Genomic DNA, 115,343 nt, shown 5'->3' on the forward strand with positions numbered 1-115,343 from the left:
ACCGCCGTTAGGTGCTGTGAGTATTGGTGTTGCAGGTGTGATAGTAAACGCTGCATTGTTATCATCATACTTACAGTTGTTTACATAATCTGTTACTCTTACCCAGCAGGTAGTGCTGGATGTATTGGGGAGTGTCCAGTTATAACTATTGCCAGTGATGTCGGTAGCAACGGTTGTCCAGCTGTTGCCACCATTCAATGAGTATTGTACATTGTACTGACCAGATGCAGTTGGCAGGTTTGTCCATGTGATGGTATGGCCTGATAAGCCTACCCAGCTTTCGCCTCCGTTAGGACTGGTTACCGTGATGTCGTTGCTTGGTATGATATTGAATACTGCATTGCTCGTGTCTCTTATGGTTGAAGAAGAGTTCGATCCGTAAACATAGATCAATGCTTTACTGGTGGTGATACCGTTTGGTACTGTCCAGTTATACGTCTGCGTTAGTGAACTATTATCTGATACTGCTGTGATATAATTAAAGGTAGATCCGCTATCGATTGAATAATAAATATTCCAGGTGCCACCGCAGGTGGTCTTATTAAAGGTGATCGGTAAGATATTACAACCTATGCCTGTCTCTCCACCATTAGGACTTGTGATCGTTACAGGAGGAATGATCGTAAAGTTTGTAGCGCTGATATCATTCACTGATACATCGCCGGTGTTGCTGATCTTTACCAAACATTGTGTAGAGGCTACTGTAGGCACTGTCCATACATATACTCCTGTATTGGGTGCAGCGTTCGTGATCAATGTCCAGGTGCTGCCATTGTCTACTGAGTATTCCAATCTCGCCGTGGTATATAATCTTGATGTTAACCAGGTAATATTGTATGTACAACGTGGATTTAATACATCGCCACCGTTGGGACTGATCAATAGTGGTTGCGCCGGTGTGATGGTGAAGGTTGCGTTGCTTATATCCTGCATACAGTTTTGTACATAATCCTGTACTCTCACCAAACAATTTGTGCTTAATGCAACAGCAGGTAAGGTCCATGCATACGTTCCTCCTGTAGTAGAATAATTGGTAGCAATGTTTACCCATGAGCTTCCTCCATTTAAAGAGTAAGCAATGTTATAAGTGTTTGAAGTACCAACCGCATTCCATGTAATGTTATGCACTGTACCTCCCTGCCATGTTTCTCCTCCATTAGGTGAAGTAACGGTTACGGGTATGTTTATCGTAAAATAGGCGTCGCTTTTATCTGTTGTAGTTGGCGCCTGAGCATCATACACTCTTAGGAGTACCGTAGAGGATTGTATGTTGGGTACAGTCCAAAGGAACTGACCGTTAGCAGATAAATAATTTGTAGCTACCGATGCCCATATTGTTCCTCCATCTAAAGAATAATCAATATTCCAATAATTGGATGATGTGCCGGTTTGTGTCCATTTAACCGGATACTGCTGACAAGCATATAACACTTCTCCTCCATTTGGTTGCGTCAGCGTAACTGTTTGTGCAAAAGAAAACCGGCATAAGAAACTTACCAGTAAAATACATAACCCTTTTCTAATAATATTCGTCATAAATAATTAATACAATCTTTTAAAATATTCAGATGGAAATTTATTCCTTAGTGAGTTCTATTTGACTTTTTACTTGCCAAAGAATACCTCAGAAAAACATTCTCAAACAGTTTTTTATGGATCAAGAGGAGATTAAAATGCAGTAGTTACATTTCGGGTGAAGATATAAATATTTTTTATACAATATTTAAAGGGCAATAAAAAAATCAGCCTTCAAAAATAAAAAAAGGCGTTCCGATATTTATCGAAACGCCTTTGAAATTTTATTGAGAAGATCTTCTCTTATTCGAAAGTAAGATCCAAACCTAAACCTCTTAATTCATGAACCAATACATTGAATGATTCTGGAATACCAGGGCGAGGAATATTCTCACCTTTTACAATTGCTTCGTATGTTTTAGCACGTCCAATGATATCATCAGATTTAAGCGTTAACAACTCTTGTAAGATGTTAGATGCACCATAAGCCTCTAATGCCCAAACCTCCATCTCACCAAATCTTTGACCACCGAACTGAGCTTTACCACCTAACGGTTGTTGAGTGATCAAACTGTATGGTCCGATTGAACGGGCATGCATTTTATCATCAACCATATGGTGAAGCTTAATTACATAAATGATACCAACAGTTGCTTTCTGATCAAAACGATCTCCTGTTTCACCATCGTATAAATATGTATGGCCAAACTTAGGTAATCCGGCTTCGGTTATTCTATCTGCAATTTCGTCTACACTTGCACCATCAAAGATCGGCGTAGCGAATTTCATTCCTAATTTTTCACCTGCCCAACCAAGTACAGTTTCGTATATCTGTCCAAGGTTCATACGACTAGGTACCCCTAACGGATTCAACACGATATCAACCGGAGTTCCGTCTTCTAAGAATGGCATATCTTCCTGACGAACGATCTTAGCAACAATACCTTTGTTACCGTGACGACCCGCCATTTTATCTCCCACTTTCAACTTACGTTTTACAGCTAGATAAACTTTAGCCAATTTCAATACACCAGCAGGTAATTCATCACCAATGCTGATATTGAATTTTTCTCTCTTATAACGACCTAACTCTTCGTTGTATTTAATACTGTAGTTGTGCAATAATACGTTGATCAGATCATCGGTTTTTGCATCACCCGTCCAACCCAATGGATTGATGTTTAGATAATCGAGGTTAGATAAATTCTTTTGATTGAATTTAGCACCTTTACCGATCAATACTTCACCGAAATTATTGTTAACACCAGCCGAAGTTTTTTCTTTAAGAAGCGTAGTTAATTTATTAACTAGCAATTCTAAAATATCTGCTTCGTTCTTTTCGTGTGTTTTTTCAATTTTATCCAAAGATGCTTTCTCTCTTACTTTAGCATTCTTATCTTTCTTAGCACGTTGGAATAATTTTTTGTCGATAACAACACCTTCTGTACCTGATGGAGCTTTCAAAGAAGCATCTTTAGCATCACCAGCTTTATCACCGAAGATGGCACGTAACAACTTCTCTTCAGGAGTTGGATCGCTTTCACCTTTTGGAGTGATTTTACCAATAATGATATCGCCTTCTTTAATATGAGCACCAATGCGGATGATACCGTTTTGATCAAGATCTTTAGTGGCTTCTTCACTAACGTTCGGAATATCCGGTGTTAATTCTTCTTCTCCTAATTTAGTATCACGTACTTCAGTTTCAAACTCACTGATATGGATAGACGTAAACCAGTCATCTTTTACAACTTTCTCAGATATCACGATCGCATCTTCAAAATTGTACCCTTTCCATGGCATGAATGCCACTTTCAAGTTACGACCTAAAGCCATTTCACCACCTTGTGTTGCGTAACCTTCTGTTAAGAAATCACCTTCAACAACTTTTTGTCCTTTTACTACAGCCGGACGTAAGTTGATCGTTGTTTCCTGGTTGGTACGAATGAATTTGGTTACTTTATATACTTTAAGATCATCTTCAAAGCTTACTAATTGTTGTAATTCGCTTCTGTTGTAACGAACATGTATTTCATTACCATCTACGTATTCTACAACACCGTTACCTTCTGCATGTAATTGAATTCTTGCATCACGAGCTGCTTTTGCCTCCAACCCTGTACCTACGATAGGCACTTGCGGACGTAACAATGGTACAGCCTGACGTTGCATGTTTGATCCCATCAAGGCACGGTTAGCATCATCATGTTCAAGGAAAGGAATCAATGAAGCACTCAAACCAACGATCTGGTTTGGAGCAACGTCCATGTATTCCACTTCGTGTTTATCTAAGATCGGGAAGTCACCTGTTTGACGACTTTTGATCTTATCTTCTACGAAGTTTCCTTTATCATCCATGTCGATATTTGCCTGTGCAATTTTCGCAGTATCTTCTTCTTCAGCAGAAAGGAAAATTGTTTTCTTCATATCTACTTTACCATCAATTACTTTATGGTAAGGCGTTTCGATGAAGCCCATATCATTGATCTTAGCATGTACACAAAGTGTAGATATCAAACCAATGTTTGGTCCTTCCGGCGTTTCAATTGTACAAAGACGACCGTAGTGAGAATAGTGAACGTCACGAACCTCAAAACCTGCTCTTTCACGACTTAAACCACCGGGCCCAAGAGCTGAGATACGACGTTTATGCGTAATTTCAGAAAGCGGGTTGGTTTGATCTAAGAACTGAGATAACTGAGATGTACCAAAGAATGAATTGATAACAGAAGAAAGCGTTCTTGCATTGATCAGATCCACCGGAGTAAATACCTCGTTATCACGAACGTTCATTCTTTCACGAATCGTACGAGCCATACGTGCTAACCCTACACCAAACTGAGCATATAATTGCTCACCTACTGTACGTACACGACGGTTGCTTAAGTGATCGATATCATCTACTTCAGATTTACCATTGGTCAATTGTACCAATGTTTTAATGATAGCGATGATATCATCTTTAGTTAATACTTTTTTAGTGATCGGGAAATCAAGGCCTAAACGGCGGTTGATCTTGTAACGTCCAACTTCACCCAGATCGTAACGTTTATCAGAGAAGAATAATTTATCAATGATACCACGTGCTGTTTCGTTATCAGGAGCATCTGCACCACGTAACTGACGGTAAATATGTTGAACCGCTTCCAACTCAGAGTTAGAGGTATCTTTATTTAATGTATTGTAGATGATTGCATAATCACCACTTACTTCTTCTTTCTGAACGAATATGCTCTTCACATCTAATTCAGCAATTTCAGCAATGTTGCTTTCATCTAAAACCGTATCTCTTTCAAGAACGATCTCGTTTCTTTCAAGACTTACAACTTCACCTGTATCTTCATCAACAAAATCTTCTACCCATGTGCGTAATACACGTGCAGCTAAACGTTTGCCGATATAATTTTTTAATACTTTTTTATCAACCTTTACTTCATCAGCCATTCCGAATAATTCCAGAATATCTTTATCAGTTTCGAAACCGATAGAACGTAACAAAGTTGTTACCGGGAATTTTTTCTTACGATCGATGTAAGCATACATTACATTGTTAATGTCTGTTGCAAACTCCATCCATGCTCCTTTGAAAGGAATAACTCTTGCAGAGTAAATTTTTGTTCCGTTCGGGTGAACAGATTGTCCGAAGAATACACCCGGAGAACGGTGCAACTGAGATACTACTACCCTTTCAGCACCATTGATAACAAAAGTACCACGTGGTGTCATGTAAGGGATATTACCCAAGAATACATCCTGAACGATCGTTTGGAAATCTACGTGCTCTTCATCGTTACAACTTAAACGAAGCTTTGCTTTTAAAGGCACGGCGTAAGTCAAGCCCCTTTCAATACATTCATCAATAGTGTAACGTGGAGGATCAACGAAATAATCCAAAAATTCCAATACGAAGATGTTACGGGTATCCGTGATAGGGAAATTTTCCTTGAACACACGGAATAAACCTTCTACATTACGCTTATCAGGCGTAGTTTCTAACTGGAAAAAATCTTTAAAAGACTGGATTTGAATTCCTAACAAATCGGGTTGCTCTGCCAAATGCTCAATTTTACCGAAATTGATACGTTTAGCGGCGGGAGATTTAGTTGCAGACATATTTTAATTAAAACGTTTTAAAGCTGTGAAGACCCTTATTCAATCGAGGTTTTGCTTAGGTGCAGCTCACTCAAAATTATAAGGACGGCAAAGGTAGGAAAAAAGATTGGGATTTATTAGGATATATCACTGTTTTTTTGGTCGGAAAGCCCCCATTTTTACCGAAAACCTCGGCAAGTCGAAAATTAATTGAAAAAAAGGCGATCTTTTACTCCAATTCGCTCAGATTCTTAGCGTGTTTGAAGCAAATACGTTATTTGGGTGCTTTTACCACCGTAATTTATTCCACATCTATTCAAAAAAGTTGAAAACTTTTCACACCAAAGGGGAATTTCAAGTGGTAATTTTACCGCAAAATTCAGTTAAACTACTAATATCTTATTAAAAGCATTATGCTAACTTTACGTTTCATCCTATGAAGAAACTTCTATTTATCCTCTCGATACTGAGCTTCAACGTTGCAAGCAAGGCACAATGTCCGCCCAATGCCACTGCATTTGCGTTAAATTATGCTTTATGTAGCCCGTCTCCCGGCTGTGGCGTTCTATTAAATGGATGGCCGGAAGGCGTTATTGTTAGTATAATCGGTGGTAATCCACTTCGTGAGATCACGAGTGTACAAATACCAGGCACTTATCCCGGTCCTGGTGTTGGAGATGCATTTGTTTGTGTACCATGCGATGTTCCGCTGATCTTTGCTTCTTCGGTTCCCGGTTCCACGAATGGATGTGTGATAATAAATACGATTACTACCCCTGTTAAATTAAATCATTTTTCAGTTGATCAAATAGAAAAAGACAGCTATACAATAAACTGGCGTACAAGTTCAGAAACAGGCCATGAAAAATATACGATAGAACGCAGTGTTGATAATATCAATTTTACATCGATCATCACAGTGAATGCCCAAGGTGGCAGTACAGATGAGAAGAAATATACTCATACTGATAAACTTACGGATCAATCCAAAGCATACTATCGCTTAAAAACTACGGATGTTAGTGGAAAAACATCTTACTCGGAAATTGTTTTGATCAAACATCAAACAAATGTAGCAGTAAACATTTATCCGAATCCTACAAGCAACAGTTTTAAAATTTCGCTGCCGGAAAAACAATTGCCTGCAACCGTAAAAATTTACAACGCTCAAGGACTGGAGATTTTCTCACAAAAAACTACAGAAACTACATTAACTGTTAAAGAAAAAATACCAGCCGGCATTTACACTGTAAGAGTTGTGAATGCAGACAACACTTCGGTAACACAAAAAGTGATCAAACAATAATTTTCGGGTATACTTAACGTTTAGTAATTGGTTTCAACCACCTGCGAAAGAGGTTATAAATATTCTTTTCGTAAAGCAAGTAAAGCAGAATAGATATACCCCACAACACAAGAAAATTCCTATCGGGCAACAAGAAATAAGTCTGTAGTTTAAGATTTACATAACTGATGTGTACCAGATAAAATGCAAAAGAAGCATTCCCCAATAAAACCAACAGTTTTGTTGAAAAAAAACGTTGCGTCCAGGTCCTCTCCATAATAAGCCCTGACAAGGCAATTACAACAAATAACGGCAAGATAAAAATACGTATCAACAAGCCCGAAACTGTATCGGTACCATGGTGATAAATATCCGGTTGAAAAAATCCAATAGCATAACATGTAGCAAAAGTTCCGACAAACCCTATCCATGTCTTATGGGGAAAGTTCTTGAGAAAATTATTCTCATTTTTAATTGCGGCCGCCATCAGAACCCCTGCTAAAAATTCACTGCTGCGTCCCGGAAAGGTTGAGCTAAAAATAAATTCGACAGGATAAAAAAACCTATCCTTATTCCCATTTAAATGATGCCAGCATGCACCTACTCCCCAGCTAAACAGAAATAGTAAAACTAAAAAACCGATTGCCAGTATTACATGCCTGCGTTGTAAATAGCAAAGCACCGGTGCCACTATATAAAACATCATCTCTACATTTAAGGACCATGCTTGTGAGATGCCATCTAAATTATGTTGATCAGAAAAACCATGAGCAAGGGTGTAGGTCAAAACACTATATCCACCTTTGCCATAAGCCGGATCAAGATAATAGCAAGTCAGGATCAACCAATACAATGGTAATATACGAGCCGAACGAAGCAATATATATCCTGCATATGCTTTTCCCGATGCCAATGGCTTTTCACTATAAGTATAAGCGATCAAAAAACCGCTTAGTACAAAGAAGAGTGCAACACCTGCGTGAAATTCATTGAACAAACGAAGCACCTCTCCATTCAATTCCGCTCTCCAGTATTTTCTGTTGTGATAAACAAATACCATACATGCTGCAAGGCACCTGAAACCTGTCAACGCATCGAACCTTGATGGAGCAGCAGCAGTCTGGGGTTGGGTAGAAAAAGTCAAGATATCCGATACTTGTTGGTCATGAATTAAGAATCGGCAAGATACTGTTTCTTATAATTCGAAAAGCGTATTAAGCAAAAAGCCGACCTACTTGCGTAGACCGGCTTTTAAAGCTATGTTAGAAACTGTTTGAATTAAGCAATTTCAACTTCAGCACCAGCTTCAGTTAATTTTACTTTAAGATCTTCAGCAGTTGCTTTATCAACACCTTCTTTAACTGGTTTTGGAGCGCCGTCAACTAAATCTTTAGCTTCTTTCAATCCTAAACCTGTTAATTCTTTAACAACTTTTACAACAGCTAATTTGTTAGCGCCACCGCTTTTCAAAATTACGTTGAAAGATGTTTTTTCTTCAGCAGCAGCGGCACCGCCACCACCATCAGCACTTACTACAACTGCAGCTGCAGCTGGTTCAATACCGTACTCTGATTTTAAGAATTCTGCTAATTCTTGTACTTCTTTTACTGTTAAACCTACAAGGTTTTCAGCTAATGCTTTTACGTCTGCCATAATGTTTAAATTTTTTCCGCCTTCATTGTTTTCACTCCGGCGGAGAGTTTAAAAAAATTGTTTTCTGTATAATGTGCAAATATGCAAATATGCAAATATGCAAATATCAATTTGTTATAGTTAAACTGTGTCGAAGCAAAATTTGTACATTTGCTAATCGGCACATTCAACTATGCTTCTGGTGTTGCTCCAGCTTCAGCAGCTGGTGCTTCCGGAGTTGCAGGAGCTTCTGCTGCAGGAGATTCTGCAACCGGTGCGGCCGCTTCAACTGCAGGAGCTGCTGCTTCAGCAACAACTTCTTCGGCACCTTTAGCTGCATCTTTGTTTTGTAACGCACCCAATACACGTTGAATTGGAGATTGTAACAATCCGATAACTTCACCAATAAGCTCATTCTTAGTTTTGATCTTAGTAAGCGCCTTCAATTGATTATCGCCTACGAATACATCACCGTTAATGAATGCAGCCTTTAATTCAGGCTTTTCGCTTTTGCTTTCAGTTCTGAAACCACTTAAGATCAAGGCCGGCTCTTTAGGATTTTCACTGAACAACAAAGCAGTTACTTTATGTAATGAATCATAAACACCTGCATATTTTTCAGCATCAATACTTTCCAATGCTTTTTTGATCAAAGTATTTTTAGCAACTTTCATTTCCACTTGCTTGTTAAAGCAATGACGACGAAGTTGACTAACCTGTGCTACCGTTAAACTTTCGGTATCAGTTACGTAGAAGTTATTGTACTGAGAGAATTTTTCTTTCAGTGCAACAATTACTTCATTTTTTTCTTGTTTAGTCATAACAAATATTTTTGTTGTCATCCTGAGCGATAGCGAAGTATCTCGCCATCAATTAGGGTGACTAGTTTGAAACAGATTTAGTGTCAATTAAAATACCCGGGCTCATGGTACTTGCCATGCTAACGCCTTTAAGGTATGTACCTTTTGAAGATGATGGTTTTAATTTTACCAATGCATTGATCAACTCCTGACTGTTTTCAGCAATTTTTTCAGCGCTGAAACTTACACGACCGATAGATGCATGTATGATACCAACCTTATCAACTTTAAAAGCAATTTTACCACCTTTTACTTCATTTACTGCAGCTGCAACATCATTTGTTACAGTACCGGTTTTAGGATTCGGCATTAAGTTACGAGGACCTAATACTTTACCTAGTTTACCGATCTTAGGCATTACTGAAGGAGTAGCGATGATCACATCGATATCTGTCCAGCCACCTTCAATTTTTGTAATGAATTCATCTAACCCAACAAAATCAGCACCTGCATCTTTTGCAGCAGCCTCTTTATCAGGCGTACAAAGCACCAATACTTTTTTCGTTTTACCGGTACCGTGAGGTAATGAAACCGTACCACGGATAGCTTGGTCTGCTTTCTTAGGATCTACTCCTAATTTGATATGTAAGTCAACAGAACTATCAAATTTAGTTGTGTTGATTTCTTTAACTAAGGAAGAAGCTTCTTTTAAAGAGTAAGCTTTGTTAATATCAACCTTAGCGTTTGCTAATTTTCTTTTTTTAGTAATCATTTTCTAAAATTTTTAAGGTTGATAATTAATTTTCCCAAGGGGCTTTTCCGTCAACAGTTAAACCCATGCTACGTGCAGTACCGGCAACCATGCTCATCGCACTGTTTAGGGTAAATGCATTCAAGTCAGCCATTTTATCCTCAGCGATCGCTTGAACTTGCGCCCAGGTAACTTTACCAACTTTTACACGGTTTGGTTCTTTACTACCACTTTGTAATTTAGCCGCTTCCATTAATTGAACTGCAGCCGGTGGAGTTTTGATGATGAATTCGAAAGACTTATCAGCGAAAACCGTGATAAGTACAGGAAGTACTTTTCCTTGTTTATCCTGGGTTCTAGCATTGAATTGCTTACAGAACTCCATGATATTGATACCTTTAGAACCTAATGCAGGCCCGATTGGTGGTGCAGGATTGGCTTGACCGCCTTTACACTGCAATTTCACATAACCTGTGATCTCTTTTGCCATGTTGTTACTTTTTTTGGTGATAGCGTGCCGTCATTTTAACGACACTCCCAATACAATAAATTCCTCTAAAGAACTATTTGGGGCGGCAAAGGTACACAAAAAATTAAGAATTAAAAATGAAAAATGAAAATTTTTTGGGCTTTCCACCACAAATCCCTGATTTTGCTTCAGTTCCGGCTTTTCGCTGCAATCATTTTGTTCCTTCGTCACAAAAAGGATTTCCGCTACAATCCGGCAGCCATTCAACAATTATTTATCAATCAACATCTTCAAACTGCCGCTTTATACTCTTTTATTTACAAAGTTTTTAATTCGTGTAATTAGTGCCTTAAATTCGTGCAATTATATAAAAATTGTGAAATGGCGAATGAAATAACATGCCCCAGTTGCGGACATCAGTTTGAATTGAACGAAAGCCTTAAAAATGAGGTAGAGAAAGAATTGCGTGGCAAAATGGTTGACTGGCAAAAGAAAAAAGAAGAAGAATTTGAGAAAAATAAAATTGCTGCCGAAGCAGCAGCTCAAAAAAAAGCAGCAGAACAATTTGCCTCTCAATTAAAATCTTTTGAAGAAGAAGCGAAAATAAAAAACCAACAACTACAGGAACTACAAAAAAAGGAACTCGATCTGCTAAGAGATAAAAATGCTTTAGAAGAAAAACAAAAAAACCTTGAAGTAGAAATTGAAAAACGTTTCTTAGAAAAAAGAAAAGAGATTGAAGACTCTGCCATCAAAAGAGAACAGGAATTATTTGACCTTAAAACAAAAGAATTTAAAGTTCAAATGGAGGCTCAACAAAAGCTGATTGAAGAGCTGAAGCGTAAGAGCGAACAAGGCAGTATGCAATTACAAGGTGAGAGCCAGGAATTGTTATTGGAAGAAATTTTAAAAGAGAGTTTTCCGTTTGATGCTATTGAAGAAGTAGGCAAAGGTGTTGAAGGTGCCGATTGTATTCAAATAATCAGAAATGGAAGCGGTAAAGAATGCGGTAAAATTATTTATGAAAGTAAACGCACCAAAGCATGGAGCAATGGCTGGATCGATAAATTAAAATCGGATATGCGTAACAGTGGGGCTGATGTTGCCATATTGGTATCGCAGGTTTTTCCAAAGGACATGGAAAAGTTTGGTGAAAAAGATGGCATTTGGATCTGCAATTTTAATGAAGTCAGCAGTGTGGCTCATTTGTTACGCAGCGGTATCATTAAAATAGATGCTGTACAAAAAAGCCAGGAAAACAAAGGCGGTAAAATGCAAATGCTCTACGACTATTTAACCGGCAACGAATTCCGTGGACAAATGGAATCTATTGTAGAAGGTTTTATGGCCATGAAACAAGGTATTTCCAAAGAGCGTATCCAAATGGAAAAGATCTGGAAGGAAAGAGAAAAGCAAATTGAAAAAGTGCTGATCAGCACCAGCGGCATGTATGGTTCTGTAAAAGGTATTGCTGGTGCATCGGTGGGTGATATCCCTTTGTTGGATGGTAGCGATGATAATTTGTTGGAAGACTAAATTACTGTATGCCTCAGGATAGCACTACCTATACTTACGAATTTAAGATTGGCGATGCTGATTATAAAATTGAATCACCAACTGAATTAAACACTCATTCAATTGATTCATTAATTAATAACTTCAACACTGTTCATAAAACTTCTAAGGATTATGTAGCCCCCTCCGACCAAAGTGAAGAAGGACCCAATATGATCCTCATCTATTGTTTTATTGCAATTGTTATTTTTCTTTTTATTTTTTGCATCAAAGAACTTATAAAACATTACGATTACTATACAAGTAATTGGAGATATAGAAATCCCGATTATTATGAGTATGCCCCCGCTTATACATCAAAATGGGATCCTACTTACGATATTCCAACAACTCTTACCTATCATGGTAATGAACTCGATCTCTCAAGAACAATTTTAACGGAGGTATTAAATAAACGCTTCCCTTATTACACTAAATTAAATGGTAGTGAAAAAGATAAATTCATATCCCGACTTCAAAAATTCATTGAATCCAGAACCTTTATCATCCACGACGAAAGCGGCTTTAAAGAAATGCCCATCCTCATCAGTGCCACCGCTATTCAATTAAGTTTTGGATTTGAAAAATATCTCCTACCCGATTTTCCAAACATTCATATTTATCCTGAAGAATTTTTAGGTGTTCATCCAAGCATCCGTTATTTAGAAGGAAATGTTTCCGGCAATTCCATCAACATTTCATGGAAGCATTTTTTAAACGGATTTAAAATTCCTGATGATGGGCAAAACGTTGGACTGCATGAAATGGCCCACGCTTATCATTTTCAAAATTTCGAAACAGGTCGGCATGAAGACGAAGATTTCACTAGAAGTTTCCCCAACTTTAATCTCTATGCAAATAAAGCATTTGCACAGGAATCTACCTCAGTAAATGATCTGTATACAGACTATGCCCTTCGTAACTTTCAGGAATTTTGGGCCGAAAGTGTGGAAATATTCTTTGAAAAGCCTACTCAAATGAAAAACACTTACCCAGAACTTTATTCGGCCATGTGTGATCTTTTAAATCAGCAACCTAGTTAAAATAAAAATGGGCTTCCGAAGAAGCCCTTAATCAAAAAACCATTAACCATTAAACCTTATCCTATGAAAAACCTACTCTATAGTCGATAGGTTGTTCGGAAAGGTTGCATGGATTTAAAAAAAAATTACCAGCTTACAGAAAATGTCTTTAAAAACTCCGGATATGTCTTTGTTTTATAAGCACTATCTCCAAAATATTTCAACGGAGGTTCTAATTGCCCGGCTTTTAAATAGCCGGCAAAAGTAGTAGCTTGTGCGTCAGGGGCCGTCAATAATACTGTAGTAGGATAGCCCAAATTACCATTAGTAAGGTAAGCAGCAAATTCATTAACCTTATATGTGCTGTTGTAATTAAAAGTTCTACCCTGCCATTTAACACTTTCCTTTGTCTCTGCATTGAACTTTATTGCGTAATAATTTTGATTGATATAGTTGGCAACCTTTTCATTTTGGTAGGTTTCTTTATCCATTACTTTACACCAATGACACCAGTTTGTATATATATCAACCAATATTGGTTTGGGGTTGTTTTTATAGGCTTTTTGCATCGCTTCAACAGTTAACCATTTTACTTCCCCCTTTTTTAAAATATTAAATGAAGACGAAACAGCGATCAGAAAAAACAACAATAAAAAATTAATAACCTTTTGCATAAACAATTGTTTAGTAGCTTAGACCTTTATTTTATAAAATTATGAATAAAATTGTTGTGGCCATTACGGGAGCCAGCGGTTCAATTTACGCCAAGGTTTTACTCGACAAATTGCTTGCCATTAAAGAGCAATGGGACGAGTTGGCCGTTGTTTTAACAAATAATGCAAAAACAGTTTGGCAAACCGAGCTTGAAAACGACAGCTACAATAATTATCCGGTAAAATTTTATACTCAACAGGATTTTAATGCACCTTTTGCATCGGGTTCGGGAAAATACAATATTATGTTGATCGTTCCCTGCAGCATGGGCACTTTGGGCAGAATAGCCGGTGGTATCAGCAATGACCTGATCTCCAGAGCTGCAGATGTGATCTTAAAGGAAAGACGAAGATTGATCTGTGTAGCAAGAGATACACCCTATAGCCTGATACATATACGCAATATGGAAAGCATTACTTTAGCCGGTGGTATTATATGTCCTGCTACGCCATCTTTTTATAGCAAGCCAAAAACATTGGAAGAAGTGGCTGCAACGGTGGTTGACCGGGTTTTAGATCTTGCAGGATTGGATATTACTACTTATCGTTGGGGAGGGTAAGGTTTAAAAGGTCATAAAAGTTTAAAGGGTTTAACAAGTTGAATGAACCTGTTAAACCCTTTAGACCTGTTAAGCTTCTTGAAAATTGATCAATTATCTTAGATCGACAATTTCAACCCCGGGATTTTTCTTTGCATCAAATACAAATTGTGTATCGGGAATAGTTGCTTTTGTATTCATATTCTTTACAGCGTAAGTGTACTTATTGCCTGTTTTTTCAAATACTTTAGTAGAAACAATTGTTTGAGAAGATTTTTCTACATACACCAATACTTTAAAGAATGGTTTAGATTTATCAAAAGGCGTAAGCTCAATTTCCTGACAAGCTTTTCCATTAACGGTTTTATCTCCGTTCAATTTGTATAGAAAATCTTTATCATAGAAATTGGTGAATATTTTTTGTGGCGTTAGTGTATTGTTGCTTGGATCGATCTTAGTGATAGTCAATTCTTTAGCAGCTTTATCTAGAGTTGAAACATTTGATCCATCACAATAAATTTCCTGACCGGTAACACTTACTCTGTACTTTGTACCCTTCATATAAACGGTTCCTGATTTATTTCCCAAACTCTTACCTGCTGCATTTTCAATTTTTAAGGAAAACTCAGCTTTTACACTTTTAAAAGTTTTAAACTTAGCACTAACCGCATCTAATATTTTTTTAGCTTCCGGATCGCTCTTACCGGTTCCTCCTTTTTGTGCAAATACTGCTGATAATGTATACAAACTCAATAGTAAAACTGTAAATACTTTCTTCATTTTTAAATTTTAAAGGTTGCAAAGATATATGAATAGACTGTTTTTGCAGACCAATGGTTTATTGATGGATTATAATAATATGTTAATAGTAGAAAGTTAGCTCATCTCATTTTGTAATGCCGGATTCTTAACGGCATTCTTATTATTGGCAAATTCTTTCGCTGCTTTAATGAAATTCATAAAGATAGGCTGAGGATTTTCGACTGTACTTTTTAGTTCAGGGTGATATTGTACCCCAATAAAAAACGGGTGAGCAGGCAATTCAACGATCTCAACCAAACCTGTAGCCGGATTTTTACCGCTGGCAACCATTCCTGCTTGTTCAAATTGTTCTAAATACTTGTTATTGAACTCCCAACGATGACGATGTCTTTCACTAATAGGAGTATGACCGTATATATTGTATGCCAATGAATTTTCTTTCAGTTCACATGGATAAGCACCTAAACGCATGGTGCCGCCTTTAGCGGTCACTTTTTTCTGCCCTTCCATTAATGCGATAACAGGGTTTTTAGTATCAGCATCCATTTCTGTAGAATGAGCATCTTTTAATCCCAGTACATTTCTGGCAAATTCAATAACTGCCATTTGCATCCCCAAACAAATACCAAAGAATGGCAGATTGTGTTCTCTTGCATATTTTACAGCTGTTATCTTTCCCTCAACACCTCTCAATCCAAAACCCGGTGCAACCAACAATCCATCCAATGCCCCTAATTTTTCAGAGACATTTGCATCAGTAATGTGTTCACTATGCACATTTACTATCTGTACCTTACATTCATTCATTGCACCTGCATGTACAAACGATTCCAAGATAGATTTATACGCATCCTGCAATTCAATGTATTTACCGATCAAACCAATAGTTACTTTACCGGTAGGACGTTTCAGTTTATCTAAAAACCCTTTCCATTTTACAAGATCAGGAGCTGCATAACCATTGATATGCAATAATTTTAAAACGGTAATGTCCAGTTTTTCCTGTAACATTTTCAACGGCACTTCATATATAGTGCTTGCATCCATTGCTTCAATAACCGCTTCTGGTTTTACATTACAGAACAAAGCGATCTTTCTTTTAAGGTCTGCCCCAATTGCTTTTTCTGTACGACACACAATGATATTGGGTCTAACCCCATTTTCACTTAAAAGTTTCACACTATGCTGAGTAGGCTTTGTTTTTAATTCACCTGCAGCTTTTAAATAAGGAATCAATGTTAAATGAATAACAATACAATCTTCATCGGCCAGTTCCCACTGTAACTGACGCACAGCTTCTACAAAAGGTAAACTTTCAATATCACCAACGGTACCGCCAATCTCTGTAATAACAATATCATATTCGCCGCTATCTCCTATCAGCAACATTCTTCGTTTAATCTCATCCGTTATGTGGGGGATTACTTGTACTGTTTTTCCAAGATAAGCCCCTTCTCTTTCTTTGTTAATGACTGTCTGATAAATTCTACCGGTTGTTACATTATTTGCCTGAGAGGTAAATATGTTTAAAAATCTTTCGTAGTGTCCAAGATCCAGATCGGTCTCTGCCCCATCTTCTGTAACAAAACATTCTCCATGTTCATACGGATTTAAGGTTCCCGGATCCACATTAATGTAAGGGTCGAATTTTTGAATAGTAACTCTTAGTCCCCTGGATTGGAGTAATTTAGCAAGTGATGCGGCAATAATACCTTTTCCTAAAGAAGATGTAACACCACCTGTAACAAATATATACTTGGCCATAAAATGTAATATTAATAATAATCAATGCCAATCAGCTATTAGCTGAAAAACGCATTTTTTTGACCGTTGGAAAAGTGAAAATAGATATATCCGAGAGGTCATGCAAACATACAGCAAATATTTGGGCTAAAAAAAATTAGCCCCACGTTATCATAAAAAAAGAGTCAAATTTTATAAATAAAAAAATATTGCTCCTCCGCAAACGATTGCAACAATTTATTTCAGTCAATAATTGAAAGTTTATGCCAAAACTTTTGTTTGGCAGTGGTTTGCAACGTAATTTTAGGCTCCTTTTTTAGGTATTGATAGACAAAATTGCCAAAAACAGCTTTCAGAAAACATATAAAAAATCAACCGAATATGGGTGTTATCAAAGAGAAATTTAAAGAAAAAGCGGATGCACAAGGTGCCGAAATCAAGGCAATGCTTAAAGAACATGGTTCCAAAAAAATTGGTGAAGTAACGCTTAGCCAGATCTATCAAGGAATGAGGGGCATGACCGGATTGGTTTCAGAAACCTCTTTGTTAGATGCTCAAGAAGGGATTCGTTTTCGTGGATATACAATTCCTGAATTGCAGGAAAAATTACCAAAAGCTCCGGGAGGAACAGAACCTTTACCTGAAGGCTTATTTTATTTAATGTTGATAGGAGAATTACCAACAGATGAAGATGTTGCACATTTGTCGTCTGTTTTACAACGTCGTAGCCATGTTCCTAAACATGTATTCGACAGCATTGAAGCTACTCCCCTTACAACACACCCGATGACTCAATTTGTAATTGCCATAATGGCTTTACAGACAGAAAGTAGTTTTGCTAAACGCTATGCTGAAGGCATGAGCAAAAAGGATTATTGGGAAGCAGTATTTGACGACTCATTAGATCTAATTGCACGTTTACCAAGAATTGCTGCGTATATTTATCGCCGTAAGTACAAATTCGGCAAGCACATTGAACCGAATGGACTATTAGACTGGGCTGGTAACTTCTCTCATATGATGGGTTACGAAAATGAAGATTTTAAAGAATTGATGCGTTTATATATGACAATACATGCCGATCATGAAGGAGGCAATGTATCTGCACATACTACACACTTGGTAGGCTCTGCATTGAGTGATCCATATTTATCATTCGCAGCAGGTATGAATGGATTGGCCGGACCTTTGCATGGCCTTGCAAATCAGGAAGTGATCAAATGGATCTTTGGAATGATCGAAGAATTAGGTGTAGAAACACCATCTAAAACACAAATTGAAGAATACGTTAAGAAAACATTGAGCGAAGGAAAAGTGGTACCTGGTTACGGTCATGCAGTGCTACGGAAAACAGATCCACGCTTTACTGCACAAATGGAATTTGGCAAAAAACATTTAGCCGACGATCCTTTGGTAAATACAGTTTGGAATATTTACGAAGCAGTACCTCCCATTCTTCAATCATTGGGTAAAATAAAAAACCCGTGGCCAAATGTAGATGCACACAGTGGTGCACTACTGGTTCACTACGGAATGGTTGAATACGAATTCTACACAGTATTGTTTGGTGTATCTAGAGCATTAGGCGTACTATCTAGTCTTTGCTGGGACAGAGCATTGGGCTTCCCACTGGAAAGACCAAAATCTGTAACCACCGACCTTGTGAAAAAATGGTTGGATGGCAAGGATGAAATTTGGGGCGATTAACAATTAATTAGTTATAAAGCTTTGAAACCCCGATGTATGTCGGGGTTTTTTATTACTTTTATCCACTAAAAAAATAAACACGTGAACTTTAGAAAATTACTTTTTGTTGCAATCGTACTGATTTGCAATACAGCTCTAGCTCAACAAACTACATCAACCAAAAAAGCAACTACAGCAAAAGTTAATCAACACCTGAAGGTGTTTAATCAAACGATGGGATGTGGTGATTTTTCAACTGCTATCTCAGCCCTAAACTATTACATAGCAGAAGAAGGGAGCACAAATCCATATGTAGATACCTTAGCGATACTTTATCTTCAACAAGGAGCCTATCCTCAATGTTATTATTGGGTTGAACAAAGATTGGCTACAAACCCGGAGGACAATACGTTGCTGGAAATGAAAGCGGTTTGTTTAGATAAATCGGGTGAAACAAAAGAAGCCATCTCGATCTTCGAAAAACTCTTCAAGAAAACACAAAATGTTTTTCACGCATACAAATTGCTCGATCTGCAATACAGCATAAAAAGATTATCTGAAGCTGTAGCAACGGCAGAGGCTGCGGAAAAACTACAATATAAACCGGAATATACTATGACCTATACTGTTGGTCAGCAAATGGGTAGAACCTATTTACAATCAGCAGTACTTAATATTCATGGACTGGCATTGTATGATCTTGGCAAAAAAGATGAAGCAAAAAAATGTTTCGAACAAGCATTAGCGTTAGACACAACCTTTGCCCTTGCAAAACAAAATTTAGAAGCGATAAGATCTATTGAAAATGCAACTAATAGCAAAGTAATTCCGGGTGTACAGGCACCAAATGCACCTGCTGCAATCAAACAGAATTAATATTTTGTCGGCAAACCAATTGCTTCCCGGCAAAAAATAACCATATGACAAAACAAGAGATAAAATTTCTTGAAGGACCGCAAAGTCGCTGGCAAGATTTTAAATTCAGTATCAGTGTATTGTTTGAATTCATTAAAGGATTCAGGGCTTTACATTTTGCCGGACCTTGTGTAACCATTTTTGGATCGGCTCGTTTTAAAGAAGATCATCCCTACTATAAAAAAACGGAAGAACTTTCTGCAAGAATTGCACAGTTGGGCTTTACCATCATGACAGGTGGTGGACCAGGCATCATGGAAGCGGCCAACAAAGGTGCCAGAGAAATAGGCGGTAGAAGCGTTGGTTGTAATATTGTTTTGCCGCACGAACAAGAACCCAATCCCTATTTAGATAAATGGGTGAACATTAAATTCTTTTTTGTTCGTAAAACCCTGCTCATTAAATACTCTTATGCATTTGTTGTAATGCCCGGTGGCTTTGGTACGCTGGATGAATATTTTGAAGCATTGACTTTAATTCAGTGCAAGAAGATCAATGAATTTCCGATCGTAATTTTTGATACCGAATTCCATAAAGAATTGATAGATCACATAAATTTGATGAAAGAAAAACAAACCATTTCTCCAAATGACACCAATCTATTTCTCATAACCGACTCTGTTGATGAAGCTATTGATTATATTCAAAAGAACGGCATCAATAAATTCGATCTGCAGCATGAAAGGCCTTACAAACCACTCAGATGGTTATTTGAACATAAATAATAGCCCCTCTTTATATATGACTAAAATCATAGCTTGATTTGACGCCGGTCATTCCCCATATATAAAATAAGAAACACCTTTGTGAGGTAGAGATTGAACGTATTTATTACTAAATCTAAATCTTACAATTATGCAATGTAATGTTGGAAAATCAGATAAAACGATTAGGCTGTTGCTTGCCATTATCGTTGGGCTAGCAGGTTTATACTTCAGAACTTGGTGGGCATTGGCGGCATTAGTTCCGCTGGTTACAGGATTGGTGTCGTTTTGCCCACTATATAAAATACTGGGAATAAACACTTGCAACAGCGAAAAGGTATAATGTTTATACCTCAGGCCACTGTATGCGGATGTGCAGTGGCCTTCTTTTAAAATTCTTGATCATAAATACAAATACGAACATAAGGACAACTTGTTTTCATTGCGGTGAAATTTGCAATGAACCAATCGTTGCAGAAGAAAAAAAATTCTGTTGTGAAGGCTGTAAACAGGTTTACCTTTTATTGAATGAAAACAATCTCTGTAACTATTACAAACTAGATAGCAACCCGGGTATTAAAGCAAAAGGAAAATTCGTTTCAGAAAGGTTTGCATATTTAGATGACGAAGCAACTAAAAACAACTTAGCTCACTTCAATAGTGAAACTCAAACCAATATTACTTTCCACCTGCCGCAGATGCATTGCTCTTCCTGCGTTTTTTTATTGGAAAATTTACACCGAATTGAAAAAGGTGTAATCAAATCACAAACCAATTTTCAACGAAAGGAAATTTTCATAATATTTAACCCTCAACTCATTGCTTTAAGAAAAGTGGTTGAGCTACTTGCTTTTATTGGCTACGAGCCTGAGATCAGATCAAAAGATACCATTAATAAGAAAACAATCACTTTTGATAAAAAAAGAATTTACAAAATAGGAATAGCCGGATTTTGTTTTGCCAATATCATGATGTTGAGCTTCCCGGAATATTTTTCAGCAGGACATATTGAGCAAAGAGGACTAAAAGAAACTTTTACCTGGTTGATCTTATTTCTATCTCTTCCCGTATTATTCTTTTCTGCTTCAGACTTTTTCGTTTCTGCATGGAAAAGTATGCGGCAAAAAGTGATCAATATTGATGCTCCGATCGCTTTAGCCATTGTTGTAACATTTACAAGAAGTTATTATGAGATCATCAGTGGCACTGGTTCGGGTTACTTAGACTCAGGCACCGGCATCGTGTTCTTTATGCTCATTGGTCGATGGTTTCAGAACAAAACCTACGATTCATTTTCATTTGACAAAGATTACAGATCATATTTTCCTTTGGGAGCCACCGTGATAAGCGGGAATGTTGAAAAAAACATCCCCATCACACAGCTAAAAAAAGGTGATCGTATCATTTTAAGGAATGAAGAAATGGTACCGGCCGATGCTATACTATTAAGTGGCGATGCAAATATTGATTACAGTTTTGTTAGCGGGGAAAATACACCTGTTCCAAAAAGTAATGGCGATATGATCTTTGCCGGTGGCAAACAATCCGGTTGTGCGATCGAATTACAAATCATCAAAGATGTATCACAGAGTTATATCACTCAGCTTTGGAATAATGATATTTTCAATATCAAAAAAAACACAGAAAGATCTTTCATACATCCATGGAGCAGGTATTTTACATTGGTACTCTTTAGTATTGCTACGATCGCTACGCTATTCTGGTTTTTCACAGATAGCTCTAAAGTATTGCCGGTACTCACTTCTGTACTGATCGTTGCTTGTCCTTGTTCTTTGTTATTGTCCGCAACATTTACCTACGGTAATATGTTACGCATCTTCGGCAAGAATAAATTGTACCTTAAAAATGCATCGGTAATAGAATCGATGGCAAAAATAAAAAGTATTGTATTTGATAAAACAGGCACTATCACACAAAATAAAGCTACTTCGATAGAATATGAAGGAACGCCTTTATCTGAAAGAGAATTGTATGCAATTAAAATAATGGCGAAGCAATCTTCTCACCCATTGAGTAAAAATATTGCGGCTTCGTTTGAAACTATTCCAGACAGAAAACCTGTTATTACTTATTTTAAAGAATTTACCGGAAGGGGTGTTAAAGCGATCATTAATGATGTTGATGTTAAGATTGGCTCCTTTGCATTTATCAATGAGCACAAGCAACATATTGAAAGTCTGGATACAGGAACACATGTACATGTTGCCATCAATGATGTACACATGGGCAGGTATACTATCAGCAATCAATACAGAGCCGGTTTGCAACCTTTGATAAAACAACTGAATGTTTATTATAAAATGTATGTATTGTCAGGCGACAACGATACAGAGAAAAATAATCTTACAAAAATATTTGGTAAAGACGTTGATATACGGTTTCATCAATCCCCGGAACAAAAATTGCAATACATACAACAATTACAAAAAAATGGTTCAGGCGTTTTAATGCTTGGTGATGGATTAAACGATGCTGGTGCATTGATGCAAAGTGATGTTGGCATTGCTGTAAGTGATAATAGTGCTCAGTTCTCCCCTGCCTGTGATGCTATACTCAATGGTGAAAATGTACAAATGCTTGACAAATTTTTAGCCTACGCCAGATCAGGTAAAAATATAGTAACTGCTAGTTTTGTTTTATCGATCTTATACAATATTGTCGGTTTATCATTTGCAGTACAAGCCCAGTTATCTCCAATGGTAGCAGCAATCCTAATGCCTGCAAGCAGCATCAGCATCGTATTATTGGTTACCTTATTATCATCTTTCATTGCCCGACAAAAAGGATTAAAATAATTTCCTGATCAAAATCATCTATTGCTTTGATTTACATCATTTCTCATCACTAACGCTGAAAGTACTTTTGACCTGACTAAAAATCAATTCATTTGAGCGCTCTATTTATTTTGATCGGTATCAGCATTGCGGTGGCAGGGTGTTTTTTAGCCGCCTTTTTATGGAGCGTTAATAACGGTCAGTTCGATGATGATTATACCCCTTCAATAAGGATGTTATTCGATGACGACATCAAAACCTCAACATCAAAACCAGAACAATTAACTCAAAACAAATAAACTAACATGCAGGTAGAAAAATTTTATTATGATAACAAGATAGTGAGAAACTTTGCCTATGCTACCGTCATTTGGGGAGCAGTAGGAATGCTTGTGGGATTGATCGTTGCATTGCAACTTGTTTTTCCCGTATTGAATATTACCCAGTATGGCTCGTTCGGAAGGCTTCGTCCTTTGCATACCAATGCGGTGATCTTTGCATTTGTAGGTAATGGTCTTTTCATGGGTGTGTATTATTCTTTACAACGCCTCTGTAAAGCAAGAATGTTCAGCGATAAACTGAGCTATATCCATTTCTGGGGCTGGCAGTTGATCATTGTTGCTGCAGCCATTACATTACCTATTGGCTTAACGCAAGGAGCAGAATATGCAGAATTGATCTGGCCTATTGACATAGCCATCACCGTTATATGGGTAATATTTGGCTGGAATATGTTTGGTACCATCATCAAAAGAAGGGAAAAACACCTGTATGTTGCCATTTGGTTTTACATTGCCACATTTGTTACCGTGGCGGTTTTACACCTTGTTCGTTCCGGGCAAATACCTTATACCTGGCTACAAAGTTATAGTTGGTATTCGGGTGTACAAGATGCATTGGTACAGTGGTGGTATGGTCATAATGCGGTTGCTTTCTTTTTAACGACACCCTATTTAGGTTTGATGTATTACTTCATGCCGAAAGCTGCCAACAGGCCCGTCTATTCATACAGACTTTCCATTATTCACTTTTGGGCCTTGATATTTTTATACATATGGGCAGGCCCTCACCATTTGTTATATACTGCTCTTCCTAACTGGGCTCAGTCATTGGGTGTTGTATTTTCTTTCATGCTTATTTTCCCAAGCTGGGGTGGTATGATCAACGGCTTACTAACACTTCGTGGTGCATGGGACAGAGTAAGAGATGATGTTATTTTGAAATTTATGGTAGTTGCCGTTACATGCTATGGCATGGCAACCTTTGAAGGTCCGATGCTTTCTTTAAAAAGTGTTAGTGCTATTGCACACTATACAGACTGGATAGTTGCGCATGTACATGTTGGTGCATTGGGTTGGAATGGTATGTTAACATTCGGTGTTTTGTACTGGGTGATTCCAAGAATGTTTAAAACAGAATTATATTCTAAAAAATTAGCAAACAATCATTTCTGGCTGGGCACTTTGGGTATTTTGTTTTATGCAATACCAATGTACTGGGCTGGCTTCCAGCAAAGTTCTATGTGGAAACAATTTACCGAAGCCGGTCAGTTAAAATATACATTTCTTGAAACAGTTACTTACATGAAACCCTTTTATGCAATGCGTTCTTTAGGCGGTGTATTGTATTTGGTAGGTGTTGTTTTCATGATCGTTAATCTTTATAAAACTGTAAAGGCAGGAAAATTAGTTGCTAATGAAGAAGCAGAAGCTGCACCATTAGCGAAAGAGTATGTTGCACATAAGGGTGAACACTGGCACAGATGGATCGAAAGAAAACCAGTACAATTAATGGTACTGAGCTTAGTGGTGATCTTGATCGGTGGTGCAATAGAATTGATCCCAACTTTCCTAGTAAAAGAAAATGTACCAACCATATCAAGTGTAAAACCCTATACACCACTTGAGTTACAGGGCAGAGATCTGTATGTAAGAGAAGGCTGTTACACTTGCCACTCTCAAATGATACGTCCATTCAGAAGTGAAACAGAACGTTACGGCGAATATTCAAAAGCCGGTGAATTTGTTTATGATCATCCATTCCAATGGGGTAGTAAACGTACGGGACCAGATTTGGCGAGAGAAGGTGTGGGAAATCTAAAAAAATCTGATGGCTGGCATTTCCGCCACTTCAGAGAACCATCTTCAATGAGTGAGGGTTCTGTAATGCCTGCATATCCGTTCATGTTGCAAAATGATCTGGATATTTCAACAACGGAAGCAAAGATCAATGCGTTAAGAAAACTTGGTGTGCCTTATGAAAAAGGGTATGAAAAAAATGCCAATGCTGATCTTGTTGAACAATCAAAACAAATTGCCAATAATCTTAAATCAGACAGCATCATTATTTCTCCTAAGAAAGAAGTGATTGCACTGATTGCCTATATGCAACGCTTAGGAAAAGACATTACTAACAGTCCAACACCAACTCAAAATAGATAATCATGTTCAAATTCATTAAACAATACACAGAAACGATGACCGGTGCAGCCGTTTATCCAATGATCTCATTATTGATCTTCTTTCTCTTTTTTATTGTACTACTAGTACTCGTAAAAAAAATGAGAAAAGACAGAATCACAGAACTGTCGAATATACCATTTGACAATGTAGAAACAACCGAACTAAACTCATAAAATACTTTATATGCTTTTGAATTATTTTAAAAATAAAAAAAACATACTTACTACACTTGGGATAATAGTAGCTACAGGATGTATGGCGCAGGATGCAGCAACCACTACTAAAGTTGCAGATAGCGGAAGTAATTTACTCGTCACTTTATTGGTTATAACTGCAATTATTCTGGCTTTTGTTATTTGGGGTATGGGACAAACATTAATTGCATTGATCAAACAACTAACTGAAAAAAATAAAAACGCATCCAAAGTATTAAGCATAGTTCTTTTAGTAGTTTTTTCATTCAGTACTCAAATATCATTTGCACAAACAGCGGCTGCTGTTGAAGAAGCCAAAGCAGTTCCCAACTACGGTGGTTTAACCGCACACGAATATTATTCATTTGTTGCTGTCATTGGTATTGAGATAGCTGCAGTATTATTCCTAGCATTTTTCATAAGAAGAATCTTAGTTGAATTATTCCCTGAAAAACAAAAAACAGTTACTCAAAGTTCTAAAATAAAGGTCTGGTGGGCCGCATTAGACAGGAAGCTTTTCACAAAAGCAATCCCGGTAGAGAAAGAAGCTGATGTAATGCTTGATCATGACTATGACGGTATTCGTGAATTGGATAATGCACTACCGCCTTGGTGGAAATATGGTTTCTATATTACTGTTGTTGTTGGATTCATATATATGTTCAATTTTCACTTTGGAGGATCGGGTAAAAATCCAACGCAGGAATATGCAGCTGAAATGGAACAGGCAAGAATTGAAAAAGAAATTTATGAAGCAGGCAATAAAGATAAAATCGATGAAGCCAATGTCCCGATGGCTGATGCCACCGGTTTGCAAAAAGGGAAAGAAATTTTTAGTGCTGATTGCTGGGCTTGTCATGGAAAGGCGGGTGAAGGTGGCGCCGGCCCTAACCTGACCGACGATTACTGGTTGCACAAAGGGTCACTGAATAATATCTATCAATCTATCAAAAATGGATATCCCGATAAAGGAATGCAATCTTGGACTGTAAAATTCAACCCTAAAGAAATCAGTTATTTGGCCAGTTATATAAAAACATTGCATGGCACCAACCCTGCAAATCCAAAGCCTCCGCAAGGCGATTTGTATATTGATAATGCATCAGATTCAAACAGTATAGTGAAAAAAGATTCAGTGAACATCGTAAAAAAATAAAATGCCTGATACACTCGAAATAAAAACTGTTGATTTAAAAGGCTCCTATCGGGATTCTGTAGCTACAATTTCTAAAGACGGTAAGCGAAATTTTATTAACCCAAAGAAACCTTCAGGCAAGTTATACAACAAACGTACTTTATTCAGCATTTTTTATCTTATTGTTTTCTTTACGCTTCCTTTCATTAAAGTAAATGATGAGCCGCTTTTAATGATCAATATCCTGGAAAGAAAATTCATTCTATTTGGGATGATATTCTGGCCTCAAGATTTTTTCATCTTCGGTATTGGCATGTTGACCTTTGTTGTATTTGTAATATTGTTTACTGTAGTATTTGGACGAATATTTTGTGGCTGGGCATGTCCGCAAACCATTTTTATGGAAATGGTTTTTCGTAAGGTAGAATACTGGATCGATGGAGATTCTGCAAAACAAAAACAACTAAGAACTAGCCCATGGAATGGCGAAAAAATAAGAAAAAGAACCATAAAATTCATTGTTTTCTTTTTTATTTCATTCATCATTGCTAACTTTTTCCTAGCGTATATAATTAGCATGGATCAATTGATCGGCTACATAAAAAATCCTTCCGCAAATGTTGGCACCCTCATTTCTTTACTAATATTTACAACTGTATTCTTCTTTGTATATTGGTGGTTTAGAGAGCAAGCCTGTATTGTTGTTTGTCCTTATGGAAGATTACAGGGCGTATTACTTGATAAAAATTCGATTGTTGTAGCATACGACTATCAACGTGGGGAACCAAGAGGAAAGTTTTTAAAATCGGAAACGAAAAAAGTTGAGAAAGACGATGACCATGCCGATTGCAAATGCACCGACTGTAAAGGCAATGGAGCTTGTAAAGATATCGGTGCTGCATTTGCAGCACTTACAAAAGTTGGTGACTGTATCGACTGTTCTGCCTGTGTTCGTGTTTGTCCAACAGGAATTGATATACGCAACGGCACACAGTTGGAATGTGTTAATTGCACTGCATGCATTGATGCTTGTGATGCAATTATGACAAGCTTGAAAAAACCTACCGGACTAATAAGATATGCATCGGAAAACAGTATCAAAAACGGTGTAAAACTCAAACTTACATGGAGAATAAAAGCATATAGTGCTGTACTCTCATTGCTGCTATCGCTATTAGTTTTTTTGCTTGTTAGCAGAACTGACCTAGATGCCCGACTCATGCGTACCGCAGGTATGACGTACACCTCTTTACCCGATGGACGCATCAGCAATTTGTATAGTTTAAAATTGGCCAATAAAACGCATAAGGATATTCCTATTGCATTGAAACTGGAGAATATTCCCGGGGAGATAACCTATGTTGGTAGCAGTAACACAACTGTAAAAAAAGAAGACTATAACAATCTTCAGTTCTTTATTAAACTCAATAGAAGTGATGTAAAGTATTGGAAAACCGATATCAGCATTGGATTGTATGAGAATGGCAAAAAACTAAAAACTGTTACTGCAAAATTCATCGGGCCGGAAATTTATAACTAATAAAATTTGAATTATGAATTGGGGATATAAAATATTGTTTGTTTATCTGGCATTTGTAGGTGGCATGGTTTGGATGGTGATCAAATCATCTTCACAAAAAATGGACCTGGTAACCACAGATTATTATGCCAAAGAATTAAAATATCAGGACAAAATTGACGAGGCTAAAAGAACGAGCGCTTTATCAAAGGCTGTTGAATGTACTGTTGTAAACAGTCAGCTCTCTATAAAATTTCCAGAAGATTTTTCCGGGAAAGAAATAAAAGGAGATGTACACTTGTATTGTCCTTCTGATGAAGACAAAGATCTAGTGCAACCTTTTACAACAAAAGACAATCTGCTAACTATATCACTACCTGAAAGAAGCAAAGGATCAAATGAAGTGCATATCAGCTGGACAGTAGATAACGAAACGTATTATTTCGAGAAAAAAATATTTATTTAACATGCTTACAATATTCATAGCGGCCTTTAGTATGGGCATCATTGGCAGTTTTCACTGCGTGGGCATGTGTGGACCATTGGCATTATCTTTACCGATCAGTAATAATAGTTTTCAATCTAAATTTTCCAGTGCATTATTATACAATTCAGGCAGAATTGTTACCTATTCAAGTTTTGGTTTTGTATTTGGGTTGATCGGCAAAAGCCTTATCCTCTTTGGTTTACAACAATGGATCTCGATATTATTAGGTGCAGCCATCATTATTTTATTGGTATTACCAAAACTGTTTCCGGGAATATACAAGAACATACATTTCTCCAATAATTTTTTCGAAAAACTCCGTTCAGCTATCGGCAGTTTATTCTTCAAAAAAAATCAATCATCGCTTTTTGCAATAGGCTTACTGAATGGGTTACTTCCTTGTGGATTGGTTTACATCGCCATTGCAGCAGCGGTAGCCACTGGCAACATAGGTAGCAGTGTATTATTCATGACCGCATTTGGCTTAGGTACTTTACCGGTAATGTGGAGCATTGCATTCTTTGGAAACTATATTGGAGTCAATATTCGTCAGAAAATAAGAAAAGCATATCCGTACTTGATGATATTGATGGCATGCTTACTCATTATAAGAGGAATGGGACTTGGCATACCATATGTAAGTCCTTCTGTAGATATACAAAAAAAAGCGGTTCATAATTGCTGCCATAAAAATTAAAGTAAAGTGAACAGTATGATCACTATCGGAACAAATAAAATAGAACAATATTTTCATGAAAATTTTTCATGGGAGCGATTGCTTGATTTTTTCAAACAGGAAAACAGCTATCTAAAAACAAGATTAAGCGAAGTTTTGGATAGTAATGTAGACAAAGACTTTCTTGCGCTTGCTGAACATTTTCAAAACAAATTTATTTTAAAGGATGATTTTATTGAAGAGATGGAGTATGACATAGAAGAACAAAAAAAAAGATTAAGCTTGTTAAAATCAGGTAAAGATTTTCCGGAAGAAAAGATCAATAAAACTCAACAAAAACTACGCAATGAAATGGAATATCTGGAAAAAGATTTCACTGTATTAAAAAACGAGTTCAACAAATGTCTGGCTAAACAGTTAGAATAAGTTTAATTAAGCATCTGCTGAAGTTTTTGTTCATTCAATATTGTGATACTACCCCCTTTAATTTCAATCAACTTTTCACTCTTAAAATCACTCAATGTACGAATTAGAGATTCTGTAGCGGTGGCTGCAATATTTGCCAGATCCTCTCTTGAAATCTGCATGGAAAAATTCTCCTGATCCTCTTTTTTATATTTAGTATGCAATGTCAATAGTGCATCGGCTACCCTTCTTCGTAAAGAATTATATGCCAGACCGAGCAACTGCTCTTCTTTCTCACTCACATTTTTTGCAAGCAGCTTAATGAACTTTTGAGTAGCCTCTTTGCTGCTTTTTAACAAAATTTCAAATTCTTCTTTAGGAATTACAACAACCTCTGTATCTTCTAGTGCTTCGGCCGTTTCTTTATATATTGTGCCTTCCAACAATGCAGTGTATCCAAAAAATTCTCCTTCTCCGAAAAGCCCCACAGTAAGTTCCTTTCCGTCGTTATTAGTTTTAAATGTTTTTACCTTTCCCTTTTCAATGTAGAATAGTCGAACAGGATGATTGCCTTCCGAATAAATAACCTGCTTCTTTTTATACTGGTTTGAATTTCTGTTGTCAGTAAAAGACTGCAGATTTTTATTCCCGCCAAAATCATTAAGCATCTCATGCATACCGTCAGCATCGGCTTCATAGTGCTTTTGTAAAATATCCATTTTTTTAAACCTGCTTTCTATAGCACTCAACAATTCAATCTCAGTAAATGGCTTTGTGATATAATCATCCGCTCCCATCTCCATTCCTCTTCTAAAATCACTGCGTTCAGCTTTTGCAGTTAAAAAAATAAACGGGATACCTTTTAATTCAGGATTCATATTCAATAAGTGTAAAACGCCATATCCATCCAATACGGGCATCATCACATCACAAATGATAAGGTCGGGCTTTTCTGCCAAAGCTTTTTCCACACCAACTTTACCATTTTCTGCTGTTGTAACTTTATAATTTGCTAACTCAAGTATCTCAGCTGTGTTTTCTCTGATATCATCATTATCTTCTATCAACAATAGTTTCTTCATATATAATACTACTTATTATTTTTAAATGACACGATAAAACTTGTTCCCTTCTCCAATTCGCTTTTATAGCAGATATCTCCTTTCAGCAGTTCAACATATTTCCCAACAATATGAAGTCCTAATCCGGTTCCCTGAATATTGGTAACATTAGCACCTCTAAAAAACCGTTCAAACAAATGCTCCTGATCTTTTTCTGAAATACCAATACCACTATCCGATATTGTTAGAATAATTATATCATTTTCAATTTTTGTTTCTACCTGTATAAGTCCATTCTCAGGAGAAAATTTAATCGCATTTGACAAAAGATTGATCACAATATTTTTTAATAAAGAAGGATCTAGTATAACTAGTTGCTCTCCTATATGTGTATAACTTATCGTCTGGCCGACTTTCGAAATACCCTGCATTTCACTAACCACATTTGTAATCAGTTCCTTTATATCAAACTGAATGTTATGAGCAACGATCTTCCCGTCTTCAATTTTTCCGATAGACAGAAATTCGTTTAATATATCCGTAAGATTATTGACAGCTGATTTGATCCTAACAATATGTTTATCTCGTTTTTCCTGCTCATCAGTTTGTGTATATTTAGCTACCAATGAGGCGGAAGAGAGTATTGTACTCAAAGGCGTACGAAATTCATGAGAAGCCATTGATACAAAACGAGTCTTCATATCATTTAACTCCTTTTCTTTACTCAGCGCTTTCATCAACTCATCTCTCGATTCTTCCAATTGTTTTGTTCTCAACTCCACTTTACCTTCCAGTTCATCGTTCAATTTTTCTATCTCCAGATTAATTGCCGCCAGTTCTTGCTTCTGTTTCAATACAGCATTTTCAATTTCTTTACGTTTTGTAATATCACTTATAAATGCGATCACAAACTTACCTTCACTTGTTTCATAATTACTCAAGCTTACTTCCACCGGAAACTCTGCACCATTCTTCTTAGCCCCGAACAAATCCATACCCGCTCCCATTGGCCTTTTCTGCGGCTGCTGAATAAATTTATCTCTATGACCAACATGGTGCTGATGAAATCTGCCGGGAATTAATTTTTCAATTGTAGAGCCAATTAACTCACTGGTATCGGCATATCCAAACTGTGTAAGCAAAAAATTATTCACTAAAATAATCTCCCCATTTTTGTTTACTACCAAAATTCCCAGAGATGCATATTGAAATAATGCTTCGAACTTTTCTTTCTCTCTTAATAACTCTAATTCTGCGTTGGACATCATTCTAAATAAATTGGTGGCTAAAGGTTAAATATGGGAGTTATTATAATTTTTGAATGCAGTCAAATTATCGATAGGCAATCTTTTTGTATTACCCTCATTCAATACTTTTTGTAAACTGAATTTGTGGATCATATGCAACTCGGCTTTTTCCAATACCGTTTTCAAACCATGTGCTTTATAGATACCACAAAAAGGTTGTGCATAATCTTCGTCCTGATAAACAATAAAATCATGGTCGCTTCCTTTTTGATACTCTTTAATGAGAGTTGCAATGGTGAACTCATCCATATCTAACATATCGCAGGCCAACAATAATAAATTATTGGTTTGATAGTGTTCATGCACACTCAACAAACCTCTCAGCGGCCCCGGCACATCTACATCATCTACAATTAATTTATCTGCACCAATATGTTTGGAATACTCCGGAATCTGCAACTCATTAACAGAAAATAAAACAGGAATATTAAAAGGAGATAATTTATCAGCAATATATTTTGCCCAGATCGTTCCTTCAACCGTAAGCAAACCTTTATCACTGCCCATGCGTTTACTTTCGCCGCCACATAATACTATGCCCAATAAATTCTGCATAGAAAATTATTTTTTATCCGAATGTCCCAGATCTTTTCCCGGAGCAATGATATCTCTGATCGTTTGTTTCAATAATTTCACTTCAATAAATTGGCCGGCCTCTTTTCTGTCGAATATTTTTTTATCATTGATATATATTGTATAACGTCCGCTCACTTCACTTGGGATCAATTCAACACTATACAATTCATCCGAAAAAGTTGTTAAAAATTCCTGCCCCATATATGCAGCTTTCATCATCCAGTGGCATTTAGGGCAGTATTCAATTTTAATAGAAGGTTTCATAAAATTTATAAGGGTGGTTATATTGCAAAGTACAAATTTTTAGTGAGATTATCTGAACATAAATCATTCAAAAACCGCTCAAATAAAAGTTATATTTGAGTATGTCCACAAACAATTTCAATATAACGGGTTTAACGAACGAACAGGTTATTGATGCCCGAAAAAAATTCGGAATAAACAAACTCGATTACAAAAAAGAGAATTCATTTTTAGAGACCGTTTGGCAGATCGTCAAAGAACCGATGATGGTTCTCTTATTAGTAGCTACTTTCATTTATTTTATCAGTGGAAAAACAGGAGATGGTATTTTTCTTGTTGTTGCCATCATATTTCAAACTTCTATTTCACTTTATCAGGACAGAAGAAGCAGGAATGCTTTGGAAAAACTGAAAGATTTTTCACAGCCTAAATGCAAAGTCATTCGCAATGGAAAAGTAGAAGCAATAAATAGTGAAGATCTGGTTGTTAGTGACAGCATCATAGTAGAAGAAGGCACTTTAATTCCGGCAGATGGCACCATTGTTCACTCCAACGATTTTTCAGTGAACGAATCAATACTTACCGGTGAGTCAATGGCTGTTTCGAAAGACAAAGAAAAAGAAGATCATTTTATTTACAGCGGCACCACTGTTGCCGGCGGTTTAGCAATAGCTACAATTACAGCGATCGGCAATACAACTAAATTAGGTAAGATCGGCAGCAGTTTAGAAAGTATTGAAGAGGAAAAAACGCCACTCGAATTACAAATTGCAAATTTTGTAAAGAAGATGGCATTGGCCGGCATCATTGTTTTTGCAGTTGTTTGGGCAATTAATTACTGGCATTCGCATGATCTGTTGAAAAGTTTATTGCAGTCACTCACGTTGGCCATGAGCATCCTTCCCGAAGAAATTCCTGTTGCATTTACAACCTTCATGGCGTTAGGTGCATGGCGTTTAATGAAAATGGGCATCGTAGTAAAACAAATGAAAACCGTTGAAACATTGGGCAGTGCCAATGTGATCTGCACGGATAAAACAGGAACGATCACTGAAAACAAAATGAGTCTGGTAAAATTGTTTGTATTGAAAGCAAACAAAATATTTGATCCGAAAGATGTTTTGAATGACGATGAAAAAGAATTGATAAAATTAGCCATGTTTGCCAGCGAACCAATCCCTTTCGATCCGATGGAAATTGCATTGCACCAAGCATACAAGGAAATTGTTCAAAATGATGAAAGACCAAATTACAAACTCATTCACGAATATCCTTTAAGCGGCAAGCCTCCTATGATGACGCATGTTTTTGAAGGCAATGGCAATAGGATCATTGCAGCAAAAGGGGCACCCGAGGCTTTGATGAATGTTGCTAAACTTACAGAAACTGAGGTACAACAAATTCATGAAGCGATCAAAACATTGACCACTGAAGGTTATCGGGTATTAGGCGTTGGCGAATCTTATCTCACCGGCACTGATTATCCTGCAACACAACAGGAATTAAAATTTAAATTAAAAGGAATCGTTGCTTTCTACGATCCGCCAAAGACAAACATTCAACAGGTATTAGAATATTTTTATACCGCAGGGATTTCAGTAAAAATTATAACCGGAGATAATGCAGCAACGACTACATCCATTGCAAAGCAGATAGGTTTTAAAGGGTATGAAAAAAATATCACCGGTGATGAACTGATGAAATTGGACGACACCAGTTTGCAAACTTGTGTAATGGAGACAACCATTTTTACAAGAATGTTTCCGGAAGCCAAATTAAAGATCATCAATGCATTAAAAGCCAACAATCAAATTGTAGCAATGACAGGCGATGGTGTGAATGATGGGCCGGCCTTAAAAGCAGCACATATCGGCATTGCGATGGGTAAAAAAGGAACAGAGATAGCAAAGCAGGCTGCATCGTTGATCTTACTGGAAGATGATCTGTCGAAAATGGTAGATGCAATTGCCATGGGCAGAAAGATATATACCAATCTTAAAAAAGCCATTCAATATATTATATCCATTCATATCCCGATCATACTGACCGTGTTTATTCCATTGGCACTGGGATGGATCTATCCGAATGTTTTCTCTCCTATACATGTTATTTTTTTGGAGATAATAATGGGACCAACCTGTTCTATCATTTATGAAAATGAGCCGATGGAAAAAAATACGATGATGCTAAAACCCAAAGCATTGACCACTACTTTCTTTAACTGGAAAGAGCTATCCATCAGTATTCTACAAGGTCTGGTTATAACCGCTGGCACTTTATATATCTATCAATTTGCTGTAACTAGCGGTAATAATGAGTCACTAACAAGAACGATGGTCTTCACTACTTTGATAACAGCGAATATATTTTTGACCCTTATCAACCGTTCCTTTTATTTTTCTATCCTCTCCACATTGAGGTATAAAAACAACATGGTTTTATTCATCATCTTTATCACTATTGCAATTGTTGCATTATTGCTTTACATAAAACCGCTGACAACATTTTTTGAATTTGAACAACTGAACCCATCACAATTATTACGCTGCATTGGTGTAGGTTTCATTTCAGTGATCTGGTTTGAAATAGTGAAATTCATTAAAAGAAAAAGAAGGATTACAACTTCGTTTTAATGACAATTATGTTAACGGCTGATTGCTACTATTGAGTTTCAGTGCCACAGTTTACCCTGAGGGACGAAGTGCACTCTTGTATTTTGGAACTTTATTGAGCTTTTATTGAAGCGAAGGTTGTTGATCGGAAACTAACACTAGGGGCGGGATTTTACTTTTCAAATTCATACACATGCTTATTCGGATCTCCGGTAATTTTTTGACAATTGCAATTACCGCCCCACTCTTTTGTACCATCGGTAAAATATTCGCATTTCCAGATAGGCACTTCGTGTTTAATTTTATCAATGATGAAACGATTGGCGGCATAAGCTTCGCTGCGATGTGCTGATGCAGTAATGACAACCACAGCAGATTCGCTCACACCTACTTTACCTGTTCGGTGCTGGGCAATGGCAATATTCAGATCCCATTTTTGTTTGGCCTCAGTAATGATGTTAGCGATCATTTTAACTGCTAAACTTTCCTGTGCTTCGTATTCCAAACAATCTACTTCTTTACCATGACTGTTATCTCTCGTTTCACCACTAAACAATACCACAGCACCGGCCTTGGGATGATGTGACAATGACAACAACCCAACAATATCAATCGGTTCAGCGGATAAAGCTTTTATGCTATCCGCCGCTGCTGGGTGGTATGATGTGGATGTTGTCATCTGGCTTTAATTCATATTGATCATTTACAAATTCATCTTTTACTGCAAACCGACATAGTTGTAAAATATTTTTTGCATCTGCATTCTGATGAATGAGCATTTCTCTTAGTTCCGCAACAGTACTTATGGGAGCATCAATCGAGAATTCTTTCTCGAAAAAGTCTTTTAGTACTGCGTAAACTTCTACTTTCATGTTTTAAGTTTTAAGTAATAAGTTTTAAGTAATACAGCACTTTTAAATTTGAGATTTCCTTATAGCAGGCACCAAACTTAAAACTTACCACTTATTACTTACAACTTCTCCTAACCCCCGATCTGTAACATACTTAAATCACTTCCTACAAATTTCACCAATTGCTTTTGTTCCATAGCTTGTTGCAATTTAGCGATCAATGTTTTATCATCTGATACATCTTTTAACGAGATCGGATGATTACTGCTAAGACAACCATACATATTGCCTTCACTATCTAAACGTAATCGGTTACAATCCTGACAAAAAGGTTCGCTCTCATTAGCAATGATACCGAAGACGTTTCCGGTATCTGTCTGCCAGTAATTAGCGGTAGATGAATCGTTGCGTTTCATCTTAGTAAAAGCATATTTTGTTGCAATCGTTTCCAAAATAACATCTTCCGTTACCAGGTATTTCAACGGATCGCTGTGCAAGTGCCCCATCGCCATTACTTCCAAGAAGCGAATGGTAATACTTTTACTGAAGGCATAATCGACCAATGGCAATAACTGATTTTCATTAATGCCTTTCATTATCACTGCGTTGATCTTTACTTGCAATCCTACTGCCAAAGCAGTTTCAATACCATTCAGAATTCTGTTTACATCACTTCGTTTGGTCATTAAAAAGAATACATCTTCATCCATAGCATCTAAGGATACGTTGATAGACTGCATGCCGGCATCTTTTAATTGCTTTGCCATTCTTTCCAACAAAAAACCATTCGTTGTTAGTTTCACATCTTCGATACCGATGGCTTTAATTCCCTTGATGACACTGATGAGATCATGATACAATAATGGTTCTCCCCCTGTAAGTCGAATGGTTTCTAATTGTAAAACTTCATGAAGTTGATGAATGGTGCCGAGTAGATGTTTTGCTTCAATGGAAGTATGTTCAGTGATATCATCTTCTCCCATAGTACAGTATGTACAACTGAAATTACAGCGATTAAGCAGGCTTACCCGTAGTGATTTAAAATTTCGGTTATATATATCTGTTAGTAATTTCATTTTTTCACTATTTCAGTCAGGCGATGATTGTCAAATCGGGTTATCAACACATCATCTTTCTCAAAAAAAATTCGACCATGAATCGCTTATCAGTTTTGCAGAAGCAATAAACAACACCACCGCCAAAACATACCTCACTGTTAATAATTTATATTTAAAACTTCCTACATATGCACCCAACAAGCCTCCTGCAACAGCTGCCGCAAGCCATATATAAGATGCGAATGTAAAGTTAATGCCATTTGAAACAGCAGCCAAGCCTGATAAGGAATTACACACAATGAACAAACTACTTACTGCTGCTGCATCTTTTGCATTACCCCAAGCCATTAGCACAATTACAGGACTAAGAAAAATACCACCACCAATGTTTAAAAAGCCTGATGCAAAACCAATGATGGCTCCGGTTAGCAATGCAGCTGCAAAGGGAACCGCTTTTTGTTCTCTTTCTATATCTGAAGGTTTCATCAACAATCTGATAATAGGAAAAATTAAGGCGAAGCCCAACAACAACTTGTAAACGGATTCACTCGTTGTAAAATTCGACCCTAAAAATGCACATGGAATAGATGTGATCAAAAATGGCCATGCCAGTTTCCATTTAAAATAACCGGCTCTGTAAAATTGTATGAATGCGATGCTTGCAATAATGATATTCAATACCAATACCACCGGCTTATAAACGGCCATAGGAATACTAAATAAAGAAAGCACAGCTATATAACCGCTTGCACCACCATGCCCTACGGATGCATATAAAAATGCTACTATCAATAATAATACAGGAATTAAAACATCAATTGCCATTATTTTCTACTAACGATGGTTTGGCGATGGGTACAAATTCATCCTTTGCTGCTCCGCAGGTTGGACATTCATATTCATCTTTTAATTCAGCAAATGTAGTGCCAGGAGCAATATCATTTACAGCATCGCCATAAATTTCATCGTAAATCGTAAAACAGTGTGGACATTGGTGTATCAAAACGAGTGCAGGTGCTTCTTCCTTAACTTCTTCTGTTCTTCTGAATGCAGCATGGTTAACATCTGTAGCCTCATTCTTTAATTCATAGTAATATTTGCAAAGTGATAGCAAGTAAGTTTCAAGGTTCTCTCTTTCTACATCGCTTCGGAACAAAATATACTCTTTTGAATTAGGGTTAAAATTGCTGCTGTATAAAATATCGAAGCGGTCTGTTATTTTATATTTTACCGACGCCGGCTTTTGTTGTTTGCGGATGATCACAGAACCGAATAACCCCGTTTTAGGTTTTGTTTTGATGGCAAAAAATAATCCGAATGTTCTTACATCATCTTTATCAAATTGACGAACAAGATATCTTTTTAAACTTAATCCTTCTTCGCAAAGATCTTCTACCTGCCAGTTCAATTCATTACTTGCATGACGAACATTGATACGATGTTCGTTTAAAACAAAATCCCACAACTTTCTATCGGGCTGTTGAATCCCATTTATAATAAGTGATTTCCAGGGTGTAGAATATATTTGACCAATTTTGGTTTTTAAACAAATACTGCAAACATCTTTCAAAAATGCTACACTGAACAACTCTTCTCTTTTGTAAATACCCAACCATGATTTGTTGCCATAACGATTAAATCCTTCATAATAAGGCATGCCAAAATCAGGAACTTTCAATTCTTCTGTTACAGGCTGAACAATAAAAGTTTCTTTGTTATGCACTTTGGCATACAATGCATTGCCATTGATAAAATCCCTATCCTGATACAAATTTTTATTTTCCGCAATAGTCGCTTCCAGCACTTTGCAAATACGAGGTATGTCTTCTGTGTAGATCAATGCCGGCCATCGATACATATGCGTTGTCTTTGGAAAACGAACATACAGGTACCAGTAATTATTTGTGTTTGAAGAAATAAAATTAATGTTCCCTGTAAAGAATGGAACAAAAGTTTGCATATTATCATTGATGTTGATCTTCAACTTCGGTTGAAAGTCAAAAAGATCCAAAATATCTTTATATACTCCCTCGCTTAACCAATTCGCATTTTGAAAAACATCTTCAGTAACATAAGAACTAACTATATTTGGATATATCTCTTCATTTATTTCGTAAGATATTTTTATCTTTTCCAACGATTCAACAAAACCATTCAAAAACTTCTCCGCTACCTTACAATATAATTGTTGACGCACCCCAAACTGTACATCTTTAACCTGTGCATTTTCAGCAGCACACATGATAGCATGCAAATCTCCTGAGGAAACGATTCCCAGTGGCAGATTTATTTTTACAATATTACTTTTCTTGATGATCATGATGCAATCACTTTTAAAACGTTTTCAGTCTGTTGTTGCTCCATGAACTCTTCTAATATTCTTTTCACTTCAGGTCTGCAGCTACCGCAACCCAGCCCTGCTCCTGATGCTGTACACAAGTTTGTAAGTTCAGTACACCCTTCAGCAATTTTATTTTTGATATTACCGGCTCCTACATTATTACAACTGCAAACCAATTTACCAATTACCGGTTCAGCTTTTTGTCCGCTGCGTAATAATTGCAAACGCTTTTCACTCAATTCAATTTTATTAGAGATCAGTGTTTTGTATTCAATGAATTCGCTTTTATCTCCGATCAAAATCGCACCAACCAATCTGTCGTTGTGAATGATGCATTTTTTATAATAACGTTTTGCTTTATCGATGAAAACAATTTCTTCATAATCTTTATCATTAGGACTTTCGGGAATGCCCAAACTACAAAGATCAAAACCATGAATCTTAATGATATTCATCAACAAGGTTCCATCATAGTAAGCTGCAATATCGCCTTGCAAGTATTTGGCTACGACAGCAGCTTGTTCTTCCGCTCCTGCCGTAATACCAAATAAAAATCCTCTGAATTCCGCTATTTCTCCAATGGCAAATATGTTTGGGTCGCTGGTTTGTAAACGCTCGTTTACAATTACACCACGTTGACAGTTTAATCCTATTTCTCTTGCAAGCTCTGCATTTGGAACGGTTCCTATAGCAATCACCAATGCATCGCAATCAATTTGCTTACCACTTGCTAGGCGTATGCCTGTTAATTTTTCCTGTCCGTAGAATAGTTGGACTTCATCGTTGTAATAGACTTCACATCCCTGATCAACCATTTCTTCATGCAATAACTGGCTACCCAATGGATCTAATTGCCTGTCAAGGAATCTTGATATACGCTGAATGATCGTTATTTTTATCCCTACTTCTCGTAAAGAAGCAGCCATTTCCAAACCAAGCAATCCGCCACCAACAATAACAACATGGCCATCTTTAGGAACATGGTCTTTAAAATTATCTGCATCGGTACGACTACGCATAGTAAAGATGCCGGGCAATTCAGGCACATTCTTAGGTACCGCAGCCCTACTCCCCGTTGCCATTAGCAATACATCATAGTAAGTTGTTTCACCTTTTGAATCAATAACAAATTTATTTTCTCTATCAATTTTTTCTACACTAACCCCACGGTGTAAACGAATATTATATTGAGGTTCTTCTTCATCTGTCATCTTTACCAACTGTTCCCACTTTTGTACGCCACTGATGTAATCCGGCAGCATTACTCTATTATAAAAGGGAAAATTTTCTTTGCTGAAAATTACTAACTCATCCTCCGCATTGATAGCTCTATAAGATCTTACAAAACCGTAAGCCCCGGCACCGGCTCCAATTATAACAATACGTTGTTTTGGTTTTTTATATAGTGCAACATTAACAGCGCAAAATTTAAAATCAGGCTCCTTGGAAATAGGATCTAATAAAGGACTTGTAAGATTATTAGCCCTGTTCAGATCACTGTTCAATATTTTACCCCAATGCATTGGTAAGAACACTACACCTTTTTTAATTGAATCGGTAATTTTTGCTTTTACCCTAACTTCACCTCTGACAGATGTTACCACAACTACAGCTTCATCGGTAATTTTTAATTTCTGAGCATCGACAGGATTTATTTCCAAAAACGAATTTGCCGTATGTTGATTTAATTTTTTTACTTTTCCAGTTTTGCTCATTGTATGCCACTGATCTCTAACTCTGCCCGTAGTAAGTACTAACGGAAAATCACTACTTGTTTTTTCACTGGTTATTGTATCAGGAACCGCATGAATAATGGCTTTGGTGGATGGCGTATAAAATATTTTATCTTCAAACAAACGTTTTACGCCACTGCCTTTCTCGTCCATTGTGTATGGCCACTGAACAGTTTTCTTTTCTTTAATGATGGTATAGTCAAGCCCGGTTATATCAATATTGGTGCCTGCAGTTAATGCCGCATGTTCTTTATAAATATCATTATACTCTTTGTATTCAAAACCCTTAAATCCCATTTGTTTTGCAAATCGACAAATGATCTCAGTATCGGGCAATGCTTCTCCGGGAGCATCTACAATTTTATTCAAATAACTAATGCGCCTTTCACTATTGGTCATTGTACCTTCCTTCTCTGTCCATGTTGCCGCCGGTAAAATGACATCCGCATATTTCAATGTTTCAGGTTTGTTACTTACATCTTGTACAACAACAAATTTTGCTTTTTTCAAACCCTCTTCTGCAACACGAACATTTGGTAAGCTTACTAACGGGTTGGTACATATGATCCAAATGGCTTTTAATTTACCTTCATTCAATGCATCAAACATTTCCGTTGCCGTTAAGCCCGGCTTTTCCGCTATTTTTGTTCCGCCCCAAAATTCCTGCACCTGTTTTCTATGTAACGGATTAGCAAGATTACGATGTGCAGGCAACAAATTGGACAAACCACCAACTTCTCTTCCTCCCATTGCATTCGGCTGCCCGGTCAATGAAAATGGCCCTGAGCCTGGTTTCCCGATATGACCTGTTATCAGGTTGAGATTGATCAGGCTTAAATTTTTATTTACACCAATTGAACTTTGGTTCAAGCCCATTGTCCACATAGTAATAAAACCTTTGGCATCTCCAATATATTTTGCAGCCAGTCTAATATCATCTTCATCAATGCCGCAAATTCCAGCAGATTCGCTTAAAGACCTTGCAAAAACAATTTCTTTATAGGCATCAAATCCCTCTGCATGATTTTTTACAAAATCAAAATCGATATCGCCATTTTCGATCAACAACCTTCCGATGGCGTGATTTAATGTGATATCAGTTCCTGGATTGATTTGCAAATGCAAATCGGCGATAGAACATGAATCTGTTTTACGAGGATCTGCTACAATGATCTTTACATTTGGATTTGCAGCCTTGTGAGCTTCTACTCTTCTCCAGATGATCGGATGACACCATGCTGGGTTAGCTCCTGTTACAAAAATGCAATCGCTTAGTTCGATATCATCATAACAAACCGGAACACTATCTTCTCCCAAACTCATTTTATACCCAACCACTGCACTACTCATGCATAACCGTGAGTTAGTGTCAATATTATTACTTCCAATAAACCCTTTGATCAATTTATTGATCACATAATATTCCTCCGTAAGACATTGCCCTGAAACATAGAATGCCACCGAATCCGGACCGTATTTATCAATGAATGTTTTAAAAACAGCTGCCGTTCTTTCCAATGCACTATCCCAGGTAACTCTTTGCAAAGGCATATTTTTATTGTAACGCATTTGTGGATACAACAACCTGTCGCTTTTATCATTAACGGTATAATGGAGATTCATGCCTTTGCTACAGAGCATTCCCTTATTTACCGGATGATCTTTATCCCCCTCAACAACAATATTTCCCTTTCTATCCTTATTAACAACAATACCACAACCCACGCCGCAATAGCAGCAAGTTGTGGTATTTGTGTTTGATATAATTTTCTTGTCTTGCATCGTTATTTACATCATCTATATTCTACTGAATTATTTTACCGGCACAGGCGCCAAAGTCAAATCCTTTATATCATCAGTATCTCTTGCAGCCGCAATCGTTCTGAATATCAAAACGGCAACACCAATACCTAAAACAATAAAACCTAATAGTGTGAAAGCAGCAGTGTAATCAATTAATTCTTTTGTTTTAGCAACACCATTTTCTATAACCTGTGTAGTTGTTTTTGCCGACATTGATTTAAACATGAATGCGATCAGCATAGCTCCGATATTACCACCAGCTCCAACTATACCTGCAACACTACCAACTGCAATAGGACTAATGAATGGAACCAGGCTGTATGTAGCACCATTCGCCATTTTCAGGCTTAACCCAAAGAAGAACATCATGAATATTGCAATGCCAATGTTACCTGACTTAGCAAACCAGATAATACCCACGCCTTCAAGCAACAAAAGAATAGAAAGCAAAAATGATTTTCCGTGAAATCCGAATTTAATACCAACTTTATCTGCAACAATACCGCCTAAAGGCCGAGCAAAAATGTTCATCCAACCGAAGATACCCGCTGTCATACCTGCAACGGCTATGGTTGCACCAAATGAATCGGTGAAAAATATTGGCGCAAAATTATCAACGGTAATTTCAACACCAAAGCATGCGGCATATGCAATGGTTAATATCCAGGTACGATAATCTTTTACTGCAACAAGAAATGTATTCTTCTTATCATTCGTTTTGTAACCAATTTCTTTATAATCTCCTGCTGACGTATCTTTTGTATATCTATAATATAAAAAAGCACAAACCAGTAACATAACACCCGGAACGATCATTGCAAAACGCCAACTGTCTTCTTTTGCACAAAAACCAAGAGCAGTAAAGCCCGAAGCGATCATTGGCATAAAGAAATTTGCTGCACCACCACCAGCGTTACCAAAACCGCCTGCAGTTGCATTTGCCGTTCCTTTTACATTTGGGGCAAACATTACTGAAGTGTGAAATTGTGTAATAACAAATGAAGCTCCAATAACGCCTATGGCTAAACGACATAATAAGAATGAAGTATAGGAATGACTAAGACCGATCAATAGTACCGGAATTGAACAAACAATCAACAACCATGTGTAAACAATTCTCGGGCCGTATTTATCAACCAACCTGCCAATTAACAGACGAGCTAAAATTGTTGCAGAAACTGACGCAATCTGAATATTTCCTATTTGATCCTTGGTTAAATGCAATTGTTCTTTGGCAAGCTTCATTAACGGTGCCATGCCAAACCAGGCAAAGAAGCAAAAGAAGAAAGTTAACCAGGTGATATGAAAGGTTTTCATCTGTACACCTTTCAGTGAAAAAATATTCAGCTTGTTTAATGGTTGATTCATTTTAATTTTTTATAAATGGTTTAACTAATCGTTTTAAATATCGTCGATCGAAAATTTATCGATCAACAATCCAAGCAACTTATCATGAATTTTCATGTATGCTGCATCATGTATGATTTCTTTTTTATTTCTTGGCCTCGGTAATGTTATGTCTACAATCTCTTTTATTGTAGCTGCCGGGCCATTATTCATCACCACTACTTTATCACTTAAAAAGATTGCCTCTTCAATGTCATGTGTAACAATGATGATCGTTTTTTCTCTATTATCAAGATTCCAGAGTTTCAGCAATTCAACATGCATATTACTTTTGGTCAATGCGTCTAATGCGCCGAAAGGCTCATCTAACAATAATATAGATGGATTGATAGCAAAAGCTCTTGCTATGGCTACACGTTGTTTCATTCCACCCGATAATTGTCCAGGCAGTTTGTCTTTATGCATCCAAAGATTTACCTGTTGCAAATTCTTTTCTACTAGTTGTTTCTTTTCTGTTGTAGTTAAGTTTGGTAACGCAGAATCAACTGCTTCATAAATATTTCTATAAACAGTTAACCAAGGAAGTAAAGAATAGTTTTGAAAAACAATACCTCTATCCGGTCCCGGACCATTTACCATTCTCCCATTAGCTTTAACCACTCCTTCAGTAGCCTTCACCATTCCGCTGATGGTACCCATCAACGTAGATTTGCCGCAACCTGAGTGACCGATCAGAGCCACGATCTCTCCTTTCTTTACAGTAAGAGAAATATCTTTAACCGCCGTATATATATTTTTACCGGATCCAAAGCTCACGGTCATATTTTCTATTTCTATACTATTGATAGCGCTGCTTATAATTGCCTCAGCTACTGCAGTATTTTTTTGTTCAATGATTAAATCAGACATATACTAATTTTTACTCGGTTTAGAATTTATGCTACGTAACTAAATTTCTTTTGCATCATTGTAAATGCTTTATCAAGCAATAATCCTACAACACCAATGGTCAGAATTACAGCTATAACTTTTTCCAATGACGACGCATTCCAGCTATCCCATACAAAAAAACCTACCCCTGCACCACCTGAAAGCATTTCAGCAGCAACAATTACCACCCATGCAATACCAATACTTAGTTTTAAGCCGGTGAAGATGTATGACAAACTATAAGGGAAATAAATTTTTGTAATGGTCTTCCATTTAGAAAAACCAAATGCTTTGCCTACGTTTTTATGATCGGCAGGTACAGAAGCTACTCCCAAAGCAGTATTGATCAATGTTGGCCAAATGCAGGTAATAAATACTGCAAAAACTGCAGCTTTATCTGATGCTTCAAATAAAGCAAGTCCGAGTGGAAACCACGCCAATGGTGATACAGGACGTAATACCTGAATGATCGGATTTAAAATTGACATAATGATCTTGCTCGACCCAATCAAATAACCAACAGGTAGCGCAATCAATGTTGCCAACAAAAAGCCTTTAAATACAGTCCCTAATGAAGTTAATAATTGAAACCCAATTCCTTTATCATTTGGACCATTATCATAAAACGGATCACTCCATAAACTGAACAAAGTACCAAGTACTTTAGTAGCTGAGGGAATAGGTATTTTATTATTAGCAGTAAGCATACTTGCCAGATCGAACATCCCCAACAAAACAGCAATTCCGATGATCAGATAAACTGCAGGTAAAAGATATTTTTTCATTTCATTACTTTTTTAAAAAGTGGTTGCTATTGAATAACAACCACTTTCAGTGAATTTATTTTTTGATGTATGCCTCTACGTTATTAGGATCAAAAACTTTATTTTCGATCGTTAATTTAAAAGGCTTCATGTCGTCATCAGGGGAAGAGAGTTTCATCTCTCCAATTACTTCATTATACAGATCCTGCATAATTATTTTGTCGGCAACTTCTTTGTAATTAGCAGGTGCCGTTGGTAATAAGCCCCACTCTACATACTTTGCAAGAAACCAGATACCATAACTTTTACGAGGAAAGTTGGTAGCACCTCCATCATAAAATTTCATGTAATCATCTGTATATTTTTTCTCTCCGAATTTGCAACCCACATTGTTGATACCCATTAATCTTGCTTCTGTAACCTCTGTTGGCGCATTCACATATTTTTGTTGAGAAATAATTTCGGCGGCTTTTTTACGATTTGGTAAACTATCTAACCATTGTGACGCTCTTATGATTGCCTTCATGATCTTTTTAACATCATCTTTATTAGCTGAAGCAAAAGCTTCATTTAATACCAACGCCTTTTCAGGATGATTTTTCCATATCTCCTGCGAAGCAATATGCGTAAAGCCAATGCCATCTTTTACAGCAACCCCATTCCATGGCTCTCCAACACAAAAACCATCCATATTATCTACTTTCATGTTAGCTACCATCTGAGGAGGGGGAATAGTTTTGACACCAACCTTTTTCACATCAACCCCTGTTGCGGCTAACCATGTACGTAACCATGCATCATGTGTACCACCCGGGAATGTCATTGCAAACTGAACTTGTTTTGCCGCATTCAACTTATCAACCGCTGAAGCAATCTTAGACGTTTCGTTGTTACCAACGAGATCACAGAATTTATTTGATAAAGTAATTGCCTGCCCGTTGTTATTAATTATCATCGCTATTTTCATGGTACTGCCGGCTTTACCGCCAACACCACTATAAACAGAGAATGGCATACTAAATAAACAATGTGCACCAGATAGCTCTCCGTTAAGTACCTTATCTCTGATATTTGCCCATGATGCTTCTTTAGATAACTCTACATTTACTCCTTCCTGTTCAAAATAGCCTAACTCCTTTGCCATTACCAAAGAGGCACAATCTGTAAGCGGAATAAACCCAAGTTTGATTACATTAGCCTTAGCGGAATCTGCTCCTGTTCCTTTACCTGCTCCGCTATTGTTACAAGAGGACACGGCAATGGTTACAAAAGCCATCAGGAAGAATGATATATTTTTTAATAATTTATAGTACATACGTTTTGTTTTTGGGTGAAAAATGATTTTAATGTTTGTAATTAAAATTTATATCCTACACCCACACCTATTTTCCAGCTACCATCTGCTGCTGCAGTTTTAGCAACATAATATAGTGGTACCTGAACAACAAGATGTTTATAAATGACAGCTGCCCCGAATCCTAGCATTGGTGTTAATATTGAATTCTTTTTTGCACCTGAAACAACTTTATCTTCTTTGATACGAAGCGATGGCAACATGCCTAATGTAACAGCAACTGGTTTTTTTACCAGCTTAATGCAAGGGCCGCCAAAATTCACATACGCCCCTTTGTCTACGTAGCCTGAAACGATCATCCCGTCCCACAAAACCGGCTTTGCTTTTGTTTGAGCTTTAGCAATACCTGTAATGCTAAAAATTGACATTAATAAGATGGAAGTTTTTTTGATTAGAGACTTTTTCATAATACTTTTGTTTTGATTTGATGAAAGATTAGTTTTTAATTTTTTGTCGCCCCGGTTTGGCTGCAACCTCTCCGGGGTTTTTTGTTTAAAAGATGGTTATTAAAATTTTTGTCACGGCAGTTTGTTTTAATGGTTATTATTATTATTTGAACCGGTTCTAATTTGTTTGAACTACTCGAACATAATGGTCGAAATAGCAGCAGCCGCTAAGGCTAATTTTTTTCAAAATGGGGAAAAACAATCGAGGCGTAAAAAACCGAGGGGCAAATAAGAGAGTGATTAAATGAGCTGTAATTTTAAAAAGGAACTAAAAGGCTCCAATTCAAAAATTAAATATTACATTTTTTTATATTTAATACTTTTCTATTTACTAAAATCATATTTATGATCGTTTATATGATTTACAATATAAAAATAGGGAGTATTTACGATACAAAGAAATTTTTTGATCAAATATTTTATATTTATTTTATTATAATGTTTAATTTTGTAACTAATTAATGTTTATAAGCATTGATTAGTTACAAAATTTAAATACATATTTATTATCATAATGTATTTAAAGATTTAAGTCAATAAACACTTATTTACCTTTTATAGACTTAATATTGTGATTGATTTGCTCACCAATAGAAAAGAAGATGAAACAAAGCAAGCAAGGATGTGATCTGAATAGTTGTTTTTTTTGTAAAGGCTGTCTCCCCGAATGGCTACCTGCCATAGATGCGAAACGAAAGACATTTCATGTAAAAAAAGGCGAGGTCCTATTTCATGAAGGCGATAAAGTTACAGGCGTGTATTTTGTGAACGAAGGCAAGGTAAAAGTTCATAAGAAATGGGGTGATGATAAAGAGCTTATTGTACGCTTTGCCAATAAAGGTGCTATTGTCGGGCACCGTGGATTAGGCAGCAATACCACTTACCCCGTATCCGGCACGGCCATAGAACCCAGTACAGTTTGTTTTATTGATCTTGAGTTTTTTCTTACCACATTAAAAGTAAATCACGACTTTACTTTTCAATTGATGATGTTCTTTGCGGATGAACTTCAATTATCCGAAAGAAAAATGCGGAACCTTGCACATATGAGCGTTAAGGGAAGAGTTGCACAATCCTTGCTTACATTGAAAAAGAATTTCGGTATTACAAAAGAGGGTTATTTAGATATTGTACTAAGCAGGCAAGACCTGGCTTCTTTTTCCGGTACTACATATGAAACAGTTTTCAGGATACTGAACGAACTGGTAGAAGACAATACCATTAAACTAGTTGAAAAGAAGATCCTTATCACTGATATTGATAAATTGGAAAGCTTTACTAACGAGGAAGCATAACCTGCAATAATTAGACCCAGTTTTTTAATTCCTTCTGCACATATAATTGTTGCTCACTCTCCCTGTTTACAATGTTTAACATGGCTTTTGCCAGATCAACAGAAGTAATGACTAGTGAAGGAAATAAAAATTTTATTACAGGAAATAGAAAAGAAACAAATTTATACGCAAAGGGTTCGTTAGGATAACCATTGACTGCTTGTATGGCTCCGGGACGAACGATGTATAGTTTTTGAAAACCTACACCTGATAGTGCATTTTCTGTTTGGCCCTTTGCCCATGCAAATAACACCTTGCTTTTTTCCGTTGTATCTGCCCCCATACCACTAAGAAATAAAAAACTTATTGTTGGATTAGCTGCTAACATTTGTTCTGCCGCAACAAACACATAATCATGCGTAATGATCAAATATTCCGACTCTGTGACCTGAGTTTGAGAAATTCCCAAACACCAAATGCATGCATCGGCTTCAGCAAAAACATTTGTCAGTGATTCGTACTTTAAAAAATCTGAATGAATGATCGTTGTTACTTTAGTATGCGATATAGCAACCGGTTTACGTACTATACAGGTTATATGATCAATCCTGTCATCAGCTATGGCCTGACGCAACACTTCTGAACCAACCATTCCTGTTGCTCCGGTCAAAATAATTTTCATAAAAAGATTTATAGCAATTTACAAATAACTAAATCATTTTCCTGCAATACTAAACTATCGGCAGGATGCTGTGCTATACCATCGGCTCCCATAGCTGCAGTAATATCACCCGAGCCATTAAAATGTAGCGGAACCAATGTAGCCGGATGTCCGGAAATTTTAACAGGAAAGAATTCATCCAAAGAAGACTTTTTCTGTCTGCTTCCGCATACTGGTAAAATCATTTCTTTTGGACCGGAAAGATCAAAACATTTATGGAGATAAGATCGAATAAATAATTCAAAAGTAACCATGCAGGAAAAAGGATTACCTGGTAAAGCAAAAACCGTTGCTCCATTTTCAAACTTACCAAACCAAATTGGCTTGCCGGGTTTTATAGCAACTTTATGAAAGATCTCTTTCGCTCCCAATTTTTTTAATATCTCCGGCACATAATCAGCATCTCCGGCAGAAACTCCTCCATTCAATATAATAATATCTGCATGTATCACTTTTGAAACAGCTTCTTCCAATTTATTTTTATCATCAGCTATATGATGACAACTGATAGGAACGATATTTCTTTTTTTCAATAATGCTTTTAATAAATGACTATTACTGTTTCTGATCTGTACATCAGCTACCGAACTACCAACAGATACCACTTCGTCTCCTGTTGTTATAATTGCTACTTTAGGTAAACATTCAACCATTACTTCATACTTACCTACCGATGCTAGCAAAGCGATCGTAGCTGTATCAATTATTAGCGACTCACTACAGATCAATTCCCGGCTTTTCAGATCCTGTCCCTTTGCTGCAATATTTTGACCCGATGATATGCTGATATTATTAAATTGAACTTTATTCCCATTTTCATCAGCATCTTCTCTTCTAATAATTACATCAGCATAAAAAGGAACTGAAGCTCCTGTCATGATTTTATAACATTCCCCTTCATTTATTTTTTTGTCAAAAAACTTTCCGGCATAAATTGTTTCGACAATTGTGAATGCTCTCACATTATTTTTCCAGTCGGAAAATTTTATTGCATAGCCATCCATCATGGCTCTATTAAAAGGAGGGTAATCTCTATCGGCAATAATTTGCTCTGCCAAAACCCTGCCCAACGAATCGTCAAGCAAAATCTTTTCTTTACCAAACGATCTTGCATATGATAAAACTATTTCCTGTGCTTCTTTAAATGAAATCATAATTGTCCGAATCAGAATTTACAGAATTATTAAATGAACAGAATTTTTGATTTATTTGTAGGACGAGTTATATCAATTCATTTATACTATTGAGATTTTCACATAGAATAAAATCATACATCGCAAATCCAAAATCGTACATACTAATGCCCTCCCCCAAGCATCATTTTACGAGCATGGAATACAGCAGGCAAAATAGCTTCCAAACTCTCTCTTGCACCATCTGTACTTCCGGGTAATGTAACGATCAAAGTTTTATCAATTGAACCAGCCACACCACGACTCATCATTGCCAACGGCGTACGCATTTGGCCGTAACTGCGAATGGCCTCCATAATCCCTTCAGCATCTCTTTCTAAAATTTCTTTCACTGCTGCAACTGTATTATCTCTCGGACCAAGACCTGTACCGCCTGTTGTAAAAATAAAGTGTACATCTTCCGCTACCCATATTCTTATTTGCTGCTGGATCTTTTCTTTATCATCAGGAACAATCGTATAATGCTTAACGTTAGCATTAACGGCTGATAACATTTGCTGGATCATTTTGCCACTATTATCTTGTCTTTCGCCTGCAGCAGTAGAATCAGAACAAACTAATACAGCACAAGTTGGCGGGGTATTGAAAAACTTTTTACGATCGCTTTTACCCCCTTTCTTTTCCAGCAATTTTATGCTGCCGATCTCCAATTGTGTGTCAACAGGCTTTAGCATATCATAAATTTCTAAAGCAGCAACAGAAACTGCAGTCAGCATTTCCATTTCTATTCCTGTTCGGCCAATAGACTTAGCTTCTCCGGTTATTACGACACCTGTTCTGCTCAATATCGTTTCATTAAAATTTTCTTTATGCAACGACGCATCCAAAAATTCAAATTCAATATTCATTCCATCTATCGCAACAGGATGACAATGCGGCAATAATTGTGGTGTGCTTTTGGCGCCAACAAAACCTGCAGCTCTTGCCACATCAAATAAATTACCCTTTGGCAATTCATTGTTTTTGATCTTATCGATTGTTGCCTGGCTGCAAAAGATAATTCCGATAGCTTTTGCAGTTCTTAATGTGATCTGTTTATGTGTAATATCTCTCATTTTACAATAATCTTTCTACGTTTTGTTTTTAATATAGTAATTGAATCCCCAACATTGATCGTGCCCAATCCACCGTGAATAACATTCTGCCCGAAATAAATATTGAAATTTTTCTTGCGGTATGTTGACAATGTCTTCAGCGGTTCTTTATTTTTTTCTGCGGTATTTTGATTGATCGTTGTAACAACACATCGACTGCATAATTTTACTCCGTAAAAATCAATTCCATTGATCATAAAAGCTGCCATGATATCTTCCTCAAATGGCTGCCCACCCTTGAAAACAATATTCGGTCTGAAACGATTCATGGGAACAGGATCATCCAGCCTCTTATTAAGGTCTTCCAATGAAGCTTCCCCGATCATCAACATCGGATAACCATCAGACAAACTGGTAATATCTTTATTGATAGCATAATACGAATTTACTTTTCTTCTTGTTTCATCGGGCATATATACCAACCTGCAGGGAATTGACAGCATCTCAGTAAACCATTCATTTACTACCGAACTCATAACCTGTGCCTTTCCGGTAAAACTCCATACTGTTGCCTGAACGAGTTCGTTTGTTTCGGGAAGAAAAGGTATATAAATTGATTGATTATTAATTTTATGTGACACTTGTAGTCCGCTTGCAGTTAAAGTAACCTGCAATAAAGCCATTTGTGGAAATTCACGCTGTGTAAGAAAATTGTTTTTCTTGTCGATAAGCATCCAGCGTCTGTCGTATTTAAATCCTCTATCGGTGAGCTCAGCAGATGTTATAGATATGCCTCCAAGAGATTTTATGGGGTAGATATATAGCTGACTTACCTGCATAGTGCAAATATATTTCTCTTATTGCACTAATTGAAACGAATTAGGTGAATATGCACTTATATTATTTCGACGAGGAAGAGATAAAGAGGTATTTTCACTATTGATAACACTAAACACTTCCATCGTCGAAATAACTAGTGTGGTAATTTACTCTACTCCAATATATACTTTATCATCTTCTACTTTTACAGGATAAGTTTTAATAGCACATTCATCGCCGCTTAAACATTCACCGGTAAGTAAACTGAAAGTTTTTTTATGAAATGGACAAGCCACTTTAGGTTCACAAGCTTCTCCGGCACTGCCGATCATACCACGGCTCAAAGCCATTTGTTTTTTATGCGGACAAAGATTTTGTGTTGCAAACCATTCTCCTCTTCTGGTAAAATTGAAAATAGCAATTTGTTCATCTTCATACTTTACACAAGCGCCACCATTCATGGGAACATCAGCAGCATAACATGCAAAGAACCAAACGCCCCCATCCCCTAAAGGGGAGTTCTCGAAGGAGTTTACTGTTACAGTTTGATTATCTAGTCCAGCCATATTTTGTTTTTTTAAAATTTATAATCTTTGAAGAACTCCCCTTTAGGGGACGGGGGTGGAACTACCATTCTTTTGCTTTTACCTGCTCTCTCATAGGCACTAACGCTGATGTTGGATCTTTTTCCTTTGGAGCATTTACAAAATGATTAAAGCGTTTACGCATTTCAGGATTCTCAATAGCTGCCTTCCATTCACATTGATAAGTGTTGACATGTTGTTGCATTGCGGCTTCCAACTCTTCGCCAATACCGAGACTATCATTTACGATAACATTTTTCAAATACGCCATGCCGCCTTCCATTTTATTTAACCAAGTAGCAGTACGAGTAAGCGGATCTGCGGTTTTTACGTAGAACATCAGGAACCGATCTAGATATTTTATACAAGTCTCTTTATCTATATCCGTTGCCAGTAATTGTGCATGCTGCGGCTTACTGCCCCCATTGCCACACACATATAAGTTCCACCCTTTTTCTGTTGCGATGATACCAAAGTCTTTACTTTGAGCCTCTGCACATTCTCGGATGCAACCACTTACACCGCCTTTTAATTTATGAGGAGAGCGAAGTCCTTTGTATCTATCTTCCACTTCAATGGCGAAACTAACGGAATCGTGTAACCCAAAACGACACCAGGTACTACCTACACAACTTTTAACCGTACGCAGTGATTTGCCATACGCATGACCACTTTCAAAACCTGCATCTATCAACTCTTCCCAGATATCGGGAAGATCACTGAGATGAGCACCGAATAAATCTATCCTTTGTCCGCCTGTGATTTTTGTATAGAGATTATACTTTTTACCTACGGTTCCAATCGCAATTAATTTATCCGGCGTTATCTCTCCACCTGCTATACGAGGCACTACTGAATAAGTACCTCCCTTTTGAATATTGGCTAAAAAGCGGTCATTACTATCTTGTATGGTGTCTTGTTTTAAAATAAGATCATTCCATAAACTTGCTAAAATGCTTGCCACAACAGGTTTACAAACTTCACATCCATCTCCCTTACCATATTTCGTCAACACTTCATCGTATGTGTGTATACCATCAATTTTTATAAGACTTAATAATTCCTGACGGGAGTAATCGAAGTGTTCACATACTACATTTTTCACATACACACCATTCGCTTTCATTGTACCAGCTATCAGGTCTTTTACCAATGGCACACAGCCGCCACAACCGGTACCAGCCTTGGTACATTTTTTCATGCCATCGATCGTAGTACAATTTTGTTCATTCACAGCAGAGCAAATAGCACCTTTAGTAACTGCTTCGCAACTACAGATTAGTGCATCATCCGGCAAACTCATTACTCCTGTGCCTGCATCACTCTCTCCGCCTCTGCTGCCTAAGATCAAATCTTCGGGATTAGGAGGAAGAACAATTTTATTATTTACAGTTTGCAATAAAATATTATATGCATCTGCATCCCCTATTAAAATACCACCCAACAAATATTTCCCATCGGTTGTTAGGTTGATCCTTTTATAAATGCCTTTATGCGTATCTTCAAAAACGATCGTTCTTCCATCAGGCTCAGTAACAAAGGGGTCGCCAAAGCTTGCAACATCCACACCAATTAATTTTAATTTTGTGCTCATGTCAAAACCGTTGAAAGACTTATCACCACCACAAAGATTAGCGGCAACCACTTCAGCCATTTCATAACCGGGAGCTACAAGTCCATAGATCATACCATTGTGCAAAGCACATTCACCAATAGCAAAAATATTAGAGTCACTTGTCTGTAATTTTTCATTTACCTGAATTCCACCTCTGGAGCCAACTTCAAGGCCGGCCAATTTTGCTATTTCATCACGGGGACGAATACCTGCAGAAATCACCAGCATATCCAGCTCCATTTTTGTGTCATCGGCAAATTGTAAATTGCTGATCGCATCTTCACCGTTAATAGAGCTTGTACTTTTATTAAGATGAATTTGTAATCCCAATGCTTTCAATTTACTTTCAAGCATAGTACTGCCTGCACTATCAATTTGCCTTGGCATTAAACGTGGTGCAAATTCAATCACATGCGTTTCTTCAATTCCAAGATCGATCAAAGCTTTGGCAGCTTCAAGCCCCAATAACCCGCCACCGATCACTGCACCTTTTTTCGCTTTTTTAGCATGCGCCTTCATCATATCAAGATCTTCAATCGTACGATATACAAAAACACCTTCTTTTTCAACACCGGGAATATTAGGTACAAAAGCAGATGAACCTGTTGCCAAAACCAAATAATCGTAAGACTGTGTAATTCCTTTTTGAGAATGTATCGTTTTATTTTGTCTGTTTATTTCCAAAACAGGATCACTAAGATGTAGCTGAATTCCATTTTCTTCGTACCACTCCAATGAGCTCATACTAAGGTCTTCGGCGGTTTTACCGCTGAAGTATTCACTAAGATGAACCCGATCGTATGCCCTACGAGGCTCTTCACCAAAAACTATCAAATTAAAATCGGTAGATTTTGCCAATAATCTTTCGCAAAATTTATAGCCTACCATACCATTGCCAATAACAACCACGGTGGGTTTTGTTGAATTTTCCATTCTAGAAAATTTATTGTGTTACTGGCAAGAAATCGTTGAAGAATAATGAAAAACGACAAAATCATTTACATTAAAATAAATAATATGCATTATTTATCTAACAATATTACGAAATTATATTAAAATTATATAATTAAAATCATATAATTTTTATTATAAAGTAATAAATAGTGCTTTAAAGCATGATATAAAACACATTAAAATAAATAATATTTAATATTGGGGAGAGATTTATTGAATCCAATTTGCCACGCCCCCCTTGAGACTTACAGCATTTTTAAAGCCAACATGTTGCAGATATTGAGCAGCCTGCAGACTACGGCTACCTATTTGGCAATAACAAATAACTGTATCGGCTTGAGCAAATGGAAATGAAGTTTGCTTTAATAAGATTGGTAAGGGAATAAGGTCGCCGCCAATATTAAAAGTATTATGTTCAGTCGGCTCTCTTACGTCTATCAGATAAAAAGAAAGATTGTTTTCGACTTTTTGAGAAAATTCAGCTTGTGAAATTTCCAATGGTTGTAATGGTTGCTGAAAACGTTCGATACTTTTTTGTCTGCTGTCTATCAGTGTAGGATATTTGATTTGCCTTATAGTATTCTCTATCGCATTGAACTGACAAAGTTTACCTGCAAGCACATCTGGTAAACCGAGAATAACTTTAACCACTTCATTGGCCATCATTGTACCGATGATACCGGTAACAATATTATATGCTCCGATATCAGCACAACTCTGAATACCTTCATTTGTTTCATTGGGAAATAAACAACGTAATGTGGGTGATTGTTGATAATTAAAAACAGTTACATGCCCTTCAGTTTGATGAATGGCACCATACACCAATGGTCTATCTAACACAACGCAAGCATCGTTGATCAGGTATCGAACCTGAAAATTATCCGTACAATCTACAACAACATCATACGCATTCATAAGTGATAAAACATTTGTTTCATCAACAATCATATCATGCGCTTGAATAATAATGCCCGGATTATAAAGCGAAAGTTTTTTTTTGGCTGTTAATGCTTTTGATTTTCCTATATCATCAAACGAAAATAAAACCTGTCTGTGTAAATTAGAAACTGCAACAACATCATAATCTGCAATGCCAATTGTGCCAATTCCGGATCCTGCCAAATACTGTAAACACGGGCATCCCAGCCCACCTGCTCCAATTACTAAAACCCTAGACTCCTGCAATTGCAATTGCCCATTGTTTCCAATAAAAGAAAGCTTTTGATGACTTTGATAATATTGCTGGGGATCAAATTGCATTCAACAAAATTAATGATTGATCGAAAGCAATCAACATAAAAATCAATGTGGTAATTTTTCTCTTACTAAACCATAAACCCATGTACCTGCAATTGCACTCAATAATACAACTGCAATAACGGTAGCGCCGCTGCCTATCAATGCGTATAGAGGACCGGGACAAGCACCGGTAATTGCCCATCCTAACCCGAATAAAAGTCCGCCAAAGATCTGCCCCTTATTGAACGCATGTTGTTTGAATTCAATTTTTTCTCCGTGAATGGTTTTGATTTTAAACTTTTTTATCAACCAAACTGAAAGTGCGCCAACCGCCACAGCACTGCCTATTACACCATACATATGGAATGATTCTAAGCGAAACATTTCCTGAATGCGAAACCAGCTTATAATTTCTGATTTTACAAATATTATTCCCAATGCTATTCCGGCAAATAAATATTTGAAATTATGATACCATTTTAACTCAATGCTGCTTTCATTCACACATATTGCATCTAATGAACGCACTTCAAAATCCTGATTTGTTTCTATGTTTGTTTGCATTTTATTTTTTTAAAGAGAAAGAATGAATGGAAGAATTAAATTGGTCATGATAAAACCACCGATCATAAAACAACAGGTTGCAATGAGTGAAGGTAGCTGCAAAGTTGATAGACCCATTATTGAATGACCGCTTGTACAACCTCCTGCATACCTTGTACCGAAGCCGATCATAAAACCTCCTATCACCATCATAATAAAACCTCTGACCGTAAGCAAAGCTTGCCAGTTGAACAATTGCTTAGGTGCAAGACCTGAATAATCAGTAATACCATATTCCGATAGTTGTGCAACAAGTCTAGCATCTGCATTAACCGGCTCTGGATTTGCAAGAAAACTGAGTGTAACGAATGCACCCAACAGAATACCTGAAACAAAAAATAAATTCCACAGTTCTCTCTTCCAATCGTATTTAAAATAACTGATATTAGACGGTAATACTATTGCACATACATGACGTAAGGAGGAACTAATGCCAAACGATTTATTGCCAATGATCAAAAGCAATGGTACGGTTAGTCCTATAAGCGGCCCGGCTACATACCAAGGCCATGGCTGTTTTATCCATTCAATTAAATTCATTTTATAGTTTGATTATGTAAATAATTATAATGCTGTAACACTAGCAAAATAAAGGTAGCAATATTTTTGAAACGAAATTTTAATTGATGTTAAACTAGTTATGCAACTGTGGGATGAATAACACCTATACATAACATGACCAAAAGTGTCATAGATGTTGAATATTCTGTTCAACCAAATGAAAAAGCAAACTGAAAAAAATATAATCTCTTGAAAATGTTTGATTAAGAAAAAAAGTCTTTTTTATCTTCCTGTTTTTTATTCGATGTGTTTAAAAATATATATTTTCGCCTCCGAAATTTTTCTCATTTGGCATAGTAATTGGTTAATAGGCCGTGAGATTGATTCAATAATGAAAAAATGCGATTGAGTTAACTTACAGACATTCAACGACAGACGAGCAGTTGTGCCTAAAAAGCCAATGAAAAACCCATCGGACGATCATTAATACAGCAATTTTTCTTTCAATTTATCGTTTTTAATATACCCCTTAAAACCCTTTACCGGCCTGCGAAACAACAGATTGTTGCTAATTTGTTCAGTAGTAATTACTTAAGAGTTTGTAAAGAAAAAAGTTTTAAAATAATATCTAAAAGAAAAACCATGCAAGTGAAAAAAATTCTATTAGGCGTAGCTGTAGGCACGTCTCTTAGCCTCCTTTGGTCTTCGTGTCAGAAAGACCATTCATCATTGGGTGTTACAGGTGGTGAAACAAATTCCAATGTACAAACATCATTTTCAGGTGTTGTTTTAGACAACCCCAAAGTGGTTGCAGCTGTACCAGTGATCGTTTCCTCAGATTATGTGCAACGTACGCAAGAGGCATTATTAAACAATCAACCCATTTCCCTTTTTAAAGGCAGCACTGGTACTACAGGTGGCAGCACGGGAGGAAGAGACAGGACAGCCCCAACTGTTAGTATTACATCTCCAACAGCCGGCGCTATTGTTTCAGGTACAGTAGCTATTAAAGTAAATGCATCTGATAATGTGGGTGTTACATCTGTTTCTGTAAGTATCGATGGTACGGTGCTTGGTACCAGCACTGTTGCTCCATACAGCTTTAACTGGAATACGACAGGCGTTGCAAGTGGTACGCACACAATTGCTGCTACTGCAAAAGATGCTGCAGGCAATACAAAGGCAACATCGGTTCAGGTTGGTATCAATGCTGTTCCAACAGGCGATTTAACCGCACCAAGTGTTAGCATTACTTCACCATCAAACGGTGCTTCTTTTTCAATTGGCGCTTCAACCAATGTAACAGCAAGTGCTTCTGATAATGTTGGTGTAAGCTCAGTAAGTTTCAGTGTAGATGGTGTTGTAAAAAGCACAGCAACTACTGCTCCATACAGTTATTCATGGAATACAACAGGATCTGCAAGCGGATTGCATACATTAACTGCTACTGCAAAAGATGCTGCAGGCAATACTACATCATCTTCTATAACAGTTACATTGAATACAGTTGTTATTCAACCTCCAACATTACCTGCAAGCGTTTCACTTGCAGCACCTCCGGTAATTAACCAAGGTAGTGAAGGTTCATGTGTTGCAATAGCACTTGGTTATTATGCAAGATCAATTGAACAGTATTATAAAACCGGCGCAACATCATACAGTGCAACAAGTAATATATTCAGTCCGGAGTTTTTGTATAACCAAACTAAAGCTGCAACTGGTTGTTCAAGCGGTTCATCGGTGATCAACTCATTGAACTTTATGAAAAATACCGGAATCTGCACATGGAATTCAATGCCATATACAGATCAAAATGGATGTACCACTTTACCAACATCCGCACAAACTGCTGAAGCCGGTAATTATAAAATCACATCGTATTCGATGGTTGTAGCACAAGATCCTATAGCTGTTAAGACAATGCTTTTTAATAAACATGCATTATCATTTACGTTTACTGCAGATGCAAATTTTTATGGTGCAGGACCTGGTTATATCTGGAAAACAAGCTCTACAACTACTTACGGTCCGCATGCTATAACATTGGTTGGTTATGATGACAGTAAGAATGCTTACAAAGCCGTGAACCAATGGGGAACCACATGGGGTGATGCAGGTTATATCTGGATAGATTATAACTTCCTAGCTACTATTGCTTATGATCTTTATGCAATAAACCCATAATTTTCTTTCTGATTTAATTAAAGAGAAAACAATTATATAAAAAAGCACTCTGAGCTTCAGGGTGCTTTTTTTATAAATGATATCGATCATTAGGACCATAAAAAAACATTACAGTACCATACAATAACTTTATCTATTTTTTTATTTTAAACACCTATCCTCTTAGATTCAGACATAAAAACGTTTAGAAAAAATTGAACGGTTGAATCCTTAGCTGAAATATTTTACATAAAATAACGGCACCCAGTTAAAGGTGCCGTTTGAAATTTAAAGATCAAAATCTATTAGTCCTGCGACAGAACACTACCATGGATAACTTTTCCATCTACTGTAGTAAGTCTGTAAAATAATGCACCTTTTACTGTTGAAGGAACATTATATTGAACAAAAACCGGAATTGAAGCGGTTACAGTTCCATTGTAAACGATCGCTAATTTCCTACCAAGAACGTCGTACACTTCCAATGTAACTTTACCTGTAGTTGGTGCAGCTACACGGAAACTAACAACATTATTACTACGATAAGGATTTGGATAAGCGGTTACTGATGTTCTGGTTTCTGAAGAACCGGTTGTTGATGTTGTAGTTGTTTGTGCTAATCTTGAATCAATACCTACTTGTGGTAATTTTTTCAATGCTCCACAATGTTCTCCATCATACTGTTCATTAATAGCTGCTAAAGTTTGGTGCAATGCTGAACAATTACAAGATAAGAATGCATTTCTGATCATATTGTACAACTCTGTAAAATTACTAGCACCTGTAGGATATGGATATTCTTTTTGGAATGCTGCTGCTGCCAATAAAGCTGTAACTCCATGTCTTGCTAATGCATTACAATTTCCACCACCTGTACCTGCTGCACCCGTCATTGTAAGTGCTGTATTTGGTAAACCACAAGTTCCCTGAGGAATATTAAAGTAAGCCCAGAAATCAGTTGATGCAACAAATGTTCCACCAGGTGTTACCGGACTGGTTAATACACCAGGCATATGATCCACTGTAGCATCTGTTTGAGTATCCCAAACATAATTATGGGTTTTCCAATAACCCGGAGTACATGATTTGCCTGCATTCTGACAAGTTAAAGTAACCTGACAAGTTGACGAGCAATTATTTGCATCAGTTATTGTAACAGTTAATACCGGCGAAACAAGAGAACCTGTTTTATAAGTCACCGTAATAACTGAACCAACTACTGCACAATTTGTCACACTCCAACCTGCGGCTACTCCTGCTGCATCAAATGAAGCACTGCATGAATAAGCAGGTGTTCCACCACTGATGGTTCCTGTAACAATATTGCTACCTGAATTACTGCAAGCAGCTGCTTCAGAAGGAGCCGTTAATCTACATTGAGGCGCATTCACTACCAAGGTTGCTGAGTTACTTGCTGAGCAACCATTGGCTAAAGTTACCGTAACACTGTAAAGACCGGCCGCTGATGCACTGAAACTGGATACATTACCCGGATTTGATCCGTTTGGTGTGGTCCAGGCATAATTAGCTGCACCCAAAGGCGTTGCTGATATCGTTGATGCATCACCGTTAGCGCAACGTGGTGGTGCAGTTACACTCACTGTTGGCGGATCATTCACTACCAAGGTTGCTGAATTACTTGCTGAACAACCGTTTTGCAAGGTCACAGTTACACTATATAAGCCCGCTACTGTTGCACTGAAGCTGGATACATTACCCGGATTTGAACCATTAGGTGTAGTCCATGCATAGTTAGCTGCTCCAAGAGGTGTTGCTGATACAGAAGATCCTGCACCGTTTGAACAACGTGGTGGTGCAGTTACACTTACTGTTGGTGGGTCATTCACTACCAAGGTTGCGGAGTTACTTGCCGAACAACCATTTTGTAATGTAACAGTTACGCTATAAAGACCGGCCACTGTTGCACTAAAGCTAGATACATTACCCGGATTTGATCCGTTTGGTGTAGTCCATGCATAATTAGCTGCTCCCAAAGGTGTTGCTGATATAGTAGATGCATCACCATTTGAACAACGTGGAGGCGCAGTAACACTCACGGTCGGTGGATCTTTCACTACCAAGGTCGCCGAGTTACTTGCTGAACAACCGTTTTGTAATGTAACAGTTACGCTATAAAGACCGGCCACTGTTGCACTAAAGCTGGATACATTACCGGGGTTAGAACCGTTAGGTGTTGTCCAAGCATAATTAGCTGCTCCCAAAGGTGTTGCTGATATAGTAGATGCATCACCGTTAGCACAGCGTGGCGGTGCAGTTACACTTACTATTGGTGGGTCATTCACTACCAAGGTTGCGGAGTTACTTGCTGAACAACCATTTTGTACTGTAACAGTTACGCTATAAAGACCAGCCATTGTTGCACTGAAGCTAGAAACATTGCCTGGGTTAGAACCATTTGGTGTAGTCCATGCATAATTAGCAGCTCCTAAAGGCGTTACCGATATTGTTGATGCATCACCGTTAGCACAGCGTGGTGGTGCAGTTACACTTACAGTTGGTGGGTCATTCACTACCAAGGTTGCTGAGTTACTGGCTGAACAACCATTTTGTAAGGTCACTGTTACACTATAAAGACCAGCCATTGTTGCACTAAAGCTGGATACATTACCGGGGTTAGAACCATTTGGTGTTGTCCATGCATAATTAGCAGCTCCTAAAGGCGTTACCGATATCGTTGATGCATCACCGTTAGCACAACGTGGTGGCGCAGTTACTGAAACTGTTGGCGGTTGATTTACTACTAAAGTTGCTGAGTTACTTGCAGAGCAGCCACTCGATAATGTAACAGTAACGCTATAAAGTCCGGCTACCGTTGCACTAAAGCTCGATACATTACCCGGATCAGAACCATTAGGCGTGGTCCATGCATAATTCGATGCACCAAGTGGCGTTGCTGATATAGTTGACGCATCGCCGTTTGAACAACGTGGCGGTGCGGTAACAGTTACTGTTGGTTGATCATTCACTACAAGAGTTGCTGAGTTACTTGCCGAGCAACCATTTTGCAATGTCACTGTTACACTGTAAAGACCGGCTACTGTTGCACTGAAGCTGGATACATTACCCGGATTTGATCCGTTTGGTGTAGTCCATGCATAGTTAGCTGCTCCTAAAGGTGTTGCAGATATAGTAGATGCATCACCGTTAGTACAACGTGGTGGTGCTGTTACACTTACTGTTGGTGGTTCATTCACTACCAAGGTTGCTGAGTTACTTGCTGAACAACCATTTTGTAAGGTCACTGTTACACTGTATAAACCGGCTACTGTTGCACTAAAGCTGGATACATTACCCGGATTTGAACCATTAGGTGTGGTCCAAGCATAATTAGCTGCTCCCAAAGGTGTTGCAGATATTGTTGATGCATCACCATTTGAACAACGTGGTGGTGCAGTTACACTTACTGTTGGTGGTTCATTCACTACCAAAGTTGCCGAGTTACTTGCCGAACAACCATTTTCCAAAGTCACTGTTACACTGTATAGACCGGCCATTGTTGCACTAAAACTGGATACATTACCCGGATTTGATCCGTTTGGTGTAGTCCATGCATAATTCGATGCACCAAGTGGCGTTGCTGATATAGTAGATGCATCACCATTTGAACAACGTGGAGGTGCAGTAACACTCACGGTTGGTGGATCTTTCACTACCAAGGTTGCTGAGTTACTTGCTGAACAACCGTTTTGTAATGTAACAGTTACGCTATAAAGACCAGCCACTGTTGCACTAAAGCTGGATACATTACCGGGATTTGAACCGTTAGGTGTTGTCCAAGCATAATTAGCTGCTCCCAAAGGTGTTGCTGATATAGTAGATGCATCACCGTTAGCACAGCGTGGCGGTGCAGTTACACTTACTGTTGGTGGGTCATTCACTACCAAGGTTGCTGAGTTACTTGCTGAACAACCATTTTGTAATGTAACAGTTACGCTATAAAGACCGGCCACTGTTGCACTAAAGCTGGATACATTACCCGGATCAGAACCATTAGGTGTTGTCCAAGCATAATTTGCAGCTCCAAGTGGTGTTACCGATATAGTAGACGCATCGCCGTTAGAACAACGTGGCGGTGCAGTTACTGACACTGTTGGTGGTTCATTCACTACCAAGGTTGCCGAGTTACTTGCCGAACAACCATTTTCTAAAGTCACAGTTACACTGTATAGACCAGCCATTGTTGCACTGAAGCTGGATACATTACCAGGGTCTGAACCGTTAGGTGTAGTCCATGCATAGTTGGCCGCTCCAAGTGGCGTAACAGATATCGTTGATGCATCACCGTTAGAACAACGTGGCGGTGCAGTTACACTCACAGTTGGTCCTGTATTTACAGTAGTAGAAATAGAACAAGGAGGTACATTAATAGCTAACGGACCTTTACCTGTTATATTCATTTGCACACCATAACTAGACACAGTGCCGGTAATATGAACTGTTACTGAATTTACATTTGAACTGCTACCGACAAACGTAACAGTACCCGTTCCTACTTTGTTGACAATTGACCAAGTGTAATTGAAGTCTTCTAAATTACCACTTATATCATCCGCATTTTCATTAGAGCAATTGCTCTTCAATGAATATACTTTATCGCCTGAGCCTGAACAAATACTTGTTGGGCCGCAAACATTACATGCAGGTAAAATAGAGTTTGGCAGAATACAAACCGAATCTGAATTTATACATCCTGTTTCGTTATCTGTTGATGTAACAATAAATTTATATCTAGCAGACAAGCTATTTGCAGAATTGATTGTAAACGTTGCTGTACTACCGTTATTAACAAAACTAACATTATCCAAAGGATTGCCATCCGGTACTAATGCCCAATTTAATATTGTAGCACCCGATGCAGTCAGATGAACAACATTAGCTCTTAATAAATTGATCACGTATTGTTTAGGGCACTGTGCATCCCCCTGAATAGGAATTATCCCATCCGGATCATTTACCACGTTGTCTGCCTCAGCCGGAATAACATCCCCTACAATAGTAGGTTTTCCAATGATCGTAATAGAATCTTTGACACGGGCACTTTCACAGGTACCATCCGCATCTATACAGGTAACCCAATAATAATATTTACCTGGCGCCAAACCACTTTTCGATAGCGAAGTTCCATCGGGAGATACACCATCGGCAATACCCAATGGAGAACCTCCACTGGCAGCAGCATACCAGTTAGGGTGACTACCTGTACTGCTACAACTTGCAGTAAGTACTGCAGGTTGATTATCCACACATTTAGTATCAGGAGTTACAATAGGAGGATTAGGGATACCAGAAAATCCGCCGGCGGCTAGGTCTTGTAGAGAAGCTGTCAAGGATTGCGAATTCCTTGTTTCTAATAAGAATCTTTGGAAACAAGGGCTTGCTCCTTCAATAGACCCCAGAACCACATATCCTTCAAAAAATAATGGAGGAGGATAAGTGCCATCGTCTCCAAATTTTGGATCAAAATCCCATGTTTCTCCATTGTACATTAATGTACCTGCTGTGCCACCGGGCACAGGATAAGTTTCATTTAAATCGACATCATTCGTCGACACCAATGCATCAGCATTTGTTATCAAAACCGGAGCCCCATTCTGCCACTCATACACTGATGGTGCAGCTGTACCTCCCCCATTTACGAAATTGCTAATGATTAAAAGATCACCATTTGTATGATTTCCGGTAAATGGAGTACCCGGGTTTGAGCCATCTCCCGTTGGAGCAACGTTGTCTAAAAAGAACCAAAAGCCAATCTGGCCATCACCATTGTAGGCAGCCCGATCTCCAAAAAAGAAAAGTGTATCGTGAAGAAGAACAGCACCTACATTAGCAATATCACCTTTATCATTTGAGTTACCTAAAACCCATTTCCAACCGGTAGATGGATTCGGCGCAACATCCGAAGATCCTGTTGCCCAGGAATCATCAATCCCATTTTGGTTGAAAGGATCATGCCTGAAGGCCTTTTTTGTATTGGTGATACTGTTCAGTATTGAAGGCCACTCTACCGGATTACCATCAATAACCGGTGATGACTGACCATAAATATCAGTGAAAAAAAAGCTGAGTAAAACCGGCAGCAAGAATATTTTTATTTTTCTGACTACCATACCTCTCCATCCTGACAGTGAAGAGCAGTACTGGTTTGAACATCCAGCAGTAAGGGAAATTGTTTTCATAAATAAATATTTTAATAATTTAACTGAATAAATGATCGGCTTTAGAAGGATATCTTCTTTTATATATCATAAACCCGAAAAATCGTGGTATTAAAATCTATTCAACCGCTTTAAAAGGATTGAAAAAAAACTACAATTTAATCGGGATATAGAATTTGAAAAATGTTCAATAATGTGCGAATACATTACAAAACATTGCAATAGTAATTCACAAGTACATTGGAGCAGTAAAATGAGGTTTTAGATAGCGATCCGAAATCAAAAATAATAGCGGGTTATATCAGGGTTCGGCAGATCATGAGAATATGGAAAATAAGGTTGTCTGAAAACTTAAGACCTATAAAGCTAGAGTATATAATTTTAATTCGCAAGGCTTTTTTTATTTTTTTTGAATAGTTAAATAAAATACCCACCACCACTGATTTTAAATAAACAAATCAGCTACTTAATGCAAGGTATTTTTTCAGTCTTAGTTTTACAGGGATACTATTGATTTACAGACTATTCTTCATCCATTTCCAACAATAAATTGGCTAAGAGTGCAGTCCACCCGGTTTGGTGAGAAGCACCTAAACCCTGCCCGGTATCGCCATGAAAAAACTCAAAAAATAAATGATGCTCATTAAAATGCGGATCTGACCATTGCGGTTGATCATCTGCATGGTACTGAAATTTTCCGGCATCATTTTTCTTAAATATTTTCAATAGCCTTTTAGTAAGTTCATTGGCTATTTGTTTCAGTGTTAGTTTATTTCCGGATCTGGCAGGGAATTCGTACGTATATGCATCACCGTAATATTCGTGATATTTACGGAGGGCATTAATAATGAGATAATTCAATGGCAGCCATATTGGCCCACGCCAGTTTGAATTACCACCAAACATATCGCTGGAGCTCTCTCCGGGCTCATATTGAATTCGATATTCACGACCATGATAACTGAATACAAAAGGATTTTCCTGATGGTGTTTTGATAAAGAACGAATACCGTAATCAGACAAAAACTCATCTTCATCCAAAAGCCTTTTCAGCAAGTGTTCTAACCTGTCGCCGATCATAATGGCAAACAGATATTTTCCGTCTTTATTCTTTTTGTCGATATCAGAAATAATTCGAGTAAGATCCGGCCTTGTTGATTTTATGATCTGCAGACGAGCATTAAATTCCCTAAGCTTATCAAACATACTGCTCTGCATGATTTCAACTGCCAGCAAGGGAATGATACCTACAAGTGAACGCACCCTCATACGTTGACTTGTCCCATTCTCAAATTGTATAGCGTCGTAATAGAAAGCATCTTCCTCATCCCACAATGAAATATCTTTTTGGCCGATATGATGCATTGCCCAACCGATATTTAAAAAGTGGCGGAAAAATTTTGCCGCCGATTCTTCATAAGCTTTATTATGTTGCGCCAATTCGAGTGATATGTGCAACATATTAATTGCATACATGGCCATCCAACTCGTGGCATCGGCTTGTTGCAATTTTTTAATTCCCGGTGGCATATGATTTCTGTCAAACACACCAATATTATCTAACCCAAGGAAACCGCCTTCGAAAATATCCGTACCATTAGAATCTTTTTGGTTTACCCACCAGGTAAAATTCATCAATAATTTTTGGAAAGATCTTTCTAAAAAGTCCCAATCCGGAATACCGGTTTTTTTCTTATCTGTTTCGTACACATACCAAACACCCCAAGCATGAACCGGAGGGTTCACATCGCTGAAATTCCATTCATAAGCTGGGATCTGCCCGTTAGGATGCATGTAATATTCTCTCAGCATCAGCAGCAATTGCTGCTTTGCAAAAAATGGATCTACATGAACAAAAGTGGCGGCATGAAAAGCAAGATCCCAAGCCGCAAACCAAGGGTACTCCCATTTGTCGGGCATTGAAATAATATTTCTGCAGGTAAGATGTTGCCAGTCGAAATTTCGTTTAAAACTTCTTGCCGGCGGCTCATCACCCGGCTCGCCAAACAACCATTTGAACACATCCAAGTAGTAAAATTGCTTTGTCCACAACAAGCCGCCAACAGCACTGCGTAATAAACCTTTATTATCATCCGACAATTTTTTTGGACTTAATTTTTCAAAGTATTGATCTGTTTCTGCCTTCCTTTTTTCAAATATTTCTTCAAAATCATCCCAGGGTTTATCTAATTTATTGCTGCTTAATCTTACCGTAAAAACCTTCGATTCTCCCCCAGCAATTTTCCCTTTCAGCCAAATCGCAGATTTTGTTCCAACTTTTTTTGTATTGATCGTTTTTTCTTTATTAACGACATAATTGTTGATGCCATCCTTTACAAAAACCGACTCGTTAGGTTGATGAAAAATTCGTTGAGTATTTGTTTCATTATCACAAAACAATTGTTCTCCCCCCTGATGATAAAAATAGAAATGACCGTTTCTGCTTGAACTTGTTTTCAAACAATTATCAGCAAACGAAGTAATTTCAGGTTTGGTAAAACGTGAATTGTGTTTCCAAAAATTTCGAAACCAAAGATGCGGCAAAACATGAATTGTAGCAGCTTCAGTGCACCTATTGTATACCGTTACCTTCATTAGTATATCGTTGATGCCAGCCTTTGCATATTCAATGTAACAATCAAAATATTTATTGTTGTCGAAAAGACCGGTGTCGAGTATTTCATACTCAGGACTTAATCGATCTCTTTTATTTTTTTCAAGCAGATCTAAATATGGGAAGGCTTCCTGCGGATATTTATACAAAAATTTGCAATATGAATGTGTAGGTGACGAATCCAAATGGAAATACAATTCTTTCACGTCTTCCCCATGATTGCCTTCATTATTTGTTAAGCCATAAAGCCTTTCTTTTAAAATAGAATCTTTCCCATTCCAAAAAACGGGTGCAAGGCAAAGTATCTGATCGGCATCACAAAAGCCACCAATACCATCTTCACCCCAACGATAGGCATAACTTCTTGCCAGATCATGATTGATAAAATTCCATGTATTTCCACCTTCAGGGCTATAATCTTCCCTAACAGTACCCCACTGACGTTCTGATAAGTAAGGGCCCCATATTTTCCAGTTCTTATTATTGTCTGATCGTGAAAGTCGCAGATCTTCCATAGTACTCATTATCGCTTATCACAAAATATTAATATGTAATTTAAAGCAGCTTTTATTATAAAAATATCGATTTTCAGGGATAGAAAAAAGTATATTATCAATCTAAATGCTAAAAAATGGCTTTTCATAATACAAAAAAATGTTTTTTTTCCTTTTGTGAAATTAGCATTTAAAGGAAAACCAAAAAACTGCTTCAAAGAGCAGGTTAATTTTTGTGGAGAGTATCGGAGTCGAACCGACGACCTACCCGAAAGCTTCCGGGACAATCTAATCAACGCATCTAACAAAAAATCCCACAGAGTGTGGGATATAAAGTATTGTGGAGCCGCAGGGAATCGAACCCTGGTCCAAACATATTCGCCGTAAGCTTTCTACATGTTTATTTATGCATTAATTGTCGGGAAAAAGCAGGAGCATAACAAACCAACTAGATCCTTAGAAGAATGGTCTTAAGTAATGGTCACTTCATCCCATTACAGCAACCCGTTTTCTTTTTAAGTCGGCGGCGGAACTCGGTAACAGGTAAACCTGTTCGGCGGCCCGAATGGTTGCTAATCTATCGATTAAGCAGCCATGGCATACGAAGTATTGCCATTTGAAGTTTTGAATATTCAGATTAAAGTGCTAATTATCCAACGCACTACATGCTTACACTTACAAAGAACTATGCTGTCAAAACCGGTCGGCCCCGGTCAATTTGAAAATTCGGAGATTGGGAAATTTGAAAATGGTATGAGCTTAAGCCAAGTATCTCCCATCTTCAAATCGTCACATTTTCAAATCTTCAAATCAATTATTTTCCACTCCCCCATCCAAACCAATCATTACCATTGGCGAAGAGCATTAAACCTAATAATAAAACCATGCCAACTATCTGGGCATATTCCAAGAATTTTTCACTTGGTTTTCTTCCGCTGATCATTTCTACCAAAGTAAAAACTACATGGCCACCATCTAGTGCAGGAATCGGCAGTAGATTCATAAAGGCTAATACAATAGATAAAAAGCCGGTGATACGCCAAAAAGCTTCCCAATCTCCCCACTCTGTAGGAAAAACAGAACCCATAGCTTTAAAGCCTCCCAATCCTTTATATGCGCCTGTAGAGGGCTGTAATATTTTCTTAAATTGATCTACATAGAATTTCAATTTTTCCAAAGCCAAGCCTACGCCTGCAGGAATAGCTGCAAAAAAACCATACTTTTTAGACTCTACCTTAAAAACACCAAGGCTGTCATATTGTTTTAAACTAAGAATAGGAATACCTATTTTCCCCTCTTCGTTTACACCTGACTGTAAGTTTATAATTGCGCCTTTACGTTCTACCGTTAAATTTACCTTTTGATTTTTTTTGTCTTTTAACAGCGTTGGCATTTCATCATAAAAAGCAACGGGCATAGAATCAATCGCTACAATTTTATCCATAAACTGCAACCCTGCTTTTTTTCCAAGGGCAGTATCTTTAGGGTCGTACTCACCCACAATACTTGGGATACGCTGCATTACAAGATAACCTGTCCTCTTTTTATTTTCTACCAATCTACCCAATAAATTATTCGGCATCATAATAGTGCCCTGCTGACCGTTTCTACTGTAAATAATTTTCTCACTAAGTAATAACTGAGGTTGTATTTCTTCAAAAAATTCAATTGGTTTATCGTTGATCGATACAATCTTATCTCCGTTCTGTAAACCCAATTGTAACAAAACACTATCCTGCACCCACATGCCATTTTTAACAGAACTATTAGGCGTTTTACTTTCGCCCCATACAAAAAGTACCATTGCATAAATAAGAAATGCCAGCAATACATTTACAATGATACCTCCAAGCATAATGATCAAACGTTGCCAGGCAGGTTTACTTCTGAATTCGTAAGGCTCGGCAGGTTTTTTCATCGCTTCTTTATCCATGCTCTCGTCTATCATACCGGCAATTTTCACATAGCCACCAAGCGGTAGCCAACCGATACCATATTCTGTTTCTCCCACTTTCTTTTTAACCAGAGAAAACCATGGATTAAAAAACAAGTAGAATTTTTCTACTCTGCAACCAAACCATCTTGCAGTAATATAGTGCCCGAACTCATGCAGGATAACCAATATTGATAAAGACAAGATCAGATAAAAAACCTGAATGCCTACGTTGCCCCAATTAATTGCTAATAATGTCATACTTGTTACCCCATCTCCGCCGCGGCGGAGAGTTATTGTTAGTGTAAAATATTGTTATTATTCATTTGAAAATTTCGTTCATAAAGTTGTTGCCTTTACTCCCCTTTAGGGGATGGGGGGCGGATTTACAACTTTATTAATGAAGCCGCAAAATTACGGGCTTCCCCATCGCTTTCAAAATATTCTTCAAGCGTTGGAGATTCGATGAATGGTGTGTTTTGGATGGTTTTTTCCACCACAGCAGTGATGTCTAAAAAGCCTATACGGTTGCGTAGAAAGGCCCACACAGCAATTTCATTGGCAGCATTTAAGATACAAGGCATGTTACCGCCTTTGAATAGAGCCTCAGTAGCCAAAGCTAAATTTCTGAAAGTTTTAACATCCGGCTCTTCAAAAGTGAGACTAGAGTATCTGCGGAACTCAAAACGAGGAAAATCATTTTTTAAACGTTGAGGAAAAGTCATGGCATATTGAATGGGCAATTTCATATCAGGCAAGCCCATTTGTGCCTTCATACTTCCATCTTCAAACTGAACAATGCTATGGATGATGCTTTGCGGATGGATCACTACCTGAATTTGTTCCGGCTTAAGATTGAATAACCATTTTGCCTCGATCATCTCCAGGCCTTTGTTCATTAAAGTAGCAGAGTCTACCGAAATTTTTGCACCCATACTCCAGTTAGGATGTTGCAGAGCATGATCTCTTTTTACATTCACCAAGAAGTTAGGTTTCTTTCCGAAAAAAGGGCCACCGCTTGCCGTTAGTATGATCTTTTCAATGGCGTTTCTTCCTTCGCCAACAAGGCATTGAAAAATAGCAGAGTGTTCACTATCAACCGGAATGATCGGCGAACGATTTTCAACAGCCGTTTGCATTACGATATCACCGGCTACTACTAATGTTTCTTTATTTGCAAGTCCAATTGCTTTCCCTTTTTTTGCTGCTTTTAATGTTGGCTTCAATCCTGCAAAACCAACGATACCTGCCATCATGAAATCGTAGGTATCAAAATCAGCCGCTTCTTCCAATGCATCTTCGCCAGCAAAAACTTTTATATCAGTTGATGATAATGCTTCTTTTACTTTTTGATATTTTGTTTCATCGCCAATGACCACTGCATTGGGTTTAAATTCCAATGCCTGGGCAACAAGCAATTCATCTTTAGTTTGTGCGGTTAAAATTTCTACTTCAAACAGATCCGGATTTGCACGGATCACATCCAATGACTGTGTTCCTATTGAACCTGTTGAACCGAATATGGCTATGCGTTTTTTTTGACTCATTGTTTATTTGCCCCATCCTCTAAAGGGGTGTTTCGAAGATTATGTTTTATTTTTTAATACCAGCTTTAGTTTTTCATGGCATCATCGTTGCGTCGCAATCCGTTCATCTGCATACCAATGGGCAACTTTATCGATGTTTTGCCGTGAAAGCTACATTGGGTAAAGATAAGGGAAAATGGAAAATGATTATGAGCAGATATGAATTTGCTTAATTGCTTCTAATCAGTCCAAATTTAACTGTGTCGGGCATTACAATAACCGGGTAAATATCATCTGGAGTATGAGAAATGCCATCTATCCCTACAGAAAAAAGAGTGTATTTATTGTCAATTTTTTTATACTCAAAAGTTGTTTTAATAGAATTGTCCATTTTCCTTGTAAGCAATGGATCACATATATAGGCTAATTTATTATTCACTACTAATTGTTCTAATATATCCGGGTAAGTGCCATTCTGCAACTTATAAAACTCGACATCTTTGACTACACTATTTAGATATGTTTGAGAAATTTCAGCTACACCTTTTGGGTTACCATATTTAACACTATAGAAGACCATTGAATAAACGAATACTGTAAACAAAACTCCGGCAGAACCAATAACAACCAATTTCCTACTTTTGTATTTAAATAGCCCATTTAGAATTAATGAAATACCTACAAATGCACCAACCAATGGTATCAAACAAAACCATCCTTTAGAATAAGGCGGTTTTATATTTACTTGGTTTACGTTTCCCATATCACGCTAACAGTTTTTCAATTGCATTTTTGATCTTTCCAAAATCAAACCGCTCTACAATATGTTTCATCTTTGTCTCAATCTGTGCATTTTGTAAATTCCCAATAGAACCTTCGTGTGTATGATTAACCTCCGAAGTATAATTAAAATTACCAGCCTCAATTCCTTGCCCAACTCGTTTATATGCATCTCTGAAAGGCACACCCTGCAACACCAATTTATTTACTTCCTCAACACTAAAGAGGTATTTATACTTCTCGTCTTTCAACAGATCTTTATTCACTTGTATATTACTCAACATCAACCCTGCCATTTGAATACAATCATTCAAATTTTGAAATGCAGGAATAATATGCTCTTTCAATAATTGCAGATCTCTGAAATAACCGGAAGGCAAATTAGTTGTTTGCATCATGATCTCATTTGGTAATGCTTGTATTCTATTGCAATGAGAACGTATCAATTCAAATACATCCGGATTTTTTTTGTGCGGCATGATGCTGCTGCCGGTTGTCAATTCATCAGGAAAAGAAATAAATGCAAAATTTTGATTTAAGTATAAGCAGGCATCCATACTTAGTTTAGACAATGTAGCAGCAATATTTGCAATGGCTGCAGCAACTATACGCTCTGTTTTACCCCTGCCCATTTGTGCATACACCACATTATGATTCAAACTATCAAAGCCCAACAACTCAGTCGTCATTGTTCTGTTGATCGGAAATGAAGAGCCATAGCCGGCTGCAGAGCCTAAAGGATTTTTATTCACTACTTCGTAAGCGGCTTGCACAGTGATCAGATCATCTACCAGACTTTCTGCATACGCCCCAAACCATAATCCAAAAGATGAAGGCATGGCTAATTGTAAATGCGTATAACCCGGCAACAGATCGCCTTTGTATTTTTCACTTTGTGTGATGAGCAAGCCAAATAATTCTTTTGTATTGCCTACTAATTTTTCAATTTCACTTCTTAAGAATAATTTTAAGTCAACTAAAACCTGATCGTTTCTGCTTCTTGCACTGTGAATTTTTTTACCAATATCACCCAACTTTTGTGTCAGCATCAATTCAACTTGTGAATGGATATCTTCTACACCATCTTCCAATTTAAAATCAGGTTTCGTGGTTAATTGGTAAATGTTTTTAAGCTCTGCTTGCAATTGAGTCAATTCATCTTTTGTCAGTAAGCCAATAGACTCCAGCATCTGGGTATGCGCCAAAGACCCCAACACATCAAACGGTGCCAAGTAAATATCCAGATCCCTATCGTTGCCAACAGTGAATTTTTCTACTTCTTTCAGAGATACTTTATCTTTTTGCCAGAGCTTCATTTGAGTTTTTTTATACGATTTGTTCAACCATTTTTATATACGTCGCTATCCCATCTTTAATTTCATCTAAATAAATAAATTCATCAGCAGTATGACTTCTTGCGCTGTCACCAGGCCCCATCTTCAATGTTGAGAAAGGCATCAAAGCCTTGTCAGACGTAGTTGGTGAGCCGTAGTATCCTTTACCTAGAGCAATACCCGCTTTAACCAGAGGATGATCCAACGCAATAGAGGTCGATTTCATTCTTGTAGTACGTGGCTTGAAAGCACTTTTCAGGTTTGCTTTTAAAGCTTCTAAAATTTCCTCGAAGCTGTACAGTTCATTTACCCTCACATCAATTACAAACTTACAGGTAGAAGGAACTACATTGTGTTGTTTGTTTTCAGTCTCAATAACTGTTACGGTTAAACGAGATTCACCCAACAACTCACTAACCTTTGGAAACTGATAATTTCTTATCCAGTTAATATCATCTAAAGCATTGTACAATGCATTCTCACCCTCTTTACGAGCTGCATGCCCTGCCCTGCCGGGTGCTGTACAATCAATTACCATCAGCCCTCTTTCTGCAACAGCCATTTCTAATTTTGTCGGTTCCCCAACAATTCCAAAATCAATATTACCTAAGAAAGGTAAAACCAGTTCAATACCATTCACCCCACTGATCTCTTCTTCTGCACTGGCTGCAAATACCACATTGTGACTGATATCATTTCTATCATAAAAATGCAAAAACGTAGCGATCAATGAAACCAAACACCCTCCTGCATCATTGCTACCCAATCCAAACAATTTACCATCTTTCTCGATCGGTGTAAATGGATCTAATGTATAACCTTTATTAGGTTTAACTGTATCATGATGAGAATTCAACAACACTGATGGCTTGTTCACATCATAATATTTGTTCTTTGCATAGATATTATTACCCACTCTCTGACATGGAATGCCATGTGTTTCAAAAAAATTTATAATGATCTCTGCTGTATCATTTTCTTCTTTAGAAAAAGAAGGCGTACTGATCAATTGTTTCAACAATTCAACTGCATCTGTATATAATGTTTCTTTCATGCTATTTTATTAAGGTTCCTTTTGTTTCGTTTGTTACGTTCTGCAACAAATCGTTTGCATCGCCGATCAATACTTCTTTTACGCCACTGTTAATAGCATCAAAAGCATTATCAATTTTAGGCAGTATACCATCGAATAATTTATTCTCATTCAGCAATTGCTGATAAATATCTTTTGTAATTAAGGTGATGACCGAGTTTTCATCTTCCACATTTTCCAACACCCCTTTCTTTTCAAAACAATAGATCAATCTTACATCATAGCTTTTAGATAAAGCCACTGCAAGACTTGAAGCCACCGTATCTGCGTTGGTATTCAGCATTTGCCCTTTACCATCATGTGTTAGAGGAGCAATTATCGGCATAAGACCTGCATCTAATAACAATTGTAAATTGCCAATTGCCAATTGCTTATTGTCAACGTCCCCAACAAACCCAAAATCTATCCCATCTTTAGTGATTGGTCTTTTTACAGCAGGAATAATATTTGCATCAGCACCTGTCAAGCCAATAGCATTGCAATTCAATGATTGCAATTTTGCAACTACTTTTTTATTTACCAACCCGCCATACACCATCGTAACCAGGTCAATGGTATCAGCATCTGTGATCCTTCTGCCATTTACGTAGTTAGATTTAATGCCCAACTGCTCTCCTATTTTTGTTGCGATCTTTCCTCCGCCATGAATTAATATCTTCTTTCCCTCAACAGCAGCAAATGTTTTAAGAAATGAATCCAATGCTGATTCCTTATCTATTACATTTCCACCGATCTTTATGACAAAGAGTTTACCCCCATCCCCTAAAGGGGAGTTATTTGAGGGCTCCGCTGTTTTAGCAAACATTTTTATTTTATTAATTGTATTGCCTATTTTGTTTAACACGTCTTCTGTATTATTTAATACTTCTTCATTTTTAAATCTAAGAACAGTTATACCAAAGCGTTTAATCTCATCCTCTCTTGCCTCATCATAAATTTTCACATCTTTATTCTCATGATAACCTCCATCCAACTCTATTACCAATTTCACATTATGGCAATAAAAATCAGCAATAAAACGTGATACCGGATGTTGTCTTCTGAATTTTAAATGCCACTCATTTATTTTAATAATATTCCAAAGTATTTCTTCCGCTTGTGTCATTCTTGCTCTCAATTCTTCTGCTTTTTCAAATATAATTGGATCTGCACCGTAAAACATGTTATATCTACCCCCATCCCCTAAAGGGGAGTTATTTGAAAAGTCTTCAGATTCTACTATTGCCATTATTATAAAAATATTTTCCGAAAATATTATACTCGTTGAATAACTCCCCTTTAGGGGATGGGGGCAGCTTTCAAAATTTCTGCTAATACAGCTTGTGCAGCCCAAACTCTGTTTGATGCCTGTTGCGTTACGATACTATTTGCGCTATCCAATACTTCATCACTTAATTCCACATTTCTTCTTACAGGCAAACAGTGCATAATTTTCGCATTGTTAGTGAGCTTTAATTTTTCTTCTGTCAACATCCATTTTGGATCGTTGCAATAGATTCTTCCGTAATCAGTATAAGTACTCCAGTTTTTTACATACACAAAATCCGCATCTTTCAATGCCGCATCCTGATCTTGTGTGATGGTTGCACCTTTTGTAAATTGTTCATCCAGTTCATAATCTTCCGGATGTGTGATCACAAATTCAGCTTCACCCCAGGCATTGACCCATTCTGCAAATGAGTTGGGAACACATTGAGGTAAGGGTTTGATGTGAGGCGCCCAGGTTAAAACAACTTTAGGTTTACCCCCTCCGCCCCCTAAAGGGGGAACTGTAGGAAGACACTCTTTAATTGTAAGAATGTCGGTAAGCGATTGTAAAGGATGCAATGTCGCACTCTCTAAACTCACAATTGGTATACCTGCATATTTAATAAAAGACTTCATTACCTCTTCACTATAATCTTCCTCTTTATTTCTTAACGTTGGGAATGCACGGATACAAAGTATATCGAAATAATTTCCCAAGATCGGCGCTGCATCTTTAACGTGTTCAACTGTGTTGCCACTCATGATGGCACCATCTTCAAATTCCAACGCCCAGCCGTCTTTGTCTACGTTGAATACAATGGGCTCTAGCCCTAAGTTTTGAGCCGCCACATGTGTACTTAATCTTGTACGTAGAGAAGGATTCAAAAATAATAACCCTATTCTTTTGCCTGCACCTAAATTTTTATCGGCAAAGGGATTTGCCTTGTATGCAATCGCTTTTGCAACTAATGCATTGATATCGGCAACATCTTTTACAGAAATAAAATTTTTCATTCTTAAAGCTAAAAGCTAAGGGCTCAAAGCATAAAGCTAACCCTGAGCCGGTTAAAAATTATTTTCTAATTACTTTGATTAAATTAATAAGCATTGCTTTTACTTCATTCACCATCTTATTAACTACGTCAAATTTTTCTTTATCCAAATATTCTAAATCTAATGCAAGCAGCATACAATATTCCAATTCCTGAGCAGATCCTAACGAAATGTCCAGAAAATGTACAAAATCCTTATCAGTATTTCTTCCACAGCCTTCTACAATATTTAAAGATATTGAATAGGTCGCTCTCTTTGTTTGTGATTGCAATGCAAACTGTTCAGATTTTGGAAAATATTCTAACACATCTTTGTAAACATATAATACAAGTTGATGCACCTTCACCCAAACATCATATTTCTTGTAATCTCTCATACTCCAAAGCTTTATGCTTTTAGCCTTAAGCTTTAAGCTCCTCTTTTAAAGCCTTCAAAAATATATCAGCTTCAACCTTTGTAATATTCAAAGCTGGCAATAACCTGATCACATTTGGTTTTGCTTCACCGGTAAATATTTTGTGCTTGAATAACAAATTCTTCTTCACGTCTTTTAGTTCCTCAGGTAATTCAATCCCTATCATTAACCCTTTTCCTCTAATTTCTTTTATATTCGGCAATTTTTTCAACTCTTCAACCAGATAATTACCAACAGTTGCTGCGTTCGCCATTAAATTATCCTGTTCAATAATTTCTAACACAGCTAAAGCTGCGGCGCAAGCTAAATGATTACCTCCGAATGTTGTACCCAACATAAAATGTTTGGCAGGTATCTTTGGTGAGATAGAAACTCCTGCAACAGGAAACCCATTCCCCATTCCTTTTGCCATCGTATATATATCGGCATTTACACCACTATGATCATGGCTATAGAATTTCCCTGTTCTTCCGTAACCGCATTGAACACTATCGGCAATGAATATACTATTGTATTGATCGCATAGACTTCTTATCAATTGTAAGAACGAATCAGATGCGACCCTGATACCACCTACACCTTGTATCCCCTCAATGATCACCGCACAAACTTCATTGCCATTTGTATCAAAATATGCTTGTAATGCAGCTTCATCATTAAAAGGCAAGAACACCACATTATCTGTTTGGTTCACCGGTGCAACAATATTCGGATTGTCTGTAACAGCTACCGCCAAAGATGTACGTCCGTGAAACGCTTTTGTAAATGCAATGATCTTTTTTCTACCATTGTAAAAAGATGCAGCTTTCAACGCATTCTCATTTGCCTCTGCACCTGAGTTGCACAAAAACAATTGATAATCTTCTTTGCCACTTATTGTACCTAATTTCTCTGCTAATTGAACCTGCAGAGGAATTTTTATTGAGTTAGAATAGAACCCAACTTTATGCAATTGATCTTCTAATCGTTTTACATAATGCGGATGTGTATGACCAATACTAATTACCGCATGACCGCCATACAGGTCAAGGTATTTTTGTCCTTTATCATCCCAAACATAGGAACCCTCTGCCCTTTCAATTACGATATCATTTAAAGGGTATACATCAAAAAGTTTCATTTATAATGCTTAAGGCTGAAAGCTAAAGGCTAAAAGCTTTGTGCTTTAAGCTTTAGGCTTTAAGCGGTTTTAAAAATAATTTGCTTTTAGTTTGAGACCTGCTGTCTCTTCTAATCCGAAGATCAGGTTCATGTTCTGTACCGCTTGTCCGCTTGCCCCTTTCAATAAATTATCAATTGCAGAATGCACTACCAATGTAGAACCTGCTTTTTCTAACTGAATAATTGCTTTATTGGTATTCACTACTTGCTTCAAGAACAAAGGTTCTTTGATCACAGTTGTAAAAGGGTGTTCGTTATAATATTCTGAGTACAACACATTCAACTCTTCAAGACTTAGCTCACATTTAAATTGCGAGCTGATAAAAATACCTCTTGTAAAATCACCCCTCCACGGTATGAAACTTAATCCGCCATCTTTTGGCGCTGCAGGAAAAACATTTTGCAACTGATGAAGCGATTGCTGTATCTCATCATTGTGCTGATGCGTCAATGTTTTATATGCAGAAATATTATTTTGCCTCCAACTGAAATGTGATGTAGCGGATAATGATTGCCCGGCTCCTGTACTACCGGTAATGCCTGTAGTATAAATATCCTGTGGCAATAACCCTGCTTTCGCCAAAGGCAATAAACCAACTTGTATGGCTGTTGCAAAACAACCGGGGTTAGCAATATTATTCGCTTGCCTAATTTTTTCTCTTTGTAATTCAGGAAGACCATAAATGAATGTTCTTCCATTTATTTCGGCATCGGCATTCAACCTGAAATCATTGCCGATATCAATTAATTTTATGTTAGAAGGAATATCATTCGCTGCAACAAATTTCTTTGCTTCGCCATGACCTGCACAAAAGAAAATTACATCTACGCCCCCATCCCCTAAAGGGGGGTGTTGAGCAACAAACTTTAAATTCGTTTCTCCTATTAGATCAGCATGAACCTTGCTCACTAAATTATCAGCGTTGCTGCTACTTTGTGCAAATGCAATTTCAACTTCAGGATGATTAATAAGCAACCTTATTAATTCACCACCTGTATAACCTGCTGCCCCTATAATACCTGCTTTGATCATTTTTTATCTTTATTTGTTTCACAAACACTGTGATATATTCCAACCTGGTTACCAAATATTTTCGTAAAGCCTCTTACATCTTCTCCGGTGAATCCTGTATTCATTTCGCCATACTTACCAAACTTCGCACTCATCAGGTCGTTATCACTTTCAATACCGATAATCTGGAAATGATATGGATTCAATTGAACGAATACATCACCCGTTACTTTACGCTGGCTTTTTTCTAAATACGCTTCAATATCTCTCATCACAGGATCTAAAATTTGCCCTTCATGCATCCAGTTACCGTAGAATTGTGATAAAGTATCTTTCCATTGCAATTGCCATTTGGTCAACACATGTTTTTCCAATGCATGATGCGCTTTAATGATCACCATTGGCGCAGCTGCTTCAAAACCTACACGACCTTTTATACCGATTATCGTATCTCCTACATGTATATCTCTGCCAACGCCATAAGGGCCGGCAATGGATTGCAAATATTGAATAGCTTTTGTTGGGTGCTCAAAATGTTTATCATTAACTCCGTTCAATTCGCCTTTATCAAAATGCAATTTAACTTCTTCACTACCGGTCTTGGTTACTTGCGTAGGCCATGCGCTTTCGGGCAACATACCTTTACTGTTCAAGGTTTCTTTACCACCAACACTTGTACCCCATAAACCTTTATTGATCGAATACATTGATTTCTCAAAATTCATTTCAACACCTTTACTCTTTAAATAAGCGATCTCTTCTTCACGACTTAATTTATTATCTCTGATCGGAGTAATAATTTCTATCCCCGGTACATCAATATTCAAGATCATATCAAAACGTACCTGATCGTTACCTGCACCTGTACTTCCATGTACAACTGCATCTGCCTGCAGATTTTTTGCATGCTCTGCAATATGCATTGCCTGACTCAACCTTTCTGCACTTACACTTAATGGGTAAGTGTTATTTTTTAAGCAATTACCAAAAATCAAATATTTAATAATTGATTCATAATAACTTTCTACAGCATCGATTGTTGTATGGGTTTTTACACCAAGTTTATAAGCATGCCGTTCGATATGCTTTAATTCGTCTTCGCTAAAACCTCCGGTGTTTACAATTACAGAATGTATTTCGTAGCCCAATTCTTCTGAAAGAAATTTTGCACAATACGAAGTATCTAAACCGCCGCTAAACCCTAGTACAACTTTTTTGCTCATGATATTTATTGATCTTTAAAAATTAAAATAATGCCTCAACATAGATTTTGGAGATGGACCACCTCCACTGTTTTGCCTACGTTTTAAGATCTTCAAAAATCTACTTTGCTTCACTTCCATAAAACGTTCGTAGATCTTAGAATTCTTTTTGAAATCTTCTTTGGTTTCTTCCGGCTCAAAATGATCTGCCGGGTCGTACAACATTGCCGTACACATACAGTTCTTTCTTTCTTTACTCATCAAAATATCGTAATTGACACAGCTTTTACAACCAGCCCAGAAAGCCTCATCTTGTGTCAACTCAGAATAGGTCACCGGTTCGTAACCAAGATCGGAATTGATCTTCATTACTGCAAGCCCGGTTGTTAATCCGAATATTTTTGCGTTCGGATATTTCTCCCTGCTGAGTTTGAATATCTTTTCTTTGATAGATTTTGCAACACCGCTTTTTCTATAAGGAGGCGCAACAATTAAACCGCTGTTGGCTACATACTCGCCTTCCCAGGTTTCGATATAACAAAAGCCTACCCATTCACCTTCTTTGGTAACAGCAATCACTGCTTTGCCCTCATTGATCTTCATATCAATATACTCCGGTGTACGTTTGGCAATACCTGTTCCTCTGGCTTGTGCTGACGCAGCCATTTCGTCTGTAATTGTCTTTGAGTATTTACAATCGTCGGATGTAGCTACTCGAATGATAATATTATTATTTTCCACTTGTGTAGAAATTGAAATAGATTAAAGTAAAATTGTGAGAATTCGGTTGTAGTAATCCACTGACAGGGGCAATAAAATGCTCGGCCTATCAGCAACCAGGTCGGCGGCGGGGAGATACTGGAAACACAGGTTCAATAGCAAGACTTACCCTTAGAGAGTTAGAATTTGTATTGACTTTATGGAGTTGAATGTTTTCCACTTTTGCGTTTATTATTTATTTAGTGCAAATGTAGTCTTTTTTTGAATTATGGACATAAAATTTTGTCAAAACTTTCCGAGTACTCCCTACCGTTTTTGGCTCAGATAAAATGTTGTTAGTAAATGATTTAAATTAGCACAAGATTCCAAAAAAATACTATATGAAAAAAACTTATCCTCGCCGACAATTCATTGCCAATACAGGTGCAATAATTGCAGGAAGTATGCTCATTAATCCTCTAATTACAAAAGCCAACACCCTGTTTTCTGAAAAAAAGAAAAGAATTGCCATGGTCGGTACAGGTCATAGAGGTACAGGTATGTGGGGAAAAGACCTGCTGAGGGATTATGGACAGTACTTTGAGTTTGTTGGATTGTGTGATATAAATAAGGGAAGAGTAGAAACAGCTAAGAAAATGATCGGCACAGATTGCCCAACATTTACAGATTTTGATACAATGATGAAAACCGTAAAACCTGAAATTCTCATCGTTACAACTGTGGATGCCACACATGATCAATTTATAATACGAGGTATGGAACTCGGAGCTGATATCATCACCGAAAAACCAATGACCACCGATGAAAAAAAATGCCAACGAATTATTGATGCCGAAAAGAGAACAGGCAAAAAAGTTACCGTTGCATTTAATTATCGCTACTCACCGCAAAGAGCAAAATTATATGAGATGCTAAACAGCGGTATCATCGGAAAAATCACTTCTGTGGATTTTCATTGGTATCTGGATGTGAATCATGGAGCAGATTATTTCAGAAGATGGCATCGCCTGAGGGAGAAAAGCGGCAGCCTTTGGGTACATAAATCTACTCACCATTTTGACCTTTTGAACTGGTGGATCGGTTCTGATCCGGAAGAAGTTTTTGCATACGGAGCTCTGGATTATTATGGAAAGAATAATGCTTTTAGAGGAGTCAATTGCAGAACCTGCGAATTCAAATCAAATTGTAAACACTATTGGGATATCACTAAAGATGAACGACTTACGAAATTATATTCTGACAACGAAAGCTATGATGGTTACCTGAGAGACGGCTGTGTTTGGAAAGAGGACATCAATATTTTTGATAAGATGGGGGCTTCAATAAAATATTCAAATGGTGTGCAGGTAAGCTACTCATTAACAGCCTATTCTCCTTACGAAGGTTACCGAATTGCCTTCAATGGAACAGAGGGAAGATTGGAAACCTGGATCAAGGAAAAGAACCCACCGATAGAATTAGACTATGATGAATTTATGCTGACGAAGAATTGGGGCAAACCTGAGTTCATTAAAGTTCCGATCACAAAAGGCGGTCACGGTGGTGGAGATAAATTGATGAAAGATATGTTGTTTGTTCCCGGAACTCCTGATCCTTATAAGCAAGCTGCCGGCACAAGAGATGGGGCTCTCTCCTGTTTGGTTGGTATTGCTGCAAGGAAAAGTTGTGATAGCGGGAAGCCGGTAAAAATTAAGGGATTGACTAGCATTAGACCAGGAGTGAAGAAACAATAAAGTAGTCAGGTATTTATGAAAAAAATTCTAGGTCAATTAATTTTAAGCTGTTTACTGTTCTCTAATTGTAAGAATAAACAGTCTTCATTTGAGCCTGTAAGGGTAAAAGGTATTCCCGAAAATGCATTTTGGACAGGTGGGCCAGACGGGGGAAATTGGTTCGTAGTTGATTCAATTATTATAAATTCTAATGCTGCTAGTTTTAGAATTTACAATGACAACTCTGGCGAATTAATAGAAAATAAAATATTTAAACTTAAATGCGATTCAAAGATAAAGTGGGATCATTTACAAGAAGAAATAAGTGGTTATGATGGCAAAATAATTTTATCAAATAGCACACAACAAAATAATCACTCATGTTATTTTGAGTAAACATTTAAATTCAGAATTTATTTACACCAACTCAATCACCGTTATTTCCGCCAAGATCCCTACCCTGCCCGGGTAACCGATAAACCCAAATCCACGATTCACATATAATTTTTGTTGCGCCTCTTCATACAATCCTGCCCATTGTTTGTAAATGTATTGCACGGGGCTCCATTTAAAACCGGGGATCTCAATACCAAATTGCATACCGTGTGTGTGGCCACTTAATGTCAGATCAATATCAGGATAATCTGTTTTTACCTGTGCATCCCAATGGCTTGGATCATGACTCATCAATATTTTAAAAGGATATTTTTCTGCACCCGGATATGCAAGATCCATTCTGCCATGCTTGGGAAATCTTGCTTTGGCACTCCAGTTCTCAATACCGAGTAATGCAATTTCAGCATCTTCTTTTTTCAATACCACATGTTCATTCATCAACAAACGCCATCCCAAATTTGCATGCACTTTTTTTAAATTTTCTAAATTCTGTGCTTGTGTAATTCCATTATTCGGCCAGGGTACATAATCCCCGTAATCATGATTGCCCAATGTAGAATACACACCCATCGGTGCTTTCAATTGATTGAAAACATCCAAGTAATCATCCATTTCTGTTGCCTTATCATTTACCAGATCTCCTGTAAATAAAATGATATCCGGCTTTTGTTGCATGATCTCATTCACACCATGTAGCACCGCTTCTTTATTGGTAAAACTTCCGCTGTGTATATCACTGATGTGTACAATTTTTAATCCCTTAAACGCTGCAGGTAAATTATCGTATGACAATTGTAATTTTTTGATCTGGTATTTATATTTATTTCCGAAGCCGTAGAGCAAACTTCCAAATAAACCGCCCCCTGCAGCCAGTCCCAACCAACTTAAAAATACAGAACGACTGATGCCTTCGCCTGCAATGGTTTCGCCTTCGGTATTTCCGTAGAATAATTTTCCTGCGATCCATTGAATCAATCTGCGGATATCGTCTATCAAAAAGAAAACAACTGCAATCAATTTTGCAAAGAACAAACCGAGAATTGTTGCAAACAAATAGGTCCGCACTTTTCGTGGCATGAACGTATGATCGGTAAAAACAAACACCAAAAAACCGACCAATGCAATCACAGATACTGACCAGTAGATGGCATAAACAATGGCTTTTGTTTTTGGAGAAACATTTGAACAAACTGCTTTGATTGCCTGAAAAACATAAGTATCCAGCAATAACATGATGGCAACAAATATGAAAGCACCTAAGGGAGTACGCATTTTGCGAATTATGAATTATGAGTTAAGAATTATGAGTTGATCCATTTGATAAATTCATCAATTTGATTATTGATGACCTTTAAGGTATTAACATCGGTAAAGTTGCCGTTCTCGTCCATCAATTTATCTACCGAAGATATGGGCAATTGATTTGGGTGAACCATTATTTTTAAATGATTTAACACTCCGGATAAATGGTCCATACCTCTCAGGTTACCGGCCCTACCCGTAGCAACTCCTGTGAGCAATGCTTTTTTATTCCACCATATCTGCCTTGGTTTTGCGGTATCAATGAATAATTTTAAAGCCCCGGGGAAACTACCATTGTATTCAGGCGAAATAAAAATATAGCTTTGAGATGGAATAATGACCTCATTCTCTATTTGTTCAAAAGCCTTGTCTCTCTTCATCAGGTTGATATCTTCCAATGAAAAAACATTTGCTTCCACGTCTTTTTCTGCCAAAAGGCGCTGGTATTCCTTTGCTACTCTTAGTGTATAGCTATCCGCCCTGTTTGTTCCCGATATTATAGTGATCATTCTTATTGAATTGTGTATTACTTGTAACAAAGATATTGAACCTTTGTTGCCCAATTTTATGCCGAATAGCTAAATTTGCCAAGCTGTCATACATATATAAATATACTAATATGGATTTTACTTATTACGGACATTCCTGTTTTAGTGTAGTATTGGGTGGTAAAAAGATACTTTTCGACCCTTTTATCAGTGGCAACGAATTGGCAAAAGAGATCAATATCAGCAGCATTGAAGCTGATTATATTTTTGTCAGTCATGGACATGCAGATCATACACTGGACTGTATTACGCTGGCACAAAGTACAGGAGCACAGGTGGTTTGCAGTTGGGAAATTCATGAATGGCTAAATAAGAAAGGAGTTCCCAATACTCACCCTATGAATACCGGTGGTAAATGGCAATTTGATTTTGGAGTAGTGAAATGTGTGGTGGCTCAACATTCCTCCGGTTTGCCGGATGGAAGTTATGGCGGAAACCCGATGGGCTTTATTTTTATGACAGATGAAATTAATTTTTATTACAGCGGAGATACAGCTTTGACGCTAGATATGCAATTAATTCCGATGTTTGCCGAAATCGACCTTGCAATTTTGCCCATTGGAGATAATTTCACAATGGGTGTTGATGATGCAAGTGAAGCGGCGATAATGGTGCAAACAAAAAAAATAATTGGGGTACATTATGATACCTTTGGGTATATTAAAATAGATCATCAGAAAGCAATTGAATTATTTAAGAGCAAACATTTGGAGTTAGTAATTCCGGTGATTGGAGAAACAATTGAAGTATAGTCCATGGTCTATGGTCCATGGTCAAAAGTAACTACCAAGTAAAAGAAATTATGGCAAGAGTAATAGGAATAGCAAATCAAAAAGGTGGTGTAGGTAAAACAACTACAGCAATCAATTTAGCAGCAAGTTTAGCAGTGCTGGAATACAGAACATTGTTGGTAGATGCCGATCCGCAAGCAAACAGCACCACCGGTGTTGGTTTTGATCTGCACAATATAACAAAGAGTTTGTATGACTGCATGGTGAATGAAGCCAATGCAAAAGATGTATTGTTGAAAACGGCCATTCCAAATCTGGATCTGATTCCATCGCATATAGATCTTGTTGGTGCGGAAATTGAAATGATCAACTATCCAAACCGTGAAGGTGTTTTAAAAAAGATATTAGAGCCTTTAAAAGATGAGTATGATTTTATTGTGATCGACTGCTCTCCTTCTTTGGGGCTAATAACTGTAAACGCATTAGTTGCTGCAGATAGTGTTGCAGTGCCGGTTCAAACCGAGTTCTTTGCATTGGAAGGTTTAGGGAAATTATTGAATACAATTAAAATTGTTCAAAACAGATTGAATCCCGACCTAGCGATTGAAGGTATTTTAATGACGATGTATGATGGCCGTCTTCGTCTATGCAATCAGGTAGTAGCCGAGGTAAGAAGGCATTTTGATGATATGGTATTCAGCAGCATCATTCATCGTAACACCAGACTGAGCGAAGCTCCCAGCTTTGGCAAGCCTGTAATATTATACGATGCAGATAGTAAAGGAGCTGTAAACTATCTGAACTTAGCAAAAGAGATTTTACAAAAAAATAACCTGACAAAGATTAATCAGGAAGATAAAATATTAGAATAGTTATTAGCTACAGGCCCCAAGGGACAAGTCAATTAACTTCATGCTTCTCCCTTGTATCTTGTAGCTTGAAGCTCAATACAAAAACATGACACAACCCAACAAGAAAGATGCTCTCGGAAAAGGCATCCGTAGTTTATTACAGAATATTGATTCAGACTTAAAGTCAACTGCAGGATCTTTGAAAACAGAAGTAGTCGAAAAAACAACTTCAGTTAACAGGATTCCGTTAAGTGAAATTGAAGTAAATCCCAAACAGCCACGTAGAGATTTTGACGAGACTGCATTGAGTGAATTAGCAGCATCGCTTAAAATACACGATATCATTCAGCCATTAACCGTAAGTAAAATGGCGAATGGCAAATACAGATTGATTGCCGGCGAACGTCGTTTCAGGGCCTCTAAAATTGCAGGGTTAAAAGATGTACCCGTTTACGTTAGACAAGCTAATGATTCGGAATTATTAGAATTAGCATTGCTTGAAAATTTACAAAGAGAAAATTTAAATGCCATTGAGATTGGCTTAAGTTATAAACGCTTGATGGATGAATTGGATTACACTCAGGAGCAGGTAGCAGAACGCATGGGTAAAGAACGCAGCACTGTAACAAATTACATTCGCTTACTTAAATTACCTCCGGATATTCAGATTGCTGTACGTACCGGCGTTATCAGTATGGGACATGCAAGAGCTTTGATCAGTATTGACTTAGTTGATAAACAATTGTTTGCTTTTTCTGAAATAAAGAACAAAGGCTTATCCGTTCGTCAGACTGAAGAACTGGTAAGAAAAATGTACACCGGTACTGCACCTGTTAAAAATTCTGCAAAAGCAGCATTAGCCCCGGCTTTTAAAAAAATAGAAGATAATATTGCATCTCAGTACAACACAAAAGTGAAACTGGTTCACAACAAAAAAGGATACGGCTCCGTAACTTTTGAATATTATTCAATTGAAGAGTTAAATGCTTTGTTAGATAAACTGAATATCAAGGTAAGTTGATGCAAAGAATATTGCTTATATTTTTTTTACTAACTGTTATTTACAGTAAAGGATACTGTTTGCAAATAACCGACACGATCGTTATCCCTAAATTGAAAACGGTCGATACCGCTAAAAATAAATTCAAACCTCGTACTGCTACAATACGTTCTGCCATTCTTCCAGGTTGGGGACAGATCTACAATAAAAAATATTGGAAACTTCCTTTGGTTTATGGTGCGTTGGGAACCACTGCAGGCATCTTTGTTTATAATGTAAAAAATTACAAAAGGCTTAAACAAGGCTATATTTATAAGCTTGCCGGACAAGATTCGCTCATCTATTTTAAATTTAGAAACCTGTCTGCAGGCTCATTGAAAACCTATCGAAACATTTTCAGGCAAAACGTAGATTACTCAGCATTGTTTTTCATCGTTTTCTGGGGATTAAATGTGGTAGATGCCACTGTAGATGCACATTTAAAATCCTTTGATGTTAGTGATGACCTGAGCTTACACATCAAAGCAGGATACAGTCCGCAATCAAATACTTCGGGTGTAAGCCTTGTTTTGAATATCGGAAAATAAAATATTCTACCTTTGCACCCTATCAAACTTTAAACGTATTAATCATTCAGCATGAACATCGCACTGATCGGCTACGGCAAAATGGGTAAAGCTATTGAAGAAATTGCATTGCAAAGAGGGCATACCGTTCCATTAAAACTTGATATTGATAATGCCACTGAATTCACAAAAGAGAATTTAGACAAGTGTGATGTTGCAATTGAATTTACCAGTCCACACAGCGCAGTTGAAAATATTTTAAAGTGTATAGATGCAGGTATTCCTTTAGTATGTGGCAGCACAGGTTGGTTGGAAAGATGGGATGAAGTAAAGAAAGCTTGTGAATCAAAAAACGGCGCTTTTTTATATGCAAGCAATTATAGTGTTGGAGTAAATATTTTCTTTGAAGTAAATAAAAAATTAGCGGCTTTAATGAATCAACATGCTGACTATGATGTAAGCATGGTTGAAATACATCATACACAAAAGAAAGATGCACCAAGTGGCACTGCCATTACATTGGCAGAACAAATCCTTGAAAATATCGGAAGAAAAAATAACTGGGTGAATACAACAACGGTTAAACCATCCGAGCTTTCTATCATAAGCGAAAGAATAGACCCTGCTCCGGGCACCCACATCATCAAATACTCATCCCCTATTGATGATATTGAAATTACGCATACTGCCCACAATCGTACTGGGTTTGCTACGGGTGCGGTATTGGCAGCTGAATTCCTGAAAGGTAAAAAAGGGATTTTCAGTATGAAAGAAGTCTTAGGTTTTTAACAAATACCTCCTTCTAAAATTAACGGACTTTTAAATTTTGCTTGCATTATCTTTGTAAGGCATGTATTTCAATTACTTAGCTTAAACTGGCTTGTAATAACTGCCTCATAACCTTACTCAACAAAATGAAGAACGGAAAAATATCATTAGCTATTGTTGATGACCATCAGATAGTTATTGACGGACTCAAATCTTTACTGAACGGACATGATACATTTAAGGTGGTAGCAGAATGTACACAACCAACCGATATACTGCAAATACTTCCAACTAAACATGTTGATATTCTACTTACTGATATAATGATGCCCGTTATGAATGGTGCAGAATTGGCAAAAGAAGTAAGAACGAAATTCCCTGATATTAAAATTCTTGCGTTATCAATGAGCGGACAAGGCGATCTGGTGAATCAAATGATTGATGAGGCAAATATCTCCGGTTATGTTTTAAAAAACATCGGTAAACAGGAATTCATTGCTGCGCTGACAAAAATATCTAACGGTGGTATTTATTTCAGTCAGGATGTATTAACAGAAATGACAAAAGCTTCTGAAATTGAAAAAGAAAATGAAGCAACCAATTTAACTGCCCGTGAAATCGAGATCATTCAGCTCATAGAAAAAGAATACAGCAACAAAAAAATTGCCGATACCCTTTTCCTCAGTGAACGTACTGTTGAAACGCATAGAAAGAATATCTTTCGCAAGACAAAAACCTCCAGTGTGATTGGGCTGATCAAGTATGCGTATGAGCATAAGTTGATTTAATGCTTTACCAACAACTAAGCCCTTTATTGCTTGATTCCACAAATTTTTCCAAAGTATTTTCAACGTATAAAACCAGTGGAGCTATTTCTCTTTGAATTTTATCTGGTCCCGTAACTAATATCTTATCAAAAACTATTTTATCATTTTTTTGGAGAGCTAGAAAAGCCGCATGGAGCTCATCACTTATTTTATTTGAAATATTCAAATAAGTCTTAGTTAGAGACGAATCATTACTAATTGTTACACGAAAACTATCGACTTTGAAATTGCCTAGAAAATCAAAATTTTCCAATTCAGCCCTTACAAATTTTTGCTCTTTTATGTGATTGGTTGTTATTTTATCTCTACATGGTCCGTAATACCCAATCTTAAAAATAGGGTCTGGGACCATCTTAACTCGATATTCCCATGTGTCCAATTCCTTAAGTTTGTTACCGGTTCGTTTATATATAATTATTGCAGATTTTCCGGGTTCTGTTACTCTAATTATAAAGTTACACCCTTTACGAGTCAGTCTCCCGTTAGTTGCTTTAACTACAAGTTGAGCACAAGAACAATTTTCAGCGGCAACAGTAAGCGGATTTTCCACACCAATATAAAAGACGTTCATCTTTTCCAGTGCTACTGCTGTACGTTGAGCATACAATGAAAAGTTTGTACAAAATATAAATAATAGAATAAAATACTTTTTCAATGATTGCATATCAGACAATTATTTTAGAGTAAAATACTCAAATAAAATATACGAATACGTTAAAAAAATATCCGAAGTCTGAAAACTTCGGATACTAAATAAAAAATTATTCCAATCTATTTGATCAGAACCAACTGCTTCGTCTGTACCTGTCCATCATCACTGATCACACTTACCATATACATTCCTTTTGCCCAAATCGTTGCATCTATTTTATATATTGAAGCAACCGTACTATATGAATATTTCAATATTCCCCTACTATCAAAAACCTTAATGGTCTTATGTCTTGTATCATTGGTAGCAATAGTAAATAAACCATTCTTAACCGGATTGGGATATAACCTTACTGCAGTATTATCAATAATTCTTATTGCTCTGATCGCTGTTAAATAGGATGCACCTGTTTTCTCTATTACTCTCACCCGATAATAATACATTCCGGCAATAAGATATTTATCAGCATATGAATAATTATTCCTTCCGGTAATATTTGAGATTTTATTTACTGAAGTAAAATAAACACCATCAGTTGAACGAAGAATTTCATATCGATCAATACCAATCGTTTCTGTCATTTGCCAGCTTACCATTGCATCCGTATTTTGTTTATTGACGACAAAAGATGAAATTTTTACCGGTATGGTTGACAAACAGTCTATCACAAATATGCTGTACACATCGGATGAATCAGAACATCCATTAAATGTAACAACCATACTGATATTATGATTACCTAACAACGGAACCAATACTGAAACAGGTAAGAACGGACCAGAATATATATAGTTGCCGTTATCATACCAATCGATTGTATAAATACCGTAGGTAAGATTGCTCGTTAATGGCAACGGAGGCACAATATTACTTGTGTCGCAAAGTGTATCGCAACCAACAGGGAATAAAATTGCCGTCGGACTACGCTTAATACCCACTGCAGTGGAAGTACCGATGCATCCATTTACAGGATTGGTAACCGTTACAAAATAATTACCCGATTGGCCTGTACTCATTGATTGACCATACACACCATTATTCCAGTAATAAACATAATTAGGATTTGGAGGTAAACCCATAGCTGTGAAAGTATAAACACTGCCCGAACAGAAAGGTCCTCCGGAAGGTGGTGTAACAATCACCTGCGGAGATAACCCTACAATAACACAGAAAGTATCTGTTACAGAACAGCCACCATTTATACTTGTATCCGTAACTGTTAGTGAATAACTATAGGTACCTAAAGCATTTTGAGTTGTGTTTAAATAATAGTTTGTTTCAGCAGGAATAGGTACCCCTCCCAGATACCACTGATACGCATAATTCGATAATACCGGATCATTGTATAAAAATATACTCGCCGGATTGGTGCCATCCCAGCAAGCAATGGATTGCCCTTGTATATTTGCTATTGGCAACGGACGATAAAACACCTGACATATAGGTGAGGTAATATTACATCCACCATTATTACTGGTTACAACAACCCAATACTGGCCAATAGCACCTGTTGCATAGGTATTAGAATTAGCACCACTAATAGGATTCCCATTGTGATACCATTGATAAGTTTGGAAACCGGCTGTAACTGTCAGCATAGCAGTGCTACCCGGACAAATGAATGTATCCGGTGTAATATTCACAGGCGGCGGAGCTATAACTGTTATCGGATGCGTAGCAACATCGGTGCATCCATGGCTATCCGTAACCGTTAGTGTTATTGTGTAATTGGTTGTCCCGGGTGTTGGATAGGAATGATTGGTATTTGCAATGAAAGACGTTGCATTATCTCCAAAATTCCAGGCGTATTGATATAGTGGCCCCGTAGGCGTTGCGCTGAATGGTGCATCCGTGCCTGCACAAACCGTTGTTGGCCCGTTGATCGCTGCATTAACAAGATAAATTGTAACCGGTTTTGAAATGGTAGACGAACAGCCATTTTTAGAAATTGTCAGCGTGACAGTATAGGTTCCCCCCGCCGTATAGGTAATTGTTGGGTTTGCAACTGTATTCGATGGACTGAAGGTTGCCGGCCCGGTTGAACTCCAGAAATAATTGTATGGACTATAAGCCGGCATTGCCGTCGACATGTCGGTTAGTTTGACTGCACCACAGGTTATGAGTGTATCAAAATCGGCTTCCATCGGTACATCAATCGTTCGGCAATAATTTTCGGCGCAGGTATCTCCTGTTCCGGTAATTACATATGTATAAACACACACAGTATATTGACCTGCATATTTGTATTTATGATCAACACTATCTGAAACTGTAACAGCACTTGCACCATCACCAAAACACCAGTGATAAGGGAATTGAGGATTTGGCACCGGTGTAATACTGGCTTTGAAATGCATTGTATCGCAACCTGTTTCAACAAAATTCATTGCATAACTGTTATCGCAACAGATCGTATCAATTTTTACATAGCCCAATGTGTCTTTACAACCACTTGCAATATTGGTAGTAACAACCCAATACAAACCAATAGCTGTAGCCGTATATGAAGAACTATTAGCACCAACAGGATTACTGTAAGTGTTCATATACCATTGGAAATTGCATGGACCTCCGGGAGTAGCAACATTAATTGCCGAACTAATTGCCGAACCACTGCAATATTTTATAGAAGTAGTATCAGGTGGCAGGTAATCGAAAATACCAGTGCCACATGGTAATACCAGATATGGTTTCTGATCAGGAGGTATAGTAATTGTTGCTCTCGATGGACAAGCCCCCGGCGATTGGTATACATACACCATGTATGTACCAGCCTGATTGATATTGATCGATTGTGTATTGGTACTCGGCAATGGATTATCATTCAAATACCATTGATAAGATACTCCACTGAGTGTAGAAGTTAAATTGATACCAGAACATAAAAATCCGGAAGGCGCAATACTTGTCGGCGGAGGCTCAGAAACGGTTACAAAGAATGTATCCGTACCACCACAGGTAGTTACTACTACTGTGTCAAACGTAATAGGGTTGAATATTGAACCATGCCATTGTATCTGAACCGAATTCGTTCCTTGTCCGCTTGTGATAGTACCTGAATTGACCGGTAAAACACTCCAGATATAACTACCGCTAGGCAAAGTATTATTTGCTGCATAAGTAAAATTCTGATCCACACAAGCATTAGCCGTTCCCGTTAGTATTACCGGAGGTGGCACTAAAGTCACCGTTAAAGTAGCAACACTTGAAGGACATCCTTTTACCATTTGATACACACTTACCGTATGTGGCCCTGTGCCATTCCATTTTACAACAACCGAATCTTTGTGTGCTCCCATTTCAGAAAGAATCGTATCTCCCGGAGTAACTGACCAATAAAACTGCCCTACTCCGGGCATATTTGTACCAACACTGTATACATAACTACCTCCAGGACAGATCACTTGTTGACCACTTATAATTCCGATCGCAGGCGTATCGTTTATCACTACATTAAAGGAAGATGAAGCTGTACAATAATTTGCAGCTATTACTGGTGTTGCAAACACAACATAATTACCGGCTACATTCCATGTTGGAGTAATAAGCGGTGTGTTTAGAAAAGGGCCGGGTGGCGTAAAGCCCGTATTGGGAGTAATTGAAAAATCTGCTGCACCACCATCTGTTACAAAATAACTACCTGTATTACCAACACATAATGGCGAAGAGCCATTTATTAAAAATTTAGGCCGGATATTAACGATCAATATTGAAGTATCGCCACAACCGGTATAGGGGTTGTTATAAATACAAGTAATGGTATCTGCACTACCCGGTGTTCCTACCCATTGCACATTAAATTCTACACTATTTGAATCTACTCCTAATATAGCTCCTCCACTCGTTACACTCCAACTGTAAAATGTACCCGGTAAAACAGGTAATGAATAAGTTTGCGATGAGTTCTGACAAACAACGGTATTCCCTGAAATAGGAATATTATTGTATAAAACAGGGACATTTAGCGTACCCACACTACTGCATTGTCCGGCACAAGTACCCGTACTAACGGTAACAGATGTAGGATAATTGGCAGGAGGATTATTCCATTGTATTAGCACACATTGCTGATTAGATGGTCCAACAATAGTACCGCCGTTTACTGTCCAGTTAAAAGGCGGACAGGTTGAGTTTACACAATAACTTGCTGTATCATTCGGACAAAGCATTTTTGAACAACTAGATATTATCTCTGGTGATGTCCCCGGATCAACAGTAATCACTACCATCATTGTATCGGAACAACCACATTTTTCTCCGTTAAAAACATTAGATATAGTAAGCAGTACATTGTAAGTACCCGGCGTTGCATATTGATGCGTTGGATTGGTAGCAGTAGAAGAATTACCATCGCCAAAATCCCAGTAATATGTATTAGCTCCGGATGATGTGTTATTGAACTGTAGGATCGTACTGGAACAAATATTTGTATTCGGGCTAAAATTGAATGCTGCAGTTGGAGGAGTTAACAAACAAAAATTTTCTGTGAGCGTATCTACACAGGTCCCTGCTCCATTAGCAACTATAACCTGTAGAGATCCCGTACTGCCATTGCCCCAAGTAACTGTTATGGGATTACCTGAAAAACCGGTGGGTGTTCCTCCTGCTACTGTCCAGGTATATGTAAACCCTGGAAGATTAGGGAAGACAGTATAATTTGCCGAACTGTTTTTACATGCATAGTGCCCTTCTGCAGGTCCACCATTTGATCCTCCCTGACACCTTTCATCACTTTTACAGGCGAAAACATGGGCATCATCTCTTAAAGTAAATTGCGGACAGCATCCTTGCGACCTTGCATTAAATGTTTGAAGAATACTAAAAAGTAAAATGAGGCAGGATAAAATTTTTCTCATAAATACAGGTTAAGTTTTGGCAAAGCAAGATGGCTTCGTTATGAAAATAACAAACGGTATTCAGAAATGCAATTAAATCAACGGGAATTATATTAAGATTGTTTGCACAATAAAAAAAATGCAGAAAAGATGCTTGAAAGCATCAAATAAGAAAAGTAAGCATCCCTATATTGTAAAATCTAAATCTATATGATTCTTAAAAATAGTATTCCGGAATTAGATATGATATTCGTCTAATACTTTTCGGATCTCCTCCTTCCAAATTAAATAAGCTTTAGATGTTAAATGAATGCCATCTCCTTGTGCATACTCATGTTTTAATTGTTGATTTTGTGATAAGTGAGGATTCAAATTGATCACTTTAACATTAGCGGCTTTTGCAAATTGTAAGATCCTTTCATTTAAGGCCGAAACTTTTGAGTTATATACTTTATGATTCGGTTCGTCACTAGAAACATAAATAACAGTGTGTAATACCGGAATGATATTACGCTCCTTCAACTTGTCTACAATTGCAGCCAAATGCTTCAGGGTAGAATCCGGATTGATCTGATTCATTATATCATTGATCCCTCCTTCAATAAAACAAATTTTCGGTTTTGCTTTATAAACAAATGGAAGACGCACAATTAGTCCTTGTGTAATATCAGTACCTGCACCTCTGTTAGCAACATCTTGTCTTTCCAACAGTTCATTCCAAAACATACGGTAAACTAAAGAATTACCAAACATTACAATATTCGACTGGCCTTGATACAATGTGGTGCAGTAATCCATCTGTTCCATAAACTGCGATTTTCTGAGATAAGTAGTTGTATCATTTCTATAAGTAATAAACTGACGGATCTTTGTCCAGTAACTACCATTATAAAACAATGTAAAAAAACCAATGAGTGTGATAATGTTTGTAATAATTAAAAGAGTAAATCTTCTGTTTTTCATCTAAAATCATTTTGTTAAAAATAAAGACATTAAAAACAAATAGATACGGTAATAAGATTTAGTTATCCTCACTTTAATAAGACTTGTCTTTACTTTTTTGAAAAGAATTACAAGATCTTGAGTTGTAGTCAAAGAGATCATATTATTCAAAAAAACATAGTACTGACAAACTATGCGTCAATAAAAGTTCAATAAAGAAATACTGTACAAGGGTGCGACGCCAATGAAGATGAATAAAGAACTACTGCCGGTATCAAAATAAAAATCCCCGCTATGCAAAGCATGGCGGGGATTTAAACAAGGCAGACATCATTAATGAATTACAAAAGGATTGTTATCCCAGTAATCATCTTTGTGCAACCCTAAAATTTGTTTCAGGTAACAATACCAATGTTGTAATCTTTTTTTCATAAGTCATACATTTTAATTGTTAGAGAAAAATTTTATTGAAAAGTCCCTCAAGCTTTCGCAGAAGGGACTTTTATTATCAATTATAAATTATCAGCTATCAATTAGTAGCCCATACCACCCATATCAGGTGCACCATGAGGCATTGGAGCTTCGTCTTTAGGTTTGTCGGCAATTACACATTCTGTGGTTAACAACATACCTGCAATGCTTGCTGCATTTTCCAAAGCAACACGGCTCACTTTAGTTGGATCGATAACACCCGCTTTGAACAGGTTTTCGTACACTTCAGTTCTTGCATTGAAACCGAAATCTCCTTTACCTTCTCTGATCTTTTGTACAACGATAGAGCCATCGATACCAGCGTTAGATGTAAGTGTACGGATCGGTGCTTCTAAAGCACGACGAACAATCTGCATACCTGTTTGCTCATCTGCAATTTGGCCTTTTACTTTTGGTTCAAGACTTTCAACTGCACGGATGTAAGCAACACCACCACCGGGAACAATTCCTTCTTCAACAGCAGCTCTTGTTGCATGTAAAGCATCGTCTACTCTGTCTTTCTTTTCTTTCATTTCAACTTCGGTAGCAGCACCCACATAAAGAACCGCAACACCACCGGCTAATTTAGCAAGGCGTTCCTGTAATTTTTCTTTGTCGTAATCTGAAGTTGTATTTTCTACTTGTGCTTTGATTTGATTTACACGAGCAAGAATATCTTTCTTAGCTCCTTTACCACCAACGATGGTTGTGTTGTCTTTATCAATTGTAACTGAAGCCGCTTGACCCAAAGAAGTCAAATCAGCACCTTCTAATTTATGTCCTAATTCTTCGCTGATAACAGTACCTGCAGTTAGGATAGCAATATCTGTTAACATTTCTTTTCTTCTGTCACCAAAGCCAGGAGCTTTTACAGCAGCTACTTTAATAGTACCACGTAATTTGTTCACCACTAATGTTGCCAATGCTTCTCCTTCCAGATCTTCCGCAATAATTAATAACGGACGACCACTTTGTGCAACTTTCTCCAAAATATGAAGAATGTCTTTCATTGCAGATATCTTTTTATCATAAATTAAGATATAAGGATTTTGCAATTCTGTTTGCATTTTTTCGCTGTTGGTTACAAAGTATGGAGATACATATCCACGGTCGAATTGCATACCTTCAACAATATCAACAGTTGTATCCGTTCCTTTTGCTTCTTCAACAGTGATCACACCTTCTTTACCAACTTTTGCAAAAGCCTCAGCAATTAATTTACCGATGGTTTCGTCGTTGTTAGCAGAGATCGTTGCTACTTGTTGAATTTTTTTACTGTCGTTACCTACAGTTTGTGATTGAGATTTTAAATGCTCAACAACAATAGAAACCGCTTTATCAATACCACGTTTCAAATCCATTGGATTTGCACCTGCAGCAACCATTTTCAAACCTTCGCCGATAATTGCTTGTGCTAAAACAGTTGCAGTTGTTGTACCATCACCTGCAATGTCTGCAGTTTTTGATGCAACTTCTTTCACCATTTGAGCTCCCATGTTTTCAATAGGATCTTCCAAGTCAATTTCTTTCGCTACAGTTACACCATCTTTAGTAACTGATGGAGAACCGAATTTTTTTTCTATTACTACATTACGACCTTTTGGTCCAAGTGTTACTTTAACTGCATTCGCTAAAGTATCAACGCCCTTTTTCATTTTGTTACGGGCTTCGATATCGAAGTATATTAATTTTGCCATTGTATTTAATTTGATGATTTGGAAATTTGGTGATTTGGAAATTTCGGAGCTTGCTAATTTAAAGACCTGATTACTATTAAAACATTATCAAATCTTCAAATCTTCAAATCTCCAAATTGATTAAACGATTGCAAGAATATCACTCTCTCTCATGATCAGGTATTCCAACCCTTCGATCGTGATCTCTGTGCCAGCGTATTTACCATATAAAACTGTATCGCCAGCTTTTACGGTTACAGGTTCATCTTTTTTACCGGGACCTGCAGCTACTACAGTACCACGTTGTGGTTTTTCTTTTGCAGTATCAGGAATAATGATTCCGCCGGCAGACTTTTCTTCTGCGGCAGCAGCTTTAACAATCACCCTGTCGTGTAGAGGGGTAATGCTTAACTTCTTCGCCATAATTGTATTAGTTTTTGATTGTTTTTAATTAAGCCGGTTTTACCGGGCAGCGAAGGTAATCCAATTTTGTACCAAACGTTTAAAAAGAATGTTTGGCAGACTTCTTTACCCAAACTGTCATTTTACAGATTTTTTTGGGTGTCAAAACTTCATAAATAGTTGCATTTAACGGAATTGTATGTATTTTTCGGAGAAATGGAATCTTACTCTTACAATAAAACTTAGTACAATGAAAAAAGGGATTTTATCTATTATTGCTTTTCTACTCCTTGGTTCAGCCATTTTTGCTCAAAAAGCCCCGTTAGTACTTTATGTAAACAGTAAGTATGGGAATTGCACGACCATGCCGTATGGCTATTGTTTTCAGATCAAAGATGCCAAGAGCAGGATGTATAAGAACTGGCAAAACTATGCTGGACAAATAAGAGGGCTCGAATATGAGGAAGGTTATCTCTATACCATTACAGTAAAGAAGATCATGCATGAATTTCCTCCGTTTGAGGGTATTAATTACTACTATAAACTGATAAAAGTGCTAAGCAAAAAACCGGTGAAGGTAAAGCCGGTAAAGACAGATATCAATGACAAAAAATATACACTTTATTATTATTTGGATTCCGATACTTTAAAATGGATCGGCGATAATAAAAAAAGTCATATCAGATTTGATATTAAAGCTAAAAGAATTTACGGTAACGACGGATGCAACAGCTATTTTGGAAGCATCAAATCAATAGATGACAAAAAAATTCAGTTCGGTGTGATCGGTGGAACCCTAATGGCTTGTCCTGACATACTAAACAACAGTGATAATAAAATAAGATCCCTTCTTGAAGAAGTTGATGGATATACTGTTAGCAATAAAGGCAAGGATATTGACCTATTGAAGGGATCGACAGTGGTGTTAAGATATTCGCAAGACGATATTGTATTGGTAGTGCCCGATAGGCAAATTTAAGATTCCGCATATAGAAACATAGCAATAAGCACAATTTACTTAGCTTTGCACCCTTAATCAAGTTCTTAACAGATGATCAGCAGAAGAAATATCAGGGTAAAAGTGATGCAAAGCCTGTATACATTGGATAGTATCAGCAATGATATACAAAGCGGCGATGCAATTAAGCTTTTAAACAAACAAATAGAACAAAGCAGACAACTGTTCATTTATCTTACTTATTTTTTAACTGAAGTGGCTCGTTATGCTGAGGCAGATGCTCTTAAAAAGGCATCTAAACACTTGCCTTCAGAAAAAGACCTCAACATCAATACTAAAATTGCCGGTAATGAATTACTCTGGAAAATTTTAGAAACTCCCAGCTACAAAACTGCAGTAAACTACTTTAAACCGGAGCAGAGTATAGACGGCGAATTGTTGAAAAAAACTTATCAGGCTTTAACCGCTTCCGAAGAATATAAAGAATACATAAGCATTCCTGCAAGAGATAAAAAAAGCGAGAAAGATATCCTGCAATTTATCTTCACTAACCTCATGTTACCGAATGAAGATTTCATTCATAACGTAGAAGAACAATTTATCAATTGGGATGATGATGCAGAAATGATGAATGTACTGATGTTGAATTTTCTGCAAAAACCACAGTCATATAATTTTGATGAGTTTGTAAGTACAGAAAAAATGGACTTTGGTAAATCATTATTGCTTACTACTATTGATAAGAAGCCGGTGAGCATGGAATTACTAAAACCAAAATTGAAGAACTGGGATGCAGAGAGGATCGCTACATTGGATCTGATCATTATTCAAATGGGTATTTGCGAATTTCTGTTTTTCGAAACCATTCCTACAAAAGTTACCATCAACGAATATATTGACCTGGCAAAAGATTACAGTACGCCACAAAGCGGACAATTTATCAACGGCATTTTAGACAATATACATAAAGAACTATCTGCCGCAGGCAAAATTGATAAGAAAACTTTTAAGAACAGCAAATTGTAATGAGAATGAAAAAAGGAATTGTTTTTCTATTATTACTTACGGCAATTTTTTCGTGTAATATCAGAAGAAAGGATAAGATCTCAGATGAACAAGCTACTGCAATAGAAAAGGCCTCAAAAGACACAACAACAGTGCAGCTAATTGATAGCGTTTTTGATTTCGGAACAATCACCGAGGGTGAAAAAGTTTCTTTTAGTTTCAGATTTAAAAACACGGGAACAAAGGCACTGGTGATCGAAAAAACTTCAGCTAGTTGCGGATGTACAGTTCCCGAAAAGCCTGAGAAACCTATTCTTCCGGGTGAAATTGGATTTATTAAAGCTGTATTCACACCCAGCTCGGCAGGACATAATGAAAAAACTATTGATGTAACAGCTAATACCAAACCGGATTTTCCTACATTGATATTGACCGGAGAAGTGGCAGGAAAGAAAGAATAAGAAATAAGAAAGTTGAACAACTCAAAAACGCTAACATTTTAAAACCCTAATTCTTCTTAACCTCTAAACCAATTAAAATAACAATTAAACAATAAATAAACATGCAACTTTTAAACATTTTTTTGATGGCTGATCCACAAGGGAAAAGCAGCAGTAGTTTTTCTTTGATCTTTATGGGATTGATGATTCTTGTATTTTGGTTATTCATGATCCGTCCACAAGCTAAAAAAGCAAAGCAGCAAAAAACCTTTATTAACGATTTGAAGAAAGGAGATAAAGTGGTTACCATTGCAGGTATACATGGCACTATCAATAAGATCAATGAAGATGGCACTTTACAATTAGAAGTAAGTCCCGGCAGCTATATCAAAATTGAAAAAAGCACTATTAGTTTAGAATGGTCGGCCGCAGTGAATAAAGTAACTGAAACGAAATAGATTTTTTTACGATTTGGGATGTACGATTTTACTGAATATAGGCACTCTACTATTAATTGAAGAGATTACAAATTAAAAGAAATCATACATCCCAAATCGTACATCATAAAAGTATTACAATGCTAAGAGTGGGCCTCACAGGTGGTATTGGCAGCGGTAAGAGTACCGTAGCCAAAATATTTGAAACCCTTGGTGTACCTGTATATTATGCAGATGATGCAGGCAAGCGACTGATGAATAAAGACGAAGTCCTTAAGCAACAGATAAAAGATAAATTCGGCAATGAAAGTTATAGCAATGGCCAACTGAACAGAAAACATCTTGCTTCCATTGTTTTCAATGACCCCGAAAAGCTAACACTATTAAATTCATTAGTGCATCCTGTAACCATTGCAGATGCAGAAAAATGGATGCAGCAGCAAAAAACTCCTTATGCATTAAAAGAAGCAGCCATTATATTCGAAAGTGGCTCCCAGGTTCATTTAGATAAAGTGATTGGTATTTACACCCCTACTCCATTACGTATTCAACGTGTCATGCAAAGAGACAACATCTCTGCCGATGAAGTAAAAGCAAGAATGAACAAGCAGATAGACGAAGAAATAAAAATGCGTTTATGCGATTACGTTATCAATAATAACGAACAGGAACTATTGATACCACAGGTCTTAAAATTACATCAAGAGCTTTCTCAATTAGCAATTTCTACCAAATAAAAAACCGCAACACACTAATGTTGCGGCCTATATAAATTTTACTATTTGATTAGTTCAATGTAGCTAAAGCTTTTTTCATCCTTTCAATTGCCTCAACTAATTTTTCATCGGCAGCAGCCGTGCTGATACGGATACAATTTGGCGCTCCAAATGCATTACCTGTAACCAATGCAATATGTGCGGTTTCAAGCAACCACAAACACAATTCATCTGCATTCTTAATAGTTACTTTACCATCTGTTTTACCAAAGTAAGAACTTACATCAGGAAACGCATAAAATGCTCCATCCGGTACACGTACTTTAAAGCCGGGAACTTCTTTCAATTTAGCGATCACAAGATCTCTTCTACGTTTGTAAGCCTCCAACATCATTTTTGGCGCATCCATATTCGTGAAGGCAACTGCAGCAGCTTTTTGAGCAATACTGTTGGTACCGCTGGTTACTTGTCCCTGTAATTTATCTACTGCATCAGCAATCCATTTTGCAGCGGCGATAAAACCAACTCTCCAACCTGTCATTGCAAAACCTTTACTGAATCCATTTACAGTAATTACTCTGTCATGTATTTCAGGAATACTACCGATGCTGAAATGCCCTTCCGGAGTGAAATTGATGTATTCATAAATTTCATCTGCCAATACAAAAATATTCGGATGCTTTGCAACGATAGCCGCAATAGCTCTTAATTCTTTTTCGCTGTACACCGAACCTGTTGGGTTATTTGGTGAAGCATACATAATGATCTTTGTTTTTGGTGTAATTGCTGCTTCAATTTGTTCAGGGGTTACTTTGAAATCATTTTCAAAGCTACCATCAAGGATCACACTTTTACCTTCAGCCAGTTTTACCATTTCAGCATAGCTAACCCAGTATGGTCCGAGGATGATCACTTCTTCATCTTTCTTCACAAGCACTTCAATAATATTCGCTAATGAATGCTTAGCTCCTGTAGATACTACTATATTTTCTGCCTTCCAGTTAAGGCCGTTCTCTCTATTCAATTTTTCAGCAATGGCTGAACGCAATTCAGGAATACCTGATACCGGCGTATATGCATGAAAGCCATCATCAATTGCCTTCTTGGCTGCATCGCAAATATGAGGAGGCGTTTTAAAGTCCGGCTCTCCTACACTAAGGTTAATTACATTGTGCCCCTGAGCAGCTATCTCACGGCTTTTTTTACTCATGGCAAGAGTCGCACTTTCTTCCAGTGCATTGATTCTGTCGGCTAATAAATGATTGTTAGACACGTTGTTTTGTTTTAAAATGGATGAATTTCGGAGTGCAAAGGTACTTAAGAATTGCTAATAATTAATGGAAAAATATAGGTTTGTGAATGCCTTTACCTGAGGATGGTTATACTACCGGAATATGCTTCAGTTAAACCTCCGGTACCAATAATGTAAAAATAAACCCCCACAGGAAGCGGCTTACCGTTTAGGGTACCGTCCCATGGCACGTAATTGCCAACGCTTTTGTACAACATCTGCCCGTATCTATTAAAAATTTCAACGGTTGCTTTAGGATAAGTATTAAGATTCTCTATTACCCATTTATCATTCACGCCATCATTATTAGGGCTAAATACATTGGGTATGATGATGGGCTTTAAAACTTTTATAAATACTGTATCCGTTGCACTGCAACCACCTCTTGAAGTTGCTTTAAGAACATATTGAATATCTTTCAAAATATTTACAGCCGTGGGTTCCGCAACGGTAGTGCTATTCAAATAAATTGATGGCGACCATTCGTAGCTTAAATCACTACTTTCTCCTGTGATCAATAATTGTCTCGATTCACCTTCAAATAAATATTTATCCGGCCCTGCATTGATGGCAGGCAATGGACTTACCGAAATTGTTTGAACCGTATCATCTTTACATCCTCCGGTATTCGTTACCGATAGTTTGACATTATAACTACCCTGTTTATTATAGGTAAGTTGAATCGGATCTAAGATATTGGTTTGTTCCAAATCTGTTCCATCGCCAAAAGTCCAGCTCATTTCATCCAAGCTCCCATCAACTGCATTACTCCTATTCATCAACACCACATTATCATTCACACAAACCGTATTATCACTGATAGAAAAATCAGCGATCGGGCTTCTTAAAAATTTATTATAAGCAACTGTTTTTGTTGCAACGCAACCTTTATCGGATGCAGCAGTAAGCGCTATATTGTAAGTTGCGGCTGTAGAAAATATGTGTAGTGGTGAAATAGCAGCGGATGTATTACTGCTACCACTTGCAGCATCACCAAAATTCCATTCATACAAATTGATAGTTCCTTCACTAATGGATGATGTATTGGTAAACTGGACACTTGTATTTGGCAAGCAAGTAGATGATGAAGTAAAATCTACCAAAGGTAAAACGCCTACCGCTACAGTATAATTAACAGGCTTCGAAATACAACTATTACCACCGGTTGCGGTTACAGTATAAACACCTTCTATCTGCTTACTTACATTTTGTATAAATACGTTCCTCGAGTTTGCTGTAAATCCGTTCGGACCAGTCCAGCTAAAACTTGCTCCTGCAATATCAGGCACTGATATAGATAAGGCTCCATTGCCACATAGCGGACTATTCCCCGTAGCGGCACCCACAACCGGAGCAGGTTTTATCAGCACCGTTGTTGAACCAGGGGCTGAAACACAGGTACCTACTGTGGCTACAACTATATATTGTCCTTCATTTGCAATTGTTGCATCATTGATAACAGGATTTTGAACATTGCTTGTAAAGCCATTCGGGCCCGTCCATTTAAATGTTGCTCCGGGAATATTTGGTGTGGTTAGATTGATCGCTGTTCCTTCGCAAACCGGACCATTATTATTAACAGATGCAATAACAGGTATTTCATTCACAACTACAGTTACTGTTTTTGGTAAAGAAGGGCAATTGTTTGCAGTGGCTGTAACCGTATATACTCCCGAATGAATAACATCACTGTTAGGAATAGACGCATTTTGCTGATTGCTTGTAAATCCGGTAGTCCCTGTCCATGCAAAACTTGCTCCGGTAATATTATTTGTTCCGAAATTGATGACATCTCCTTTACAAACCGGACTATTACTTGTTACTGAAGTAATAGATGGAGATGGATTAACAACAACATTGATGGTTGCGGGAGCAGATCTACAAGTGTTCGATTCGATCAATGTATAAACTCCTGCATTGGCCAACGTAGGTGTTTGAATGACCGGATTTTGATCATCGTAATTTGTGTAACCATTAGGGCCCGACCATTCGTAGGACGCTCCCGGAACAGTCGTAGCAGACAAATTGATTGTTTGTCCCTCACATACAGGACCGTTATAACCCAATACCGGTGTGGGAATAGCATTAAACACCATTACAGTAGTCCCTCTCGGAACAGAAGAACAATTTTTAGCTGTGGCGGACACAAAATACACCCCTGCATGAGAACTATTAATATTATTAATAATTGGATTTTGTTGTGCGCTGGTAAAACCATTCGGCCCCGTCCATGAATAGGTAGCACCGCTAATAGTGGTAGCCGTTAATTTAAGTGAGCTATCTGTGCAAACAGGGAAATTAAACCCTATATCAGCAATATTCGGTATAGGGTTGATCACTACATTGCTAAGCGATGGAGCCGATGAGCAATTCCCTATTTTACTGGTTACACTATACATTCCTGCCATAGCAGTTGTGGCATTATTTATAACAGGAGTTCTCGACGTACTTGTAAATCCGTTTGGCCCTGTCCATGAATAAGTAGCGCCGGCAATTAACGATGCAGATAACTGAAGTGTAGAATTTTCGCAGATCGGACTATTAGTTGTGATCAACGGTGATGGTGTATTGCCGGGAATGATGTTAACTGCAATACTTCTTCTTGCGGTATTATTACACTTATCTCTTACGGTAACAGTATATGTAGTGGTAGTGGTAGGAGTAACGATCACAGAATTTCCGCTACCACCATTATTATCCCATGAATAGGTATAAGGCGCAACGCCATAAATTCCGCCGGCAGAAAGTACCACAGCAGCTCCTGAGCACACAGAAGTTGAAGATGCGTTAATAGAACCCACTTCTACCGTTCTTCCTTCAATCGATAAAACAAACGGTTCGTAAGAACCTACATAAGTTGTATCGCAAAACGAAGCTGCTCCGGTATAGGTGTTCCAAAGTTTTAATTCATAGTTGGCATATTGTACCGCACAAGAAGGTTGTGGCAAACAAGGCAACATTCTATTAGTGATTGAAACAAAATTACCAAAAGTTGTAACCGTGCCATGGCTCGAACAATTGTTATTGGGATTACTAACGTTACAAGTCCATGACGCCGATTCACACACACCACTTTTTATGGTGAAAAAGATATTTTTATTTAAAGCCGGGAGCCTTGAATAAACAGCATACTTAAACAATACATCCGTAAAAGTAGCAGCAGCAGGAAGTTCTACCGAGATCGGATAAGTACAGGTATTACTTGCACTTCCATTATTCATTGAGCCTTGAATACCGGCCACAGCGGTACTTGTAACGGCAGACACCAATGGATCGATGATAACCCTGCCTGTTTTCAAATGCAGATCTAAATAAGCAGCATCAATTGAAAAAGAAAGCCATTGACCGTTGATTGAGTAGGTTATATTTTTAAACGAATGTTCAGGATCTGATTCTGCAAAAGCAAAATTATTTCCGATATGCAATACTCGTTTTTGACCGATATGAAAATCAGCAGTAGCATTATTATTTTCTGCCGATTGCAATATTGCATCAGCAGTGGTTGTTTCAAAAAGATCTCTGAAAACATAACTTTCAAAACCTGGAAATTGATTGTTGGAAATGATAAAATCAGTTTTGATCGACCCTCTGAAAACCCTCATCTCAGCATCAATACCCGGAAAAATATCTTTAATTCGAATGCCATCTTCGCCTGCTGTAAAATTTGACCAGTTTGCACTTGCCAAAACAGTTTCTTTCTGGTCGTTTTTTCCAATCAATTGCCAGGAATTAAAATAGACAATTCCTGCTACTGTTTTTATATAAGCCCTTTTTTTCTTGATATCGAAACCAACCGGTTCTTCCTGTTCCGTTGCCTCATACATATCTCCACTTTTTTTTGTAAGCGAATGATCGATCACCTGCCATTGATCATTTTTTTTATAATGAATGGCACCTGTGGCTTTTTCAATACTAAAAAGGGATGGGTCTTTTTCTGAAATAAAATACCGACTATCAACAGTTCTTTTTGATTTTACCTCTGCGAAGCCTTTTTTTCCGGTTTTATTTTCATTCAACGCCTTATCGGGGAAAGTAGTAAAATTGACGGGCCTACTCGAAAGTCCCGGGGCAACTTGCTGTGCAAAAACATCTTGAGACAACCCTGCCGATAAACAAATAAGGAGAATAAAAGACTTGAGTATGATGACCACTTTGAGCATCTAATCAGAAATTTTATAGGGGTTGATAGATCCAAAGGTTAGAAGCTAGTGTAAGCCTCTCAAATACAGCTTTTTAACCTTTCGGTTGTAAAGATAACGATGATTGCCCAAACCAAAAAAAGACCTATTTGGGCCATAATGCCCATTTAGCTTGTTCATAGAGTTTTTCCCCTATCTTTGCAAACTTCTAAAATTTAACAAAATAGTTCTAAAAGACACTGATTATGAAACTGAAAGGTCTAGTTTGGTTTTTTGCGATTGCGTTGACATTGATCTCTATATGGGAATTATCTTATACATGGGTAGTACGCAGCTACGAAGGCAAAGTAAAAGCACAAGCAGAGAAAATTGTAAAACAACAATTTCCTAATGCTACCGGCGAAGAAAAAGAGTTGCTTGTAAAAGGAAGAATGCAACACATTCTTGACAGTACAAGAGATAAAAAGATCTACCCTATTGTAGGTTCAACTTATCAAAAATGTAAAGAAAATGAATTAAACCTTGGTTTGGATCTTCAGGGTGGTATGAGTGTAACCATGGACGTTAGTTTAGAAGGTTTATTAAAATCTTTGAGCAACAATCCCGGCGACCCTGCTCTTTTAAAGGCAATACAAACTGCTAATGCAGAAAAAGTGAACAATACTGAGCTGGATTACATTTCTCTTTTCACGAGAATTTTCAAACAACAAAATCCAACATCAACCTTGTCGTCGCTTTTTGCAAAGTCGGGTGGTTCAATAAAAACTACTGATAACGATGATAAAGTAACTTCAGAGATCCGTACAATTGCAAAAGGTGCTATCAATCAAACTTACAAGATATTATTAAAACGTATTGATAAGTTTGGGGTTGCTCAACCTAATATCAACTTAGATGAGAACAAAGGCATCATCAACGTAGAACTTGCCGGTGTTACCGACAAAGAAAGAGTACGTAAATATTTACAATCGTCAGCAAACTTGCAATTCTGGGAAGTTTATAATCTGGATGAATTAGGAAAAACAAATGGCCCATTAGAAAATGCTGATAAAGCAGTTACAGAATATCTAAGCGGTGTTTCAGTTGATACCGCAGGTCAAAAAACTGCAGTAGATTCTCAAAAGATCAATGCAAATAAAAATGCGTTTGTAAAGATCCTGAATCTTATCCCGCCTTCACAAGACAAAACAGGTAAACCAATTTACTCAGCACAATTGGGAAGAATTGCATTAAAAGATACAGGAACGTTTAATACCTATATCAACTTACCAATTGTAAAAAGCAGTCTGCCTGCCGATTGCAGATTTTTCTACGGAGTAGAAGAAAAAATTGAGAAAACAGGAGAACGTTTTTATCCATTCTATGCTATCAGAACTGTTCCGGGAACAGATAAAGCTAAATTAGAAGGTGATGGTGTTGAAGAAGCAAGTCAGGGTTTTGATGAAAGCGGCAGACCATCTATTAAAATGCAAATGACGAACATAGGTTCTAAAACCTGGGCTCGTATGACAAACGATAATGTGAACAGACCAATTGCAATTGCATTGGATAATATTGTTTACTCAGCTCCTAATGTAAACGGTCCTATCGAGGGTGGTAATAGTGAAATATCGGGAAACTTTACTGTTGAAGAAGCTCAGGATCTTGCTAATATTTTAAAAGCAGGTAAATTGGATGCACCTGCTAAGATTGTTGCAGAACAAGTTGTAGGTCCTACACTTGGTAAAGAAGCTGTAACAGGAGGTGCAAAATCTTTCATCATAGCGTTTGCAGTAATATTTGCTTTGATGCTTATTTACTACAACACAGGCGGTTGGGTTGCAAACATTGCATTGGTATTGAACGTTCTCTTTACAGTGGGTGTTTTAACTGCAATGGGCTTTACACTTACATCTGCAGGTATTGCAGGTTTGGTACTGACCATTGGTATGGCGGTAGATACGAACGTAATTATTTTTGAAAGAATAAAAGAAGAACTGACAAAAGGCAAAAACTACCAGCAAGCCGTGAATGACGGTTACAGACGTTCATTGGCTCCTGTTATTGATGCCCACGTTACCAGCTTTTTAACTGCTGCAATTTTATTTGTATTTGGTTTAGGCCCTGTACTTGGTTTTGCAACTACTCAAATGTTAGGTATTACCCTGTCTTTGTTCTGCGGAATTTTAGTATCAAGATTGATCACTGATTTTTGGACAAACAAACAACGTCACTTTAACTACTTTACCGGAATTTCTAAAAAAGTGTTTACGCATACAGCTGTTAATTTCATTAAATATAGAAAGATCGCTTACGGTATTTCTGTTGTGGTGCTGGTATTGGGTATTGCTTCTTATTTCTACGGATTCCATGAAGGCGTTGAGTTTAAAGGCGGAAGAAGCTATACTGTTAAGTTTGCACAAGCTGTAAAAAATGATGATGTAAGAGATGACCTTAAAAATGCATTCGGTGGCGAATTCCCGGTTATAAAAACTGTTGGAGATAGTAAACACCTTAACATCACCACCTCATTCATGAAAAGTGATGGCGCTGCAGATTCACTAGTACAGACAAAACTTTACGAAGGATTGAAAAAAGTTTTACCGGGTGTTAGCTATGAACAATTTGCTCAAAACAATATTCAAAGCTCTCAAACAGTACAACCTACGATCTCTGAAGATTTGAAGAAAGGTGCGATCAAAGCAACTATTTTTTCTATCTTAATTATCTTCTTGTATATCTTTATTCGCTTCCGTGACTGGAGATATTCAGTTGGTACAATTGTAGCTTTATTGCATGACGTTTTAGTTACGTTAGCAGTATTCTCTTTCTTAAAAGACATTGTTCCTTTCCCACTAGAGATTGATCAGCACTTTATTGCTGCGGTATTAACTGTTATCGGGTTTAGTATGAACGATACGGTAATTGTATTTGATCGTGTTCGTGAATACAGCAAAGGATCTAAAGCAAGCGATAAAGGAAATATCATTAACAGAGCCATCAACGATACATTAAGCCGTACCATCATGACCTCATTGACTGTATTCTTAACCTTATTGATCTTATTCATCTTTGGTGGAGAAGTAACAAGAGGTTTTGCATTTGCAATGTTGATCGGTGTTGTTACCGGTACTTACTCTTCAATATTTGTGGCAGCACCAATATTGGTTGATTTTGCAAAAGATAAACCTTTAGGCGAAGCAGAAATTATCAGTTCTGATAAAACTGCTACTGCAAAAGCATAAGGCATAATTAAATATTTTAAAAAGCCCGTTAGTTTTCTAACGGGCTTTTTGTTTAATACAAACTTTCGAAGTTTTAGGGTATAAAAAACCGCTTCAAAGTCTCCCTTAAAGCGGCTTGTGAACTTTTATTACTCAAATGTTACACTGCAAAAGAAGTTCCGCAACCACAAGTTTTACTTGCGTTGGGATTATTAAAAGTAAAGCCTCTTGAATTCAAGCCACCTTGCCAATCTACTTCCATCCCCATTAAATAAATACCATGCGATTTTTCCATGATACAAGGAATACCTTCTATTTCAAAAGTTTCATCTTTTTCGGTTCTTGCGTCAAAACCTAAAACATAGGTCATACCGCTGCAACCACCACCCTTTACTCCTACCCGTAACAGGTTATTCTTATCAAAACCTTCTTCGGTCATTAAACGCTTGATCTCTGCTACAGCGCTTGCTGTAAAACTTACGGGTGTTGCTACTGTTGTTTCCATACATTTAAATTTACATTACAAAGTTACCAACTTTTTAAACTTCAAATAATTACCGCCTTTGCGAAACAGGGAAAATTTACTCCCTAAACATCTAAACCCTTTAGACAAATTGATCTGCGCTTAAAAAACGTCACAATTACCAAACCATTAATAACCTTATTTTTGTAAAAAAGACTATATGACGTTTCTATTTGAAGTTGGTTTTAATGAAGGTATGGGCATTGCAGTTGTGGTGATCTTTGGTTTTATCTTTTTTTTAATGTTAGAGTTAAAAGCAATACGAAGAGAATTAAAAGCTAAGCAACCTACTGTAGCAGACAATGGTATGCTTCGTTTACAAGCGTATGAAAGACTTTCATTACTGGCAGATAGGATCACTTTAAAGAATCTGGTATCTAGAACACATTCAACGGGATATACTGTTGAAGAACTTAAGGCTGGTCTTACAGAAACCATTCGGCAGGAGTATGAACATAATATCACTCAACAGATCTATGTTAACCCCGAAGTTTGGAAAGCAGTTACTAATTTAAAGGAACAGAATATATACATCATCAACCAATTAGCCACTGCTATACCGCCACAAGCACCTGCTGTTGAATTGAGCAAATTGATTCTGGAATATACAAGTAATAATAACGCTGAGCTAAGCGGCATTGTTTTAGACGCTATACAATTTGAGGTAAAAAAATTATTATAATTGACGACCGACTACGGACAACATACAACTGTACGACATGAGTGATGAAAAAAAAATATTGACCGACTCGGAAATTGAAATAAAGAAGTTGTATACAGCTTCTGATATAACTGTCAAGAACGAAAAACCCGGGGAGTTCCCATTCACCAGAGGTATTCAACCGGATATGTACAGAGGGAAGCTCTGGACCATGCGGCAATATGCCGGATTCAGTACTGCCGAAGAAAGCAATAAACGTTATCATTATTTATTATCACAGGGTGTTAGCGGATTGAGTGTGGCTTTTGATCTTCCCACACAGATCGGTTACGATAGTGATCATGATCTTGCTGATGGTGAAGTAGGTAAAGTAGGTGTTGCTATTGATTCTTTAGAAGATATGGAAATTCTCTTTTCCGGAATTAAGTTAGAAGAGGTTTCAACGTCCATGACCATCAATGCAACAGGTTTTATTTTGCTTGCATTATATGTTGCATTGGCAAAAAAACAAGGAGCCGATCTCACCAAAATAACCGGCACCATACA

At 37.4% G+C, this 115,343-nt stretch carries 94 protein-coding genes and 1 other RNA gene (1 of these 95 cut by a window edge); 36 read left to right on the top strand and 59 right to left on the bottom strand.

Going from position 1 to position 115,343, the window contains the following annotated elements:
• Positions 1 to 1,536: hypothetical protein (locus tag ACQ33O_RS12225; protein ID WP_430995872.1), on the bottom strand; the 1,536-nt coding region annotated here is incomplete at its 3' end.
• A gap of 282 nt (positions 1,537 to 1,818) precedes the next feature.
• Positions 1,819 to 5,628 carry a DNA-directed RNA polymerase subunit beta gene (gene rpoB / locus ACQ33O_RS12230; RefSeq protein WP_430995873.1) on the bottom strand — a complete coding sequence of 1,270 codons (3,810 nt, stop codon included), beginning with the start codon at positions 5,626 to 5,628 and terminating at the stop codon, positions 1,819 to 1,821.
• 415 nt (positions 5,629 to 6,043) lie between these two features.
• Here rpoB and ACQ33O_RS12235 point away from each other — a divergent pair, with 415 nt between their 5' ends.
• Complete coding sequence (locus ACQ33O_RS12235; protein WP_430995874.1) at positions 6,044 to 6,913, top strand: T9SS type A sorting domain-containing protein; 870 nt, start codon at positions 6,044 to 6,046, stop codon at positions 6,911 to 6,913.
• A gap of 13 nt (positions 6,914 to 6,926) precedes the next feature.
• Here the strand turns inward: ACQ33O_RS12235 and ACQ33O_RS12240 are convergent, their stop codons facing one another.
• From ACQ33O_RS12240 to rplK, 5 genes are all read right to left on the bottom strand, one after another.
• The gene (locus ACQ33O_RS12240) at positions 6,927 to 8,036 is read right to left on the bottom strand and encodes an acyltransferase family protein (protein WP_430995875.1); all 1,110 of its coding nucleotides are present in this window, start codon (positions 8,034 to 8,036) and stop codon (positions 6,927 to 6,929) included.
• A 134-nt stretch (positions 8,037 to 8,170) separates the two neighbouring features.
• Positions 8,171 to 8,545 carry a 50S ribosomal protein L7/L12 gene (rplL, locus tag ACQ33O_RS12245; RefSeq protein ID WP_430995876.1) on the bottom strand — a complete coding sequence of 125 codons (375 nt, stop codon included), beginning with the start codon at positions 8,543 to 8,545 and terminating at the stop codon, positions 8,171 to 8,173.
• Between the two features lie 170 nt (positions 8,546 to 8,715).
• On the bottom strand, positions 8,716 to 9,345 hold the full coding sequence (rplJ, locus tag ACQ33O_RS12250; protein WP_430995877.1) for a 50S ribosomal protein L10: 630 nt from the start codon (positions 9,343 to 9,345) through the stop codon (positions 8,716 to 8,718).
• Positions 9,346 to 9,406: 61 nt separating this feature from the next.
• On the bottom strand, positions 9,407 to 10,096 hold the full coding sequence (gene rplA, locus ACQ33O_RS12255; protein WP_430995878.1) for a 50S ribosomal protein L1: 690 nt from the start codon (positions 10,094 to 10,096) through the stop codon (positions 9,407 to 9,409).
• Between the two features lie 25 nt (positions 10,097 to 10,121).
• Positions 10,122 to 10,565 (bottom strand): 50S ribosomal protein L11, encoded by a 444-nt coding sequence (rplK, locus tag ACQ33O_RS12260; protein WP_229761031.1) that lies wholly within the window; start codon positions 10,563 to 10,565, stop codon positions 10,122 to 10,124.
• Between the two features lie 360 nt (positions 10,566 to 10,925).
• On the opposite strand from rplK, the gene ACQ33O_RS12265 reads away from it, so the two are divergent.
• Entirely contained in the window at positions 10,926 to 12,080 is a 1,155-nt protein-coding gene (locus tag ACQ33O_RS12265) for a DUF2130 domain-containing protein (RefSeq protein WP_430995879.1), read from the top strand.
• A gap of 8 nt (positions 12,081 to 12,088) precedes the next feature.
• A complete protein-coding gene (locus ACQ33O_RS12270) occupies positions 12,089 to 13,141 on the top strand; it encodes a zinc-dependent peptidase (RefSeq protein ID WP_430995880.1) in 1,053 nt (350 codons plus the stop codon).
• 125 nt (positions 13,142 to 13,266) lie between these two features.
• Here the strand turns inward: ACQ33O_RS12270 and ACQ33O_RS12275 are convergent, their stop codons facing one another.
• A complete protein-coding gene (locus tag ACQ33O_RS12275) occupies positions 13,267 to 13,794 on the bottom strand; it encodes a thioredoxin family protein (protein WP_430995881.1) in 528 nt (175 codons plus the stop codon).
• A gap of 41 nt (positions 13,795 to 13,835) precedes the next feature.
• Here ACQ33O_RS12275 and ACQ33O_RS12280 point away from each other — a divergent pair, with 41 nt between their 5' ends.
• Positions 13,836 to 14,393 (top strand): UbiX family flavin prenyltransferase, encoded by a 558-nt coding sequence (locus ACQ33O_RS12280; RefSeq protein ID WP_430995882.1) that lies wholly within the window; start codon positions 13,836 to 13,838, stop codon positions 14,391 to 14,393.
• A 93-nt stretch (positions 14,394 to 14,486) separates the two neighbouring features.
• Here the strand turns inward: ACQ33O_RS12280 and ACQ33O_RS12285 are convergent, their stop codons facing one another.
• Both ACQ33O_RS12285 and ACQ33O_RS12290 read right to left on the bottom strand, forming a co-directional pair.
• Entirely contained in the window at positions 14,487 to 15,152 is a 666-nt protein-coding gene (locus tag ACQ33O_RS12285) for a LolA family protein (RefSeq protein WP_430995883.1), read from the bottom strand.
• Between the two features lie 96 nt (positions 15,153 to 15,248).
• Positions 15,249 to 16,898 carry a CTP synthase gene (locus tag ACQ33O_RS12290; RefSeq protein ID WP_430995884.1) on the bottom strand — a complete coding sequence of 550 codons (1,650 nt, stop codon included), beginning with the start codon at positions 16,896 to 16,898 and terminating at the stop codon, positions 15,249 to 15,251.
• A gap of 360 nt (positions 16,899 to 17,258) precedes the next feature.
• Between ACQ33O_RS12290 and ACQ33O_RS12295 the strand changes: the two genes are divergently transcribed.
• The 13 genes from ACQ33O_RS12295 (at position 17,259) to ACQ33O_RS12355 (ending at position 29,876) form a co-directional block, all read left to right on the top strand.
• Positions 17,259 to 18,584, top strand: a complete 1,326-nt coding sequence (locus tag ACQ33O_RS12295; protein WP_430995885.1) for a citrate (Si)-synthase, eukaryotic — start codon at positions 17,259 to 17,261, stop codon at positions 18,582 to 18,584.
• An 81-nt stretch (positions 18,585 to 18,665) separates the two neighbouring features.
• Entirely contained in the window at positions 18,666 to 19,439 is a 774-nt protein-coding gene (locus ACQ33O_RS12300; protein WP_430995886.1) for a tetratricopeptide repeat protein, read from the top strand.
• Positions 19,440 to 19,483: 44 nt separating this feature from the next.
• Positions 19,484 to 20,203: a TIGR00730 family Rossman fold protein gene (locus ACQ33O_RS12305; RefSeq protein WP_430995887.1), complete on the top strand. Its 720-nt coding sequence runs from the start codon at positions 19,484 to 19,486 to the stop codon at positions 20,201 to 20,203.
• Between the two features lie 130 nt (positions 20,204 to 20,333).
• Positions 20,334 to 20,525: a YgaP family membrane protein gene (locus ACQ33O_RS12310; protein ID WP_430995888.1), complete on the top strand. Its 192-nt coding sequence runs from the start codon at positions 20,334 to 20,336 to the stop codon at positions 20,523 to 20,525.
• Positions 20,526 to 20,580: 55 nt separating this feature from the next.
• Positions 20,581 to 22,998, top strand: a complete 2,418-nt coding sequence (locus ACQ33O_RS12315; RefSeq protein WP_430995889.1) for a heavy metal translocating P-type ATPase — start codon at positions 20,581 to 20,583, stop codon at positions 22,996 to 22,998.
• A 92-nt stretch (positions 22,999 to 23,090) separates the two neighbouring features.
• Positions 23,091 to 23,276, top strand: a complete 186-nt coding sequence (gene ccoS, locus ACQ33O_RS12320; protein ID WP_430995890.1) for a cbb3-type cytochrome oxidase assembly protein CcoS — start codon at positions 23,091 to 23,093, stop codon at positions 23,274 to 23,276.
• Between the two features lie 6 nt (positions 23,277 to 23,282).
• A complete protein-coding gene (gene ccoN / locus ACQ33O_RS12325) occupies positions 23,283 to 25,418 on the top strand; it encodes a cytochrome-c oxidase, cbb3-type subunit I (RefSeq protein WP_430995891.1) in 2,136 nt (711 codons plus the stop codon).
• Positions 25,419 to 25,420: 2 nt separating this feature from the next.
• Positions 25,421 to 25,612, top strand: coding sequence for a CcoQ/FixQ family Cbb3-type cytochrome c oxidase assembly chaperone (locus tag ACQ33O_RS12330; RefSeq protein WP_430995892.1), 192 nt, complete (start codon positions 25,421 to 25,423; stop codon positions 25,610 to 25,612).
• A gap of 10 nt (positions 25,613 to 25,622) precedes the next feature.
• The gene (locus ACQ33O_RS12335; RefSeq protein WP_430995893.1) at positions 25,623 to 26,789 is read left to right on the top strand and encodes a cbb3-type cytochrome c oxidase N-terminal domain-containing protein; all 1,167 of its coding nucleotides are present in this window, start codon (positions 25,623 to 25,625) and stop codon (positions 26,787 to 26,789) included.
• Between the two features lies 1 nt (position 26,790).
• Entirely contained in the window at positions 26,791 to 28,308 is a 1,518-nt protein-coding gene (locus ACQ33O_RS12340; protein WP_430995894.1) for a 4Fe-4S dicluster domain-containing protein, read from the top strand.
• A gap of 13 nt (positions 28,309 to 28,321) precedes the next feature.
• Positions 28,322 to 28,753 (top strand): FixH family protein, encoded by a 432-nt coding sequence (locus ACQ33O_RS12345; RefSeq protein WP_430995895.1) that lies wholly within the window; start codon positions 28,322 to 28,324, stop codon positions 28,751 to 28,753.
• A 1-nt stretch (position 28,754) separates the two neighbouring features.
• Positions 28,755 to 29,471, top strand: coding sequence for a sulfite exporter TauE/SafE family protein (locus ACQ33O_RS12350; protein WP_430995896.1), 717 nt, complete (start codon positions 28,755 to 28,757; stop codon positions 29,469 to 29,471).
• Between the two features lie 15 nt (positions 29,472 to 29,486).
• Positions 29,487 to 29,876: a hypothetical protein gene (locus tag ACQ33O_RS12355; protein WP_430995897.1), complete on the top strand. Its 390-nt coding sequence runs from the start codon at positions 29,487 to 29,489 to the stop codon at positions 29,874 to 29,876.
• Positions 29,877 to 29,878: 2 nt separating this feature from the next.
• On the opposite strand, the gene ACQ33O_RS12360 is transcribed toward ACQ33O_RS12355, so the two are convergent.
• Genes ACQ33O_RS12360 through ACQ33O_RS12375 form a run of 4 tightly spaced genes read right to left on the bottom strand, consistent with a single transcriptional unit; the run spans position 29,879 to position 33,063 of the window.
• On the bottom strand, positions 29,879 to 30,937 hold the full coding sequence (locus ACQ33O_RS12360) for a response regulator (RefSeq protein WP_430995898.1): 1,059 nt from the start codon (positions 30,935 to 30,937) through the stop codon (positions 29,879 to 29,881).
• Positions 30,938 to 30,945: 8 nt separating this feature from the next.
• Positions 30,946 to 32,184 (bottom strand): PAS domain-containing sensor histidine kinase, encoded by a 1,239-nt coding sequence (locus tag ACQ33O_RS12365; RefSeq protein WP_430995899.1) that lies wholly within the window; start codon positions 32,182 to 32,184, stop codon positions 30,946 to 30,948.
• Between the two features lie 24 nt (positions 32,185 to 32,208).
• Positions 32,209 to 32,778: a molybdenum cofactor guanylyltransferase gene (gene mobA, locus ACQ33O_RS12370; RefSeq protein WP_430995900.1), complete on the bottom strand. Its 570-nt coding sequence runs from the start codon at positions 32,776 to 32,778 to the stop codon at positions 32,209 to 32,211.
• A gap of 6 nt (positions 32,779 to 32,784) precedes the next feature.
• Positions 32,785 to 33,063 (bottom strand): SelT/SelW/SelH family protein, encoded by a 279-nt coding sequence (locus ACQ33O_RS12375; protein WP_430995901.1) that lies wholly within the window; start codon positions 33,061 to 33,063, stop codon positions 32,785 to 32,787.
• Positions 33,064 to 33,164: 101 nt separating this feature from the next.
• Between ACQ33O_RS12375 and ACQ33O_RS12380 the strand changes: the two genes are divergently transcribed.
• Positions 33,165 to 35,675: a cation-translocating P-type ATPase gene (locus tag ACQ33O_RS12380; protein WP_430995902.1), complete on the top strand. Its 2,511-nt coding sequence runs from the start codon at positions 33,165 to 33,167 to the stop codon at positions 35,673 to 35,675.
• 151 nt (positions 35,676 to 35,826) lie between these two features.
• Here the strand turns inward: ACQ33O_RS12380 and ACQ33O_RS12385 are convergent, their stop codons facing one another.
• The 11 genes from ACQ33O_RS12385 to ACQ33O_RS12435 all read right to left on the bottom strand — a co-directional run bounded on the left by ACQ33O_RS12385 (position 35,827) and on the right by ACQ33O_RS12435 (position 48,242).
• Positions 35,827 to 36,333, bottom strand: a complete 507-nt coding sequence (locus ACQ33O_RS12385) for a molybdenum cofactor biosynthesis protein MoaE (RefSeq protein WP_430995903.1) — start codon at positions 36,331 to 36,333, stop codon at positions 35,827 to 35,829.
• Positions 36,293 to 36,526: a MoaD/ThiS family protein gene (locus tag ACQ33O_RS12390; RefSeq protein ID WP_430995904.1), complete on the bottom strand. Its 234-nt coding sequence runs from the start codon at positions 36,524 to 36,526 to the stop codon at positions 36,293 to 36,295. The genes ACQ33O_RS12385 and ACQ33O_RS12390 overlap by 41 nt, the downstream gene beginning before the upstream one ends.
• A gap of 110 nt (positions 36,527 to 36,636) precedes the next feature.
• Positions 36,637 to 37,581 (bottom strand): GTP 3',8-cyclase MoaA, encoded by a 945-nt coding sequence (locus tag ACQ33O_RS12395; RefSeq protein ID WP_430995905.1) that lies wholly within the window; start codon positions 37,579 to 37,581, stop codon positions 36,637 to 36,639.
• 60 nt (positions 37,582 to 37,641) lie between these two features.
• Positions 37,642 to 38,388 carry a sulfite exporter TauE/SafE family protein gene (locus tag ACQ33O_RS12400; RefSeq protein WP_430995906.1) on the bottom strand — a complete coding sequence of 249 codons (747 nt, stop codon included), beginning with the start codon at positions 38,386 to 38,388 and terminating at the stop codon, positions 37,642 to 37,644.
• A complete protein-coding gene (locus ACQ33O_RS12405; RefSeq protein WP_430995907.1) occupies positions 38,378 to 39,883 on the bottom strand; it encodes a rubredoxin in 1,506 nt (501 codons plus the stop codon). The genes ACQ33O_RS12400 and ACQ33O_RS12405 overlap by 11 nt, the downstream gene beginning before the upstream one ends.
• Positions 39,880 to 43,419 carry a molybdopterin-dependent oxidoreductase gene (locus ACQ33O_RS12410; protein ID WP_430995908.1) on the bottom strand — a complete coding sequence of 1,180 codons (3,540 nt, stop codon included), beginning with the start codon at positions 43,417 to 43,419 and terminating at the stop codon, positions 39,880 to 39,882. Before ACQ33O_RS12410 ends, ACQ33O_RS12405 begins: the two co-directional genes overlap by 4 nt.
• A gap of 30 nt (positions 43,420 to 43,449) precedes the next feature.
• Positions 43,450 to 44,808: an MFS transporter gene (locus ACQ33O_RS12415; RefSeq protein ID WP_430995909.1), complete on the bottom strand. Its 1,359-nt coding sequence runs from the start codon at positions 44,806 to 44,808 to the stop codon at positions 43,450 to 43,452.
• Positions 44,809 to 44,841: 33 nt separating this feature from the next.
• Positions 44,842 to 45,696 carry an ABC transporter ATP-binding protein gene (locus ACQ33O_RS12420; protein WP_430995910.1) on the bottom strand — a complete coding sequence of 285 codons (855 nt, stop codon included), beginning with the start codon at positions 45,694 to 45,696 and terminating at the stop codon, positions 44,842 to 44,844.
• 26 nt (positions 45,697 to 45,722) lie between these two features.
• Positions 45,723 to 46,502, bottom strand: coding sequence for a nitrate ABC transporter permease (gene ntrB, locus ACQ33O_RS12425; RefSeq protein WP_430995911.1), 780 nt, complete (start codon positions 46,500 to 46,502; stop codon positions 45,723 to 45,725).
• A gap of 55 nt (positions 46,503 to 46,557) precedes the next feature.
• Positions 46,558 to 47,796, bottom strand: a complete 1,239-nt coding sequence (locus ACQ33O_RS12430) for a CmpA/NrtA family ABC transporter substrate-binding protein (RefSeq protein ID WP_430995912.1) — start codon at positions 47,794 to 47,796, stop codon at positions 46,558 to 46,560.
• 41 nt (positions 47,797 to 47,837) lie between these two features.
• On the bottom strand, positions 47,838 to 48,242 hold the full coding sequence (locus ACQ33O_RS12435; RefSeq protein ID WP_430995913.1) for a hypothetical protein: 405 nt from the start codon (positions 48,240 to 48,242) through the stop codon (positions 47,838 to 47,840).
• 641 nt (positions 48,243 to 48,883) lie between these two features.
• On the opposite strand from ACQ33O_RS12435, the gene ACQ33O_RS12440 reads away from it, so the two are divergent.
• Complete coding sequence (locus tag ACQ33O_RS12440) at positions 48,884 to 49,576, top strand: Crp/Fnr family transcriptional regulator (RefSeq protein WP_430995914.1); 693 nt, start codon at positions 48,884 to 48,886, stop codon at positions 49,574 to 49,576.
• Positions 49,577 to 49,586: 10 nt separating this feature from the next.
• Here the strand turns inward: ACQ33O_RS12440 and ACQ33O_RS12445 are convergent, their stop codons facing one another.
• The 9 genes from ACQ33O_RS12445 to ACQ33O_RS12485 all read right to left on the bottom strand — a co-directional run bounded on the left by ACQ33O_RS12445 (position 49,587) and on the right by ACQ33O_RS12485 (position 58,860).
• Positions 49,587 to 50,237, bottom strand: a complete 651-nt coding sequence (locus ACQ33O_RS12445; RefSeq protein WP_430995915.1) for an NAD(P)H-binding protein — start codon at positions 50,235 to 50,237, stop codon at positions 49,587 to 49,589.
• Positions 50,238 to 50,245: 8 nt separating this feature from the next.
• Positions 50,246 to 51,430 carry a molybdopterin molybdotransferase MoeA gene (locus ACQ33O_RS12450; RefSeq protein ID WP_430995916.1) on the bottom strand — a complete coding sequence of 395 codons (1,185 nt, stop codon included), beginning with the start codon at positions 51,428 to 51,430 and terminating at the stop codon, positions 50,246 to 50,248.
• Between the two features lie 143 nt (positions 51,431 to 51,573).
• Positions 51,574 to 52,524: a bifunctional molybdenum cofactor biosynthesis protein MoaC/MoaB gene (moaCB, locus tag ACQ33O_RS12455; RefSeq protein WP_430995917.1), complete on the bottom strand. Its 951-nt coding sequence runs from the start codon at positions 52,522 to 52,524 to the stop codon at positions 51,574 to 51,576.
• Positions 52,521 to 53,342 (bottom strand): MOSC domain-containing protein, encoded by an 822-nt coding sequence (locus tag ACQ33O_RS12460; RefSeq protein WP_430995918.1) that lies wholly within the window; start codon positions 53,340 to 53,342, stop codon positions 52,521 to 52,523. The genes moaCB and ACQ33O_RS12460 overlap by 4 nt, the downstream gene beginning before the upstream one ends.
• A 147-nt stretch (positions 53,343 to 53,489) precedes the next feature.
• Entirely contained in the window at positions 53,490 to 53,888 is a 399-nt protein-coding gene (gene nirD / locus ACQ33O_RS12465) for a nitrite reductase small subunit NirD (protein WP_430995919.1), read from the bottom strand.
• A gap of 61 nt (positions 53,889 to 53,949) precedes the next feature.
• On the bottom strand, positions 53,950 to 56,454 hold the full coding sequence (gene nirB / locus ACQ33O_RS12470; RefSeq protein ID WP_430995920.1) for a nitrite reductase large subunit NirB: 2,505 nt from the start codon (positions 56,452 to 56,454) through the stop codon (positions 53,950 to 53,952).
• Positions 56,455 to 56,685: 231 nt separating this feature from the next.
• Positions 56,686 to 57,738 carry a ThiF family adenylyltransferase gene (locus tag ACQ33O_RS12475; protein WP_430995921.1) on the bottom strand — a complete coding sequence of 351 codons (1,053 nt, stop codon included), beginning with the start codon at positions 57,736 to 57,738 and terminating at the stop codon, positions 56,686 to 56,688.
• A 42-nt stretch (positions 57,739 to 57,780) separates the two neighbouring features.
• Positions 57,781 to 58,281 (bottom strand): DUF6691 family protein, encoded by a 501-nt coding sequence (locus ACQ33O_RS12480; RefSeq protein WP_430995922.1) that lies wholly within the window; start codon positions 58,279 to 58,281, stop codon positions 57,781 to 57,783.
• Between the two features lie 9 nt (positions 58,282 to 58,290).
• Positions 58,291 to 58,860 (bottom strand): YeeE/YedE family protein, encoded by a 570-nt coding sequence (locus ACQ33O_RS12485; RefSeq protein ID WP_430995923.1) that lies wholly within the window; start codon positions 58,858 to 58,860, stop codon positions 58,291 to 58,293.
• A gap of 609 nt (positions 58,861 to 59,469) precedes the next feature.
• Here ACQ33O_RS12485 and ACQ33O_RS12490 point away from each other — a divergent pair.
• Positions 59,470 to 61,005, top strand: coding sequence for an Ig-like domain-containing protein (locus ACQ33O_RS12490; protein WP_430995924.1), 1,536 nt, complete (start codon positions 59,470 to 59,472; stop codon positions 61,003 to 61,005).
• Positions 61,006 to 61,289: 284 nt separating this feature from the next.
• On the opposite strand, the gene ACQ33O_RS12495 is transcribed toward ACQ33O_RS12490, so the two are convergent.
• From ACQ33O_RS12495 to ACQ33O_RS12565, 15 genes are all read right to left on the bottom strand, one after another.
• On the bottom strand, positions 61,290 to 67,181 hold the full coding sequence (locus tag ACQ33O_RS12495; protein ID WP_430995925.1) for a hypothetical protein: 5,892 nt from the start codon (positions 67,179 to 67,181) through the stop codon (positions 61,290 to 61,292).
• 501 nt (positions 67,182 to 67,682) lie between these two features.
• The gene (locus ACQ33O_RS12500) at positions 67,683 to 70,298 is read right to left on the bottom strand and encodes an MGH1-like glycoside hydrolase domain-containing protein (RefSeq protein ID WP_430995926.1); all 2,616 of its coding nucleotides are present in this window, start codon (positions 70,296 to 70,298) and stop codon (positions 67,683 to 67,685) included.
• Between the two features lie 308 nt (positions 70,299 to 70,606).
• Positions 70,607 to 70,979: a transfer-messenger RNA gene (gene ssrA, locus ACQ33O_RS12505) on the bottom strand.
• A 103-nt stretch (positions 70,980 to 71,082) separates the two neighbouring features.
• Complete coding sequence (gene rseP / locus ACQ33O_RS12510) at positions 71,083 to 72,462, bottom strand: RIP metalloprotease RseP (RefSeq protein ID WP_430995927.1); 1,380 nt, start codon at positions 72,460 to 72,462, stop codon at positions 71,083 to 71,085.
• A 125-nt stretch (positions 72,463 to 72,587) separates the two neighbouring features.
• Positions 72,588 to 73,748, bottom strand: coding sequence for a 1-deoxy-D-xylulose-5-phosphate reductoisomerase (locus ACQ33O_RS12515; protein WP_430995928.1), 1,161 nt, complete (start codon positions 73,746 to 73,748; stop codon positions 72,588 to 72,590).
• A gap of 208 nt (positions 73,749 to 73,956) precedes the next feature.
• Positions 73,957 to 74,490, bottom strand: a complete 534-nt coding sequence (locus ACQ33O_RS12520) for a type II secretion system protein GspG (protein WP_430995929.1) — start codon at positions 74,488 to 74,490, stop codon at positions 73,957 to 73,959.
• A gap of 1 nt (position 74,491) precedes the next feature.
• On the bottom strand, positions 74,492 to 75,823 hold the full coding sequence (argH, locus tag ACQ33O_RS12525; RefSeq protein ID WP_430995930.1) for an argininosuccinate lyase: 1,332 nt from the start codon (positions 75,821 to 75,823) through the stop codon (positions 74,492 to 74,494).
• 10 nt (positions 75,824 to 75,833) lie between these two features.
• Positions 75,834 to 76,895, bottom strand: coding sequence for a M20 family metallo-hydrolase (locus tag ACQ33O_RS12530; protein ID WP_430995931.1), 1,062 nt, complete (start codon positions 76,893 to 76,895; stop codon positions 75,834 to 75,836).
• Between the two features lies 1 nt (position 76,896).
• Positions 76,897 to 78,162, bottom strand: coding sequence for an acetylglutamate kinase (argB, locus tag ACQ33O_RS12535; RefSeq protein WP_430995932.1), 1,266 nt, complete (start codon positions 78,160 to 78,162; stop codon positions 76,897 to 76,899).
• Between the two features lie 50 nt (positions 78,163 to 78,212).
• Entirely contained in the window at positions 78,213 to 79,196 is a 984-nt protein-coding gene (locus ACQ33O_RS12540) for an N-acetylornithine carbamoyltransferase (protein ID WP_430995933.1), read from the bottom strand.
• Positions 79,197 to 79,254: 58 nt separating this feature from the next.
• Positions 79,255 to 79,611, bottom strand: a complete 357-nt coding sequence (locus ACQ33O_RS12545) for a four helix bundle protein (RefSeq protein WP_430995934.1) — start codon at positions 79,609 to 79,611, stop codon at positions 79,255 to 79,257.
• A gap of 25 nt (positions 79,612 to 79,636) precedes the next feature.
• The gene (locus ACQ33O_RS12550; protein ID WP_430995935.1) at positions 79,637 to 80,770 is read right to left on the bottom strand and encodes an aspartate aminotransferase family protein; all 1,134 of its coding nucleotides are present in this window, start codon (positions 80,768 to 80,770) and stop codon (positions 79,637 to 79,639) included.
• 69 nt (positions 80,771 to 80,839) lie between these two features.
• Positions 80,840 to 81,844 carry an N-acetyl-gamma-glutamyl-phosphate reductase gene (argC, locus tag ACQ33O_RS12555; protein ID WP_430995936.1) on the bottom strand — a complete coding sequence of 335 codons (1,005 nt, stop codon included), beginning with the start codon at positions 81,842 to 81,844 and terminating at the stop codon, positions 80,840 to 80,842.
• A complete protein-coding gene (gene argG / locus ACQ33O_RS12560; RefSeq protein WP_430995937.1) occupies positions 81,841 to 83,046 on the bottom strand; it encodes an argininosuccinate synthase in 1,206 nt (401 codons plus the stop codon). Before argG ends, argC begins: the two co-directional genes overlap by 4 nt.
• Before the next feature lie 15 nt (positions 83,047 to 83,061).
• Positions 83,062 to 83,766, bottom strand: coding sequence for a GNAT family N-acetyltransferase (locus tag ACQ33O_RS12565; RefSeq protein ID WP_430995938.1), 705 nt, complete (start codon positions 83,764 to 83,766; stop codon positions 83,062 to 83,064).
• A gap of 359 nt (positions 83,767 to 84,125) precedes the next feature.
• Here ACQ33O_RS12565 and ACQ33O_RS12570 point away from each other — a divergent pair, with 359 nt between their 5' ends.
• Together ACQ33O_RS12570 and ACQ33O_RS12575 are read left to right on the top strand one after the other, a co-directional pair.
• Positions 84,126 to 85,478 (top strand): Gfo/Idh/MocA family protein, encoded by a 1,353-nt coding sequence (locus ACQ33O_RS12570; protein ID WP_430995939.1) that lies wholly within the window; start codon positions 84,126 to 84,128, stop codon positions 85,476 to 85,478.
• 15 nt (positions 85,479 to 85,493) lie between these two features.
• The gene (locus ACQ33O_RS12575) at positions 85,494 to 85,853 is read left to right on the top strand and encodes a hypothetical protein (protein WP_430995940.1); all 360 of its coding nucleotides are present in this window, start codon (positions 85,494 to 85,496) and stop codon (positions 85,851 to 85,853) included.
• Between the two features lie 21 nt (positions 85,854 to 85,874).
• Here ACQ33O_RS12575 and ACQ33O_RS12580 read toward each other — a convergent pair whose 3' ends face one another.
• Positions 85,875 to 87,125 (bottom strand): metallophosphoesterase, encoded by a 1,251-nt coding sequence (locus tag ACQ33O_RS12580; protein WP_430995941.1) that lies wholly within the window; start codon positions 87,123 to 87,125, stop codon positions 85,875 to 85,877.
• Positions 87,126 to 87,154: 29 nt separating this feature from the next.
• Positions 87,155 to 87,664 (bottom strand): NADPH-dependent FMN reductase, encoded by a 510-nt coding sequence (locus ACQ33O_RS12585; protein WP_430995942.1) that lies wholly within the window; start codon positions 87,662 to 87,664, stop codon positions 87,155 to 87,157.
• A 110-nt stretch (positions 87,665 to 87,774) separates the two neighbouring features.
• Here ACQ33O_RS12585 and ACQ33O_RS12590 point away from each other — a divergent pair, with 110 nt between their 5' ends.
• The 6 genes from ACQ33O_RS12590 (at position 87,775) to ACQ33O_RS12615 (ending at position 92,407) form a co-directional block, all read left to right on the top strand.
• Complete coding sequence (locus ACQ33O_RS12590) at positions 87,775 to 88,455, top strand: metal-dependent hydrolase (protein WP_430995943.1); 681 nt, start codon at positions 87,775 to 87,777, stop codon at positions 88,453 to 88,455.
• Between the two features lie 50 nt (positions 88,456 to 88,505).
• On the top strand, positions 88,506 to 89,306 hold the full coding sequence (locus ACQ33O_RS12595; RefSeq protein WP_430995944.1) for a ParA family protein: 801 nt from the start codon (positions 88,506 to 88,508) through the stop codon (positions 89,304 to 89,306).
• Between the two features lie 85 nt (positions 89,307 to 89,391).
• Positions 89,392 to 90,306, top strand: a complete 915-nt coding sequence (locus tag ACQ33O_RS12600) for a ParB/RepB/Spo0J family partition protein (RefSeq protein ID WP_430995945.1) — start codon at positions 89,392 to 89,394, stop codon at positions 90,304 to 90,306.
• On the top strand, positions 90,306 to 90,872 hold the full coding sequence (locus tag ACQ33O_RS12605) for a DUF5683 domain-containing protein (RefSeq protein WP_430995946.1): 567 nt from the start codon (positions 90,306 to 90,308) through the stop codon (positions 90,870 to 90,872). The genes ACQ33O_RS12600 and ACQ33O_RS12605 overlap by 1 nt, the downstream gene beginning before the upstream one ends.
• 51 nt (positions 90,873 to 90,923) lie before the next feature.
• Positions 90,924 to 91,640 (top strand): 4-hydroxy-tetrahydrodipicolinate reductase, encoded by a 717-nt coding sequence (gene dapB, locus ACQ33O_RS12610; RefSeq protein WP_430995947.1) that lies wholly within the window; start codon positions 90,924 to 90,926, stop codon positions 91,638 to 91,640.
• 125 nt (positions 91,641 to 91,765) lie between these two features.
• Positions 91,766 to 92,407, top strand: a complete 642-nt coding sequence (locus tag ACQ33O_RS12615) for a response regulator (protein WP_430995948.1) — start codon at positions 91,766 to 91,768, stop codon at positions 92,405 to 92,407.
• 4 nt (positions 92,408 to 92,411) lie between these two features.
• Here the strand turns inward: ACQ33O_RS12615 and ACQ33O_RS12620 are convergent, their stop codons facing one another.
• The 5 genes from ACQ33O_RS12620 to ACQ33O_RS12640 form a co-directional block, all read right to left on the bottom strand.
• Positions 92,412 to 93,110: a GldM family protein gene (locus tag ACQ33O_RS12620; protein ID WP_430995949.1), complete on the bottom strand. Its 699-nt coding sequence runs from the start codon at positions 93,108 to 93,110 to the stop codon at positions 92,412 to 92,414.
• 107 nt (positions 93,111 to 93,217) lie between these two features.
• A complete protein-coding gene (locus ACQ33O_RS12625; RefSeq protein ID WP_430995950.1) occupies positions 93,218 to 97,954 on the bottom strand; it encodes a PKD domain-containing protein in 4,737 nt (1,578 codons plus the stop codon).
• A 216-nt stretch (positions 97,955 to 98,170) separates the two neighbouring features.
• Positions 98,171 to 98,896, bottom strand: a complete 726-nt coding sequence (locus tag ACQ33O_RS12630) for a GDSL-type esterase/lipase family protein (RefSeq protein ID WP_430995951.1) — start codon at positions 98,894 to 98,896, stop codon at positions 98,171 to 98,173.
• A 512-nt stretch (positions 98,897 to 99,408) separates the two neighbouring features.
• The gene (gene groL, locus ACQ33O_RS12635) at positions 99,409 to 101,043 is read right to left on the bottom strand and encodes a chaperonin GroEL (protein ID WP_430995952.1); all 1,635 of its coding nucleotides are present in this window, start codon (positions 101,041 to 101,043) and stop codon (positions 99,409 to 99,411) included.
• 120 nt (positions 101,044 to 101,163) lie between these two features.
• Positions 101,164 to 101,445: a co-chaperone GroES gene (locus tag ACQ33O_RS12640; protein WP_430995953.1), complete on the bottom strand. Its 282-nt coding sequence runs from the start codon at positions 101,443 to 101,445 to the stop codon at positions 101,164 to 101,166.
• 229 nt (positions 101,446 to 101,674) lie between these two features.
• Here ACQ33O_RS12640 and ACQ33O_RS12645 point away from each other — a divergent pair, with 229 nt between their 5' ends.
• The 5 genes from ACQ33O_RS12645 (at position 101,675) to coaE (ending at position 105,001) form a co-directional block, all read left to right on the top strand.
• Entirely contained in the window at positions 101,675 to 102,403 is a 729-nt protein-coding gene (locus ACQ33O_RS12645) for a DUF4377 domain-containing protein (RefSeq protein WP_430995954.1), read from the top strand.
• 72 nt (positions 102,404 to 102,475) lie between these two features.
• Complete coding sequence (gene nusB, locus ACQ33O_RS12650) at positions 102,476 to 103,408, top strand: transcription antitermination factor NusB (protein WP_430995955.1); 933 nt, start codon at positions 102,476 to 102,478, stop codon at positions 103,406 to 103,408.
• A 5-nt stretch (positions 103,409 to 103,413) separates the two neighbouring features.
• The gene (locus ACQ33O_RS12655; protein WP_430995956.1) at positions 103,414 to 103,848 is read left to right on the top strand and encodes a DUF1573 domain-containing protein; all 435 of its coding nucleotides are present in this window, start codon (positions 103,414 to 103,416) and stop codon (positions 103,846 to 103,848) included.
• 125 nt (positions 103,849 to 103,973) lie between these two features.
• Positions 103,974 to 104,285 (top strand): preprotein translocase subunit YajC, encoded by a 312-nt coding sequence (gene yajC, locus ACQ33O_RS12660; RefSeq protein WP_430995957.1) that lies wholly within the window; start codon positions 103,974 to 103,976, stop codon positions 104,283 to 104,285.
• 119 nt (positions 104,286 to 104,404) lie between these two features.
• Entirely contained in the window at positions 104,405 to 105,001 is a 597-nt protein-coding gene (gene coaE, locus ACQ33O_RS12665) for a dephospho-CoA kinase (RefSeq protein ID WP_430995958.1), read from the top strand.
• 49 nt (positions 105,002 to 105,050) lie between these two features.
• Here the strand turns inward: coaE and ACQ33O_RS12670 are convergent, their stop codons facing one another.
• Together ACQ33O_RS12670 and ACQ33O_RS12675 are read right to left on the bottom strand one after the other, a co-directional pair.
• Positions 105,051 to 106,253, bottom strand: a complete 1,203-nt coding sequence (locus tag ACQ33O_RS12670; protein ID WP_430995959.1) for a pyridoxal phosphate-dependent aminotransferase — start codon at positions 106,251 to 106,253, stop codon at positions 105,051 to 105,053.
• Positions 106,254 to 106,345: 92 nt separating this feature from the next.
• Positions 106,346 to 110,431, bottom strand: coding sequence for a gliding motility-associated C-terminal domain-containing protein (locus ACQ33O_RS12675; protein WP_430995960.1), 4,086 nt, complete (start codon positions 110,429 to 110,431; stop codon positions 106,346 to 106,348).
• A gap of 224 nt (positions 110,432 to 110,655) precedes the next feature.
• Between ACQ33O_RS12675 and secDF the strand changes: the two genes are divergently transcribed.
• On the top strand, positions 110,656 to 113,634 hold the full coding sequence (gene secDF / locus ACQ33O_RS12680; RefSeq protein ID WP_430995961.1) for a protein translocase subunit SecDF: 2,979 nt from the start codon (positions 110,656 to 110,658) through the stop codon (positions 113,632 to 113,634).
• Between the two features lie 139 nt (positions 113,635 to 113,773).
• Here the strand turns inward: secDF and ACQ33O_RS12685 are convergent, their stop codons facing one another.
• Positions 113,774 to 114,118 (bottom strand): HesB/IscA family protein, encoded by a 345-nt coding sequence (locus tag ACQ33O_RS12685; protein WP_430995962.1) that lies wholly within the window; start codon positions 114,116 to 114,118, stop codon positions 113,774 to 113,776.
• Positions 114,119 to 114,296: 178 nt separating this feature from the next.
• Here ACQ33O_RS12685 and ACQ33O_RS12690 point away from each other — a divergent pair, with 178 nt between their 5' ends.
• Both ACQ33O_RS12690 and ACQ33O_RS12695 read left to right on the top strand, forming a co-directional pair.
• A complete protein-coding gene (locus ACQ33O_RS12690) occupies positions 114,297 to 114,818 on the top strand; it encodes a hypothetical protein (protein WP_430995963.1) in 522 nt (173 codons plus the stop codon).
• Positions 114,819 to 114,855: 37 nt separating this feature from the next.
• Positions 114,856 to 115,343, top strand: partial view of an acyl-CoA mutase large subunit family protein gene (locus ACQ33O_RS12695; protein WP_430995964.1) — the start only. It continues 1,075 nt past the right edge of the window; only the first 488 of its 1,563 coding nucleotides appear in the window; its start codon is at positions 114,856 to 114,858; its stop codon lies beyond the right edge, outside the window.

Source organism: Ferruginibacter sp. SUN002, from assembly GCF_050611725.1.
Lineage (GTDB): Bacteria > Bacteroidota > Bacteroidia > Chitinophagales > Chitinophagaceae > Ferruginibacter.

Coding starts and splice junctions, on each gene's coding strand:
- rpoB (WP_430995873.1), bottom strand. CDS start 5,628: ATGTCTGCAACTAAATCTCCCGCCGCTAAACGTATCAATTTCGGTAAA.
- ACQ33O_RS12235 (WP_430995874.1), top strand. CDS start 6,044: ATGAAGAAACTTCTATTTATCCTCTCGATACTGAGCTTCAACGTTGCA.
- rplL (WP_430995876.1), bottom strand. CDS start 8,545: ATGGCAGACGTAAAAGCATTAGCTGAAAACCTTGTAGGTTTAACAGTA.
- rplJ (WP_430995877.1), bottom strand. CDS start 9,345: ATGACTAAACAAGAAAAAAATGAAGTAATTGTTGCACTGAAAGAAAAA.
- rplA (WP_430995878.1), bottom strand. CDS start 10,096: ATGATTACTAAAAAAAGAAAATTAGCAAACGCTAAGGTTGATATTAAC.
- rplK (WP_229761031.1), bottom strand. CDS start 10,565: ATGGCAAAAGAGATCACAGGTTATGTGAAATTGCAGTGTAAAGGCGGT.
- ACQ33O_RS12265 (WP_430995879.1), top strand. CDS start 10,926: ATGGCGAATGAAATAACATGCCCCAGTTGCGGACATCAGTTTGAATTG.
- ACQ33O_RS12270 (WP_430995880.1), top strand. CDS start 12,089: ATGCCTCAGGATAGCACTACCTATACTTACGAATTTAAGATTGGCGAT.
- ACQ33O_RS12275 (WP_430995881.1), bottom strand. CDS start 13,794: ATGCAAAAGGTTATTAATTTTTTATTGTTGTTTTTTCTGATCGCTGTT.
- ACQ33O_RS12280 (WP_430995882.1), top strand. CDS start 13,836: ATGAATAAAATTGTTGTGGCCATTACGGGAGCCAGCGGTTCAATTTAC.
- ACQ33O_RS12285 (WP_430995883.1), bottom strand. CDS start 15,152: ATGAAGAAAGTATTTACAGTTTTACTATTGAGTTTGTATACATTATCA.
- ACQ33O_RS12290 (WP_430995884.1), bottom strand. CDS start 16,898: ATGGCCAAGTATATATTTGTTACAGGTGGTGTTACATCTTCTTTAGGA.
- ACQ33O_RS12295 (WP_430995885.1), top strand. CDS start 17,259: ATGGGTGTTATCAAAGAGAAATTTAAAGAAAAAGCGGATGCACAAGGT.
- ACQ33O_RS12305 (WP_430995887.1), top strand. CDS start 19,484: ATGACAAAACAAGAGATAAAATTTCTTGAAGGACCGCAAAGTCGCTGG.
- ACQ33O_RS12310 (WP_430995888.1), top strand. CDS start 20,334: ATGCAATGTAATGTTGGAAAATCAGATAAAACGATTAGGCTGTTGCTT.
- ccoN (WP_430995891.1), top strand. CDS start 23,283: ATGCAGGTAGAAAAATTTTATTATGATAACAAGATAGTGAGAAACTTT.
- ACQ33O_RS12330 (WP_430995892.1), top strand. CDS start 25,421: ATGTTCAAATTCATTAAACAATACACAGAAACGATGACCGGTGCAGCC.
- ACQ33O_RS12335 (WP_430995893.1), top strand. CDS start 25,623: ATGCTTTTGAATTATTTTAAAAATAAAAAAAACATACTTACTACACTT.
- ACQ33O_RS12340 (WP_430995894.1), top strand. CDS start 26,791: ATGCCTGATACACTCGAAATAAAAACTGTTGATTTAAAAGGCTCCTAT.
- ACQ33O_RS12345 (WP_430995895.1), top strand. CDS start 28,322: ATGAATTGGGGATATAAAATATTGTTTGTTTATCTGGCATTTGTAGGT.
- ACQ33O_RS12350 (WP_430995896.1), top strand. CDS start 28,755: ATGCTTACAATATTCATAGCGGCCTTTAGTATGGGCATCATTGGCAGT.
- ACQ33O_RS12355 (WP_430995897.1), top strand. CDS start 29,487: ATGATCACTATCGGAACAAATAAAATAGAACAATATTTTCATGAAAAT.
- ACQ33O_RS12360 (WP_430995898.1), bottom strand. CDS start 30,937: ATGAAGAAACTATTGTTGATAGAAGATAATGATGATATCAGAGAAAAC.
- ACQ33O_RS12365 (WP_430995899.1), bottom strand. CDS start 32,184: ATGATGTCCAACGCAGAATTAGAGTTATTAAGAGAGAAAGAAAAGTTC.
- mobA (WP_430995900.1), bottom strand. CDS start 32,778: ATGCAGAATTTATTGGGCATAGTATTATGTGGCGGCGAAAGTAAACGC.
- ACQ33O_RS12375 (WP_430995901.1), bottom strand. CDS start 33,063: ATGAAACCTTCTATTAAAATTGAATACTGCCCTAAATGCCACTGGATG.
- ACQ33O_RS12380 (WP_430995902.1), top strand. CDS start 33,165: ATGTCCACAAACAATTTCAATATAACGGGTTTAACGAACGAACAGGTT.
- ACQ33O_RS12385 (WP_430995903.1), bottom strand. CDS start 36,333: ATGACAACATCCACATCATACCACCCAGCAGCGGCGGATAGCATAAAA.
- ACQ33O_RS12390 (WP_430995904.1), bottom strand. CDS start 36,526: ATGAAAGTAGAAGTTTACGCAGTACTAAAAGACTTTTTCGAGAAAGAA.
- ACQ33O_RS12395 (WP_430995905.1), bottom strand. CDS start 37,581: ATGAAATTACTAACAGATATATATAACCGAAATTTTAAATCACTACGG.
- ACQ33O_RS12400 (WP_430995906.1), bottom strand. CDS start 38,388: ATGGCAATTGATGTTTTAATTCCTGTATTATTATTGATAGTAGCATTT.
- ACQ33O_RS12405 (WP_430995907.1), bottom strand. CDS start 39,883: ATGATCATCAAGAAAAGTAATATTGTAAAAATAAATCTGCCACTGGGA.
- ACQ33O_RS12410 (WP_430995908.1), bottom strand. CDS start 43,419: ATGCAAGACAAGAAAATTATATCAAACACAAATACCACAACTTGCTGC.
- ACQ33O_RS12415 (WP_430995909.1), bottom strand. CDS start 44,808: ATGAATCAACCATTAAACAAGCTGAATATTTTTTCACTGAAAGGTGTA.
- ACQ33O_RS12420 (WP_430995910.1), bottom strand. CDS start 45,696: ATGTCTGATTTAATCATTGAACAAAAAAATACTGCAGTAGCTGAGGCA.
- ntrB (WP_430995911.1), bottom strand. CDS start 46,502: ATGAAAAAATATCTTTTACCTGCAGTTTATCTGATCATCGGAATTGCT.
- ACQ33O_RS12430 (WP_430995912.1), bottom strand. CDS start 47,796: ATGTACTATAAATTATTAAAAAATATATCATTCTTCCTGATGGCTTTT.
- ACQ33O_RS12435 (WP_430995913.1), bottom strand. CDS start 48,242: ATGAAAAAGTCTCTAATCAAAAAAACTTCCATCTTATTAATGTCAATT.
- ACQ33O_RS12440 (WP_430995914.1), top strand. CDS start 48,884: ATGAAACAAAGCAAGCAAGGATGTGATCTGAATAGTTGTTTTTTTTGT.
- ACQ33O_RS12445 (WP_430995915.1), bottom strand. CDS start 50,237: ATGAAAATTATTTTGACCGGAGCAACAGGAATGGTTGGTTCAGAAGTG.
- ACQ33O_RS12450 (WP_430995916.1), bottom strand. CDS start 51,430: ATGATTTCATTTAAAGAAGCACAGGAAATAGTTTTATCATATGCAAGA.
- moaCB (WP_430995917.1), bottom strand. CDS start 52,524: ATGAGAGATATTACACATAAACAGATCACATTAAGAACTGCAAAAGCT.
- ACQ33O_RS12460 (WP_430995918.1), bottom strand. CDS start 53,342: ATGCAGGTAAGTCAGCTATATATCTACCCCATAAAATCTCTTGGAGGC.
- nirD (WP_430995919.1), bottom strand. CDS start 53,888: ATGGCTGGACTAGATAATCAAACTGTAACAGTAAACTCCTTCGAGAAC.
- nirB (WP_430995920.1), bottom strand. CDS start 56,454: ATGGAAAATTCAACAAAACCCACCGTGGTTGTTATTGGCAATGGTATG.
- ACQ33O_RS12475 (WP_430995921.1), bottom strand. CDS start 57,738: ATGCAATTTGATCCCCAGCAATATTATCAAAGTCATCAAAAGCTTTCT.
- ACQ33O_RS12480 (WP_430995922.1), bottom strand. CDS start 58,281: ATGCAAACAAACATAGAAACAAATCAGGATTTTGAAGTGCGTTCATTA.
- ACQ33O_RS12485 (WP_430995923.1), bottom strand. CDS start 58,860: ATGAATTTAATTGAATGGATAAAACAGCCATGGCCTTGGTATGTAGCC.
- ACQ33O_RS12495 (WP_430995925.1), bottom strand. CDS start 67,181: ATGAAAACAATTTCCCTTACTGCTGGATGTTCAAACCAGTACTGCTCT.
- ACQ33O_RS12500 (WP_430995926.1), bottom strand. CDS start 70,298: ATGAGTACTATGGAAGATCTGCGACTTTCACGATCAGACAATAATAAG.
- rseP (WP_430995927.1), bottom strand. CDS start 72,462: ATGACATTATTAGCAATTAATTGGGGCAACGTAGGCATTCAGGTTTTT.
- ACQ33O_RS12515 (WP_430995928.1), bottom strand. CDS start 73,748: ATGAGTCAAAAAAAACGCATAGCCATATTCGGTTCAACAGGTTCAATA.
- ACQ33O_RS12520 (WP_430995929.1), bottom strand. CDS start 74,490: ATGGGAAACGTAAACCAAGTAAATATAAAACCGCCTTATTCTAAAGGA.
- argH (WP_430995930.1), bottom strand. CDS start 75,823: ATGAAGCTCTGGCAAAAAGATAAAGTATCTCTGAAAGAAGTAGAAAAA.
- ACQ33O_RS12530 (WP_430995931.1), bottom strand. CDS start 76,895: ATGAAAGAAACATTATATACAGATGCAGTTGAATTGTTGAAACAATTG.
- argB (WP_430995932.1), bottom strand. CDS start 78,162: ATGGCAATAGTAGAATCTGAAGACTTTTCAAATAACTCCCCTTTAGGG.
- ACQ33O_RS12540 (WP_430995933.1), bottom strand. CDS start 79,196: ATGAAAAATTTTATTTCTGTAAAAGATGTTGCCGATATCAATGCATTA.
- ACQ33O_RS12545 (WP_430995934.1), bottom strand. CDS start 79,611: ATGAGAGATTACAAGAAATATGATGTTTGGGTGAAGGTGCATCAACTT.
- ACQ33O_RS12550 (WP_430995935.1), bottom strand. CDS start 80,770: ATGAAACTTTTTGATGTATACCCTTTAAATGATATCGTAATTGAAAGG.
- argC (WP_430995936.1), bottom strand. CDS start 81,844: ATGATCAAAGCAGGTATTATAGGGGCAGCAGGTTATACAGGTGGTGAA.
- argG (WP_430995937.1), bottom strand. CDS start 83,046: ATGAGCAAAAAAGTTGTACTAGGGTTTAGCGGCGGTTTAGATACTTCG.
- ACQ33O_RS12570 (WP_430995939.1), top strand. CDS start 84,126: ATGAAAAAAACTTATCCTCGCCGACAATTCATTGCCAATACAGGTGCA.
- ACQ33O_RS12575 (WP_430995940.1), top strand. CDS start 85,494: ATGAAAAAAATTCTAGGTCAATTAATTTTAAGCTGTTTACTGTTCTCT.
- ACQ33O_RS12580 (WP_430995941.1), bottom strand. CDS start 87,125: ATGCGTACTCCCTTAGGTGCTTTCATATTTGTTGCCATCATGTTATTG.
- ACQ33O_RS12585 (WP_430995942.1), bottom strand. CDS start 87,664: ATGATCACTATAATATCGGGAACAAACAGGGCGGATAGCTATACACTA.
- ACQ33O_RS12590 (WP_430995943.1), top strand. CDS start 87,775: ATGGATTTTACTTATTACGGACATTCCTGTTTTAGTGTAGTATTGGGT.
- ACQ33O_RS12595 (WP_430995944.1), top strand. CDS start 88,506: ATGGCAAGAGTAATAGGAATAGCAAATCAAAAAGGTGGTGTAGGTAAA.
- ACQ33O_RS12600 (WP_430995945.1), top strand. CDS start 89,392: ATGACACAACCCAACAAGAAAGATGCTCTCGGAAAAGGCATCCGTAGT.
- ACQ33O_RS12605 (WP_430995946.1), top strand. CDS start 90,306: ATGCAAAGAATATTGCTTATATTTTTTTTACTAACTGTTATTTACAGT.
- dapB (WP_430995947.1), top strand. CDS start 90,924: ATGAACATCGCACTGATCGGCTACGGCAAAATGGGTAAAGCTATTGAA.
- ACQ33O_RS12615 (WP_430995948.1), top strand. CDS start 91,766: ATGAAGAACGGAAAAATATCATTAGCTATTGTTGATGACCATCAGATA.
- ACQ33O_RS12620 (WP_430995949.1), bottom strand. CDS start 93,110: ATGCAATCATTGAAAAAGTATTTTATTCTATTATTTATATTTTGTACA.
- ACQ33O_RS12625 (WP_430995950.1), bottom strand. CDS start 97,954: ATGAGAAAAATTTTATCCTGCCTCATTTTACTTTTTAGTATTCTTCAA.
- ACQ33O_RS12630 (WP_430995951.1), bottom strand. CDS start 98,896: ATGAAAAACAGAAGATTTACTCTTTTAATTATTACAAACATTATCACA.
- groL (WP_430995952.1), bottom strand. CDS start 101,043: ATGGCAAAATTAATATACTTCGATATCGAAGCCCGTAACAAAATGAAA.
- ACQ33O_RS12640 (WP_430995953.1), bottom strand. CDS start 101,445: ATGGCGAAGAAGTTAAGCATTACCCCTCTACACGACAGGGTGATTGTT.
- ACQ33O_RS12645 (WP_430995954.1), top strand. CDS start 101,675: ATGAAAAAAGGGATTTTATCTATTATTGCTTTTCTACTCCTTGGTTCA.
- nusB (WP_430995955.1), top strand. CDS start 102,476: ATGATCAGCAGAAGAAATATCAGGGTAAAAGTGATGCAAAGCCTGTAT.
- ACQ33O_RS12655 (WP_430995956.1), top strand. CDS start 103,414: ATGAAAAAAGGAATTGTTTTTCTATTATTACTTACGGCAATTTTTTCG.
- yajC (WP_430995957.1), top strand. CDS start 103,974: ATGGCTGATCCACAAGGGAAAAGCAGCAGTAGTTTTTCTTTGATCTTT.
- coaE (WP_430995958.1), top strand. CDS start 104,405: ATGCTAAGAGTGGGCCTCACAGGTGGTATTGGCAGCGGTAAGAGTACC.
- ACQ33O_RS12675 (WP_430995960.1), bottom strand. CDS start 110,431: ATGCTCAAAGTGGTCATCATACTCAAGTCTTTTATTCTCCTTATTTGT.
- secDF (WP_430995961.1), top strand. CDS start 110,656: ATGAAACTGAAAGGTCTAGTTTGGTTTTTTGCGATTGCGTTGACATTG.
- ACQ33O_RS12685 (WP_430995962.1), bottom strand. CDS start 114,118: ATGGAAACAACAGTAGCAACACCCGTAAGTTTTACAGCAAGCGCTGTA.
- ACQ33O_RS12690 (WP_430995963.1), top strand. CDS start 114,297: ATGACGTTTCTATTTGAAGTTGGTTTTAATGAAGGTATGGGCATTGCA.